A 115,343-nucleotide genomic window follows, 5' to 3' on the forward strand; every position below is an offset into this window, starting at 1 on the left:
TTTACAAGTTGCGACAGTTAAGAGCGCTCGCCACTATTTGGATTTGAATAAATTTAGCCAGGTCATTATTGTGGATGAAAAGGTTAAGCAAATTCAGTTATTGAAAATGAAATTGTTGGTATGGTTAACGATGACCCAAACTGGTGACTTAGAAGAGCTACATTTGACCACTTACCAATCACCACTTTTCGGAACTGTCAGTCATCAAAATGGTGATCAGTTTGCGCCGGGAATCACATTTTACGAAGAGGATTTTTTACGTCGCCAGCAAGAACGACAAAAGGTGGCCGATGTCTTGGTAACTAACCACGCCTACCTCAGTCAGCACGCCACCGATTTTAAGAATCAACCTTACTTGGTTATTGATGAAGCACAGAATTTTGCCGGAGCAGCCATGCAGGCGGGTAGCCGACAATTTATTTTTGCGGCAGTTTACCAAACCATTAAAAATTTGCGTAAGTTATTGAATTCTAAGCACGAAAAGAAAACTTTGCCGCCATTATTTCAGGAAGATGCCGTGGCACTTTACAATATAACTTCATTAGATTTTGGTTTAGGTGAATTGGAAGGCTTACTGACTCAATTGCAGGAAAGTCTCTACCAAAATTTTGTGCTCAAGCACGTCAAAAAAACGGCTCGGATTGGTTACTTAGAAGTTCCTTTAACAGCGGGCTTACAGTCTTGGTACCAGGACTGGCAACGCCAATTGACTAAAATAGATCAGTTATTAACGGATAATTTATTCTTGACTAGTAAAATTATTCAGTCTTTTAATCGGCAGAGTGAACGCTGGTTGCCACGTGATTACGCCTTGTTATTACGTTTTAGTAACGAGGCAAATCATTTAACCACTGCCCAGCAAACTTGGCAACAAATGTTAGCAAGTTTAGAGCTGGTTCAACCTGAGCCAAACTTAATTTGGTTATCATTACGGGATTATAGCGATAGTCGTAGTCTTAGTATTCACGTTAGCCTGCTAGATGTCTCGCCAGTAATGACCGCATTAGCGGCAAACTTCGAATCGCCCGTGTATACGGGTGCGACTTTAAGTATTAAGCGTGATTTTAGTTTCTTTAAGCAACAACTTGGTCTATCCAGGACAGAATTAATTGAAAAACGTTTTGCCAGTCCTTTTCGTTATAAACGCCAGGCACGATTATATTTAACGACGGACAGCCCAGCAATCAAGAACAGTACCCACGTGGATTACGTGACCTATCTTGCGTCTGCCATCTATCGCCTAACTAAGGACAACCGGCGGCAGACATTAGTTCTGTTTAATTCATTACAAATGATTAATGATGTTTACCATGCCTTGTTGGCAAGTGATTTAGGAAATGATCATGAACTTTTTGCCCAAGGAGTAACAGGAAGTCGGGAACGAATTACCAAGCGCTTTCAATTAAGCCAGGGTGGTATTTTACTCGGGGCAAGTAGTTTTTGGACGGGCATTGATTTGCCGAATGAGGCCTTAGAACAACTTATCATGACTCGTTTACCATTTGATTCTCCTGATGGCTTGTTGGCGAAGGTACGTTACCACCAATTAGAAGCGCAAAACTTGAATCCATTTATTAATGATGTGTTACCTAAAGCAACTTTACGTTTACGGCAGGGGTTTGGTCGCCTGATTCGGACGAATACTGATCGTGGGGTTCTAGTGATTCTTGATAACCGGGTCTTGACAACAACTTACGGCAAAAAAATGTTAAAGGCACTACCAACTGGCCTACCGCAGATTAAGGCCGACTTGGCGGAGGTAGTTCCGGCCATCGATGCTTTTTTTAAAAATAACCCTTAATTTTTTTTGAAGGCGGTAATCAGAAAATAAAATCTGCTATAATATGGGATGTATCTTTAGACTAAGAAGGAGCGGCAAATGCGAGAACAGTGGAAACGAAAACGTTGGCAGCCTTACGCCTTAATTGGGTTGTTAGTGGTAATTTTGTTAAGCGGCTTTCTAGTCTTTCACGAGGCTAATAAGCCAGTGGCGACGGCTCAGGATGAGGCGGTGGGTTTAGCCAAGAAATACGCACACTTAAAAACAGTGGACCATTTTTATTGGTTTAACCGGCAAAAGAGCTATTTTACCGTAGCGGGAACAACACAGGATAATACGCGTGTTTACGTGATTATTGCTCAAAAAGGGGGTAAGATTCGGGTCATCCATCAAGCTGATGGATTGAGTCGAAATGCCGCTTTAAAGCAAGTTTGGCAAAAGCGTTCACCGAAGAAAGTTTATAATATCAATTTAGGACTCTATCAGGGGCAACCTGCTTGGGAAGTTTCTTATCGGGAGAAAAATGGTCAATTAGGTTACGAAACGCTTGCTTTTAAAAATGGTAAGCAATTGAAATTAGTCGAAAATTTATAAGGTTGGGAAGTGGCAAGTATGGCATTATCACGTAAGGTTCAACAGGTTCAGCCATCAGCAACGCTGGCCATGTCTAGTAAAACAAAGGAAATGATTGCAAAGGGGATTGACGTGATTAATCTTTCCATTGGGGAACCAGATTTTACAACGCCAAAGGCAATCGGGGATGCAGCAATCGCAGCAATCAACTCTGGCAAAGCAAGCTTTTATACGCCAGCAGGTGGACTGCCTGAATTAAAGACGGCGATTCGAGCCCGAATTAAAGCAGAAGATGGCGTTGATTATCGGCAAAATCAAGTGATTGTCACGGATGGCGCTAAGTTTGCATTATTTTTAATTTTTCAAGTTATTTTAAATCCTGGTGACAACGTCTTATTGCCAGAACCATTTTGGGTAAGTTACTCAGAACAGGTTCGCTTAGCTGGTGGTCAGCCATTAGCCATTAAGGCAAGTGGCAAGGACCATAAAGTAACGGTGGCAGATCTGGAACAGATGCGGACGCCGCAAACGCAGGCAATGGTCATTAATTCACCTCAAAACCCTTCTGGCCTACTCTATACAGCGGAAGAATTACGGGAATTAGGTAACTGGGCAGTGGCACACGATATTTTAATTGTTGCTGACGATATTTACAGTAACCTAGTTTATAACGGCAATCAGTTTACGTCATTGGTCAGTTTGGGTGAAGCAATTAAAAAGCAGACACTCTTAGTGACCGGCGTTTCTAAAACCTATGCGATGACAGGTTGGCGGATTGGCTACGTTTTAGGTGATCCACAAATTATTAAGGCCATGAATACAGTGGCTAGTCACGCAACGGGTAATCCGGCGGCAGTTAGTCAGTACGCTGCCTTGGCAGGCCTTAATGGTGATCAGAAGGATGCTGAAAAAATGCGGTTAGCTTTTGAAAAGCGACTCAATCTCCTTTACCCGAAAATTCAAAGTCTACCTGGCTTTGAAATTGAGACCAAGCCGCAGGGAGCTTTCTACATTTTCCCGAAGGTTAAACAAGCGGTTGCTCAATGTGGTTATTCAACAACTGAGGAATTTGTTGAAGCCTTACTTGAGGAAGCTCACGTTGCAGTAGTATCCGGGCGTTCTTTTGGGCAACCCGATTACATTCGGATCAGTTACGCAACGGATCAGGCGTCATTAGATGAGGCTTACAAACGAACCAAAGATTTTTTGGAAACAAAAAGTAAGTAATAACAGAGTTAGGGGAATTTTAAATGGTTGAACAGATTAGTATTATTGACGCTAAAGAACACGTCAATGAACAGGTTAAAATTGGTGCTTGGCTAACGGATAAACGCTCAAGCGGCAAAATTGCTTTTCTACAATTACGTGACGGGACGGCCTATTTTCAGGGCGTTTTGGTCAAAAGTGCAGTTTCTGAAGAAATTTTCCAGTTGGCCAAGGAACTCCATCAAGAAGCGAGCTTGTGGATCTACGGTGAAATTCATCAGGATACGCGCTCTAAATTTGGCTATGAAATTGAGATTTCCAATTTGGAGTTAGTTGGAGAAAGTCATGATTATCCAATTACGCCAAAAGAACACGGTGTCGATTTTTTGATGGATCACCGGCACCTGTGGCTGCGCTCGACACGACCTCACGCCATTTTGAAGATTCGTAACGAGGTCATTCGGGCAACTTACCAATTTTATAACGATCGAGAATTCACTAAGATTGATGCACCAATTCTAACGGGTAGTGCACCTGAAGGAACCACTGAACTATTTCATACTGAATATTTTGGTCGGGATGCCTATCTATCTCAAAGTGGGCAATTATATGAAGAAGCTGGAGCCATGGCGTTTGGCAAAGTCTTTTCGTTTGGGCCAACTTTTCGTGCTGAAGAATCTAAAACACGCCGGCATTTAATCGAATTCTGGATGATTGAACCAGAAATGGCCTTTATGCACCAAGAAGAAAGTTTAAAAATTCAAGAAGAATACGTCGCCTATTTGGTTCAAAACGTTTTGGATCATTGTGACTATGAACTGGATGTTTTAGGCCGGGATAAGGAAGTTTTACGGCGTTACACTAAGTTGCCTTATAATCGAATTACGTATGATGAAGCAATTAAAATGTTGCAAAAGGGTGGCCTTGACGCCGACTGGGGCCTTGATTTTGGTTCGCCAGAAGAGACTTATTTGGCCGATCAGTTTGAACAGCCTGTTTTCGTTTTAAACTACCCGAAGGCAATCAAACCATTTTACATGAAACCTCACCCAACACGGGATGATGTCGTCATTTGTGCTGATTTATTAGCGCCGGAAGGTTATGGTGAAATCATTGGCGGTAGTGAACGTGCTACTGACTACAATTATTTATTAGCGCAGATTAAGGCTGCTGGGCTGGATCCAAAAGAATATGAATGGTACCTTGATCTACGCAAATACGGTAGTGTGCCACATTCTGGTTTTGGACTTGGTTTAGAGCGAGCAATCGTCTGGATTTGTGGCATTGACCATGTACGTGAGGCAATTCCGTTCCCTAGATTATTAAATCGAATTTACCCGTAAGTTTTTAGTCAGCTGAATTGATTTTTAGTTAGATAATTTATAAAATACAGGCGCGAAGCAAAAGATCGTTTATTTTAGCGTAATGATGGATAAAAGACAGAATTTTACTGTTTTTTATTGGACACGCTAGTTAATTCTTTTGTTTCGCGTTCTTTAGACAAATAAAAAAGGATGAAGAATATGGCAGAGGCCAACTTTATGCATCAATTTATTAATGCTGGCGAAACAGCAATTTCTAATTTGTTGTTAGCTCATTTTCACGAGCTTGGTCTAACTAACGATGAATTTTTACTTTATTTACAATTGGAAAGTTTTCATTCTGGTGGCAATGATTTTCCAGATATGACGATGGTTGCCGATCGTTTACACTTGGCAACCTCACAGGTTTATCAAATGTTGCACCGACTGATTCAAAAAAAAGTTCTGGAAATTCAGACCTCACAAGATAAATCAGGTCGCAGTCAAGATCATTACGATTTTTCATTGCTGTACGATAAATTGGCCACTTTATCATTACAACAAACGCAGCAGGTTGCCACTGCAAAAAAAGATGATAGTCGGCAGAAATTATTTGAAGCGATTGAGGCTGAGTTCGGCCGGCCACTGTCACCAATTGAATTGGAAACGATTGGCGCCTGGCTGGATGAAGATCACTACCAACCTGAGGTAATCGAATTAGCATTACGGGAGGCCGTTTTGAATCAGGCTTATAGTCTTAAGTACATGGATCGAATTTTATTAAGCTGGGAACGAAAGCACTTGACAACTAAACAGCAGATTCAACAGGAAAAGCAGAAACGAACGCAACGTGATTCAAATGCGAAACAACCAGCTAACACTACTAATAATGGACCACAAATTCCGATGTATAATTGGGCCGATCCTGATGAGCAATCTGGATCAAAAGAATAGGGAGATGATGTGGTGTTATCTAAAACTAAAACACAGTATGCTGTTAAGGTAATGGGAGAAATGTTTCCTGATGCGCGGCCATCGTTACGTGCGGCAAGTCCGTTTCAATATTTGGTTTCGGTGATGTTAAGCGCCCAGGCAACGGATATTTCAGTTAATAAGGTAACCCCACAACTCTTTAAACATTTTCCGACAGCGATTGAAATGGCCGCGGCGACCGAAACGGCTATTCAGCAGGATATTCATTCAATTGGCTTGTACCGAAATAAGGCGAAGCACATAAAGGCGACTAGTCAGGCGCTTTTGGTTAACTTTGCGGGGGTTGTCCCGAGCAATCGGCAAGATTTAATGAGTCTACCCGGTGTTGGTCGAAAAACTGCCGATGTGGTTCTGGCCGATGCGTTTGCTGAACCAGCATTTGCGGTGGATACACATGTTGAACGGGTGACCAAGCGGTTACACATGGTTCCGCAAAAGGCATCCGTTCTAGAAGTTGAGCAGTTGATGATGCAAAAACTACCTAAAGAAAAGTGGATTACGGCTCACCACCGAATGATTTATTTTGGCCGCTATCAGTGTCTTGCGCGGGCGCCAAAGTGTACAACGTGCCCATTACTATCCGTTTGCCTAGCTGGGCAACAGCGTTTGGCTAAGGCAAAATAAGTTCTGTGTGCTATTGTTGTTTCTAAAATAGCCAAAAAGGAAGGGAGTGTGACAAAAGTCGGTTTTGGGTTTACTGCGTAACGTAAATCCAGACTTTTGGCGCACGTTCTAGAGCAATGTTCGGAAACAGTAAGAGGCCAGGACTTTTGTCCTGGCCTCTTACTGTTTAGTTATTTTATTGCTGCGAATTAGTCTCCGGCTGTGCTACTGAAGCAGTGTTTTGTTCGGCGCTGCTTTCGGATTGTGCTGGTTGGGAACTACTTTCAGCAACGCTTGATTGGCTACTGGATTCAGAAGAACTACTACTTTCGGTGCTGCTACTTTCAGGTTGACTGCTGGATTCCGCAGAACTGCTGCTAGAGCTGGATGGTTGCTCACTTGAAGAAGACGAGCTCATAAAGCTGCTGCTGTAGCCACTACTACTGCTACGACTGACGCTTTTAGACGTTTTCTTAGGTTGGGTACCGCGAACAAATAGTTCCTTGGTAATCGTGCTACTACTTGTTCCAGATCCCGCAATTTGAGCCGGATTAGAACCCTTGAGAATATTCTCGGTAATGACACTACTTGGTTTGATCCAGTCGCTATTTGAAGCCCCTGTACTGGTCATGGCGTAGGACATTAGCGATTGATAGATGCTACCAGCAATCCGTTGATCAGTGGCATCTAAGCCGTGTTGTTGTGGCTGATCATAACCTGTCCAAACGGAGATTGCGTAGTCAGGCGTATAGCCAGTAAACCAAGAATCCTTCGACATACTACTAGAAATATTCGTATTATTTTGTAATTCGGCCGTTGAATAATTAGTTGTGCCGGTTTTACCAGCCTGGTGGACACCGCTAATACTAGCGTTAGTTCCAGTACCATCAGTGATAACGTCCTTTAGTACATCGGTAATCATATAGGCTGTTGATTTCTTCATTGCCCGTTTACCTGAAGCATCAAATGAAAGTGTTGTTCCGTCAGGCTTCTCAACTTTATTAATCAAGTAAGGCTTGTAATAGGTGCCACCATTAGCAAAGGCAGCGTAGGCCGCGGATTCCTGTAGGGAAGAGACCTCAGCACCAATTGCGTTCTGTAAAGTTAAGGGCTGTTTAGGGGTAATACCAAGACCCTTTAGAAATTCACCACCACGATTGATACCAACTTTGGCCAAAGTTCGAACAGCAGGAACGTTTCTTGACTGTGCTAAAGCCGTCCGTAGTGAAATCTGACCCATATATTTAAAGTCCCAATCATTTAATTGAATATTAGTACCAGGATAAACGTACTTTGTATCGTTTATCTGCTGATAGGTTGAGTAATTTAAATATTCAATTGCTGGACCATAATCTAACATTGGTTTCATCGTTGATCCGTTACTACGACTAGTTTGGACGGCACGGTTTAGGCCTAGTTGAACGTCACCTTGTTTACGACCGCCGATCATGGCCATGACTTTACCATTTTTTACGTTTGTCATAGTAACGCCAGTTTGAAGTAGATCATCAGGAAAATTAACGTAATCATTAGAATTAACAATATTGTACAAGCGTTTTTGAACATCCAGATTTAAATTTGTGTGAATCTTTAGACCACTTGTATAAGGGTTAAGGCCAGTTTTACGTTTAACCTCCGCGATAACTTGACTAACATAAGCGTCAATTGTTGGATCACTTTCGCTCTTTTCACTAGCTTGTGCTTGGGCCTGTGTTTTTAGGCCATCCGTAATTGGCGTGTTTTTAGCCTGATTAGCTTGTTGTTGGGTTAACTTTTTATTTGCCACCATCGATTGCAGAACCGTGTCCCGCCGACTTTTAGCTGCAGTGGGGTTAACGAAAGGATCGTAGGTGGTTGGTGCCTGGGGCATACCTGCGATTAAGGCCAACTGTGGCAGGTTTAGTTGGCTAAGCGATTTACCGTAATAATAATCGGCAGCCGTTCCCATCCCGTAAACACCATTGGCCAGATAAACCTTATTTAAATAAAACTCAAGAATTTGATCCTTAGAGTAGGTACGGTCAACCTTTAACGCGAGCCAAGCTTCTTGGGCCTTACGCTTCAGGGTCTGATCAGAAGACTTAGTAGAGAAGACGGATAACTTGACTAATTGTTGGGTTAAAGTGCTACCGCCTTGTAAACCACTTTCTCCCCGGGCATTAGAAAATGCTGCTCCAACAATCCGAGCCGGATCGATCCCAATATTGGTATAAAAATGACGATCTTCAGTGGACACAACAGCGTCCTTTAAAGTTTGGGGAATTTGGTCACCACTGACATAAGTTCGATTTTCTAAGCCAAGCGTTTTAATCTGGTTACCACTACTATCATAAATGACTGATGAGGATTTACTGGATAACTTAGCGGTGGTTACTTTTGGTGCGCTCATTGCGTAATAAGTGAACAAACCACCACCAAGTAGTATAATGGCGACCACAATAGCGATTAGCCAAAGAAAAATCCGTCTAAAGTAGTGTGGCCTTTTCGGTTTTTGTCGTGAGTTACGGGCGACCCGTGAGTTGTTAGTTGCCATAATGGACTCCTTTACGTGATTCGAGATAATGAATGAGTTGTTCAACTGCGCTAAGATACGGAATTAATGGATTTAAGGCGTAATGAATTTCAAAACCTTCAGTTTCAATTGTTTTTAGTGGAATTGATTTACGACCTTGGACCGTTTCTTGTGTATCCCACGCACGAATTAATGGTGTAGCTGGGTAAACGAACAGTCGCTTTAACGACACAAAACGAATAATTACAAAACAAATACCGTCTTGGCGTAAACAGTGGCGCATATGCTCAATTTGATGTTGGTGAAAGTTCTTTAGTGGGAAACTTGCTTTATTTTTGGTTTCCTTAGCTTCGAAATCCAGATAGTAACCTTTGTAAACACCATTATAATCAGTTGTTGAGGGTTTACGAAAGTAAGCTTCCTTAATGACGGCCGCACTTCTTTTTGGATAATCAACTTTGACAATTTGAATTGGTAATGGTTTTTTATAAACAACGGCGATATCGTGAGCTAGGTAATAACGATTGCTTTCATTTATTTCTTCTTCTAACGACATACCACGATTGTCAAAACGGACTTCTTGGTTTTTGGGTTGCTTTTTTGGGTTGTCTTTGGCATCATTTAAGTAAAGCTTGCCATTAGGATAATGAAATGGCATTTTTATCACACTCCTAGAGCTTTATTATAGCAATTGCGCCGGCCTTTTTAAACTTAATTGAGGAAGTGTTAGTCATGCGTGTTTGGGTAAGCGGCTACCGAAGCTATGAACTAGGTATTTTTGATCAGCATGACAAAAAGTTAAAAGTTATTAAAGAAGCGTTAAGACAATCTCTGGAACAATTACTGGATGAAGGCCTAGACTGGCTGATAACAGGCGGTCAGCTAGGTGTCGAGCAGTGGTCGCTTGAGGTTGCAGCTGGGCTCCAAAAGGATTATCCTGAATTGCGAACAGCTTTAATGGAGCCATTTGCCGATTTCGGAAAAAATTGGAACGAAGCGAACCAAACAAATTTGGCAGTCGTTAAAAGTAAGGCAACGTTTAGTGCCACAGTGAGTGATAAGCCGTACCATTCGCCACAGCAACTCCGTAATTATCAAGCATTCATGTTAAGCCACACTGACCAAGCGCTATTTATTTACGATCCACAGGCGCCGGCAAAGTTACACTACACAATCGAAGCAATTCAGCGATTTCAGGAGACCCATGACTACCGTTTAGTCACGATTGATTTTGATACTTTACAGGAAGTTGCGGATAATTTGGCAAATGATGAAGAAAATGGTTTTCAAGCGGAATAAACTTTGCTATACTTAGTGACAGTCATGTTAACGACAGCGTACAATGAGGTGTACATCTAATGGAAAATCTTAATTTTACGACCCAAGATATTCTGCAAAAGGAATTCAAAAACAAGATGCGGGGTTATGATCCCACAGAAGTAGATGAATTTTTGGACTCAGTGATTAAAGATTACGAGTCTTATCAGGCAGAAGCTGAAAAATTACAAAGTGATAATCAAAGATTACGAGCAAAAAACGATGAATTGAATAAACAGGTAACTGTTAATAAGGATGTTCAGAGTGCTCAGCCTAATCCAACTGTAACCAATTTCGATATTTTGAAACGGTTATCTAATTTGGAACGACATGTCTTTGGCGCAAAGTTGGATGACAATAATCAAGATGGTCCGCGTAAGTTAAATAGTTAACCATAACGTGTAAATTTCGGGTAATCGCGGTTAGCTTTTGCTAGCTGAGGAAAGTCCATGCCCGCACAGACTGCGATGTCTGTAGTGTTCGTGCTTAGCCCAATAAGCTAAGGTGCTTTTTTTAAAAGTAATGGCGGAATAAGCTGCTAAGGATTTTATTATCTACGCAGTCACGTTCCTGAAAAGTGCCACAGTGACGATGTCGGTTGGAAACAGCCGATTTGGAACGGGTAAACCCCGCGAGCGAGTAACCCAAACTTTGGTAGGGGCGTCTCATGTAAGGAATTGAACGATGCATGAGAGCAGATTTTTATCTGCAGATAGATGATTACCCTCGAAACATTTTTCCTGAAAGTGTTTACGAGACGAAACATGGCTTATAGAAATTTACACGCTATCAGGATGGCCCTCCTTTATGGAGGGTTTTTCATTAGGTAAAAATTAGTGGGTGTCAGAGGATCGTTTTAAAAAACGCATTTTATTGCACGCACAAAATAAAAATAAATAGCAAAAGAAATTGGAGTAAATAATGACAACTTATAATTTAATTGCGACCACTGCTAGTGGAATCGAAGCTTTGGCAGCGGATGAACTAAAATCACTAGGCTATAAAGGACGAACAGAAAATGGTCGTGTACGTTTTCAAGGAAATCTAGAAGATATTATTTGGACCAATCTGTGGCTACGAACGGCCGATCGGGTAAAAATTATTGTTGGTGAATTTGATGCAATCACGTTTGATAGCTTATTTGAACAAGTTAAGGCCTTACCATGGGATCAATATTTGCCGTTAGACGCCGAGTTTCCAGTAGCAGGTAAGTCAATTAAATCTAAGTTATACAGTGTTTCGGATGTGCAACGTTTAACAAAAAAGGCAATTGTTGAAAAAATGAGTTCTGTTTATCATCGCAGCTCACGCTTACCAGAAACAGGCGCACTATTTTCTTTAGAAGTCGCAATTTTGAAAAACCACGTGATGTTAACTTTGGACACTACTGGTAGTAGCCTGTTTAAACGTGGTTACCGGGTTGAGAAGGGCAATGCGCCACTAAAAGAGAATATGGCGGCCGCATTAGTTAAACTAACCAATTGGCACACAGATATGCCATTCTTGGATCCTGTTTGCGGTTCAGGAACAATACCGATTGAGGCAGCCTTAATTGGGCTAAACATTGCGCCTGGTTTGAAGCGTCAATTTGCGTTTGAAAATTGGGATTGGGTAGATAATACGTTAGTGACGCAAAAACGCCAAGCAGCAGAGGCTGAGCGAAATAATGATGTTGTCCTGGATATTATGGGCGCCGATATTGATCAAAATATGATTGATATTGCAAAACTAAATGCCAACGAAGCCGGTGTATTACACGATATAACGTTTAAGCAAGTTGCCGTGCAGGATTTTCGAACGGAAAAGAAGAATGGCGTACTAGTTGCCAACCCACCATACGGGGAACGTTTGAGTGATCAGGAAAGCGTGCGCGTATTGTACCAGCAAATGGGTGACGTTTATCGGCCGTTAACTTCATGGAGTAAGTACATCTTAACTAGTGATCTACAATTTGAAAGTTATTATGGGGCTAAGGCAACCAAACGCCGTAAGCTGTATAATGGAGCCCTACGAACAGATTTATTCCAGTATTGGGGTAAACGTGAACATTAAAAAATGATTTTTTAAATGAAAGGTAAGGACCGAACAAGTTCTTGCCTTTTTATTTTGTACTAGGGGTGTGTTTTCGAAGTCAAAATTATTCGCTTTAGCTCAGATCCTGATATGATAAGGTCGCGGGGCTAGTAACTGATTATTCACTGCTATGAGCCAACCGATGGACGATGAGACAAGATTAAATCGCTATTTCCAACCCTATACTAAAGGACGCACCACTCGACATGATAATTGGGAAAATGCTAAATGTGACTCTCTTTACTTTTGTTCTAACTTACTAAAGGAAGTCTCTTTCGTTGCACTTAAAGTGTAAATTAAAGCTGCAAAAATAGCCGCAGTAGCTGTCAAGAAGGTGCTATATTTGTTAGCAATAGAGCAGATAATTGATTAATGCGGTAGTTGAATAATTACTGGAATGAAGTAATTATTTTTGCATCAGCCAATAATTCATTGGATAAGGTCAAGGTATTTAAGTGAGGCATCTAGGATATTATTACGATGACAGTGTGCCACCAATTGGAAAATGGTGAATCGGGTTAGCAGAGCATAGTTGACATCTGTAGACTGCGACAAGTTGGAGCCGTTTATTGAAAATACCGAGTTATTGATAACCACGTTAAAGTGGCTGACTAACGGACCTTATCTATTGCAAGGTGGTCAAATTAATCTAGGGGTGGCTAAGTATTATCTGTAGGATTGAAATATGATCGCGAACAATGTACTTCTGACAAAAATTGATGACCGACATTTTGTAGGAAGGCTGGCTATTAAATGAGTTGGTCGCTTGGGTAGCCCGTACTACAATATGTAGTATGTTGACGTTAAAGGCTTAAAGATGCTAAAATGGCATTAATCGCACCCCACACACCTCCTAACAATGTGTCCCAAGTGGGGACTTTTTTGTATATCAGGAGAAAAATATGGCACATTATACGCGCAAGGCGACAACCATTGATGAGCAAATAGCTATCTTAGCGCAGCGCGGCTTAGCAATAACCAACGATAAAACAACGATACAAAAATTAGAAAATATTGGCTACTTTAAATTCAAAGGCTATTGCTTTCCGTTTTACGCCACGAAGGATAAGTTTGCATTGAAAGATGCAGACAAGGGTACAAAGTACACATTTGAAGAAATCTATCAATCTTATATTTTAGATCAAAAAATCCATTTACTATTTTTTGGCTTAGCTAGTCGAATTGAAACGCAATTTAAAGCTAGACTAGGCTGCTATATTGCTACAAATTATGGTCCGTTAGGCTATCAAGATGATAGTTTATTTCGTAATGAAAAATTATTCAATAATTGGCTGGTTACTTTAAATAGCGGACAAAAAAACGCTACAATGCGTCACGAGCTTTATGTGCAACACTATCAACATGATTATGAAAATGATTTCCCAATTTGGGTTGTTTTAGAAATGTCTTCATTTGGTAATGCTTCCAAGCTTTATTCCGATATTAGTATCGCCGATCAAAAAAAGTTTGCGAAAGTATATGGCCAGAACTACGTTTATGTTAAGAGCTGGATTCACTATATGGTGACTGTACGAAATTATTGTGCACATAATTCAAGAACGTTTCGGCGTCAATTTCCTGTTACACCGCGGATCGATAATAAAGAAAAACGGCGAACAAACAAATTGACCTCTGGAAATTTGTTTTCAGCGTTATTTGTGGCTAAAAAAATGTGTAAAAGCAAAAACTTTTTTGAAGATACAGTCGATTTATTAGCGCAAGCCTTTGCAACGTTTCCACTAGTTGATATCAGCTATTTTGGATTTCCTAGTGATTGGCGTGTGATTTTGGATGCATTATCAGTGTGAAGTCATTGGATATAGCGTTGATATACGTAAATAATTGGCTGTATGTTGACCTAGGTTTTGTTACATGTTCGTGATTGGTTAACACTATAATTTTGATTTCAACGCTCAAAGAAGTACACCGGTAAAGTGCTATCTTACTAAACTTTAATTACTTATGAAGCTAATTGGGTTGTTTTTGTTAATGTTACTATATGTAAGTATGTAAAAAGTCGCGCAGAGTATTAATCTCTGTAAAGTGAACCCCCAAGATTGGACAGAAAAAATCCAATCTTGGGGGTTTCGTTATGAGTAAATTTAATTTCGATTTTAAAGTTAAAGTTGTCACCGAGTATTTAAGTGGTCAGGCAGCATTTTCACTAGCGAGAAAGTATGAAATTGGTAACCGTACTACCATTTCAATCTGGGTTCAGCGATTTGAAAGGTTTGGTATTAAGGGACTTCAGCCAAAAGCTAGGGACTTAGAATACACTAGTCAGTTCAAAGTTGATGTATTAAACTGGAAGAAACAAAATCAGGCTTCACTTCCAGTAACCGCCTTACACTTTAATTTATCTTCGCCAAGTACGATTTGGCAATGGGAAAAGAGATTTGAGGCATTAGGAATTGAGGGGCTTGAGCGAAAGCGGGGCAACTCAAAAAACATGGTAAAACACAAGAATAAGAACGTTAAACCAGTTGTCCAAAAGGACAGCTTAACGACGAAAGAGACCTTAAAGCAACTTCAAAAAGAGAATCAAATGTTGAAGATTGAGAATGAATACTTAAAAAAATTAGAGGCCTTAGCTCAGAAAAAATCAGCACAAAGGAAATCTCAGAAATAGCGACTGAGTTGAGGCAAATATTCCAAGTATCGGTCAAATTGATTCTTAAAGTAATTAAAATACCGCGTAGCACGTATTACTACACTCGAAATCATAAGGAACGTACCTTCAATGATGATCAAGTTATTCAGGCAATTGATGAAATTCGTCAACACGATTCAAAATATACAAAGAAGTACGGGTACCGTCGAACGACAAGTGCCTTGCATGATTTAGGATTTCAGATAAATCACAAGCGAGTCTTACGCATTATGCAGGAACACGACTGGTTATGTCACGCCTTTAATCGACAAACTCGTAAATACAACTCGTATAAAGGATTAGTTGGTAGGGTTGCCCCTAATCGCTTGAAGCGCCGCTTTAAAACCGACAGGCCCTATCAGAAACTTGTAGCAGACGTCAGTGAATTTCGATATGGATCCATGGAAATGAAAGAACGCGTGTATTTGGAACCGGTACTAGATCTATTCTCTGGAGAAATTTTAGCATTTAATATTAGTGAACATCCGACAGTGGAATTCGCCATTAGACCACTTAAAGAAGCTTTGGAAGGACTTCCAGCACTAAAATATCGGACAACTGTTCATACTGACCAAGGTTTTCAGTATCAACATCACCAATGGCGAACGCTGTTAAAAGAGCATCGTGCATTTCAAAGTATGTCTCGTAAAGCGACTTGCCTTGATAACGCTGTAATGGAATCATTCTTTCATATTATGAAAGCAGAAATGATGGATGAACATTTTGAAGATAAAACTAGCCTAATTCAAGCAATGACAGATTGGATAGGCTTCTATAACAATCGTCGTATTAAGACAAAATTAAACGGCAAGTCCCCGGTAAAATACCGAGAACTCGCCGTTCAAAAAGCAGCTTAATAATTTGTCCAATTTTAAGGGTTCACTTCACTGACGCGGCTTTTTGCATACTTATGTTTGCCTGATTTTTAACGTAAAAATCTAAATTTTACGTGGCTTTTCGTCAAAATCAAGCTGCTGTTCTTGAAACAATTCCTGATAGGATATAACGAACTAATGATAAATGTATTCTATTTTCTTTAATACTTCAAACAGATAAATATTAGTGACACTGGCGATGGCAACACTTTGCAGCTGTTTATTTTGACCAAAGTCCAGTGATTGATCACCATATTTACCCATTCCGGTATAAAAGAGATATTGTGTTCGCGGTGATCACCATGGCCTTTGGTGCGATCGGGGATTAGAACGAGTGCGTTATTTTTTCGTGAGTAGCGCCACCCTGATTGCAGACGTTGAAAGCGGTGGTAAGTTCTTTGTTAGTGTAGGTGTTGTCGGGTGTTAAGTTGGCGGTGAAATTGTTTATGATGGTGTCCTCGATTTCTTATTAGGAACCTAGCTTAGCGAATTGGTTGGATAGATCAATTTGGAATTAATTATTGTTGAAATTAATCAGTGTCTTTGTAATGAGAATGTGCTTAACCATAACGGACTAAAAAACAAGTTTTTTACTCAAAGCCGGACTTATTTAAATTTAAAAGTTTCTGGGGTTCACCGAATCAACTATTGATAATTTGAAGATATATTCTAATACCAAGCTTTAAAGATGAAGTCTATTATAAAGAGAGTTCAAAATAAATAAGTTACTTTAACTTTAGATCAAAACAAAAATCAAGTCCACAAACCCACCAACAAAAAACACTTTACTTACTTTAAATAAGCTGATATACTATTTTTAACTTGTTAAGGGAGTGTGTCATTAATGAATATAGAATTTTTAGACTTATTGAAGAAACGCCGGTCAATCTATGCTTTAGGCAAAAACGTGCAATTTTCTGAAAAGGAAATTGCTGATTTAATTAAACAGGTCGTTCGTGAAGTTCCAACGGCCTTTAACGGCCAATCTACACGTGCCGTCGTGTTATTTAGTGCTAAGCATGATCAACTTTGGGATATTGTCGTTGATCGCTTAAAATCAGAAGTACCAACTGAACAGGCTTACGAAAATACAAAGAAAAAAATTGCTAGTTTTAAAGCGGCATTGGGGACTGTTCTTTTTTATAAAGATACCGAAGCTGAAACTTGAAAGTATGAAGACAGACTGATCCCTTGGTATCACAGGGCATATTTTAATTAATTTAACCATTTAGCTTGCTGTTAACAGCGAAACTAACCGTTTCGGCAAAAATGTGAAGAACTGATTCATCATCTGAATAATTTGGGCTCTTCTTGCATAAACTTCATGATTAATAATCGTTTTTAACGAATTTAGAAGCCATACCAGTGCTTGAGACAACTCAATATCTGGCATGGCTTCGTTCATTATAAAGAATAAATCCCCAATGGTGCGATCATCCTGATTTTGCCGTTCCTGCCAAGCTAATAGGTCATAAGTCATCATGACAATTGCTAAATGCCCACAAAGCCCGTCATAATTTTGAACTTGTGATTTGTCGAGCCGCAAGTATTGCTTGGCAACTTTAAAGTAATTCTCAATTTGCCATCTTCGGGCGTATAGTTGAATGATCTCTTGTGGCTGAAGGCCTAACTGAGTCGTTGCCAGTACTAGGTAGTCATCTTGACGGGCCCGATTAGCCACAAATACCAAGCGAAGCTTGAATTTTTGGTTCCCGACGTGCGCTTCGACAAAGCAGCTGTATTGATAAGCTTGCTTGGGTTGATATTTTGAGGCCTGCAGTCGCTTGTATAATGCTTTAACTGAATATTGCCGTCCGCGATATTGATAGTAAATTTTGCTGGACCGTTTAAGCATGCCCACGCCGTTTAATCCCAACTTGGTTAATTCATAGAACATTTTTGGTGAGCTATACCAGCTATCAAATAACACATAGTCAGCTAGAACGCCATTTGCGAGGGCTTGCTTGACAAGTTGCAATGAAACGAGGTTCATTTTTTGCTGTGCTTGGCGACGTCTCCGGCCAGCAATTGTTCGTTGATCGGTTGTTTTAGCTGATTTTCCAAGGACGTTTTGTGGCTTCTTGGAAGACATTAATGCAAAGTTGATCGGTAAGAATGTATTGGCGTCACTCCAACCCAAAGTTAAAGCCCGGTATCCCTTAATATATAACTGTTTGTCATGGTCAAAGACTCGCGCTAGTAATTCGGTTTGGGTGGCGTACTCACGGGAAAAGAGTGTATCGTCAATGATCAATGCTAACCGCCGCCGGCGGTCAATAAACGGTCGTAAATGCTTGATTAAATGACTCCCAACTTGACAAATCAAGCGTTGCCAATTGATCCGGCCATCGTTCAAATTATTTCTGACGGTGCGACTGGTAAAGTTAGGTGTTTCATGGGCTCGATAAAGCGAGCGTCCCAGGAACTTTGTCGTGAGCAGCCATTCAATGACCTTCATCAAGCTGATTTCTGAATGCCGGCGATAATTCACCAACTTGGTGAGTTTAGATAGACCAATGAGGGAAGTAAATTGATGAACAATATTGTGAAGCTCGTTTTCTGTATTTTTTTGTCTTATAATATTCATGACGTAAGTCTCCTTTGTATCTTGGTTTTGGTCGACTAAAGTATACAACGCAGGAGAGCTTGCGTTTATTTTTTTGCCAAAAAAGCCAATAACCACACGCCTTTGGCGTGATTATTAGCTTTCAAGTTTCAGATACCGAAGTTGTTACAAAACTTGAAAATTCATTTGAACTTTACGCTGATAATTTTGCTAACTGGGCAGAACAAACACAAGGTAGTACGCAAATGAGTGTTTGGACAATGTTGGCCGAAAATAATATTGGTGCTAGCTTGCAGCACTATAATCCACTAATTGATGATCTCGTTCGAGATGCTTTTGCTATTCCTGCCAACTGGGAATTACGTGCAGAAATGCCTTTCGGCTCAATTGAAGCTCCTGCCAACGATAAAGACTATATGGATGATGAAAAACGCTTCAAAGTCCTTAAATAACTTAAAAAAGCCTAAAAAATAAGTGAATCGACTTGATTCACTTATTTTTTTGTGTTTAATTGTTTAAAGAGTGCATTTTGTGCTAATTGATGCGGCCCCTTATTTTGATGATCTGGCCGCCATTTATGAAAGACTAATTGAAATTGCTGTTCTAGGGTCAAAATATCTTCAACTTGTGTTTCATAATGTTTGGCGTAGCGTTTTTCCAAACTTTGAAAAACCAGCTTACTATCAGTAATAAGACAAATGGTGTTTGGCGCTAAATTACGTGCTAATAACGCTTGAAAGCCAAGTTTAGCAGCTGCAAATTCGGCTTGATGATTAGTTAAATCCGGTAACACCTGACTGATTTGGATATTATAACCATCTCCAGAAATAATGATTCCGGCACCACTGGGACCTGGATTACCTTTGGTGGCAGCATCAATTGCTAACGTCAGCATAACTTGTTCTCCTTATAAAATAAAATTGAGGTGCTCTTTTGCAAAAAAATAATGACCGCTACTTTTACCAGCCAGATCTTTACTCTATGATTATTTTTTGGTCGTGGACTTTTGTGCTACTCTTTATTAGTGGAACTGGCTGGCTAGAAATTACGCACGTTCAGTGGTTTACGATTGCCATGTTTATCCTTTTCTTACTTATTACCTTTTTAGGAATTTGGCGGCGCCAGCTGATTGTTGATCAAAAACAACAAACGATTACGTTACGGGGTGTATTACCTGGACAAAAACGAGTTCTGCCTTTCAAGCAAATCAGTCAAGTTCGGCAACGAAAGCACCGCCTAATTTTTACAGTTGAGCCTGTGAAACAACAATTTAGTATCCACGTTGGTCAAAGGGCACAACACCGAATTATCAAGTTATTAAGCTAAAATAAGGGAGTGGAAAAAAAAGTCGGTTTTGGGTTCACTGCGTAACGTAAGCTAATCTAATAGCCGTACCATAGTTATTGAATTAGCTGTAGTCGTGTTTGAAGTGCTCGCCACGTTTCCCCTAAATTGGTCGGGAAATACTAATAAGCGTATTTTCCAAACACAATCTAAACTGCGATTCGGACTTCGGTTTATTTTAGTCCGATCGACAAAGTTAGTAATACCAAGAACCAGAACATTTTTCCAAACACTTCCGTTGAAACGTGAACCCAGACTTTTCGCCCGCGTTCTAGAACATATTCGGAACCAATAAGAGGCTGGGACAAAAGTCCTAGCCTCTTTTCTATTCGTTTGTTTGTTTTTTGACGTTTGCGGCCTGTAGACCACGCGCGCCTTCTTTAATTTCAAATTCAACTGCATCACCAGGTGACAATGTTTTAAAACCGTCCGCAACAATTGCCGTAAAATGAACAAAGATTTCGTCGTTGTTATCGCCATACGAAATGAATCCATAGCCTTTTTGAGAACTGAACCATTCTACTGTTCCTCGTTGCATTAAGAATCCCTCCAGTTTTTAACTTGTGATGCACATTTAATTATAGTGATGATTAGAGCCAACGTCAATGGAACTGTTTGTGGGCTTTTACAAGCGAAATAAAGCGTGTATACTTTAGATATTCTTTTGTGGAGAGGTGTTTTTATTGTCAGATATTGAAATCGCACAGAAAAATGAAGAAGAGGAAATGTTACCAGTACGACAGATAGCTGAGAAAATTGGTTTGCAAGATTCAGATATTGAACTCTACGGTGATTATAAGGCTAAGGTTAAATTGGCTGCCTTAAAGAATCGTTCCGTTCCAAAAAACCATAAATTAATTTTGGTGACATCGATCAATCCAACTCCGGCTGGCGAGGGGAAATCAACCGTAACAATTGGTTTAGGTGACGCCTTAAATCAATTAAATAAACAAACGATTATTGCACTGCGGGAACCATCATTGGGACCAGTTATGGGGATTAAGGGTGGTGCCACTGGCGGTGGTTACGCACAAGTTGTGCCAATGGAAGATATTAATTTACATTTCACTGGTGATATGCACGCGCTAACTAGTGCCAACAATACGTTGGCCGCCTTGATTGATAATCATATCCAACAAGGTAATGAGCTTGACATTGATCAGCGCCGAATTTCTTGGAAACGGGCGCTGGATATTAACGATCGAGCCTTGCGAAATGTTGTTATTGGACTAGGTGGTCCTTTCCAGGGGGTTCCTCGGGAGGATGGCTTCAATATTACAGTTGCCAGTGAGTTAATGGCCATTTTATGCCTGGCGACCAGTATTACTGATCTCAAGCAACGAATTGCCAAAATTGTGATTGGCTATACTCATAAAAAACAACCAGTGACGGTTGCCGATTTGAAGGTCCAGGGTGCAATTGCAATGTTGTTAAAGGACGCCTTAAAACCGAATTTAGTACAAACGTTAGAACATACACCAACCTTTATCCATGGTGGTCCATTTGCTAATATTGCCCACGGCTGTAATAGTATTTTAGCAACCACGGCGGCGCTTAAATTGGCTGATTATACAGTTACAGAGGCTGGCTTTGGTGCGGATCTTGGTGCCGAAAAGTTTTTGGATATCAAGGTGCCTAAATTAGGTAAGCACCCTGATGCCGTCGTAATTGTGGCCACTGTTCGTGCTTTAAAGTATAATGGTGGGACTGCGCTATCCGATTTACAAACGGAAAACATTCAAGCTTTGGAACAAGGTTTCGTTAATTTGAAACGCCATATCCAAAATATGCAACAATACGGTCTACCAGTAACGGTTTCAATCAATGAGTTTGTCTCGGACACACCTGCTGAAATCAAGCGGCTTCAAGAATTATGCCATGAATTAGGTGTTACAGCCGTTGAAACCAAAGTTTGGGCCGATGGCAGCAAGGGTGGCTTAACACTCGCCAAGGCAGTTTTGGCTTCGTTAGAACAGCCTGTGACCTACCACGCCTTATACGATAATAATTCAGCAATAACGGATAAAGTAGCAACAATTGTTAAAAAGATTTATGGTGGCGACGGTGTCGAATACGACACGAAAGCACTACGCCAAATTAAAACCTTTACTGAAAATGGATGGGATAAATTGCCCGTTTGTATGGCTAAGACGCAGTATTCCTTTACTGATGATCCTAAAAAATTAGGGGCTCCTGAACATTTTAAAATCCACATTCGTGAATTTGTTCCTGATTTAGGTGCTGGCTTTATTGTTGCGCTAACCGGAAACGTTTTAACAATGCCCGGTTTACCGAAAAAGCCTGCTGCCTTAAACATGGATATCAGCGAAGATGGCGTTATTACGGGATTGTTCTAAATGGCAACCATTTTGCCAAAGGAACTCTTAGATCGAGGCGAAAAGACGGTAACGGGAAATTTAGAAGGCCTCGTACCAGGTAACGGAAGCTTGACTCCAAAATTTATTTTGGTGGGTGAAGCACCGGGAGAAACCGAAGTAACGACCCGAAAGCCGTTTACCGGCCGCGCTGGAATTGAATTGGATAAAATGCTTGCTGAACTTGGTGTAAGCCGGCAATCAGTCTATATCACCAGTGCTTTACGGAGTCGACCGTTTAAAGTAGTTACAAAAAGATCAAAGCGAACGGGAGAAAATTACCAAAAAAAAGATAACCGACCAGCAACGCAGGCTGAACTAAAGCGACAAGCCTTTTTACTTGATTATGAACTGGCTAATTTACCAACTAACTTAATAATGACAATTGGTAACACTGGATTACACCGAATACTTGGGCCCAACTATCAGGTGGGTGCTGTTCACGGTCAATTATTTACTGGTTCAATTTTGACTTACAATTATACGCAGCAGGCCTATCAACCAACGGTTAAACAATACCGCGTTTTTCCAACGTTTCATCCGGCAGCAATCTTCTATAATCGCAAGTTGGCGCCAGACTTGGCCGCTGATCTACAAATTTTCAAACAAATATTAGCTAGTAATAGCGAAGGGAGTCACTAATTTGGTGCAGTATTTCGGACTAGCCATCCTAATCATTTGTGCAGACCAAGGATTGAAATATTGGATTGTCACGAATATTTCGTTAAATCAAACGCAAACAGTCGTGCCTGGCTTGCTATCTTTAACCCATTTACGTAATACAGGTGCGGCCTGGAGCATTCTTGAAGGCCAGCGGTGGTTCTTTTACGTCATTACGTTAGTCGCCGTTGCTATTATCTGCTACTTGCTATTTACGCAAGGCAAAAAGAACTGGCTATTTGCACTGGGGCTAAGTTTTATGTTGGCCGGCGCCATTGGAAACTTCATTGATCGGCTTAGGCTGGGCTACGTTGTTGACATGTTTCAATTAGATTTTATTAATTTTCCAATTTTTAATATTGCTGATAGTGCACTGACAATCGGCGTTATTTTGATATTTTGCTATTTAATTTTCTTTGATGAAAAACGGGGGACAACGGCGTGAGCACAACAGAATTAACGTTAACAATTACTACTGAAAGTGGTCGAATTGATAAGGTGATTAGTGACCATTTTTCGGCCTACTCACGTTCACAAGTACAGCACTGGCTTAAGGCTGAACTCGTTCAGGTAAACGATGCGGTCGTTAAGGCAAAGTATAAAGTTGTTCCAAATGATCGTATCAAAGTAGCTGTGCCAGAACCAATTCATTTAGATGTTGTTGCACAAAATATTCCGTTAGATATTGTTTATGAAGATAATGATGTCGTTGTGGTCAATAAACCGCAAGGCATGGTGGTTCATCCGGCAGCAGGGCACCCTGATGGGACGTTGGTTAACGCGCTTTTATATCACTGCGAGTTATCGTCCATTAACGGGGTCATTCGCCCTGGTATTGTTCATCGAATCGACAAAGATACTTCCGGTTTATTGATGGTTGCTAAAAATGATCAGGCCCATTTAAGTTTGGCGGCCCAATTGAAGGCCAAGACCACAATTCGTGAATATATTGCGCTAGTGCACGGTGCCATCAAAGAAGAACAGGGCACGATTGATGCCCCTATCGCTCGGGCCAAAAATGATCGTAAGAAACAGGCTGTGGTTAGTACCGGGAAACACGCAGTCACTCATTTTACAGTGTTGGAACGATTTGAAAACTATACCTTAGTTAAATGTATTCTAGAAACTGGCCGAACCCACCAGATTCGGGTGCACATGAAATACATTGGTCATCCCTTAGCTGGTGATCCGCTCTACGGGCCAAAAAAGACGTTAAAGGGAAATGGTCAATTCTTGCACGCTGCCAAGTTAGGCTTTCGTCATCCCACAACGGATAAATTAATGGTTTTTGAACGTCCAATTCCAGAAATTTTTCAGCAAACTTTAACTAAGTTACGGCAAACAAAGCTTGACAGAACTAGGTAGGTCAAGTAAGCTTGTGGTAATCAAAATTAAATAAGATCCTTTAAGTTAGTCCCGTGAGGCTAAGAAGGAACTATCATAATTAGTGCGTAAACTCTAACTAAAAACGATAGAACCTCCTACCAACCGGGCAGGAGGTTCTTTTTTTATGGAAGGCGGACTTACTATGGCGGAAAAAGAAGTTGTTGATGGCGTAACAATGAAACGGGCTTTAACACGAATTACCTACGAGATTATCGAACAAAATAAGGGTTTGGCTGATTTAGTCTTAATCGGAATTAAAACGCGGGGCATCTACCTGGCCCAGCGAATTGCCGATCGAATGAAGCAGTTAGAAGGTATGGACGTTCCGGTTGGCGTATTAGATATTACACTTTACCGTGATGATTTACACAAGGCCGGCACGGATGAACCAACTGTTAATGGTTCACAAATTCCAGTTTCAATCGAAGGCAAGCATGTGATCTTAGTTGATGACGTTCTATTTACTGGTCGAACAACACGAGCCGCTCTTGATGCCTTAATGACCATTGGCCGACCTAAAAAGATTTCTTTGGCCGTCTTAGTTGACCGGGGGCATCGTGAGTTGCCAATTCGGGCCGATTTTGTCGGTAAAAATATTCCAACATCCATTCATGAACAAATTAAAGTTTCCGTTGATGAAGTTGATCACCGTGACGGAATCGCCATTGAAAAACTAAATTAACCAAAAAACGATTTAATTGACTCCTGTGAGAGCAAAATAGTTTATTGGTCCGCCTTTTGTACGGCCAATAGCAACTTGCAGACTCACTAAATACTGATGCTGCAGGTCGCTATTTTTTTGTGAGGTTGGATCGAGAAGGGAAGTTTCATTATGGAAGAAGACAAAAAAAATCGACGTGTTGTACTTGATATTCACGATCGCCCGAAACCTTTACAGTGGTTTGGCTTATCATTACAACATTTATTCGCCATGTTTGGTTCAACGGTTTTGGTCCCAATTTTAGTCGGGATCAACCCGGGGATTGCTTTAATTAGTTCAGGGATTGGCACTTTGGTATACATGCTGGTTACCCAGGCTAAAATTCCGGCCTACCTTGGCTCAAGCTTTGCCTTTATTGTCGCAATGCAGGTTTTAATGAAGTCCGATGGTTACCCGGCAATTGCCCAAGGCAGTATTGCAGTTGGCCTGGTTTACTTAATTGTTGCATTGCTAATTAGACGCATTGGTTCTTCTTGGATTGATCGCGTATTACCACCAATCGTTGTTGGCCCAGTCGTTATGGTAATCGGTCTTTCTTTGGCGGGTAACGCGGCCAAGGACGCTATGATGAATAGTGGTCATTATGATTTAAAATTTTTCGTTGTTGCGCTTGTTACTTTGGCCTTAACGATTGCCTTTAACATGTTTACCAAAGGTTTTCTGAGCCTAATCCCCATTTTACTGGGAATTGTTGGCGGTTATATTGTAGCGGTACTCTTTGGCATTGTTAACTTTACGCCGGTCTTAAATGCTCATTGGTTTGCCATGCCAGCCTTTGAAATTCCCTTTGTCAGTTATAAACCTAAATTTTATCTGGGCGCAATTTTAGGCATGGCACCGATTGCCTTTGTCACGATGACTGAACACATGGGTCACGTCATGGTATTAGATAAACTAACCAATCGGAATTTCTTTAAGGACCCTGGCTTACACCGAACACTATCTGGTGACGGCCTGGCCTCAATTATTGCCGGGTTTATCGGTGGCCCGCCTGTAACCAGTTACGGCGAAAATATCGGCGTACTGGCAATAACTAGGGTGCACAGTGTATTCGTACTAGGCGGCGCGGCAGTCTTGGCCATTATCTTCGGTTTTATCGGCAAAATTAGTGCCTTAATTATGAGCATTCCTAGTCCAGTAATTGGTGGCATCAGTTTCTTGCTTTTCGGTGTTATTGCGGCCAATGGTTTACGGATCTTAATTGATAACCGGGTTAATTTTGATGAAAAACGTAACCTGATGATTGCTTCTACTATCTTGGTCATCGGTATTGGTGGGGCCTACCTCCAACTAGGTAACTTCCAATTAACTGGTGTTGCTTTAGCAACCATTCTAGGTATTTTATTGAACCTTATTTTACCGAAACAGGCTTTAAACGAAGTGGAGGATAACGATGATGAAAGTACTCGCTAACATGCCAGAATTTCAGTCGATTGTCTCAATGCAGGATTTAGACGTCGCCGAGGTCGAACAACTAATCGGTCGGGCAGAAGATTTCAAGGCCGGTGCTCAATTAAAATTAACCGAACCAGTTTACGTCAGTAACCTATTCTTTGAAAATAGCACTCGAACCCACACAAGTTTTGAAATGGCCGAACGAAAACTTGGTCTGACCGTTATTAACTTTAACCCACAAGCAAGTTCAATGAGTAAAGGGGAAACCTTACACGATACAGCCTTATCCCTTGATGCAGTTGGCGTTAATTTATTAGTTGTTCGCCACCCGCAAAATGATTATTATAATGAACTACTCGGACATTCTGATCTATCCTTGGGACTGATTAATGCCGGTGATGGCAGTGGGGAGCACCCTTCGCAAAGTTTGCTGGATATGATGACAATTACTGAACAGTTCGGCGGTTTCACGGGATTGCGCGTTGCAATCATTGGTGATCTAACCCATTCCCGGGTTGCCCGATCTAACATGGAAATTCTGCAACGATTAGGTGCTGAGCTCTTTTTCTCAGGTCCCAGGGCCTGGTACAGTGAGGAATTTGCCCAATACGGGACTTACTTACCAATTGATGATTTAGTCGAAAAGACTGACGTTATGATGTTGCTTCGGGTTCAGCACGAACGCCATCCAGATGAACAGGCATTTGATACTCAGGCTTACTTTGAACGATATGGTCTAACCAAAGAACGTGCCAGTCGTCTACCAGAACAAGCAATTATTATGCATCCTGGCCCGATCAATCGCAATGTTGAACTAGCAAGTGAATTAGTCGAAGGTAAACAATCGCGCTTTGTAACGCAAATGCAAAATGGTGTTTATATGCGCATGGCCATGCTGGAAAGTGTTTTACGGGGAAATCATTTAGGAGGATTAGTATGACAGAGACGATCTTAAAAAATGGTCGAGTTTGGCTGGATGGACACATACAAACCTGCGATTTATTGATTGAAAACGCCAAAATTAAAGCAATCGGTCAAAATTTAACTAGTCCAACCGCCAAGGTAATTGATGTTAGTAATCAGTTAGTTGCACCTGGGTTAGTTGATCTGCACGTTCATTTACGTGATCCTGGTCAAACGGCCAAAGAAACAATTAAAACTGGTAGTTTAGCGGCCGCTCACGGTGGTTTCACCACAATTGGGGCAATGCCAAACGTCACCCCAGTCCCCGACACCGCGGAACAAATTGCGACTTTAGTTGCTCGTAATGCTAATGAGGGTGTCGTTCATATCAAACAGTACGCTCCAATTACAAAACAACGACGGGCAGGGGCACTGACAGATTTTGCGGCCATGAAGACAGCAGGTGCTTTTGCTGTTTCCAACGATGGTTCAGGCGTTCAAGACGCCGGTAGCATGTTCCAGGCATTAAAAGAAGCACAGGCCAATGATTTACCGCTGGCAGCGCACGTTGAAGAAGATAAATTATTATTTGGCGGCGTGATGAATGCTGGTGCGCCAGCTAAAAGACTTGGTCTTCCAGGAATCATCAATGCCGCCGAAACCAGTCAGTTGGCCCGTGATTTGGAATTGGCCCAGCAGACCGGCGCACACTATCATATGTGTCATGTATCAACGGCAGAAAGTGTCCGGCTAATTCGCCAGGCCAAAGCGGCAGGGATCAAAGTTACTTGTGAGGTCACGCCACATCATTTGTTACTTAGTGACGATATGATAAAGGGTGACGACGCTAATTTTAAAATGAATCCACCTTTACGCAGTGAACAGGATCGCCAGGCTTTAGTGGCCGGCTTATTGGATGGGACAATTAACTGTATTGCAACGGACCACGCACCACATACCGCGGCGGAGAAACAACAAGGTTTCCTGAAGTCACCATTTGGCATCGTTGGTAGCGAAACTGCCTTTAGCTTACTTTACACACATTTTGTGAAGGAAAATATTTTCAGTCTCAATCAATTGCTAAATTGGCTAAGCACTAAGCCGGCCCAAATTTTTGGCTTAAAGAATACTGGTTATCTTGGATTAGGGACGGTAGCGGATATCGCGGTTTTTGATTTAAACACTGCCACAACAATTGAAACAGATACATTTTTATCAAAGGGACATAATAGTCCATTTATTGGGCAAAGCGTTTTTGGAACAACAACTTTAACGCTAGTTGCCGGTAAAGTAGCTTACCAGAAGGGTGGCACAACCAAATGAAACGATACTTAATTTTGGCCGACGGTTCAATTTTTGAAGGGGAAGGTTTTGGCGCACCAACAACGACGACTGGTGAAATTGTTTTTAACACCGGCATGAGTGGCTATCAAGAAACCATCACTGATCAGTCCTATAATGGAGAAATTATTGCCTTTACCTACCCGTTAATTGGTAATTACGGCATTAATCGTGACGATTATGAATCAATTGCCCCAACCTGTAAGGGTGTCGTGGTTCATGAGGCCGCTCGTCTGGCCAGCAATTGGCGTAATCAATTATCATTAGATGAATTTTTGAAGCAAAAAAAGATTCCAGGGATTACCGGAATTGATACCCGCCGGTTGACTAAACGCCTACGAACTGAAGGAACGATGAAGGCAAGTATTGTGGACACGGCTGATGAGCACGCCTTCGATCAATTAAACGCCTTGGTTTTACCAAAGAATCAAGTTCAGCAAGTTTCAACGACCAAACCATTTCCTAGTCCAGCGACCGGAAAAAACGTGGTTGTTATTGACTTTGGTCTCAAGCATAGTGTGTTGCGTGAATTATCAAAACGGCAGTGCAATTTAACGGTCATGCCGTATAACACAACGGCCGAAGAGATTATCCAGCTGGCACCGGATGGCGTCTTGCTATCAAATGGCCCTGGTGATCCGAAAGATGTTCCAGAGGCCTTGGAGATGATCCGCGGCATTCAGGGTAAGATCCCACTGTTTGGTATTTGCCTTGGCCACCAACTATTTGCACTAGCAAACGGTGCCGATACCTATAAAATGAAATTCGGGCACCGGGGCTTTAACCACCCAGTTAGGGAAATCGCGACTGGGCGAATTGATTTCACATCGCAAAATCATGGTTACGCCGTTGATGTCCACTCAATTAATAAAGATAATTTACTGGTCACCCACATCGAAATTAATGATGGTACGGTGGAAGGGCTACGCCACCGCCAGTACCCAGCCTTTTCAGTTCAATTTCATCCCGATGCAACTCCGGGACCCCACGACGCAGATCACTTATTTGACGAGTTCATGGAAATGATGGACGCATTTGCAAAAAGGAGTCGAGAAAATGCCTAGAAGAACGGATATTCATAAAATTATGGTCATTGGCTCTGGCCCCATTATTATCGGCCAGGCGGCAGAATTTGATTATTCTGGGACCCAAGCTTGTTTAGCCTTGCGCGAAGAAGGTTACGAAACTGTTCTGGTTAATTCCAATCCAGCGACAATTATGACGGACAAAGAAATTGCCGATCACGTTTACATTGAACCGATCACGTTGGAGTTTGTTTCGCGGATTCTGAGAAAAGAATTGCCCGACGCGATTTTACCAACCTTAGGTGGTCAGCAAGGTTTAAATATGGCAATGGAATTGTCCTCAGCCGGTATTCTTGATGAGCTACATATTGAATTACTAGGCACCAAGCTATCTGCCATTGATCAGGCAGAGGACCGGGAGCTTTTTAAGAATTTAATGCAAAAATTAAATGAACCAATTCCGTCTTCGCAAAGCGTGACAACGGTTGAAGCGGCAGTCAAGTTTGCCGGAAAAATTGGGTACCCAGTGATCGTTCGCCCAGCCTTTACAATGGGTGGTACTGGCGGCGGTATTTGTAACAACGCCGCCGAATTAACCGAAATTGCGACAAACGCGTTGAAGCTATCACCAATTACCCAAGCACTAATCGAACAAAGCATTGCTGGTTTCAAAGAGATTGAGTATGAAGTAATGCGTGATGCGGCCGATAACGCACTGGTGGTCTGCAATATGGAAAATATTGACCCGGTTGGAATTCATACCGGTGATTCGATTGTAACTGCACCAGTTCAAACTTTGTCGGACAAAGAAGTTCAGATGCTAAGGGACGCTTCCCTGAAAATTATTCGGGCACTTAAAATTGAAGGTGGCTGTAACGTTCAATTGGCGTTAGATCCTGATAGTTTTAAGTATTACATTATTGAAGTTAACCCCCGTGTTTCCCGCTCTTCAGCGTTGGCCTCTAAGGCAACTGGTTACCCAATTGCCAAAATTGCTTCTAAAATTGCGGTTGGTTTAACTTTGGATGAAATTAAAAATCCAATAACGGGAACAACTTACGCTGAATTTGAACCAACTTTGGACTACGTGGTCACTAAGATTCCCCGTTTTCCATTTGATAAATTCACTAAAGGGGAACGGCGCCTAGGAACACAAATGAAGGCTACTGGTGAGGCCATGGCAATCGGTCGTAATTTTGAAGAATCCATCTTAAAGGCAGTTCGTTCATTAGAAATCGGGACAATTCACATTGAAATACCAGAGCTTGCAAAAGTCAGTGATGATGATTTAACTGAAAAATTAATTCATCCCCAAGATGATCGTTTATTTTACTTAACTGAGGCTTTACGGCGCGGTTATAAAATTGATGAATTGGCTGAATTAACTAAAATTGATCTGTTTTTCCTAGACAAATTAAGTCACATTGTTGAACTCGAAATTGCCTTGAAAGACCATAAAGGCGATTTAGATATCTTAAAAACGGCTAAGAAAAATGGCTTTACTGATTATGAGGTTAGTCAACTCTGGCATATTCCGGCCGACCAAATTCGGGAAATGCGTCGTGAAGCCAAGATATGGCCCGTTTACAAAATGGTTGACACGTGTGCGGCGGAATTTGAGTCACAAACGCCGTATTACTACAGTACCTTTGAAGATGAAAATGAAAGTATTGTGAGTCCGCGCCCATCGGTTTTAGTACTTGGTGCTGGTCCGATCAGAATTGGTCAAGGTGTCGAATTTGATTACGCAACGGTTCATTCAGTTAAGGCCATTCAAAAGGCCGGCTATGAGGCCATTATTATGAACAACAATCCAGAAACGGTTTCAACCGACTTTTCGGTTTCAGATAAACTTTATTTTGAACCTTTGACGATTGAAGATGTCATGAACGTCATTGATTTAGAAAAGCCAGTAGGGGTTATCGTCCAATTTGGTGGCCAAACTGCCATTAATTTAGCTGAACCCTTGGCCAAGGCAGGCGTCAAAATTCTTGGGACAACGGTAACTGATTTAAATCGGGCCGAGGATCGTGAGGCCTTTGACCAAATCATTCAACAATTAAAAATTCCCCAGCCAACGGGCGCCACGGCTACAACTAAAGAGGAGGCTGTCACGATTGCCAAACGAATTGGCTATCCCGTTTTGATCCGCCCAAGTTATGTTTTAGGTGGTCGGGCAATGGAGATTGTTGAAAATCAGACTGAACTCGAAACCTACATTCGCGATGCCGTAAAAGTTTCCCATGAGCACCCCGTCCTAATTGATCGTTATTTAGTAGGTAAAGAATGCGAAGTTGACGTTATTTCTGACGGTGAACACGTCTTATTGCCAGGAATTATGGAACATATTGAACGTGCCGGAGTACATTCTGGTGATTCAATCGCCGTTTACCCACCACAAACTTTTTCTGAGAACGTCATTCAACAAATTGTGCACCACGCTGAACAATTGGCCGTTGCACTAAACTGCATTGGCATAATGAATATTCAATTTATTGTGCAAGACGAGATTGTTTACGTATTGGAAGTGAATCCGCGGGCAAGTCGAACGGTTCCATTTTTGAGCAAGGTGACTGGGATTTCAATGGCCCAAGTCGCAACCCAAGTCATTTTAGGTGCGAAGTTACCAGAATTAGGCTATCAAGCTGGCCTCCATAAAGCGGGCAAGATGGTACACGTTAAGGCGCCAGTCTTCTCTTTTTCTAAATTAAATAACGTGGATAGCCTGCTTGGCCCAGAAATGAAATCAACCGGTGAAGTCATGGGTAGTGACGTCACGGTAGAAAAAGCCCTCTATAAGGCCTTCGAGGCCAGCAAACTACATTTACCAGATTTTGGAACAGTACTATTCACAATCGCGGATCATGATAAAAAAGAGGCTCTGGCTTTGGCCAAACGGTTCCGGGAAATTGGTTACCGCGTAATGGCAACAAAAGGAACGGCCGAATTCTTTAAATCTGCAAAATTACGGGTTAACGAGGTTACTAAGATCAAGGAAACGGCGGGTTCAAAGCAACAAAATATCCTTGATATCATTGCGGCTGGCCAGGTTCAGGTTGTTATCAATACGATGGACCAAGACCGGGACGTCGCCTCTGACGGTTTCCAGATTCGACAAGATGCCATTGAGCACGGTATTCCACTATTCACATCCTTGGATACTGCCGGTGCCATCTTGCGCGTGCTAGAATCACGTTCATTTACGACAAAAGCACTCTAACTAAGGGAGACGATTGAGCATGGATACACGACCAATTATTGCCTTGGACTTTCCTAATCAGGCGGCAGTGGTGGAATTTCTACAACAATTTCCCCAAGGCCAACCGTTATTCGTTAAAATTGGTATGGAATTATTTTATAGTGCCGGTCCAGATATTGTGCGGGCGCTAGTGGCTGCTGGTCATGATGTTTTCTTGGATTTAAAACTTTATGATATTCCGCACACTGTTGAAAAGAGCATGCAGGTATTGGGTAACTTAGGTGTCACCATGACAAACGTTCATGCTTCTGGTGGCCGTGAGATGATGCAGGCGGCCAAACAAGGGTTACTAGCGGGAAGTCATGGCCAAAAGCCGCCTAAACTAATTGCGGTAACTCAACTAACTTCTACCAACCAGGCTCAGATACAGCAGGAACAATTAATTACGGCTAGTCTAACTGAAAGTGTCACACATTTGGCCCAATTGGCTGATCAGGCTGGTTTAGACGGTGTTGTTTGCTCCGCTCTAGAGGCAGAGGCAATTAAACGTGCAACTCGGGCGGACTTCTTATGTATCACGCCAGGAATTCGGTTAACTGCTACAACCCATGATGACCAAAAACGGATTGCAACACCCGCTAATGCCGCCAAGTTAGGTAGCAGTCAATTAGTCGTTGGTCGACCAATTACTCAGGCCAAAAATCCAGTTGTGGCTTATCAAGAGATTAAAAAACTTTGGGAGGAATCACTAGTATGACACAAACTGCTGAAATGATTGCTGAGGATTTATTAAGTATCAAGGCCGTTACTTTGCAACCAAAGAAACCTTTTACTTGGGCAAGCGGCATTAAAAGTCCAATTTATACTGATAATCGTTTAACCATTAGTTATCCGAAAATTCGCCGGCACATCGCTCATGGTCTTGCAGCAATTATCCGGGAAAAGTTTCCTGAGGTTGACGTCATTGCCGGAACAGCAACTGCCGGGATTCCCCACGCAGCCTGGGTAGCAGCCGAACTTGATTTACCGTTAATCTACGTGCGTTCTAAACCTAAAGATCACGGCCAGGGTCGACAGATTGAAGGTCACTTGCAACAAGGCCAACGCGTTGTTGTTATTGACGATCTGATTTCAACTGGCGGAAGTGTATTGAAGGCAGTTGCCGCTACTCAAAATGAGGGCGGCGACGTATTAGGCGTTTGCGGGATTTTCAGTTATCAATTGGCAGCAAGTCAGAAAAACTTTGCCGCAGCCAAGTTACCGTTTTATACTTTGACGGATTACGACACTTTAATCGACGTTGCAGTTAAAACTGGCTATATTGATGAAAGTGATCGTGAATTACTACATGATTGGCGCCAGGATCCAACCAATTGGGGCTAGTTGAGCGCCCGAAGAAAATGATGAAACAAGAATCAAGTGGCAATCTTAAAAATAGCTTTATGAAATAATCCAGCGTTAAAACGCATGGATTATTTTTTTGCGCAAAAGCTTTGATACTGGTATAAGTAGTCGTGATTTCCAAATGAACATGATTACCACAAGTACGTTTAATTAAAAAAATGAGTGGTAAGGACTCGGCTAAATACCGTGTTCTTATCACTCAAAAAATTGGTTAAAGTTTTGGCCAATATTTAGTGCGCCGATAATTGAGATCAGGTAGTGGAATTTTATCTAACTTATTAATTAGTTATTTTTTTACTTAATTTTTGATTAATTTGTTTGACGTAATGCTTGAAGCTTAAGTACTTAACACTCCAAATGACAACATAGATTGAGACAAATATTGGCATATAAAAAATCAACCAAGAAACAGGAAACCAGCGGCATAACCCGGCTAGGACGGTGAAACAAATATACGTAATGAAAAAATGAACAATTGTTTGTCTGGTAAGACTCCAGGTTTCAATTTGAAAGACCAAACTGGCCAGACTGAAAATTGCGCCTATTAGGCCCCAGAGAACGATGGAAAGTGTAATTGCAGTCAGTGGATTGGCGAATTGAGCCGTGAAGGCCAGAGTGGAAGGCTGGTAAGAAGTACCGTAATGATATGAAAAAAGAAGCGACATTATTAAACCAATTGTGATGCCAGAGGTAATTCCAAATCCCAAAGTTAATCCTTTACTTCTGTTTTTAGATTTCATAATCCAATTCTCCTTTTTAGGGCCGTCATGTATCTACGTGATACCAAGGCCCTTGATTGATTAGTGAGTAGGATATTGATTAGACCATTGTTTGAAAGTTCTAGGTGATCAATATGGCGATAGTTGACAATTTCACTTTTAGAAACTCGGATAAAATCACTAGGTAATATCAGCTCTAATTGATACAATCTCTGTTTTAAAAGTAGCGTTTCACGCGCCGCTTCAGCGAAAATTCGATTGTTCTGCGCGTAAATGACGTCAATTTGATCAAACTTTAAAGGAACAATGGCATCTTCACGATATCCCCATAATTGATCTCCTGTACCAACTAATTGGTTTGCAATTTCTTGAATTTCAGGAGTGAGTTCTTTTAAGAAAAAGTCAGTATGTTCATCGGGTGTGTCAGGGCTAACGAAAAAATTGGTTTTCATAGTGGGCCTCCTTTTTTACAAACTAAGTATATAACTTTGAATTCGCAGAATAGTAGCTTTAAGGCAAACGGTCTCAAATTTACGGTGAGTGGCGTAAGACCTAATATCAAATTGAAGGTACATCATTATGTGTGGTTAAAGGTCGTTATAAATTATAAAGTTGGGTAATGGTTACTCTTACTATTTCTGAGCATTACGCTAAAACATGTGCCAAAATGCTATCATTGGCGTAAATAGTGAGCTAATCATGGTTAGTTAAATAAGCAACAAAACGGCCACACGCAGATTATCGTGTGGCCGTTTTGCTGACAGCGATGCTTAATTTGGTTGTTTACTTAATTTTTCTACTAATGCCTCATCCGGCGTCACAAATAGCGTATGCTGGCCCTCATAAATAACAAAACCAGGTTTAGCGCCATTGGGTTTATGAACTCGTTTAACTTGCACATAATCTACCGGAACCGTTGCGGATAAACGTGATTTTGAGAAGTAGGCCGCCAAATTGGCCGCTTCCGCCAGTGTTTTCTCACTAGGGTCCGACTGCGCGATAATGACGTGTGATCCCGGGACATTCTTTGCGTGTAACCAGATATCGGTCTTTCTAGCAGTCTTTAGGGTTAAACGATCATTTTGCAGGTTATTTTTACCCACCAAAATCGAAGTACCGGCACTAGCGTAAAATTGATCCGGCTTGCTTAGTTTAGGCCGTTTAATTTTCTTGTTTTTTTGTTGTTTACGGTGCAAATAGCCTTGTTGGAATAACTCTTCCTGAATATCGGTTAAATCTTTCGGCGCCGCAATTTCAATCTGGGCAAGAATTCCACTTAGATAGTCAACTTCTTGTTGGGTTTCCGTCATTTGATCATTAACGTAGTGAACAGCATTTTTTAGCTTTTGGTACTTAGTAAAATATTTTTGCGCATTTTGTGAAGGTGAAATCTGGTTAGATAAATTAATCTTTAAGGGCCGCTCATCAGCATAATAATTAGGTAATTCAATTGATGTCATGCCGCGCTCGACTCGATTTAAGTAAGTTGTTAAGATTTCACCTTTAATGCGGTAATCATTTGCCTTTTCACTGTTTTTCAACGTTTGCGTTAACTTTTTCAACTTTTTACGGTCTTTTTTTAATTCATTTTGAACAAAATGAATTAGTTGACTGCCTTGTTGGTGAACGCGATCAAGTTCAACTTTATCCCGGTAAAATTGATCCAACATATGACTAAGACCTGAATAGTTCTTCTTTTGGCCTTTTTCTGATTGATAGTCAATCGCTGAGAACTGCATTTGTTGGCGCTCATTTAACCGCGTAACAGTTGGTTTAGGTGTCTGATCAATTGCAGTAAAAAAATCTTGCCAAGTAGTTAATGGATTAGATTGTTGCGCTAATCTGGTTGCCAATTCAACACTACTATCAAAACCAAGGCCCTGAAAATCTTGTTGGAGCTTTTTAGCGAGCTTAAAAACGTCTGCAGTTTGTGGTAGTCCTTTAAGGTAATCTCCTGCATCAAACTTGAAGGGGTTAACGTTATCTTGCTTAGGCGGTTCAATATAGGTTGCACCAGGCATCAGTAAACGATAACGGTTCTGATCGCTTGAGACGTGGCGGACAGTATCCAAAATTCGTCCAGTATCTTGTTGGAGAAGGATTAGATTACTGTGTCGGCCCATCATTTCAATAATTAAACTAATATTTTGTAAATCACCTAATTCATTCCGTGAGGTAAAGGTTAGGTGTACAACTCGATCATTTTCTTTTTGACTTAACTGTTTTAAAAGTGCACCGTCAAGGTATTTACGTAGTGTCATTGTAAATTTAGTTGGTTTTGCTGGATTAACGTAAGGAATCTCGGTAACCTGCAAACGTGCGTAAGTTGGGTGGGCCGATAACAACAGAGGGTAATTGTGCCGATTTGCCCGAATCACTAAAATTAATTCATTCGGGTACGGCTGATTGATCCGGCTAATTCGGCCACCGACTAGTAATGGTGCAAGTTCATTGACCATTGCGTGTGTAAAGATACCATCAAATGACATTTAGGTTATCTCGCTTTCTTTTAGAGTTTATCACTGCTAATTATACTGGTTTTTAGATGTTTAGACAAAGGCTTTGACTCTTGTAAGTCGCTAAACAAAAATGTATTATTGATCAAGCAAACTTATTACCTTGGATTAGTTAGTATGAGGGAAGAGAAGCAGTGGGGTAGTTGAATTATTAAATTTTTCCCGTAATTTATGTAAAAATTAGCCACTATGGTATAGTTATTAGTTAGAATATAAAAGTCTATAAAGTAGGTGTCATTCATGAGAATTGCTGTTGTAACTGATAGTACAGCGTATTTGCCCCAACAATTAATCAAGGAAAATAACATTACCGTTGTCCCAATTCCAGTAATTCTGGATGGTAAAACGTATGACGAAGGTACCCAGATTTCAACAAACGAATTCTACACGTGGCTACGGCAATCAGAGACATTACCAAGCACCACGCAACCGTCAATTGGTGAGATGGTAAAATTATACCGTAAGCTTGGTGATCAGGGCTACGATACAGTGATCAGCATTCATTTATCCAGTACTATTTCTGGTTTTCTTAATAATTTGCGCAATGTTGATGATTTAGTGCCTAATACGCACGTTATTCCGTATGATTCGCAGATTACCGTCATTTTAATGGGCGAAATGGTTCTAACCGCCGCGAAGATGGCTAAGGCTGGAAAAACAGTTGATGAAATTTTGGCGCGTTTAGACGCACTTCGCGAAACAACTGACGAATACTTCATTGTTAACGACTTGCAGAATTTAGTCAAAGGCGGCCGTTTATCCAATGCTTCGGCTTTTCTTGGCGGTATGTTACGAATCAAACCAATTTTAACCTTTGATGGTGAACATAAAATAGTTGCGTTTGAAAAAATTCGCTCACTAAAAAAAGCCTACAGTCGTGTTGAAGAATTATTTGATCAAGCCGTTAAAACAACTGATTATCCAATTCACGCGTTCATCATTCACGCTAACGATGAAGCAGCAGCAATGACTTGGCGTGATGAATTACAAGCAAAATAGCAAAATATCCTAAGATAAAATTCGATATTAGTTATTTTGGTCCTGTCATTGGAACTCATTTAGGTGAAAAAGCAATTGCAATTGGTTGGATTAAAGATGAACAAGTCTAAATTAAAGTACTCTTAGTGGAGTGCTTTTTTAATTAACGTTAATTTCGGGGTGCTTTTAAAATAAATTTAATTGGTTTAGGTTAAGCTAATTTGAAGAGGGGGCTAGTTAGAAATTCACTAAATATTGTAAATTAACTGGTATCTAGATTAAGCTTTTATCTAGTTTACATAATATATATTATACAAAGTAGTGTCAAAACTATCTTATTACTTAGAAAAACTGACTTTAGCTTGATCCAACTGCTATTTTTTGCAGTTAACATCTTAAATTAATTGGTAAATATCTGGTTTATTCTCATCTTATTTAGAATAAAAACTAATCCACTTACTAAATTTTAATTGCACATATAATCACTGATACATAAACATTTAAAGCTCAAGTCAATTCCATTTATTTAACTACTTAATCTTAGTTACACTTGCTTATAATGATAAAAGGATTATAATAATCAACATCTTTATTAAATATTGGAGTGATTTATTAATGAATAAAATTGGTATTATTGGTGTTGGTCACGTTGGTTCTGCTGCAGCGCATGAAATTGTCGTTCGTGGACTCTGTAACCACTTAGTTTTAATTGATCGAAATGATGATAAGGCTCATGCCGAAGAACTTGATTTGGCCGATATGGGTTCACAAACCTTATCCCATACACGGATTTCGTCACAAGATTACTCCTTATTAAGCGATGCTGATGTTGTCATTTTTTCAACTGGCAATATGAATCGTCAAGAGCGCGATCGAATGCAAGAATTAGAATGGACAAAGAAAACCGTTTACGACGCTATTCCTAAACTGATGGCCTCTGGTTTTAACGGAATTATTGTTTCGATTACTAATCCTTGTGATGTTATTGCGGCCTTAATTCAAAAAGTTAGTGGTTTACCTAAAAATCATGTCTTCGGTACTGGAACATCATTGGACACAGCACGTATGAAGCGCGTAGTTGCTAATAAATTCCACGTTAATCCTAAAAACGTTGCCGGCTATGTACTGGGTGAACATGGTGATTCACAATTTACCGCTTGGTCAACGGTTTCAATTGCTGGTGTTCCGTTAGCTGAATATCCAGAGTCAGTTGACCTTAATTTAGATGAAATTAAAGAACAAGTTGCTGCTGGTGGCTGGCAAATTCATAGTGGCAAAGGCTATACTTGCTACGGTATTTCGGCCTGTGTTAGTAACATTGTCAAGGCAATTTTAACTGATGAAGTTGGTGCTTTCCCTGTATCTACGTATTCAAAGAAGTACGATACTTACGTTGGTCACCCTGCTTATGTGGCTGGTGATGGAATTGCAAAACAAATCAATTTGAATTTAACTGCCGATGAAGAGACCGAATTAGCCAAATCTGCAGCCAAGATTCATGCTATGTTTGAGGAACACGCATTGGTTTCTGATTAATTGAATTTTCATGGGAGTGGGACAAAAGTTGCTTTTGGCACACATCCTAGCGTAATCTTTGGAAGTAATAAGAGGCTGGGACCTTTGTCCGGCCTCTTTATTTTGGTCGTTTGTTTACGTCTCTTTAGTTGAAGTAACTTAGTTCTCCAAATAGTCAAAATAAATAACCACCTGCATTTCTGCAAATGTGGTTATTTGCGTTACTATTTGGCTTGTTGATTGGCTTCATAAGTCATCATTTGTAAGTGACGTGGGCCAATGTACTCTGAACTAGGCCGAATTAGGGTTGCCTGTTGTCGTTGTTCCTTAATGTGCGCCAACCAACCTGCACAGCGACTGGCTGCGAACAACAACGTAAACTCATCGGCCTTAAAACCAAGACAGTGGTAAATGGTGGCACTGTAAAAATCTACATTGGGAATTAAATGTTTTTGTGCCCACATGTACCGTTCAATCTCAATTGATGTTTGGTACCAATCTAAATGATTGGTTTGTTGCGCTAATTCTTTGGCGTATTTTTTTAGCAACTTTTCACGGGGATCACTTTTTTTATAAATTCTATGGCCAAAACCCATAATTTTTTCACCCTGCTTTAGTTTCTCCTTCAAATACAAAACTGGTGGTCGTTTGTTTGTCGTTAATTCCTCAAGCATTAGGCCAACCTTTTCATTGGCGCCACCGTGTAGTGGTCCTTTTAATGCTGCTATTGCGGCCGTTAAACATGAATAAGTGTCCGTTGCGGTTGATGCCGTAACGCGGGCCGTAAACGTTGAGGCGTTAAATTCGTGATCAGCGTGTACCAGTAAAACTTGATTTTCAATTAATTGCTGCCGTGGTTGTGGCCTTTTACCAGTCACCAGGTAGAGTAAATTAGTTGCGTAATCGGCCTTTGCCAATGGTGTTAAAATTGATTGGCCCCGGTGTAACCGAATAATCGCTGTAATCACAATTAATACTTTGGCCTGAATCGCTTCTGCGGTTAAATCAGCTGGACTGATTATTTCTAGTAAAGACACCGCGGTTCGCAATTGGCTCATTGGTGCCTCTGGCTCACGACAAATTTGTTTAAGGAGGGCCAAATAATTGGCCGGTAATACCATATTATGCGTTAATTGCTGCTGTAACTCAGTTAATTCGGTTTCCTGTGGTAGGCGCAAGTGCCACAATAAGAACATTGTTGTTTCAAAATTAGGTTGCATTTTTGCGAGTTGCTCAATTGGATAACCGGCGTAGATTAAGTGGCCATTATTGGTAGAACTAATACTAGTTTGTCCGGCGACAATACCTGTTAATCCATTCGTCATTTCAAACCGTCTCCTCTCAACGTGCGGTTGCCATTTTAGTAGCAACTACCATGGGTAAAATACCATGATTTTCAAAGTAACGTTGCTCAATTGGTGTATCAAAACGTAAAATCACTTCAAACGCTGTCTTTTCCCCTGCTGGAGAAGCTGCCGTAACTTTAACGTGCCGATCTGGGAGAAATACCAGCGAAAATTGTTCCTCACCAGTTAACTTTAATGTAGTCGCACTCTCACCTGCTTTAAATTGTAGTGGCAAAACGCCCATCATTGCTAAATTTGAACGGTGAATCCGTTCAAAGCTCTCCGCTATAACGACCTTAACCCCTAATAGTGCCACTCCCTTGGCCGCCCAATCTCGGGACGACCCCATGCCGTAATCTTTACCGGCCAAAATAATTAGGCCAACTTTATCCTCTTTGTAATGCTGGGCTGCCTCGTAGATCGTCATTGTTTGTTTTGTTGGCCAATACTGAGTAAAGCCCCCTACTTTATCTGGTGTTAGCTGGTTCTGAATTCGAATGTTAGCTAATGTGCCCCGCACCATTACTTGGTGATTACCTCGGCGAGAACCATAGGAATTAAAATCGCGGGTTGCCACGCCATGTGCCGTTAAATACTGGCCTGCCGGTGTCATTTGGCCAATAAACCCAGCAGGTGAAATATGATCAGTAGTGATTGTGTTTCCTAATTTTGCTAATACGCGTAAATTGGTCATTGGCGTTAGCCGTTGCTTCGTCAAATCAGCAAAGAATGGTGGTTTAGCGATATAAGTTGAGTGTAAATTCCAGGCATAAAGCTGCCCTGTTGGTGCTGGTAACTTATTCCAGATCTTGTTTTGCGTCAAAATGGCAGCATAATTTGCTTTAAATCGTTCTGGCGAAAGACTTTGTTGCTTTAAACGTGTAATTTCGGATTGTTGGGGCCATAAATCACTTAAGTAGATATCCTGGCCCTCGACTGTCCGGGTTATTGGTTCGTGAACTAGGTCGATATCTAATCTACCCGCCAAAGCGTACGCAATGACCAACGGCGGCGAGGCCAAATAGGTATCTTTAATCAAAGGGTGTACGCGACCTTCAAAATTACGGTTACCACTTTCAATTGCGGCAACTGGGTACGCGTGTTTTTCTAAAGTAGTTTCTAGTTCCGGTTTCAATTTCCCCGAATTTCCAATACAAGTTGTGCAGCCATAACCGACTAGATTAAAACCAAGTCGATCCAGTGAATCCTGCAGGCCAGTACTTGCCAAATAGTCACTCACAACTTTGGATCCAGGGGCCAATGAGGTTTTAACGTATTGGGGAACCTTGAGTCCTAATTCAACCGCCTTTTTGGCCAATAAGCCAGCTGCCAATAAAACATCAGGATTAGAGGTATTGGTACAACTGGTAATCGCCGCAATGCCCAAGGCACCAGGTCGTAAAGTGAATTCTTGTTGATCTACAGACACTTGTAAGCCACTTTGCTTAGCATATTTGGTGAAATTATTTGGAAGTTCGGCCAAATGTACCAAATCTTGTGGCCGTGACGGACCTGCAACACTGGCCGAAACTGTACTTAAATCTAGACTTTCAGTTTCGCTGTAATGCCGCAATTCATCTTCATTAGGTTGGTAAAATAAATGGTTGGCTGTTAAGTAAGTCTTGATTAGCTTGATTTTTTCTGGTGAACGATTAGTTAATTTTAAATAGGCCAAGGTTTGTTCGTCCACTGGGAAAAAGCCACAAGTTGCACCATATTCTGGGGCCATATTAGCAATTGTTGCTCGGTCAGCAACTGCCAAGGTAGCCAAGGCAGGCCCATAGAATTCAACTAATTTTCCGACAACATCGTGTTGCCGTAATTGATGTGTCAGAGTTAGAGCAAGATCAGTTGCTGTGGTTCCAGGTTTAAGCTGGCCAGTTAAACGAACACCGACAACTTTTGGCATTGGAATGTACGAAACTTCACCTAACATACTGGCCTCCGCTTCAATTCCACCAACTCCCCAGCCAAGTACACCTAACCCATTCACCATCGTTGTATGCGAATCCGTTCCCACTAGCGTATCTGGATAAGCCAGAATTTCTTCCCCAGACATTTTAGTTGCGACCACTTGGGCCAAATACTCCAAATTAATTTGGTGAATAATACCAGTATCGGGTGGAATTATTGTTAAATTTTTAAATGCTTGTTGAGCCCACTTTAAAAAGCTATAGCGTTCGTGGTTACGTTCAAATTCACGCTTCACGTTATACGCAAATGCCGCCGAATCACCTGACCGATCAACTTGAACGGAATGATCAACGACTAGATCAACGGGAACGTCAGGGTTAACTTGATTGGCATTTCCGCCAACTGCAACCAATTTATCACGCATGGCTGCGAGGTCAACTAACGCAGGAATCCCAGTAAAATCCTGTAAAATAACTCGTTCAGGCTTAAATGGAATATCCTGTTCATGGGCATGATCCCAATTTATAAACGATGGCAAAGATTTTTTTAATTCCGGCCGTTTTGTACTTTGGCGTAAAACGGCCTCTAGCAGAATTCTGATGGTGTACGGAAAAGTTTCAACCTGCTGCTTCTGTTGGCCTAACCACGTAGCAATATTCCAATAATAGTAAACTTTATTTGCAACTTCTAATTTTTGTTTAACCGTACTGTCCATTGATTGACCCCCTAGCTTATTTAGCGTTAACTTAATATAATCTATTTTTAATCATAATCTAATCATTGTCAAACGTAATTAAGTCTATGTTAGGTGGGTTTTCTTCCTTTTTTGTTCAGAACGCGATTAAACAACATTAAAATTGGCTAATAAAAATTTTATAATCTTACTGAATGATGTTAGATGTTCTAACTTAAAATTAATCTAAAAAAGGGCTTTAACAAATATCAGATTTGTTAAAGCCCTTTTACATTATCGAAATAACTATTTTTAATTACTTAAGCATTAAAAGCATCAGTTAATTGTGGGACAATCTGCTTCTTACGTGAAACAACCCCAGGTAAGGCGATGCGTTTATTGGTTAGTTTAGCAGAAAATGCTTGTTCAACTGGTGCAGTTGGTCCGCCAACCACCAACACATCAGAATCACTATCTAAAATGTTAGTGACCATCAAAACAAACAAGTCATAGCCTTCAGCCTTATTTGCGGCAGTAATGGCAGCTTCAAAATCAGCCTGACGTTTATAGATATCATTAACGTCAACAGTATTGATCTGAGCAACGCGAACTGATTTACCGGCCATCGTAAATGATTTGGCGTCCGCATCAATTAATTCACTCGCAGACTTATCATCAACATTAGTTCCGGCACGCAACATTTCTAACCCATATTGATTTTCGTCCACACCAGCCAATTTAGCCAATTCTTTTACGGCCTGGCGATCATCGTCGGTAGTCGTTGGGGATTTTAGCAACAACGTATCAGAAATGATTGCTGACAACATTAAACCAGCTAATTGTTTAGGAATAACCACGTCATTTTCATGATATAACTTAGTTAAAATAGTGCTGGTACACCCTACTGGTTCAGCACGATAAAATAAAGGGTTAGCCGTTTCAAAGTTAGCAATTCGATGGTGGTCAACAACCGCAACTACTTGAACGTCCTTAATATCGGCCACGCTCTGCTGGGCCTCGTTGTGATCAACCAACATTACCTGGCTCACTTCTGCAGCTGCAGAGGTGATGACACGAGGTGCTTTTGCATTAAAATGATCTAAAACAAATTTAGTTTCATCATTGGGTTCCCCCAGCGCAACGGCCTCTGTCTCTTTACCCAACTTGTTTTCCAAGTATGAAAATGCCATTGCAGCCACAATAGCGTCAGTATCTGGATTTTGGTGTCCAAAAATTAACTGCTTACTCATTTAACAAAACACTCCTTAGTAATTAAAATATTGAATAATTAATTTATTCCGTAATTGATTTGAGGCGTGAAATATAATCTTCCGTCGCAATATATTGATCAAATCCACTTAAGAAATTAGCAATCCGCGGAATCTGATTCTTTTCTTTGCGGAAAACAAAGGCTAAATCAAAGCGAATGGCCGGATCAAATGGCGCCGACCATAAATTGGCCGTAGCGGCATTAGCCTGAACGTATGAATTCGGTAAGGCCGTGTAAAGCCCAGTAGCGTTGGAGAAACGCATAATCTGATTAGGCGTCGTGAAATGAGCCACACTCTTTGGCGCATCAACCAATTGGTTCTTATAGGCTTCTTTAATAAAGGAATTTAAATAATATTGGCCGGGATAAGTCACCCAATCATTATCAATCGTATCCTTGTACTTAATCTTCTTTCGTTTAGCCAGTTTTTCGTTATGGTGTAAGAAAAGCAGATCTTCACTAATGATTTTTTTAGACTGGTATGGTTTCCAATTTTTAATACTATCATCAGGTAAATACATTACCGCCAAATCAATCTGATTATTTTCAAGTCGTTCCCAAATTTCTTTACGGGTTAACATGTGAAAACTTAGTTCAATTTCGGGATTTTGTTTGTAGTACTTAATTGCAAAATCTTCTAACACACGGTCCTCAAGGGAAGCCAATAAACCAATTGAGATTTTACCTTGAGTTGCGCTGGTTGTTTGCTGAATTTCATCCGTCGCCTGATTTAGAAGGTCATAAATTTCGTGCGTTGTTTTCAGCATTGTCCGTCCGGCATCAGATAAATGTAATTTCTTACCAACCGAGTAAAATAATGGCGCGTCAACGGTTCGTTCTAACTTCTTAATTTGCTGGGTTAACGCTGGTTGTGTGATTCCTAAAAGCTGGGCAGCCTGCGTATAGTTCATTGTCTCCGCAAGTTGTAAGAAATAAGTTAACGTTTTAGAAGAAAAGATATTTTCTTGTTTTGTCTTCAATTTGGTCCCTCTTTTCTATAGTGAAATACCTATGACTATCATAATGAATTACATAAATAAAAGCAATTTAAAATGCCTAAAATCCCAATAAAATTTTAAAAAATAGGCTTTTAATATTAGGTCAATGCATAAAACTATTAATAATTGCTAATTCTCGTTATACTAAAATTGAAATACAAGAAAGGGTGATAACGATGTACAAGACAATCTTAGTTCCCACTGATGGTAGTCCTAATGCCAATCATGCAGTTGAGGAGGCCATTCAGCTCGCAAAAGTATTTGGCAGCACACTTTATATTGTTTCAATCGTTAATGACATGCAGTATGTCCCCTATGGCTACGGTTTGACGGTTTCCGGTAACTTACTAGATAACTTAAAAAGCCGGGCAACTGAGCTCCTGGAAGTTGCCGAACAAAGTGCCAAAGAGCAAAATGTTAACGTTAAAACAGTCGTTAAATATGGTGTTCCAAAAAACTTAATTGCCGAGGATTTACCTAAAGAATATAAGGCAGATCTCATTGTTATTGGTAAATCAGGGATTGATGCGCTATCACGCCTCATCCTTGGATCAACAACCGCTTATGTTGTCCGCCACGCGACAACACCACTTTTAGTTGTGACCGATCACGAAGAAAAGTAACTTTCCCCCAAAACAATCTAAGAAATGTTCGGAAACAGTAAAAGACTAGGACAAATGTCCTAGTCTTTTATTGTTTCTTTAATAATTAGGAAAATTTTTGTAATTCGTGTAATCGCTGGTATGCAATAGGCGTTCGGCGTTTTTAACCCGTAATGTCGTTGGTGGTTCAATGCCATCTAAGGGGTACTTAATACCTAGTTCCTCATACTTAGGAACGCCCATTGTGTGGTAAGGTAATATTTCCACTTTATCAACGATTGGTGCGATCGTTTTAATGTAATTACCAATCTGAATCAATTCATAATCATAATCCGTCCGTTGCGGAACTAAGACATGGCGAATCCAAACGTGCTTATCGTGTTCCAGCATATAATCTAACATATCAAAGATATTCTCATTACTCCAACCAGTTAACCGTTTATGCTCCCGGGGATTGATTTGTTTGATATCAACCATTGAAATATCAGTGTATTTCATTAACTCTTCAAACTTACCAAACCACGGTTGTTTGCGGGTGAACGGTTGACCACAGGTATCTAAACAGGTTGTAATACCATCTGCCTTGGCCTTCTTAAACAAATCAAGAATAAAATCAATTTGCAGTAAGGCCTCGCCACCACTAGTTGTGATGCCGCCCTGTGTGCCCCAAAAGGCCCGGTAGCGTTTAGCATCCGCTAACATCTCGTCAGCCGTCACCTCGTCACCTGTTCCAATATTCCAAGTATCTGGATTATGGCAAAATTGGCAACGCATGCGACAACCCTGTAGAAACGCAACGTAACGGATTCCGGGTCCATCAACTGAACCAAACGTTTCGATTGAATGAACGTAACCGATTGGTGCTTTATCTGTAACCGCAGTTGCTGCGGATAAATCTTGTTCATAAATTTTCATAACTGTCACCCCTAGTAAGAAACTACTTTCTAGTAAAGAACACTAAACCTAGATCACGTTTGAAAGTTACTTTTACTAGTGTTTTTCTAGCAATTTTCTAAACACTCGTAGTTTAATGCTCTTTACTAGAAAGTGGATGAAAACTCATCCACTTTCTAACTTTTTAGTTACATCGCTTCAAAGTACGTCCGTGAAATAACATCATCTTGTTGTTCTTTCGTTAAATCGGCGAAGTAGACACAGTAGCCGGAAACCCGAACGGTTAAGGTTGGGTACTTTTCAGGATGAGCCTGAGCGTCACGTAATGTATCACGATTAAAGACATTGATGTTCAAATGCATGCCCTTATTTTCCATGTAACCATCAACCATGTTAACTAAGGTATCCTTTTGGCCTTCAACATCGTTACCAAGTGTACGTGGTGTTACCCCAAATGTATTTGAGATACCATCAGTTGCGTATTTATATGGTAATTTAGCAGTTGACATTAATGAAGCTAAGGCCCCATTCTTTTCGGCGCCATAGGCTGGGTTAGCACCGGGTGAGAATGGTTCGCCGGCTTGGCGGCCATTTGGTGTTGTACCAGTATTCTTACCATAAACAACGTTAGATGTAATGGTGAGAACTGATGTTGATAATTTGGCATCATGGTATAAATGATGCGTGTTCATCTTGTTATAGAATTGTTTGATCAAATCTTTACCAATTTGATCCGCACGATCATCATTATTACCATAACGTGGGTAATCATCATTGTCAGCCTTGAAGTCAACTGCAATCCCAGCTTCATTACGGATAATCTTAACGTGGCCGTACTTAATTGCGGAGATCGAATCAATGGCGTGTGACAAACCAGAAATACCAGTTGCAAAAGTATAATCAAGGCGCGTGTTCTTAAGTGCCAATTCTTCAGCTTCATAGTCATATTTGTCATGCATATAGTGAATGGCATTCAAAGCGTTAACGTAAACGTCGGCTAACCAATCTGTCTGAACGCTAAACTTACGCATGAATTCATCATAATCAATGTAATCACTTGTAATTGGTTCAGCGTTGGGGCCAACTTGTGCGCCAGCAAGTTCATCAACACCACCATTAATGGCGTAAAGAACTGCCTTAGCAAGATTGGCACGAGCACCAAAGAATTGAACACCATCAGCAACAGGTTGTGCGGAAACACAGCAAGCAATGCCATAATAGTCTGTTCCCCATTGGTCACGTAATAATTCATCGTTTTCATATTGAATCGTTGAGCTATCAATTGAAACTTCAGAAGCATAACGTTTAAAGCCATCTGGTAAGCGTTTGTCCCAAAGTAAGGTGATATTTGGTTCTGGTGCGGCGCCCATGTTCTCTAAGGTCTTCAAAACACGGAATGAAGTCTTAGAAACATGATGACGACCGTCCATGCCAACACCGGCCATTGATAAGGTAGCCCAAATTGGATCACCAGAGAACAGATCATTATAGTCAGGTGTCCGAATGAAACGAACCAAACGTAATTTCATAACGAATTGATCAATTAATTCTTGCGCGTCCTTCTCGGAGATTAAGCCTTTATCAAGATCACGCTGGATGAAAATATCCATGAAGGCATCAATTCGGCCAACGGACATTGCAGCACCGTTTTGGGTCTTGATTGCGGCTAAATAACCAAAGTATAACCATTGAACGGCTTCCTGTGCGTTAGCGGCTGGCCGTGAAATATCATAACCATAGCTAGCGGCCATTTCCTTCATGTTAGTTAAGGCACGAATTTGTTCGCTAACTTGTTCACGTAATCTAAGTACAGAATCAGTCATCTCACCGTCGCCTAAATTAGCACCATCGGCCATCTTGTCTTCAATTAAACGGTCGATCCCATATAAGGCAACCCGTGGTAAATCAGGAATAATGCGGCCACGCCCATAAGCATCAGGTAAACCAGTTACGATCTTGTAATGGCGCGCCTTGCGCATATCTGGTGTATAAACATCAAAAACACCTTGATTATGTGTTTTACGCCATTCAGAAAAGATTTTGTGCATTTCTGGATCCGGTTTATAACCATAAGCTTCCAGCGCATCTTCTGCCATTCTAATACCACCATAGGGCATAAAGGCACGTTTTAACGGTTTGTCAGTTTGTAAACCAACAATTTTTTCTAGATCTTTTTCAATATAACCTGCTTTATGTGAAGTTAAGGTAGCTGGAACCTTTGTGTCTGCGTCTAAGACACCACCAGCCTCACGTTCCTTTTGCTTCAATGCGATAACTTTATTATTTAACGTTGTTGTTGCTTCAGTCGGGCCTTCCAAGAAGCTTTCGTCACCATCATATTGGGTCAAGTTTTGCTGGATAAAATCACGAACATCAATTTCACCCTGCCAGTCACCTGCAGTGAAACCATCCCAATAATTCTGTGTTGTTTCGGTTTTAAGTTCTTTCATACTTTGTACCTCCCTAGTGAATTCTAACAAACTTTGTGTAACAGTTTTCATAAGTTAGTATAACATAGCCGTTGTTCTTTGCAAGCCCTTTCTTTATTATACTATCAATATCTAGACCGATTTATCTTATTTTGTTCTCCAACAAACTGTTATGTGGTCTTAAATTCATTTAAGTACGAAGAATACGCTCGCTGTACTATATTAATCGGTTACACTGTTATATTTGAAAATGGTACAGTCTATATTACTTTTATAACAGAAATTATTTATTGAGTAAAGAAATAGCCTTTTTCCGCAAAAAAAGAAGTTATTTTACAAATTAAACTTGCAAAATAACTTCTGATCAATCTTTTTGAAGAGAACAAGATATTACTCTTGTGGCTCAATTTCAGTTTCAACTACTGGATAAGCCAAAACAGGGATGCCATCTTTAACGGTATCAATCACGAAAGAGCCGTTAGAATAGCGATCGGCAAGTGGGTGTTCACCCATTGTTAAAGTGAACTTCTTTCGGGTTGTTGTCTGGACAATTAACACCTTATCTTTTGGTGCCGTTGTCATGATTTGAACCCGGTGTGGATTACGTTTTAATTCACGAAGTAACAACATTCCCCGGCGAGCGCGAGTTGTCTTTGTAATTTCTTGAGCGTTCATTCGTTTTAAAGCACCACGTTGCGTAATGATCACCACGGGAGTTGCCTCATCAGGTGAAACTAAGGCCAAATTCACCACCGAATCATCATCTTTCAAGGCCATTGACTTGGCTCCGCTTGCCTTAGCGCCTGTTACCGGAACTTCACTTAAGGCGTAACGCAGTCCGTAACCGTGCTGACTGGCCAGAAAAACATCGAGGTTAGTCTCCGGTAAAACGTAAATAACGTCAGTAACGTCGGTCGAACTTGCTTTTAATTTAATTGCTTGTGCCGCACGTGTTTTGTAGGTTCGCGTTGGTGCGAAATCCTTGAATGGTGTTTGCTTAATGTAACCATCCGTCGTTGCCAATACAAAGTAACCAGGTTGCTGAAGATCGGAGAAAGCAAAAGTTTGGATTATCTCTTCGTCGGCGTCCAACCCAATCGTCTGTGAAATGTGTTCGCCAGTATCCTTCCAGCGAACATCAGCCAGTTCATAAACCGTTCGGTAAATAAAGTTTCCCTTATTAGTGAACAACCAGAGATGATCTAACGTACTGCAAACTTGTTGAAAAATTAAAAAGTCATCTTCCTTAAGCCCATTATCATCATTGGTCGTTGAATTATACGAACGTAGACTGCTACGCTTCAAATAACCATCATGACTTACAGCAACGATAACATCCTCTTCTGGAACTAAAACCTTAGTATCGATTTTAATATTCTCTATCTCAGCTTGAATTTCACTTAAACGCTTCGTGCCATAATCCTTCTTAATTTGGCGTAATTCTTTTTTCAAAACCTTTGCCAATTCACTTGGATCATTTAGAATTTGCTGACAATTTTTGATAATTTCGGCCAAGTTTGCTTGTTCCCTGCGTAAAGCCGTAATATCCGTATTCGTTAAGCGGTACAGTTGCAACGAAACAATGGCTTCGGCCTGAGCATCCGTGAACGCAAAAGAGGTCACCAAATTATCTTTGGCATTCTTTTTATTTTCACTTTGGCGAATTACCTTAATAACTTGGTCCAGAATTGACAGAGCCTTAATTAATCCGAGGACAATGTGTTGCCGCGTTTGTGCCTTCTTCAAATCAAATTGGGTCCGCTTCGTAATAACATTACGTTGGTGTGCCAGATAAGCCTCTAAAATTGGTTTTAGTCCCAGTTGTTCAGGCCGTTGTTTATTAATCGCAACCATATTGAAGTTATACGTAATTTGTAAATCAGTATTCTTCAATAAATAATTTAAAATTCCCTGTCCGTCGGCATTTTTCTTAAGTTCGACCACAACGGTCATCCCCCGCCGATCACTTTCATCTCGAACCTCAGAAATACCATCGACTTTTTTCAATAGCCGGATTTCGTCAATTCGTTTAACTAAGACTGCTTTATTAACTTCATATGGTAGTTCACTGACCACAATCTGTTGACGGCCACCACGTAATTCCTGAAAGCTGGTTTTCGAGCGAACAACAATCCGTCCTTTTCCCGTTTCGTAGGCCTGCCGAATACCGTCTAGCCCTTGAATAATGCCACCAGTAGGGAAATCTGGCCCCTTGACGTAGGTCATTAGTTTATCCAATGAGGCCTGGGGGTTATCGATTAAGTAAATTAATGCATCAATAACTTCAGTCAAATTATGCGGTGGAATTTCTGTTGCGTAGCCGGCAGAGATGCCGGATGCCCCATTGACCAATAAATTAGGAAAACGTGCTGGCAAAACAGTTGGTTCTTCTTCGGTATCATCAAAATTTAGCACCCAATCAACGGTGTCTTTATCGATATCTTTTAATAACTCACCGGCTATTTTACTAAGTCGTGCCTCAGTATAACGCATTGCGGCCGGTGAATCACCATCCATTGAGCCATTATTACCGTGCATATCAATTAACGGTGCCCGGAGTTTCCAATCCTGACTTAAGCGGACCATCGCCTCGTAAATACTTGAATCACCATGGGGGTGAAAATTACCCATAACGTTCCCCACTGATTTAGCCGATTTACGGAAGCCCTTATCATAAGTATTGCCGTCTTGATTCATTGCGTAAAGAATTCGTCGCTGAACCGGCTTTAGGCCATCCCGAATATCTGGTAGGGCACGTTCTTGAATAATGTACTTGGCATACCGTCCAAAACGATCACTCATAACCTCTTCAAGCGTTAGTTCTTGAATGTTTTCTTGGTTTTCACTCATTAAATTTCACCACTCACTTTATTTACCTTTATCAAATAAATCGATCTCTTTTTCAGCCGCCTTAACCGATCCGGAATGGCCGGCCGTCTTTGTCTCCAGAATACTGCCTTCTTCTTCCATTGAAAATTCAACGTTCTTTTCAATCCATTTCCGGCGGGGGGTAACCTTATCACCCATCAAAGTGGTCACCCTGCGTTCGGCCAAAGCAGCGTCATCAATCCGAACACGAATTAACGTCCGCGTTGCCGGGTCCATCGTAGTTTCCCACAATTGATCAGCATTCATTTCGCCAAGACCCTTAAAGCGCTGCAAATTAAAGCCCTTACCAAAGATTTTAGTTTGGGCCGCCAGTTCCTCATCGGTCCACGCGTAACTCATTTTAAGGCTCTTACCACTACCTTTTTGCAACTTATAAAGTGGTGGTAAGGCAATATAAACGCGGCCGGCCTCGATTAACGGCTTCATGTAACGGTAAAAGAAGGTCAACAGTAAGATTTGAATATGGGCACCATCGGTATCCGCATCGGTCATAATGATGACTTTGTTGTAATTACTATCCGCAACGTTAAATTCCGGTCCAACACCGGCACCAATCGTATAAATCATCGTGCTAATTTCTTCGTTCTTTAAAATATCATCCATTTTGGCCTTTTGCGTATTAATGACCTTACCCCGTAATGGTAAGATCGCCTGAAATTTACGATCACGGCCTTGTTTGGCCGAACCGCCGGCGGAATCACCTTCGACTAGGTATAGTTCATTGCGTTTACTATTGCGCGATTGGGCTGGTGTTAGTTTGCCGGATAATAGGCACTCGGTTTTTTTCTTACGCTTACCATTTCGACTATCATCCCGGGCCTTACGGGCGGCCTGCCGGGCATCACGGGCCTTGATGGCCTTTTTAACCATCATTTGACCAAAATCGCCATTTTCAAGTAGGTAATAGGCCAACTTTTCACCAATGACATTATCAACGGCGGCTCGGGCCTGCGGTGTCCCTAATTTACCCTTAGTTTGGCCTTCAAACTGCAAAATTTCTTCGGGAACCCGAATTGAAATAATGGCCGCCAAGCCTTCACGAACATCAGAGCCTTCTAAGTTCTTATCTTTTTCCTTTAACAAATTCATCTTCCGGGCGTAATCGTTGAAGGACCGGGTTAAGGCCGTCTTCATACCCGCCTCATGGGTTCCGCCGTCATTGGTGCGCACGTTATTAACAAAAGATAAGATGTTTTCGGAATAGCCGTCGTTATACTGGCCGGCAAACTCAACGTAAATACCATCCTTAGTTCCGGTGAAATCCATAATTGGCCCTAAGACATCCTTATCTTCGTTTAGGTAACCAACAAATTCTTTAATACCTTCTTCATAATGAAAAATTTCCTGTTGACCCTCGCCACGCTCATCCGTAAAAGTGAATTTAACCCCACGCAACAAATAAGCCGACTCACGAATTCGTTCCGCCAACGTTGCAAAATTAAAGTTGATCGTCGTAAAAATCGTGGCATCGGGCCTAAAGGTAATCGTTGTTCCGTTTGGTTCCCGGGTTTTACCCAATTTTTTCAATGTACCTACTGGTTGACCACCATTATGAAACTTCTCCTGAAACTTTTGACCATCGCGAACAACTGTCGCCGTCAAAGTTTCGGACAAGGCGTTAACCACACTAGAACCGACACCATGTAACCCACCAGAAGTTTTATAGCCACCTTGACCAAACTTACCGCCGGCGTGAAGCACGGTTAGAATGACTTCAATCGTGGGAATACCAGAAGAATGCATCCCGGTTGGCATTCCCCGACCAAAATCCCGAACGGTAACGCTATTATCCGCGTGGATTGTAATATCAATCTCTTTACCAAAACCCGCTAATGCTTCATCAACGGCGTTATCCACAATTTCATAAACCAAATGGTGGAGACCTTTGCTGTCCGTGGAGCCAATGTACATACCTGGCCGCTTACGAACGGCTTCCAAACCCTGAAGCACTTGAATTGATGAATCATCATAGGTTACTTTTTGCTGTTTCATTCAAAAAACTCCTTGATTTTTAAAATTATACTGGCAACTTAAAGTTATGTTTCCGTGAAAATGACTGTTACAATAATCACGTAACAGTCATTCTCAAAGTAAACTAACTATCAAATTTTTAATTTATAGTGTTAAGTCACTATCATACCTTATTAAATTAATGCTAAAAAGTCAAAAAGGGAACGTATATTCGATAATCTATTTTAACACATTTTTTACGCCATGTTTGGCGAAACGAGCCAAAACATGCTAAAATACACTAAGTTTCTCACTATCTTAGTAACGACATTGAGGGGGACTCCGTCGTGACTTTAAAAATAATTATCATGTTTGTATTAGCCTACCTACTTGGTTCAATTCCTTCTGGTTTATGGGTCGGGCAACTTTTTTTTCATAAGGATATTCGCAAACTTGGCAGCGGCAATATTGGAACCACCAACACGTTCCGCGTCCTTGGTAAAAAAGCAGGCATTGTCGTTTTATTTATGGATATGCTGAAAGGAACTCTAGCGGCCTGTCTACCGTATTTCTTTCAAAGCTTCAGTCACCCACTGTTTAATCCGCTGATTGTCGGTGTGGCCGCTGTTATTGGCCATTCGTTTTCGATTTTCAATCACTTTCATGGTGGAAAGGCAGTTGCGACAAGTGCCGGCATGGTTCTAGGGTATAATCCATTATTCTTTGCTTTAAGCTGGCTCGTCTTTGGTAGCCTAGTTTACTTCACCCGCATGGTCAGCGTGGCCAGCACGCTGGGGATGATTATTTTAGTCATACTATCTTTATTCTTCCACGACAGTGTCTTAACCATTGTTGCGGCAATCTTAATGGTCTTTATCATTTATTTACACCGCGACAATCTTAAACGAATTAAAAATGGAACGGAAAGTAAGGTGCCATTTGGCTTTCACTACCACAAACCGAAATAAATATGATCACTAAAACGGTCAAAAATAAAAATAGGGATTGCGGCAAAATCAACTTTTTGCTGCAACCTCTATTTTTATTTAAAATGCTCGTTGTTGGTGAACCGTAATCATAAATTTACCGTTAAAGGTTTCATTAGCCGCCAAATGGTTAATGCCCATTTTTTCAGTTAATTCACCACTAGCCGCAATATTATCGGCAATTCCCCACCACGGTTCAATGCAGACAACGTTACCCGTGACCGGATACGGTGACCAAATTCCCGTGTAAGGCGCATTAGGAACGGTGACTGAAATTGCGGATTTGTTTTGATCATTTTTTAGCGTAAACGTATTTTCCTGATGTAATTCATAAATTAAAGCATCATTTTTAAATAGCTCATGGCTAAGATCGTGATCTGTATCAGTAGACGCTAACGTCTTATGTTCGGCGTCGTTATAGGCACCCTGCAAAGGAATCTGCACGCGAGTTTTCTTTGGATCATAACTGATGTAGTAATCCTCAAATGCCGTATCGGACGTTAAGGGGATCTGAAAGCCAGGGTGTCCACCCACTGAGAAGTAAAGATCGTTAGTTGTTGGATTATGAACCTGGTACCCCACGATTAGCTGATTATCCAATAATTGATAATTAACGGTTAATTCAAAAGCAAAGGGAAATACCTGCCGCGTTTGCTCGTCATCCGTTAATTGTAAGCTAACACTAGCCGCCTTTTGTTCAACCACTGTAAAATCCTTATCCCGGGCAAAACCATGTTGCGTCATGTGATAAGTCTTACCTTGATAACGATATTCATCGTTTTTTAAGCGACCAACAATGGGAAATAAAATTGGTGCGTGGCGGCCCCAAACTTTGGGATCAGCCTGCCAAATGGCCTCATTACCAGAATCCTTTGAAATAAGGCTGATTAGCTCGGCACCATGTTCCTTAAACGTTGCCTTCAAAAACTCATTTTCAATACTTACTGTCATTGTGTGCTCCCCCTTGGGCCGTGTTTGCAAACTAGGCCTGCTGGTATTTTTCTAATTATTTTAATGGAAACGTGTTCGAAAAAGCAGCTTCCTGCGGTGACCGAAACGAATTGAGTCGCCAGCGTCAGCGAGGCCAGTAATATTCCTAATTGCGAAGTAGAATCTAACCACTTTTCCAAACACTCCCTGCTACAAAATGTAACGGCTTAAATCAGTATCCGCCACAATATCACCGATTTTATCGTTGACGTATTGCTCTGTAATCGTGATCTCGCCCATTTCCATATCTGGGCCTTCATATAAAATATCCTCAAGTAATTTCTCTAAAATTGTGTGCAAACGCCGGGCACCAATATTTTCCGTTTCGTGATTAACTTGATAGGCAATCGCAGCAATCCGCTCAATGGCTTCTTTGGTAAAAGTCGTGTGGATATTATCGGTCCCAATTAGGGCCATGTATTGCTTAATTAAGGCATTATTTGGTTCCGTCAAAATGCGTACGAAATCTTTAGTTGATAAATCGTCTAACTCAACCCGAATTGGAAAACGACCTTGTAATTCAGCAATTAAATCGCTGGGTTTGCTGTCCGAAAAGGCCCCAGAAGCAATGAATAAGACATGGTCCGTGTTAATCGTGCCGTATTTAGTCGTAATCGCCGAACCTTCAACAATGGGCAGAATATCCCGCTGAACACCTTCACGGGATACTTCACCACTATTTTTTTGACCAGTTGCTGCAATTTTATCAATTTCATCAATAAAAATAATGCCCGTATTTTCCGCACGTTGAATCGCTGCGTGATAAATATCCGCCGCATTCACTAATTTTTCGGATTCTTCCCGAATAAAGACTTCCCGGGCTTCTTTAACGGTTACAGTCCGACTAATTTTCCGCTTTGGTGTTAATGCACCTAAGGTTTCGGATAAATCGATCCCCATTTGGCCCATCATATTATTATTCATCGCAACGGCCTGCTTAGGATCATCCATTTCAATCGTGACTTCACGGTTTTCTAACAAACCGCGATCTAATTGTTCCTTGACGGAAAGGCGTTGATCACGAACGTCATCCGTGACTTCCTCGTTATTTTCCGGTGTTGCAGTTGGATTCTGGCCATTTTGCATCGCTGTAAAAGCACTCATTAAATTCTGGAATTGATTCGTTTGATTCTGTTCTTTTTTAACTCCGGGAACCAGCAATTTGACCAAATGTTTATCAGCCTCACGGGCCGCCTCGCTGCGAACAGTCTTGTACTGTTCGTCCTTTTCCATTTCAATCGCAACGTCGAGTAAATCCCGAACCATTGATTCAACATCGCGGCCAACGTAACCCACTTCAGTAAATTTAGTTGCCTCAACTTTGACGAATGGCGCCGAGACGATTTTAGCTAAACGCCGGGCAATTTCGGTTTTACCAACCCCAGTCGGTCCGATCATTAACATGTTCTTCGGGGTGATTTCTTCTTGCATCCCCTTAGAAAGCTGCATGCGCCGGTACCGATTACGTAATGCGACTGCAATTGCCTTTTTAGCGTCATTCTGGCCAATCACGTATTCATCTAATGCTTGAACAATTTGTTTGGGTGTTTTTTCAATTTCTTGCATAATTAAACCTCACTTTTATAATTCTTTGCTAATAATGTGGTGATTGGTAAAAATATCAATGTCGCCAGCAATTCCAATTGCCGTTTCAGTAATTTCTTTTGCGGACATATCCTTTGCGTGAACAGTTAAGGCCTTAGCGGCGGCCAAGGCGTAGTTACCACCTGAACCAATGGCCAAAATATTATCATCTGGTTCAATCACTTCACCACTACCAGAAACCAGTAGTAATTGGTCTTTATTTATAACAATTAACAGTGCTTCCAACTTCTGTAAGGTTTGGTCGGAGCGCCATTCTTGGGCGAGCTTAACTGCCGCCCGGGTTAAATTACCACTGTATTCGTTTAACTTTTTTTCAAACCGATCTTCTAAATTAAACGCATCGGCAACACTGCCGGCAAAACCGACAACGACTTCATTATTGTAAATTCGGCGCACTTTTCTAGCGGTACCCTTCATAATGACACTTTCGCCCATGGTCACCTGACCATCGCCAGCCATTGCAAGGTGACCGTTATGTTTAACTGCACAAATCGTAGTTGCTTCAAATTTTGGTGCTGTCATTTTATTAACTCCTTTAAACTCTCTTATTTGGCGCGGGGAAAATATTTCCGGTAATCTTGCTGTAAATGCTCAGTTGTCACGTGAGTATAAATCTGCGTCGTCGATAAACTACTATGCCCCAGTAATTCCTGTACCGTCCGCAGATCAGCACCATTGTTTAGCAAATGGGTCGCAAACGTATGGCGCAACATATGCGGGTGAATATCCGCCGTTAAACTACTTTTTTTAATAATTTGGTTCAATATATACTCAATTCCGGTGGCCGTCAATTTCTTACCGTAATGATTAACGAACACGTAATCATGTTCAACGTGGTACTTTGCCATTAGTGGCGTGCGGCAATCGGTTAAATAGCTGTCTAACGCCATCGCCGCAAATTGGCCAAAGGGCACGTAACGATCCTTATTGCCTTTACCATGAATTAACATCAGGCCCAGGTCAAAATCAACGTTGGTCAAAGTGAGATTGACGCACTCACTCACCCGAATTCCGGTGGCGTACAAAACTTCTAATAGCGCCGAATTACGTAGGTCCAACGGTTGATCACCCTTGGCGGCAGCAAACAAGGCCGTCATTTCTTTTTCGTAAAAGAATTGAGGTAAGTGAGCATTATGCCGTTTTAATTGGACGGTTTCAAAGGGATTTTCCGCCACTAAATCATTTCTAACGAGGTAATTATAAAATGAACGCAGACTAGAAATCTTTCTTGAAACTGAGTTACGGCTATATTTAACTTCATATAAGTGGCTCAGATAGGTCCTTACATCAAATAATTTTATCGCTTTCAGTGAAGTCACGCCACCATTTGATTTCAAAAAATCAATAAAGGCCAAAATATCTTCCTTATAGGCCTTAATCGTTTCTGGACTGTAACGCCGATCAACTTCTAAATACTGAATGAATAAGTCCAGCCAGCTTAATTCAAGCAAAAAAATCCCTCCAACCTGATTACATTAACTGTAGCATACAGGTTGGCGGATTTAAATGTTGGACCTTTAAAGTTTTTGTGAAAATTCGGCTAAGGTTGCTAAGGAACGATCAGCCAGTGTTTGGTTACGTAATTTTTTGTCGCGAATTTTATTAGGTAGTGCTTTAAAAATCCCGAAATTAGCGTTCATTGGTTGAAAATGTTTGGCGGACGCATGAGTAATATAATGTGCCATTGCCCCCATGGCCGTCTCCGTTGGAAAAGTCAGTAATTCCTGGTCATTGGCAAAGCGGGCGGCATTAATGCCTGCAACCAAACCACTAGCGACACTTTCAACGTAGCCCTCAACGCCAGTCATTTGACCAGCGAAGAAAAGATCTTGCCGACGTTTAGACTGATAAGTTGGTTCCAACAAATCAGGTGATTTCATAAATGTATTACGGTGCATCACACCATAACGGACAAACTCGGCCTGTTCTAACCCAGGGATTAACCGGAAAACACGCTTTTGCTCGCCCCATTTTAAATGGGTTTGAAAACCGACAATGTTGTACAGGCTGCCAGCAGCGTTATCCTGCCGTAGTTGAACAACTGCGTAAGGCATTTTACCAGTCTTGGGATCTTCCAAACCAACTGGCTTAAGGGGGCCAAACAACATGGTTTTAATGCCCCTTTTAGCCATAACCTCAATTGGCATACAGCCTTCAAAGAATTTTTCCTTTTCAAAGCTGTGGGTTTCAGCCGTTTCTGCGGTCACTAACGCTTCATAAAAAGTCTCGAATTCGTCTTTGGTCATCGGGCAATTTAAGTAGGCAGCCGCACCTTTATCGTAACGGGATTTCAAATAGACTTTGTCAAAATCAATCGAGTCCTGATTTAAGATGGGCGCCGCTGCGTCGTAAAAATAAAGGCTATCACTATCATTCAAAGCCTGAATTTGCTTGGCCAAAGACTCTGAGGTTAAAGGACCCGTAGCGACAACCGTTGGGCCTGCAGGAAATTCAGTGACTTCCTCAGCATGAACCGTGACGTTGGGCAAATGCTTGATTTTAGCCGTGATCTGTTCGGAAAAAGGTCCCCGGTCAACGGCTAAGGCACCACCGGCTGGTACTGCATTAGCATCGGCTGAAGCTAAAACAACTGAATCCAAGCGGCGCATCTCTTCTTTAAGTAAACCAACCGCATTAGTTATCTGATTGGCCCGCAAAGAATTGGTACAAACCAGCTCGGCAAAGTCACCTGTATGGTGCGCCGGCGTTAGCTTAACCGGACGCATTTCGTATAAATCAACGTGCAGGCCACGCTTTGCTATTTGCCAAACTGCTTCACTACCAGCAAGCCCAGCACCAATCACATTAACACTTGGGGATGTTGTCATCTTAGAACCTCATTTCTATTTTTGAACGGCTTCTTCATAATCACCGTTTGGACAAATAACTTGTTTGCCGCCTTTAATTTTCTTTTCAACTAAGTAATGACCGTCTTTCGGACAATCACGCCCAACTGGCTTATCCCAAGTCACAAAATCGCACTCAGGATAACGACTGCAACCATAGAAAATTCGGTTTTTCTTTGATTTACGTTCGACAACTTGACCCTTATGGCAGGTCGGACAAACAACGCCGATTTCTTTGACGATGGCCTTGGTATTACGGCAATCAGGGAAACGACTGCAGGCGTAGAACTTACCGTAACGGCCTAATTTGATGACCATTGGTGCGCCACAAATATCACAGTTAAAGCCCGCTAATTCGTCCTTGATTTGAACTTTTTCAATCTTAGATTCGGCGGAAGTGACCTCTTTTTCAAATGGTTGGTAAAATTCATCCACCACCTTAATCCACTTCGTCTTGCCTTCTTCAATGCTATCCAAATCATTTTCTAAACCAGCAGTAAAATCAATGTTAACAATATCGGGGAAGAATTCGACAATAATCTTATTAACAATTTCACCTAATTCAGTTGGTTCAAAACGTTTGGTGATCAACCTGACGTAATAACGCCGTTGAATCGTTTCAATTGTTGGTGCGTAGGTTGATGGTCGGCCAACACCGTTTTCTTCCAAAGTTTTAATCAAGGTTGCTTCAGAATAACGTGCCGGTGGCTGGGTAAAATGCTGATTGGGATCATTTTTAACTAATTTAACGTGGTCGCCTTCAACTAAATCAGGCAGCATATTATCTTTTTTATCCTGATTACCAGGTGCATCATAAACCTTAGTGAAACCAGCAAACTTCATCTTAGAGCCATTTGCCCGGTAGGTGACACCATTTTGCTCGATGGTAACGGCCATCGTATCTAAAATAGCCGGTGTCATTTGACTGGCCAAAAAACGTGACCAGACTAACTTATACAGCTTCATCTGATCTTTATTCAAAACGCCCTCTAAGCTCTTTGGTGTCCGCTTAACTGACGAAGGCCGAATCGCTTCATGGGCATCTTGGGCGCCCTCTGGATTCTTGGTTTTACGAATCTTCAGGGCCGCGTATTCTTCACCATAGTTAGCGTGTAAAAACTCACTGGCCTCATGGCGGGCAATATGCGAAACTCGAGTGGAATCAGTTCGCATATAGGTAATTAAACCAACACTGCCTTGACGACCACCCAAATTAATGCCTTCATACAGCTGCTGAGCCACCATCATCGTTTTCCGGGTCCGGAAATTCAAACGCCGAACTGCTTCTTGTTGCAGTGAACTGGTTGTAAATGGTGCTTGGGGAAAACGTTTGCGCTCCCGCTTAGTTACTTTGGTAATGTCAAAATTAGCTCTCGGTTTAATCCGCTGTAAGATATCCTTGGCAGCATCCTCATTACTTAAAGCTAACTTTTTACCGTTTAAACCGTAGAAACTGGCGTCAAATTTATACGTGCCTTTTTTGAACTGTGAATCAATCGTCCAGTATTCTTCGGGCTTAAACGCCTTAATTTCGTTTTCTCGATCAATAATTATTTTCAGTGCAATTGATTGGACGCGGCCGGCACTTAGGCCTTTTTTAACCTTTTTCCACAATAGCGGTGAAATTGAATAGCCAACTAGGCGATCCATAATTCGCCGTGCCTGCTGGGCGTCAACTAGGTCCATATCAATGCTACGGGGTTCCTTAAAGGCATTTTTGACGGTGTCTTTAGTAATCTCGTTAAAAGTTACCCGATTTTTATCCTTTGGGTCTAAACCTAAAATATGGGAAACGTGCCAGGCAATGGCCTCACCTTCACGATCAGGATCAGATGCTAGGTAGACGCGCTCCGCTTTTTTAGCGTATTTTTTTAAATTTTTAATGGTATCGCCTTTACCGCGAATAGAGATGTAGTGTGGTTCGTAATCATTTTCAACGTCCACACCCATTTTACTTTTTGGTAAATCACGAATATGGCCGAGGCTGGCAACTACTTTATAGTTACGGCCTAAATACTTTTCAATCGTCTTGGCTTTAGACGGTGATTCCACGATCACGAGGTTTTTATAGGCCATGACAATCCCCTTTCGATTCGTCTTTTTTTAACTCAACGAAGTCGCTAAACATCATATGCCATTATTAATAGTTTTGTCAACTTTCAAAAACTTTTTCCTACTATATATACTTAGAAATACTGTAATTCTTCCCAAATATCTCGGGGCGTTAAGGCTGGTTTGGCGCCGGCCAAAATTAATTCATTACACCCAGCAGATAGGGGCGCCGTGATCGAACCGGGAACGGCCAAAACGGAACGATTTTCCTGTAAGGCCAAGTTGGCCGTAATCAGACTACCACTGTGGTGCCGGGCCTCAGTGACACACAAGGCGTGACATAAACCGGCGATAATTCGATTACGCTGGGGAAAATGGTACCGCTCCGGCCGACTTCCTAAGGGGTATTCAGAAAGAACTAGCCCGTTTTGAGCAACTTGAGCCTGTAACTGCGCATTTTGTTTGGGATAATAGGTATCTAACCCAGTGCCGATCACCGCGATTGTTTGCCCGCCGCTGGCCAAGGTCAATTGGTGGGCGTAACCGTCAGCGCCCTGAGCCAAACCACTCATAATTGTGCACCGGACCTTGACTAAACTAGGTAAGAAATTCTTAAGTACTTGCGGCGTATAACTAGTGGCTTGCCGCGCACCAACAATCGCTAAACAAGTGGTCTGTAGTAGCGCGAGATTTCCTTGGTAAAACAGGACAGTTGGCGGTTGATAAGTTTCCCGTAGTCGTTTTGGATAGGCCGCGTCAAAAATTGTCAAATAGTTCTCCCCTTGTTGACAGCAACGAGCTAAGTGCTCCTCCGTTCGAAAATCAGCACTAAAGCGGCTGCGGTTAGCGGTCGTCAACTTAGCCAACGTAGCCAGTTGGGTGGTTTTCAAATGATTACAATCAAAATCCGCAGGTAACTTGGCCAATAATTTTGCCAAGTGGTTTTCGCTGGCCAAACCAATGCCCTGGGCCAAATGTAACTGTAAGAGTAATTCACGTTTTTGCATTCCAAAAAACTCCTTTAACGGGATTTATTAATAATCTACGTAAAGGAGTTCTTAAAGTATTATAAATATTTTTTGACCGGGGCAAAACTTTTCCGGTGCGCTGGCGTAACGCCATATTTAGCAAGACCCGCCAAATGTTTCTGCGTTCCGTAGCCGGCGTTTTGAGCCAGATCATAGCCTGGATAGGCACGGTCATAGGCAATCATTAACCGATCACGAATGACCTTGGCAACGATGCTGGCGGAAGCAATACTGATGCTTTTCGCGTCACCTTTATACATGCTAGTAGCGGGAATGCCAGTGTCCACCTTAACCGCATCGATTAACACATAATCTGGTTGAACGGCCAAATCGCGAATTGCCTGCTGCATCGCCAGTTTAGTTGCCTCAAGAATATTCACTCGGTCAATCACCGCAACATCACTCACGCCAACACTGACTGCCACGGCTGTTTCAAGAATCTGGTTGTACAACTGCACCCGCTTATGGGGCGACAACTGTTTGGAATCATTAACTTCTAGCACGGCGAAATCATGGGGCAAGATCACGGCAGCCGTAACCACAGGACCAGCTAGTGGCCCCCGTCCAACCTCGTCCATACCAGCAATCAGTGGGTACTGCGGCCATAGTTGATCTTCAAAATGACGTTTGCTCAAAAAGGTTGCAAGTTGCTGCTTTTGTGCCGTTTGCCGTTTCGCAACTTGCTGCAATAATTGTTGCACACCTTTACGGGGATCAGTTGCCAAGCTGGCCAAATAATCCGCTGAAGGATCCTGCAATAATTTTTCATGAATCGCCTTAATTGATTCCTTAGCCATTAATTTCATCACCTGGGGTGTCTAGGGTGTAGCGACCTAATTTATTTTTACGGATCTCGAGAATCAGGCGTTCACTGGCACGATCAAAATCGTCCTTTAAGCCCATTCTTTGTGTAATTTTAAGCAATAAATCGGCTGTCGATAAATTCAGATCTTCCGGCGCCAGGCGATAACGTTCCAGTAGTAACTGGGGGTTGGTTGCTTTAAAGTGATCCAAGGCGTACAAAGCAACGTCGTCCGCGTGGTAAATTGAATCCTTAATTGCCCCGGTTAAGGCCAGCTTTTTCCCAACTAAGGGATCTTCAAACTTGGGCCACAAAATTCCTGGCGTATCCAGTAACTCCATATTTTTACCAGCCTTCAACCACTGCTGCTTCTTCGTCACCCCAGGGCGATCACCAGTTTGAGCAACATTCTTTTTAACTAGGCGATTTAGAATCGTTGATTTACCAGCATTGGGGATGCCAATACAAATAGCCCGAATCGGCTTATTCTTAATGCCACGTTCATGTTGGCGTTTAATTTTATCGTGTAAAATCTGTTGGGCCATCTTTTCAATTTGCTGAACGCCCTTATTGTGCTGGGAATCCAACGCAATTGCAGGCAGCCCGTTAGCCGTAAATTCCTTAATCCAAGCGGCCGATTGCACCGGATCCGCCAAATCAGCCTTATTTAAAATCATTAGGCGCGGTTTTTGCTCGATAATTTTATCTAAAATTGGGTTCCGGGATGAATTCGGCGTTCGCGCGTCAACAATCTCTAAAACAATATCAACCAAGTGCAGGTTCTCCTGAACTTGCTTTTTGGCCTTAGCCATGTGCCCGGGGTACCATTGAATAGTTGCCATAGTGTATAACTCCTTTTATACCAAGGCCTTAAGCACCCTGGTTTTTCTTTTTTGGAAATTAAGTAACTTTTGAGTATTTTTTTCTTTTATTCAATTTATTACCTACTTAATGTCTATCGACTAACTGCCACCGCTAAGTTATTCTGTATGCCATTCTTAAGTATATAAATTCCATTATCAATTTTTTCTAAATGTTGAGGTACACGCAGCCGGGACAAAAGTCCTAGCCACTTACCATTTCAGGGCATTATCCCAAAACTAAAACGTCGCCAAAACCAACTTTTGTCCCACAACCTGCTCGTCAGAACTGAACAACAAATGTGGCGAAAACTGTAGGGAATGGCGTTTTTCTTTCATTTGAGCTCATATTTTTCTTCAAAATACATGTTTTATCCTTTTTGAACCACAAAAGGACAAAATAGGGCTTAATTGGCTTAATTGGCTTGATCCATTTTACCATCATTATGATTATTTTGCTGTAATTCTCAAATAACCACATTGCTTTTAATGGGAAAATCATTCCAGAACTACGAAATTAATTGACTATAAATCCATCATTATAAATGATTCGTTCAAAATATTATCTATAAAAACAGGTAACCTTTTAAAACCCTTTCTAACCCAAATAAAGAGTGAATCGGTAGAGTCGTAGATTGTATCCAACTCGATAATTCACTCATAAATCAATAATTAAATTCAGGATAGCTAGTTGAAATATTAACACAAAGATACTTTAGATAGCGGATTATTTTTTAACCGCTGCTAGGCCTTTTTTATTCAGGTAAAATTTAAAAATATGGTGTTTCCTTAAATGATGTTCCTCTAGTTCACTTTATTTTCGTATCATCCGCATCAGTCAAATAAGAAATCTTCTTCTGGGCATCTAAATCAGATAACCGCTGCTCAAGACTCTTACGGATTTTAGTGTAAGCATCACTTCCCAACGCTATTCGCAAAGGTCCGGCACCACGATCTACACGATGAATGATTTGCTCGGCCATTTTCCCGGGATCACCAACAATTAATCGTTTCATCTGTTCCGCATCCACAGCGGACACTTGTCCCGTTAAGCGGTTCATAAACTTGCCTACTTGCGTATCCTGATAAGCATCCATGGCCTTTCCAACTGAAGCCTTTTTACCAGCAAAATTAGTTCGAATTCCACCAGGTTCCACAATCAAAACTTTAACGCCAAATGGCTCAACCTCTTTTGATAAGGCCTCAAAGGCACCTTCAATTGCCCATTTTGAGGCACTATAAAGCCCCATTGCCGGTTCTGAATATTCTCCCGCCATACTAGCAATTTGAACGATTTGACCATCGTGCTGGTGACGTAAAAATGGCATGACTGCTCTAGCCACCCGCAACGATCCAAATACATTTACCTGAAACAATCGTTGAATTTGTTCGTCACTCACTTCTTCAACCGCGCCGTATAGACCGTAAGCAGCATTGTTTAAAATAACATCAATCGACCCAAAATCATTAAATGCTTGCCGGACAACTTCACTAATCTGGTCTGGATTTGTTAAATCTAGCTGATATTGTCGTAGGTGCCGACCGTAATTCTTTTGGATTTGATCTAAGGCACCCATTTTACGCACCGTTGCGGCGACTTGGTCACCACGTTCCAGTAAGCGCTTCACTACTTGTGAAGCCAAACCGCCTGTTGCACCAGTAATAAACCATGTTTTCAAATTAAAATTCCTCCGTTTGTTTAGACTCTTGCCAAATAAGGCCAAGGTGTATAATAGCTCAAATACAGTAACAGTCTAGTGATTGAGGCCTTACAATTCAATCAAATTAGGGGCTGCTGTTACAAAAGGAGGAAAATTGTTATGACTAATCAATCCAATAGTGAACAAACCCAACTCACAAAAGAAAGTCTATTTAATGCTTTAATGCAGTTAATGACTTTTACGGATCTCAATGATCTTTCTATTTCAGCGGTTACCCGTAAGGCGGGGGTCTCGCGGATGGCCTTTTACCGACATTACAATATTTTGGAAGATCTGATCTCCGAACACCTTAACGATATTATGGCTGATTATCAGGCACGGCTTACTAAAGACAAGATTAATAATTACGAACTAAGCTACACTTTTTTTGTTTGTTTTCGGCCGCACCTGCAATTCATTCTCAATCTCCAACGATCACGATTAACTGGAATGTTATTTGATAAATTGGTCAGTTTTGTCGTTTCTTTTTCTGAATCCATCGTTTGTGTCGAAGAATGTCCTGGCAAAGTTACGGATTATAATATTCGCTTTGTAGTTGGTGGCTTTTTCAGTACCCTTCTAGCCTGGAGTCAAACGGGAATGAAAGAAAGTGCTGAACAAATGGCAATGCTTGTCAGCGCTGAACTTGCAAAACATATTTCAGGTATCGTGAATTAATGATATTTCTATAGCGTTCGCGAGCTACGTTAATTCAGCGGAAGGGAAAACAGTTCCAGTACTAATTGTTAAAATTTGAGCAGATAACTTCAATAATGGTCAAACAGCTATAAAGCTATGCTCACTTAAACGATCGTAACCAAAAAAAGAGAACCAATTAAAATACAATTGATTCTCCAAAAAAGCGTTAGCCATAACCAACAAGGCGTTAACTACTTATTTAACAAGCTTTTTTAATTTTTTCTGGATTTCAATTTGATTATTTCCAATCATAATCAGTTTGATCTTGCAGGCCGTTTCCGGTAGCCCTATCAAGCATGATTCGTTGTTCAAAATGGGCCACATTGCGCTTAGTTTCCTTAACCATATCCGGGTTAACCGAAACGTAGTCAATGCCACTTTGAATTAGGAAGTTTGTGAAATCAGGGTATTCTGAAGGCGCCTGACCACAGATTGACACAGTTTTGCCATCCTTGTGAGCGGTTTCAATTAGGTGCCGAATAGCGCGTTTAACGGCAAGATTTCGTTCATCAAAGAGACTGGCAACCGTATCGTTATTCCGATCGCAGCCCAGAATCAGCATGGTTAGGTCATTTGATCCAATTGAATAGCCATCAATGAATTGGTTGAATTGGTCGGCCAGAATAATGTTTGACGGAATTTCTGCCATCATATAGACCTTGAAGTCCGCCGAACGAATTAACCCTTCATTGTGCATAATCGTAGTGACCTTTTCAGCCTCGGCGACCGTCCGTACAAACGGAATCATGACGTTCAGATTCTTCAGGCCAAATTCATTGCGGACTTTTTTAACCGCTGCTAATTCAAGCTTGAAGGCATTGATGTACTTAGGATCGTAGTAACGCGAAGCTCCCCGCCAGCCTAATAAATCGGCAGGTTCATGTGGTTCATATTTCTCGCCACCCTTAAGGTTTCGGTATTCACTTGACTTGAAGTCGGAAAGCCGCAGGATAACAGGTCGCGGGGCCATTGCTCGAACAACTTTGGCAACGCCGTCAGCCAACTGATTGACCACCTTTTCCGGGTGACCTTGATCAATTAAATATAACGGATGTTCGTGAATATAAGTGGTCCAGAGAAATTCTTCCCGCATCAAACCAATCCCATCAGCTGGTAAGGAAGCATACTTATCGGCTAATTCGGGATCGCCGAGATTCATCATGACGCCGGTAGCAGTTGGCGCAAAGGTTTCCGCAACCACCGCTTGAGCAGTTGCCGGTGCGTCGTCTGGCTTGAACATACTGGCAACTTTACCATGATAAACGACCCCGTTTTTAGCATCAACGGTTACCACATCGCCATCTTTAAGGGCATCAGTTGCCGCAAGGTTCTTACTTCTAGTTCCAACGATACAAGGAATCTGCATTTCGCGGGAAACGATCGCCGCGTGGCAAGTCATCCCGCCATTATTGGTAACGATTGCCGCTGCTTTTTTCATAGCTGGAACCCAATCCGGTGAGGTCATTAGCGTCACTAAAACTTCGCCCGATTTGAATTGATCAATGTCTTTCGGATCATCAATGACGTGAACCACGCCACTGGCTAAACCAGGACTGGCCGGTAAGCCCCGAACGGCAACTTTGGCATCAGCCGCTGCAACTACGTTATCATTGTCATCAGCAGCAGGTTTCTTCTTATTGCGCTGTGACCAGACAGTTTCTGGACGTGCTTGCACGACCCACAGCCGTTTAGTATTAGCATCCAAGGCGTATTCCATGTCCATGTAGCAGCCGTAATGTTGCTCAATTTTCAAAACGTAACCGGCCAACTCAATCACTTGCTTATCCGTCAGTGCTGGCTGCTCCTGTAATTCGGCAGGAACGGCTTGCTCTTTGGTTCCGCCATCGGGAAGTCGAACTAATTCAACCGATTGCTTAATGATGTTTTTCTCAACAATTTTTTTCGATTGTTTGTCGATTACAAAGTGGTCTGGTGTAACCTTGCCTAAAACAATGTACTCGCCTAAACCATAGATGGCGTCGATCACGATCTTAGTGTCATCACCATTGGCAACGTTAACGGAGAACATGACGCCGGATGCCTCAGAAAAGACCATCATCTGAATTGCTGCTGAGAGAGCTACTTTTTCTTGGGGGAAATTTTGTTTGTGGCGGTAATAGGTCGCCCGGTCAGTAAAGAGTGAAGAATAACATTGCTTGACCCGGTCAACAACGTCCGCGGCACCTTTTATGTTTAAATAAGATTCCTGCTGGCCGGCAAACGAAGCATCTGGTAAATCCTCAGCCGTTGCGGAAGAACGAATCGCAACGAATGGATTGTCCTGGCCGACCTTCTTGGCCAGTTCAGCGTACCCTTGTTTGATATCATTCGCCAAATCTTCCGGCATAGTCGCCCCAACAATTAAATTACGAATCTGCTCGCAGGCCACGCGTAGTTCATCCGAATTTTCATAATCTTTGATCCCATCAAGCAAAGTATTAACTTTATCGTTTAATCCCGTTTGGTCCATAAAGTAACGATAGGCCCGCGCAGTCGTAGCAAAGCCATATGGCACTGGAATATCCATTGAAGAGGTCATTTCCCCCAGTGACGAAGATTTACCACCTACTAGGTTAACATCCTCACGGTGCAATTCATTAAACCATAAAACATTTGCCGTATCACGACTACTCATGAAATTACCTCCCTGTAATTAATCACTTAAATTTTATTGACCGCAAACATCAGGTTTTTGGTGAAAGCGATTACGTCAATATACTTCATTGTAGTTCAACTTCGCATAAAGGGGAAGTGATAGGCCTATTAGTATCCAAAATGCCCCCAGCAGTACTGTAAGAATCATGAATTGGTTTTAGCGAAAGATTCGAATAATTAGGCAAAATACGCTTTTTTACTACTCAATCTAGCAAAGTTTTACGCAGCGTAATTTTTTTGGCCAAACAAAAAGCCCTATTTCAAGGGCTTTACGTTAATCAAATTCTGAAACCTTAGCACTATTCAAACAAACTTAACTTAGCGAAGTTACAACTCAATGGCCTCAACCACTAAATCACTACATAGGTAATCTCCGTTAAATCTAGTCGTTATTTTTTCATTTGTGCTAATGCTTTTTCTAGTGGCACATCATTTTGACTAATTTTCTGGGTCAAAGCAACTTGCATTTTGTCAATTGTGGCCGGATCAAGTTTACCGGTTTGGGGTAATTTGGCCGTGGCTTGGTAAGCCTTCACTGCTTGCTCGGTTTGCGGACTAAAGTAGCCGTTTGCTTCGCCTGGGTTCTGGCCTAAGGCAGTTAGGGCCTTTTGCAGCGTCTTGATATTGGTATTAACGTCACCTTGTTGGTAAGTTTTCTTGCCGTTGACCACTGGCAGATAGGCGTAACTTGGATAATCGGCCTTCGTCGTTGGCGTTAGGCCTTTTTTATTGATCCAATCACCGTTTGGCGTTAACCATTTGGCAATCGTAATTTTGAATTCACTCTTATCCTTAAAGTTAGTGACGTTTTGGACAGTCCCTTTACCAAACGACTTAGTCCCAACTAATGGGTCGTGGGCCGATTGATTTAAAGCGGCTGAAAAGATTTCGGCAGCTGAGGCACTACCGTCATCGATTAAAACGGTAGTTGGCTCGGTAATCTTAAAGCCGCCGTCCTGCTTCTTACTGGCCTTATAAACTTCTGGCTGGCCTGTCCGTGGTTGAACCTTCATGATGGTTTGACCGTTTTTCAGGAACATACTAGAAATCTTCAGTGCTTGATCCATTAAGCCACCAGGGTTGCCCCGAACATCGACAATAAAGGATTTGGCCCCTTCACTCCGTAATTTCTTAACCGCCGTTTTCATTTCTTTAAAGGTTGGGTTAGAGAAAGTCGTGATCTGAATGTAGCCAACAGTTGGTTGTTTCTTGACGATATGGGCGTTAACGGTTTTAACCGGAATGACATCGCGTTTAACGGTGACGTTGAAATTATGGTCGCCTCGTTTAATCGTTAATTTGACGTCAGTGCCTTTTTTACCCCGAATCTTGGCGACAGCCTGGTTAACCGTCAAACCAGATGTCGAGTCACCATTGATTGACATAATAACGTCATTAGCCCGTAAGCCCGCCTTTTTAGCCGGGCTACCAGCGATTGGCGAAATGATTTGAATGCGACCGCCAGCTTTTTGAACTTCGGCCCCAATTCCTTCAAAATTACCGGAAATTGTGTTGTTGAGATCACCGGCATCACTGCCGGTTAAGTACTCTGAATAAGGGTCGCCTAAGCTACTAATCATGCCGTTAATGGCCCCATTCATTAATTTCTTTTTGCTGACCTTTTTATAATAATTTTGGTCAATCGTTTGGTAAACTGCATTTAGCTTTTCAAAACCTGCTGGGTAACTCCCAGTTGCTGCCGTTTGGGCATTAAAATGGGCGGTTAACAAAATCACCGTACCAAAAACACCAACAACAAACGCCAATACAACTGAACTAATAAAAATAGGCAGGCGAACCTGCCGTTTACGCTTCTTCTGTGCCATAACTTGCCTCCGCTAACTACAGTGAACTTGCCTGTTCCTGATATCGTTGAAACGCCTCATCGAAAATTGTCATCGTCGGTAAATAACCACCGTTTTCTTCAAGGTATTTGGAAATTTTATCGTAATCCTCTTCTAACTTAGGAAAACTTTGATCAAAAAAAGCATTTGCCGCAAACTCCGCAACTTCATCGTGACTGTTAGGGTTACGTTGCGTCATTAAAAATTGATAGAAACTTTTTCGCATCATTGTCCTCCTTCACTGGTTACCTGGGGCAGATAAACGTCTAAATTGATTTTATTATTTGCCAGGTCGATCTTCTTAGCCTTGATCTGCATCCCGTTTTTCATCTTAAACTGATTAAGTCGCAGCTGAATCGTTTCTTTTTTACTATTCAAAACGACCCACTTAGGGAATTTATAACTATTGCCAATGTAATTCATCACAACTTTAATTGGCACGGATAACGCACCAATTTCCATTCGCTTAGCCTTTAATTGAACATCCCCGTTTTCCATCACGTACGGATCCAGGTAAATGCTAAAGGGCACGCCGTAACCCAACAATTTAAATTTGCCCTTTAAGACAGCCTGATCACCGAGATCGAAAGTGTATTTAATCTTGGTTTTTTTCAAATAGTGGTTTAAATAATAACCGATAACATCGTTCACTTGGGATTTATTTAAATTAACCGAAAAAGTCGCTTGGCGCTTAATTAACTGCTCATTAGGGGCGGTTTGAGCCGGTGGTTGAGTTATTTTGTGGCCAAAATAGACGCCGGTACCGACGATAATTGCCACTAAGATTATAAAAAGCCATTTCCAAATATTAAAACTAGTTGGCGTTGGCTTCGTCTTTTTTTGTGTTCTTGTTGTCACTATTTTTCTAGCCACTCTTTCTGGTTTTGCTGCATGCTAGTGTATAATTTTTGCGTCATTTTCCGATAGCCCGTCACGTTGGGGTGAAAGTTATCCTCAGTCGAAATTAACGGATTCTTTTTATCACTACCGCTGCTACTGCCACCGCTACTGTCCTTAGACGGTTTCGTTAAAACTGAGCTTTTAGACATTAGATTACAAATATTGACGAAATGACTAGGTTGGCTCTGTTGCAAAACTTGCTGCGACGTCGTATTCCAGCTCACAACCGCATCCTGCATTTTAGTCATTTTAGGGAAATAAACGTAAAAAGGATTGTAGATACTGTACAAAAAGATCGGTGCCTTAGCGTTATATTGCCGCACGTGCCCTAGTAAGGTCGTTAAGTGTGCGGTGTAACTTTTTTGCGCCACTTGAATATCCTTTTCGTTAGTATCAAGCATATCCTTTTTGACGACACCCATCAGATCATTACCGCCAACAGTCATCACAATGACATCCGCCTTTTTAAGCGAGGTCTGAATTGCTGCTTGGGATTGCAAGCGGTGATCGATCTGGGTACTCGTATCGCCGGCAACCCCGTAGTTGGCCGTTTTAACCTGAACGTGATCCTTATCGACTAACGAGTGCTTAATCATGCCCACGTACCCGCCAGCCTTGTTCTGATCGCCAACACCCTGCGTTAACGAATCACCTAACGCCACCAAATTAATTTGGCTCTTTTTAGCTGGTTGCTTCTTTTTGGTCACCTGTTGGGTCTTTTGCTGCACAGTTTCTGGATAAAAATGGTTAAACCCAAAGTAAACGCCTAGCGCAACAATTCCCAGTACAACTAGTGCAAGCAAGATATCCCGTAATCGCTTCAGGACTTTCAACTTGCCAACTCCTTACAATTTAAAAATAAAAGGGCTACGACAAATAACGTCTACGCCCTTTAAAAATCATTAATCTTCCGTGTAATACATAATGGCAAAAGCGCCTAGCCCGGCATAAGTTGCGATAATCGGACTCGTGTCGCGAACTAAGACAGGAACTTTAGGTAACGCCTTCTCTAAATCGGCCTTAAACCCATTCACCACTTTATCCGCGGCCACGTGGGAAATACCAATTTCCTTGATATTCGGAATTTTTTCCAACTTGGCAATTAATTCGCGCATAAAATTGTTAACGGTCTTCATGCCCCGGCCTTTGGTTCGAACTTGTAGTTCACCATCGACCATCTCAAAGATAACCTTCATATTAAGAATGTTGGAGATCAAACCAGTTACCCGGCTAACCCGACCACCCTTAACAATATTGTCTAAGGTCATAACTGCCATATAAAGTTTAGTACTGCCCTTAACCCGTTCTAAAGCAGCTAAAATCTCGGCCTTGGTTTTTCCTTGTTGGGCCATCCGAGCAGCCGTTAAGACCTGAAAAGCCATCCCGCGATCAGTTTCCCGGGAATCTAGAACGGTAACGTCGCTTTTGCTTAATTGAGCTGCTTGGCGCGCTGTATTAACGGTACCACTAATGGCATCCGTCATATGAAGGGCAATAACCTGACTGCCATCTTCACCCAGCTGATCAAAGAGCTCAATAAATTCGCCAATTGGCGGCTGACTGGTTTTGGGCAAAGCCTTCGCCTGACCCATTAATTCAATAAACTTAGGACGAGTAATTGTCTTACCATCCACGTACACCGTGTCGTCGATCATAACGGACAACGGTATAACAGTGATGTGATTCTGTTCAATTTCTTCTGGTGTGAGTTGAACCGAAGAATCGGTTACAATTTTTATAGTTGCCATGACTTTTATTCAGCCACACTTTCTTACTAAGGTTTTTTAAACCATGCTACAATGAAATTGTGGACATGGTATTTATCTAATATTGACTAGTATAGCAGATTAAATTCTGTTTTTCACTGCTACAGCTAAAAATTAAAGAATGGAGTAACAGTTATGCATGGTACTTTTCAGCAGTCACCTTTTTCCCGGCGCTACCTCATTGTCAATGAAGTCCTAAATGCAGTAACTCACGGTATTGGCTTTGTTTTAAGTGTCGTCGGCCTAATTTTTTTGTTGATCAAAGCTAACACAATTGGTCAAACAGTTGCTTACACAATTTACGGCATTACGCTCATGATCCTTTATCTCAGTTCGACTTTATTTCATAGTCTAATTTTTACCCGGGCCAAGTCGGTTTTTCAAGTATTTGATCATTGTAGTATCTACTTACTCATCGCCGGATCGTACACACCTTATTGCCTAATCGCGCTACACAACACACTGGGTTACGTCTTATGCGCCGTGATCTGGGTCTTAGCGATATTTGGTGTGATCTTTAAATCCATTGCCGGAAATAAATTCAACCACTTAACAACCGTCATATACGTACTAATGGGCTGGGGCTGCCTAATTGCCATGAAACCACTTTACCAGCACCTAGGCCCAATTGGCTTCTGGCTACTAGTCGCCGGAGGAGTGGCCTTCACCCTAGGCGCAGTCCTCTATAGCTTCCCCAGAATCAAGTTCATCCACGTCATCTGGCACCTATTTGTTCTACTAGGAACAGGCTTCATGTACTTTTCGATTTTGTTGTTTGTATAAAGCAGAGTGCCTAAAAAGGCGCTTAGCTTCTGAGCATTAGCCTAGATTAGCGAATAATTCGTGAAACGGATTATTTGATGATCGTAGCTAAGCGCAGGAAGCTGCCTTTTTAGGCACGTTTTAGTCGAGAGTGTTTGAAAAAGCGTTCAGATTATGGCGTATAGCCTACTACTCCGCAATGTAGGAGGAATATTAGCGAAGAACGCCAATATTCTTTGATGCTACGGACGTTGACCATTCTTGTGGCGAAAACTAGGGAGCACAGTTATAAAGTCCATAACTGTGTTTCCTCGACTAAGTTCGTCTCAGTCACCGCAAGAAACATGGCAGCCGGGCGAAAAGAGACGCGCAGCGGATCGTTCGACCGGCGTAGCTATACGCAATAATCTGCTTTTTCAAACACGTTTCCGCCAAATTGGCCAGACTAAATCCAATCAAAGCCAATTTTCAAACATAACTTCACCTACAACAAACAATCCAAAAAACACAAACGCGAAATAGACGACCAATTTCGGCCTCCATTTCGCGTTTTTTAACATACTTTTTAAATAACTTTTACATTATTTTTCAATCAACCAAACTAATTCTACCTTCGCGGCAAGCCTTAGCTCTTCCGTTGGTAAGTCGCAAACGTATACGGGTACTTGTTGTCCTGATCAACTTTGCCATCAAAATGGTCGATCATTTCAAAAGCTTTCCAATTAAGCTCTGGCATGTACGTATCGCCCGAAAAAGCACCATCAATGCGCGTAATGTACAGGCGCTGCACAACATCGGCGAATAAACTGAAAATCTTAGCACCGCCAATAATCATAACTTCTTCATCGTTGTGTAGGTCCGCAAAATCCAAAACGGCCTGCTTACTGTGAAGCACCATAACGCCATCAGGGACGGTCAATTCTTTTTTTCGCGTTAATACAATATTAAGTCGATTAGGCAGTGCCTGTTCCATTCCGACAAAAGTTTTGCGCCCCATAATGACTGGCTTACCCATAGTAACATCCTTAAAATGTTTCAAATCGGCAGGTAAATGCCAGGGCAAAGCACCCTTTGCGCCAATCAAGTGATTCTTATCTTCAGCCCACATATAAGCTAACATTTGCTCACCTCATTACACCGCAACTGGCGCTTTAATGGCCGGCTGCGGATCATAGTTCGTTACCTTAATATCGCTGACGTCAAAGTCGAAAATACTTTGCTTGTCAGGATTTAAGACTAACGTTGGTGCTGGTCGGACTTCCCGCCGCAATTGCTCTTCAATTTGGTTGACGTGGTTTTTGTAAATATGAGCGTCGCCTAACGTGTGAATAAATTCACCAGCCTCAAGCCCAGTTTCGTGAGCGATTAAGGCTGTTAACAACGCGTAACTCGCAATGTTAAACGGTACCCCAAGGAAAACATCGCCACTACGTTGGTAAAGCTGACAGCTTAATTTACCATCGTTAACGTAAAATTGAAACATTGTGTGGCATGGTGGCAAAGCCATATTGGGAATATCTTCCGGATTCCAAGCTGAAACAATCAGGCGTCGGGAATCAGGGGTTTTCTTAATTGCGTCAATGACGTTTTTAAGTTGATCAATTGTTGTGCCCTGACTCGTTTTCCAAGCCCGCCACTGTTTACCATAAATATTACCCAGCTCACCGTACTGTTTGGCAAAAGCCTCATCAGCCAAAATTCGATCGTCAAACAAATGCATTTGTTCTTGATATTGCTGATTAAATTCAGGATCGCTTAGGTGCCGGTGGCCAAAATCCGTCATATCAGGGCCCTGGTAGTCCTTGCTGTTGACGTAACGTTCAAAGGCCCATTCGTCCCAGATATGATTCTTGTGCTGTAACAAATAACGAATGTTACTGTCGCCCTTAATGAACCAGAGCAATTCACTTTTAATGAGACCGAAAGGAACCTTTTTAGTTGTTAATAAAGGAAATCCTTGGCTTAGGTCAAAACGCATTTGGTAGCCAAAAATACTGTAAGTCCCAGTATTAGTCCGATCGTCCTTATAGTGACCATCTTTCAAGATTTTACGAGCTAGGTTTAAATACTCCTCTTCCAAGTTCATTGCACCGCCTTAGTTTGCGTACTGGCTCAAATAATCCCACCGTTGCATTTTTTCTTCAATCTGTTGATTTAACTCATCCACTGCTCGTTGTTGTTCCGCTAATTTACCATAATCGGCCCCATTGCTGGCCATTTCTTTCTGAACTTGTTCAAGTTGTTGCTCCAGTCCATCAATTGTGGCTTCAATGGTTGCCCATTCCTTCTTTTCATTATAAGTTAATTTAACTTTTTTTGCCTGTTCCGTGCTTTGTGTTTTTTGGACTGGGGCTGCCTTTGGCGCAGTTTGCTTTGGTTTAGCGGCTTCTTTTAAGTAATCCGATAGCTGGCCGGTGAAACGTTCAATCTCACCGTTGCCAGCAAAGATCAATAGTTCATCCGCTACGTGATCAAGAAAATAGCGATCATGTGAAACCGTGATAACAGCACCGTTAAAGGTTTTCAGATAATTTTCAAGCACCGTCAACGTCCCAATATCAAGGTTATTCGTTGGTTCATCTAGTAATAAAACGTTCGGTTGCGTCATTAAAATTTTCAGTAAATACAGGCGGCGTTTTTCACCGCCCGATAGCTTGCGAATCAGTGTGCCGTGCATAAATCGTGGAAAAAGAAACTGTTCCAATAGCTGCGTCACACTCACCGTATCGCCATTTTTGTTAACGACTTGTTCACCGACTTCTTGCAGATAAGTAATTAAGCGCTTATCTGGGTCCATCGGTTCCGTAATCTGCGTATAAAAACCGATTTTGACCGTTTCGCCAAGAATTAAGGTACCACTGGTTAAAGGTAATTTACCGGTCAAAGCCTTTAGGAAGGTGGTTTTACCGGCACCATTTTCACCAGTAATTCCCAAGCGGGCGCCACCTTGAATCATGAGGTCGAAGCTTTGCATAATCACGTGGTCGTGAAAAGTCAGACTTGCATCCTTAAGTTGCAACACCTTTTTGCCCAAACGTTGCTGACCCAGGTTGATATCAACATCATCTTGGCTATTCGTGCCGCCACTGACCGATTCCTTCAGGTCATTAAAGCGATTAATGCGGGCCTGCTGTTTCGTAGAACGTGCCTTGGCGCCAGCGTGCATCCAATCTAATTCTTTTTTATAAAGTTTCTTCTGCTTAGCGGCCTGTTCGCTCGCAGTCGCATCCCGCTTCACTTTTTGCCCTAAGTAACTTTCGTAGTTACCCTCGTAGGCCTCCAGCTTGCCAAAAGAAAGTTCATAAATCTGATTGGTCACCCGATCAAGAAAATAACGATCATGGGTTACGACCAGTAAAGCACCTTTGTAATTACTTAAATAAGATTCCAACCAGGCAATTGACTCAAAGTCCAAATGATTGGTAGGTTCGTCCAGAATTAATAGATCAGGCGCTTCAATCAACACTTGTGCTAAACCGACCCGCTTTTTTTGCCCACCAGAAAGCGTTCCGATCTTCTGCTTGAGATCGGTAATCTTCAACTGATTTAAAATCGATTTAATTTGCGTATCCGCCGTCCAAGCATCATCACGGTTCATCGCCTGCTCGGCCTTAGTGTAACGCTCCTGCACTTTTTCATTAGTGGCCTGTTCCCCTAATTGTTGCAGCGCACCTTCGTACTCTTGAATCGTTTTAAAAATCGGGTTATCCCCGGCAAAAACGGCGGCCATAATTGACAACTCATCATTTAATTGTGGTATCTGTTGCAAATAACTAATTCGGTACTGTTTTGGCGTCACCACCGATCCCGCATCATAGCTGTCTAAACCCGTAATTGCGTTCAGTAAAGTGGTTTTCCCCGTTCCGTTAGTTCCAATTAAACCGATACGGTCGCCTTCCTTGATCATAAACGAAATATGATCAAACAGCGTTTTTTCACCATAAATTTTGGTCAGATCTTCTACTGCTAAAGTTTGCATACATTTTCTCCCCAACTATATTCACAGTCCATCATACTATAAAAACAGAGTGTTTGGAAAAGCGTTCAGGTTCTGAGGATTGGCCTAAACAGACGAATCACCTTTGAAAAAGGTGATTTGGCTGTTGTAGCCAACCGCAGGAACCTGCTTTTCCAAACACGTTTCCGCCAATTAAACGGCTATCAGTAATAGCAGTTAACCGTTGTAACCACGCTCTTCAACTACACTCCATCGTCACAGCAAACCATTTACAAAAAAATTAACCAATGATAAAAATAAAACAGCAGTTAACGCAATCTGCTGTTTTACCATCTAAACAATTAATTTTAACACCTTTACTCAACTAAATTGGTTAGAAAAATTACTAATTAAGGCTATTTTCCAAACACGCCTTAGTTTAGAAGTTCTTTTGCCGCCGCCAACAAGCTAGCTTTATCATTAGCTAACTGGTTTTCCACGACTTGTTGTTCCAGTTTGGCCAAGATATCGCCTAGTAGCGGCCCTGGTTTAACCCCGGCCTGTTGAATTAAATTAGCGCCGTTAACTGCTAGTTCGTGCTTGTCGTGAATTGCTAAGGACGAATAGGCCGTCATCAACGTTGCTGAAGTCTGGCCGGCACCCAGCAAAGTGGCAACTTCATTAACGGACAATAAATTATCCAGACCGGCAGCATATAAATCCCAGTTAGTTATGTGATCAGCCAAGAATTTTGCCAGCAAAGTAACGTTGTTGCCAACGTTGTTCACTAACTCATTAGACGATTTCCACTGTCTTAATAGGTGCCGCGTTGCCGTTGTGTCCAAGCCTAATTCATAGGCAATCAGTAGCCAGACACTTTTTTCACGGACTAGGCGCTGATCCGGTAAATCGGCAATCCGTAACAGATTGGCGCCAGCAGAACGAAAGCCGGGACATTTTTGGTAGAGGTCAGTTTCAACAAAAGTTTTCAACCCAGCAGCTCGATTTTGGCCCAATAATAGTTTGACAAATTCTTCGTGAATTCGTTCCACCGCGATCTTGGCCAACAAACCGTGTTCTTTAGCGATTGCCGCTTCAGTCAAAGGCTCAAGCTCAAAATTTAACTGACTTTGAAAACGCACCGCGCGCATCATGCGTAAGGCGTCTTCATGAAAACGTTCCTCAGGAATACCGACTGCCCGAATCAGACCGTGTTTCAAATCAGTCAGGCCATCAAATAAATCAATGATCGTGCCATCGTGGCGCAAAGCCAAGGCGTTAATCGTGAAGTCCCGGCGTTTTAAATCTTCGTCTAAAGAACGGACAAAGGTAACGTGATCAGGCCGGCGAAAATCCTGGTAAGTGGATTCCGTGCGAAAAGTTGTCACCTCATAAGCATTGTCCTTTTCCATCACTGTGACCGTACCGTGCTGAATGCCCGTATCAATCGTTCGCCGGAAAATGGCTTTCACTTCGGCTGGGTAGGCGCTGGTGGCAATATCAACGTCGTGAATTTTTTTATTACCTAAAATAGCGTCACGAACACTACCGCCAACGAAATAAGCCGCATAACCGGCCTGTTCAATTGCCTGAATAATCGGTATTGCTTCGGTAAATTCTTCGGGAATGGTGCTTAATTTCATAGTAGATACTCTAATCCATCAAATAATTCGTGGTGGTCGGTTACCTTACGACAAGCTAACGCAACGCCCGTCATGAAGGAAGCACGATCATAGGTGTCCTGACGAATTGTCAAGCCTTCACCGACGGCACCAAACTGAACCTGTTGGTGGGCAATTAAACCAGGAAGGCGAACACTATGAATGCGCATGCCGTGGTAGTTAGCACCCCGCGCACCAGGTAAGGATTCAGTTTTATCAGGATTACCTTGTGGCTTGTCACCCCGCTCTTTTTGCATCATTTCGGCCGTCTTCAAAGCCGTGCCACTTGGGGCATCTAATTTATTATCGTGGTGCATTTCAATAATTTCAACATCAGGGAAGTATTTAGCCGCCTGCTTAGCAAACTGCATCATTAAAACGGCACTTAAGCCAAAGTTAGGTGCGATTAGGCCACCAACTTGGCGCTTTTTGGCAATGGCCTGTAACTGTTTAACATCATTATCGGTGAAACCAGTCGTGCCCACAACTGGTGAAATGTCGTGTTCAAGGGCAAACTTCGTGTTTTTAACGGCAGCTTCGGGAACGGTGAAATCAATCCAAATCTCGGGTTTAACGCTAAGAATAGCTTCGCGTTCCGTGAAAACTGGCACGTCAACGTTATTAAAAGTGGCATCCCCAGCGAGACTTGTCTCCGTTGCTCGTGGATCATAAACCCCAACTAAGTCAAAATCTTCATTATCTAAAACCATCTTTGCTGCGGTAGAGCCCATGCGCCCTTTAAAACCAGCGACAACAATTTTCTTCAAACCGATCACCCTTTTCTTCAAGATACTTCTATAGTAACAAAATTTACTTTCTAATAAAACGGGTAAAGTTAGCTTAATTCGGTATAATGCAACTGAAGGCTACTTTGGAGGCGGTTATTTGGAAAATACACGGATTAGACTACAAGACTTATTGCTCATCACTTTAGGCTGTGCACTCTACGCACTAGGCCTCGTCAGCATTAACATTGCCAGTCACTTGGCCGAGGGCGGCATTACCGGGATCACTTTGATTTTGCGTTACTGGTTCCAAATTAATCCCGCCTACTCAAGCCTGGTGCTTAACATTCCGTTAATTTTTATCGGTTATAAATATTTAGGTCGCCACGCTTTAATTCTAACCATTTACGGAACCGTCATGTTATCCGTTTTCTTGTGGATTTGGCAACGACTGCCCGTTCAACTTAACCTGCACCACGACCTCTTCATTGCTGGTGTCATGGCGGGGCTTTGCGGCGGTTTTGGCAGTGGCTTAATCTACCGTTCCGGCGGCACAACTGGGGGTAGTGACGTCATTGCTAAAATTATCGAACGTAACCGCGGCGTTTCCATGGGCCGCACAATGCTAATCTTTGACACCGTTGTTTTGCTACTATCCTTAAGTTACCTAGATATTCGCCACATGATGTACACCCTGCTGGCCTCGTTCATTTTCTCCCAAGTCGTTGATTTCACTCAACAAGGAGCGTACGCGGCCAAAGGTGTCCTAATCATCAGTGAAAATTATCAAGCAATCTCCAGCGATCTGATGGAACAACTTGAACGCGGCGTTAGCTTTCTCAACGGTACCGGCGGCTTCCAAAATCAACCCAAACAGATTATTTACTGTGTGGTCGCACCAAACGAAATCGCCGCCGTCAAACGTATTATTGACTATCGTGATCAACAGGCCTTCGTGTCGATCATCAACGTTCACGAGGCAATTGGTGAAGGCTTTACTTATAAACGCAAGGGACGATCGTTTTTTTAGGGATGGGTTGTTGGCGCGTATTGGAAAAACAACGTCTGCTGCTTGTTCAAGCACGTTTAAATCAGTCAATAAAAGGTTGGTCACACTAATTTTCAACGACAGCTAGGACTAAAATGAATAGAAATCAAAAACTGAGCAGCATGTCTAATTTGCGGACATGCTGCTCAGTTTTTAGTTTATAACCTAATTAATTATTTCAAATAATCCGCTGCTTGGTCACCTGCTTGCCGACCAAACACGATGATATCTGCAACTGAGTTCCCACCAATTCGATTATTGCCGTGCAAACCACCAGCAACCTCACCAGCAGCGTACAAACCAGGAATTGCTTAGAATTAGAAAAGATTTAAAATATACTCCTTCTGTTAAGATACTGTTAGTGCCTACGTTCCTGATGTATCCTAAGTACTTTGCCAGCTCTTGATTTAGTTGAAGATGTATTTGAATTTTTACGAAGCGCACGTCCAGCCTTTCCAATTTTGCCACCATGATGTACTGTCATATAATCATTTCCTTTAATCATTTTCATTTCCTTTAATCATTTTTAATGAAGAGTAATATACACACCAAGTGCTTGCGCATTAATATGCAGAGCGTTTTCGTCCAATAAAACTGCCTCCACAATTCCTCTTGTAGAGGATTGGATTTCTACAACCGCCGATAAAATTGGCTTTTGATCCATCACTAACAATATATTACGTAATGATTTAATCCGATTAAGAAAGCCAACCTGTCTTTGAAATACATCCGGTCTCAATCGAATTAAAAAATCTTTTCCATTATACTTAACTTGAAATGAAACATGTGGATCTAAACCCTTCCCAATAGTAACTGCCTCTAATATTCCACCAATGACAATAGTACGCCCAATTAATTTACGTCCAATAGTGCCAATAAATCTATAATCCATACGCACATGTGCATGTGCACCATTTTCAATTACTGCAATAGATGGATCAGTTGTTGGACTGATTCTCGTTACACTATCTCGTTTCGTATTATCGGTTGTAACTTCACTAACTGAATGCTTATTTCTTTTTCGTGCCGCTGAATTGTTTGTAAATTTAATTGAATTTTTTGGCTCGTTAAGTAGTCTATCCATTCGTTTTAATCTTGAATTTAAGGCAGCCGTATTTAGGCGCCCATTCTGAATTTGTCCCGTTTCATAAAGTACTTTTCGCTCTTCACGATCGTAATAATTATTACAATTTTGATCATGATTTTGACGATTCCACGTCTTTAAAAAGGCCCTTCTTGACGCTGAATCATGCGTAAAAGTCATGGGACAACCACAATTTATGCAAACCAGTCGATGCAAAATTTCGTCTTCATCGCTAAGTTTACGAAGCTCATCAATTGTGTAAATCTTTTTTGTTTGTGAGTCCTTCACCTTATAAATATTCTTCATCTAAATAACCTCCCAAAAACTAAATAATTTTTATAATTATTATGGAAGATTTTATTAAGTTAATATAAACATAAAAAGCCCCCTTGGCGTGTACAAATGACACCAAAGAGACTTTTAATACATAAAAACAATTTACGTGCTACTAAAAGTTTGTTACAATGTTGTTGGTTGGACGTCATTGATAAGTCTTTGATGTCAGCGGTCAAGTTTGCAGACTTGACCGCTTTTTTTGTATTTTTATTTTTGGTGGATAGGACGAGCCTTATTAAGATCAAATATTAGAATTCCTTCTTGTAAATTGTATTCACCCTTAACTTTGTATGTCGTTTCTTGTATCTTCCAGCCCATCATCTCAGCAAGCCGATCAGTCAAGTCTTGATAATTCCAGCGTACCATGATGTTCTTTTTACCGGCCCTGAAAAACACCGTCGCATTCTCTGAGTCGACCGTTACAGGTTTAATGACTAAGATATGATCCTCATCATTAATCAATAGTTCAACATAAGCCGCTTTTTCCAATCGGAGTACTGCAGTTTTGCTAAAAGATATACCACCTTTACCAATCGTCAGTGTTGAAACCCCTGCCGAAACGACATATGGCTTGAATTTACTAAAATCCATTTTGGTATTCCTCCTATCATCTAGAGCTTATAGCAAATCACAATAAAAGTCAACTGTATTCCTTATTAAATGATTTTCCATCTTTTAAGTTGAGCTATAAATGGTTTTTAATTACCTTATTTATTTCATTTCAAAAATTAATCTTAAAGCTTACACTTGTTTGCCATTTAGTGTTTGACAGTCAGAAAGCGCGTTAATGTTTTTCGGTCTTATATAGGCTATTGCTTTTTAAATAATGGCTACATATTTATTTTATAGCAAGATAGAGCCGTTTGATAGCTTGCACTTCATTGTATTATTAGCGCATTTATTAATCCGTTTTAATTGTTATTAGACACCATAATTACCGCTAATTGTTAAGACTAATTACGATTCCGTCAAGAAAATAATAAGTATTTAAAAACAATATTCATGCCACTTTTATAGAATTTTTGTTATTATTTTTATTTTAAGCCTCATATTATGTCTGTTTCAACTAAACTCATTTTTAAATAATTTAAATGATGGGCTATCTATAAAGGGCCAATTCAGAATTAAATTAATTTGAATTGGCCTTTTTATTTATCATTAAAAGTTCTATTGTTATACTAAAATATTTAAAAAGTAAGATTTATACCGACTTATTCGGCCATTAAATAATGGTTTATTTTGCAGAACCAAGTTACAACGTTCCTCCAGAAAACAATCTTTAAGTATCCCCTTAGAGTCCCTATCCTTACGAATATTATTTACTTATTTTTTATACCATTCCGAAAAATAAGATTAATCATCAATCTTCCAATGTCGCTTCTGATTAAAATCAACTTTCTTCTGCACAATTTCCAGTGGATCCACCCCTAATTTCTCACACATGTAAAAACTATAAATTAATGTATCAGCCAACTCTTCTTTTAAATGATCAACCTCGGCCTCATCCAACTGTTGACTTTCTGGTTTCCACTGAAAAATTTCTAATACTTCACTGGCCTCCAGATTCAGAGACTCGGCGAGATTCTTTAAATTGTGATATTTTTGCCAATTACGGTCATCACGAAATTTAATTAATTCCGCAATAACTTGCTGGTAATCTACTTTGTTATTCATTATTTGCTCCTGACCTGATTATTATTTTGGGTCATGGTGTGCCTTAACACTATATTGACTTACTATAATTTTAATGATACCTACATAGTCAACGTCATGATCCTTAATGTTAGCCCAAGTATGACCAGTTTCATGCACAAGAATTGTTTGTAATGCGTGTTTCTTAGTCACAAAATCAGCAACCAATTCGGCGTTCCCGGTGCCAATAATACTGTGATAGGCAAATGAATTTCTGCCTGGATCACCATTGTCCGATGCCATTAAATGATTGCCATCATCAATTTCAAAGCCAACTTTGGGCTGTTTGGCAATCAAATCCCGTTTACGGCCAATTGGCGCACCATGCACATAAATTATCAATTGCCCGGCAACAAATTCAAATCCATAATTTGTTGGTACAACATAGGGATAATCAGTGGTCTGAATCCCAATGTGAATGATGTGGGCAGACTGCAAAAGCGCCATAATTTCCTTTTGGTTAGTAACTTCTCTTTCTTTACGTCGCATTGGCTTTGGCCTCTTAACTGTTTTTCATTTAGTATACGCTATTGCAAAAAGTTTTAGCCTAATTTTATAATTTATAACTAACGCGAGCTTTAGAATCAAGTTGGTCACTTTATAAGAGTTCTCAATTGTTACACCCGGAGATTTTAATTATCTAGTTAATAAATCAACTTAGGAGATTCATGTTGTTAATACTTGGAACGAGCGTAAGCTAGGAGAGGTTTCCCATATAGTCGCAGGGGGAGATATTGATAAAAGGATTGTAGCGGATTCTGGTTATCCAGTAATAGGAAACTCGTTAATTAATCATGGTATTCAGGGATATTATGCTAGAACTTATCGTATAAAGGCCCCGGCACTAACTGTCACTGGTAGAGGAGATATTGGACGAGCCGAGGCCAGAAAAAATAATTTTACTCCAGTTGTTCGTGTTTTAGCAATTTCAACAAGTATTAACGTAGATTTTTTAGCCGCATCAATAAATAATCTTTCCATTTTGATTGAATCGACAGGAGTTCCTCAATTAACAGTGCCACAACTTTCTTCATACAAGGTAGATATACCTTTAAAAGAAGAACAAAGTTTAATAGGCGATTTTTTAATTCATTTGGACAACCTGATTACCGCAAATCAGCGTAAGCTAGAGCTTCTGAACCGATTAAAGAAAGGTTATTTGCAGCAAATATTTGATCAGAAATTAAGATTTACAGGATTTAAAGATGCTTGGCATAAATGTAAACTTGGAGATGCTGCAACCTTCATTAATGGTAAAGCCTTCAAGCAAAGTGAATTATTAGATTCTGGTAGATACCCTGTTTTAAGAGTTGGTAATTTCTATACAAATAATTCTTGGTATTTTTCAAATCTTGAATTGCAAGATAAATTTTATGCTAAAAAGGGGGATCTGCTTTATACTTGGTCCGCAACATTTGGCCCTCATATTTGGGCGGGCAATAAAGTGATTTATCATTATCATATTTGGAAGATTGAACTTAATAATAAAATAGAAAAACAATTTGCTTTAGAATTACTTGAAGCCGATAAAACAAAAATTTTAAATAATACTAACGGATCCACAATGATTCATATCACAAAAAATGAAATGGAAAGCAAAAAAATTTATATTCCAAATAATAATGAGCAGGAAAAAATAGGTAATTTTTTTCGAATAATTGACGATCTGGTAATTGTAAATCAGAAGAAATTAAAATTACTAAGAAAACAAAAAAAGGCTCTCCTACAAAAAATATTTATACAATAATTATTGCCAATTCAACAGATTTCCTGTATGAATAACTAGTCCGTCTAAATGGCGGTCTAATTTATTTATGGAGGTATCATTATGGCACAAAGTGTTAAGTTTTACAGATATTACGAAAGATGGATGAAATTATATAAAAAAGGTGCGGTGCAACCGGTAACGTACCAAAAATATCAAATAACTCAGCAACAACTTACCAAGTTAGCTCCTGAACTACGAATGAAAGAACTATCTCGTTTGACCTACCAACAGTTGCTGAATGATTATGCAAGTAATCACGAACGGCAAACGGTAATGGATTTTCATCATCATCTTAAAAGTGCCTTACTTGATGCCATTGATGACGGCCTACTCAAACGTGATCCAACAAGAAAAGCGGTTATTAAAGGAATTATTCAACGTAAGCATAAAGTGAAATTTTTAAATCAAAAAGAAACGCAGGCACTGCTTAATGGGTTGGATTTAGGAACTGAGATCAATTGGGATTATTTTATTCTATTAATTGCTAAGACTGGACTACGTTTTGCGGAAGCCTTAGGTTTAACACCTGATGATTTTGACTTTGCTCACCATCGTTTAGATATCAACAAAACTTGGAATTATAAAGAGAGACAAGGTGGTTTCGCCCTGACAAAAAATAGTTCTTCTGTTCGTAAGGTTGAATTAGATTGGCAAACAGTGATGCTGAAGGTAGTATGAAATCATGGACACGATTTAGTATAATTCCATAATAGGAAGGATTGTGTTTTTATGACCAAGAAAAAGTACTCAGTAGATTTTAGAAAAATGATTGTCAAGCTGTACCAGGATGGCGCCCCGGTAGCTGATCTTACAGACGAATATGGTGTATCAAATGTAACTATTTACAAATGGATTAATCTATATAAAGAAGACAAAGGAAGTGGAATTTCCAAATCAGATGTTTTAGCGTTGCAAAAACGTTTGAAACAGCTAGAAAGTGAGAATGACATCTTAAAAAAAGCCTTAACCATATTCGCCAAAAAGTAAACCCAGATGACTGGCAGACAGCCGTTGATATTAATTTGAAGCACCATAGTATCAAAGAAACCTGTAAAGTACTCTCAGTTCCACGCTCAACTTACTATGAACATCAGCAGAATCATGTATCGCCACAAGCCAAGCGTCGTAAGACACTTAGCCAGTCGATTAAACGCATTTACTTTAATTCTAGACGTATCTACGGGGCACCTAAAATTCTAAAAGCGTTACAAAAAGAAGGTAAGACTGCCAGTATTAAGCTAGTTCAACGATTAATGCGCCAAATGGGGTTAAAATCAATCACGCGCAAGAAGTGGCATTATCAACAAACTAATGATATTGATGCGACTGATTATTCAAATATACTCGCGCAAGATTTTCGTACAACCAGTCCAAATCAAAAGTGGTGTGCAGACATAACTTATATTCACACCAAAGCCAATGGCTGGTGTTATTTATCAAGCATTCAGGATTTATATTCACGTAAAATCATTGCCCATAAAATCAGCCGTCATATGACTGCTGATCTTGTGATCAGCACTTTTCAACAAGCCTTTGAAACTAGAAAGACGACTAATAACTTAATTGTGCATACCGATCTGGGTAGCCAGTACCGCAGTGCTGGCTTTGAACAGATCTTAGCGCAACACCATATTCGCCATTCTTATAGCAAGCGTGGCTGTCCCTATGACAATTCATGTTTGGAATCATTTCACGCCAGTTTGAAAAAAGAAGAGGTTTACCAACACCATTATCAGGATTTTGAAGAAGCAAATGCTGCAATATTCAGCTACATTGAGAGCTTTTATAACAGTGCTCGAATTCACAGTAGCATTGATTATTTAACTCCAAATGAAAAGGAAAAATTAGTCGCTTAAATTATACATAAAATGTGTCCAGATTCTTGACCTAAATCCATGCAATTTTCGCAACTTATTAAAAATTTACCAAATGATCAACCAATTTTTGTTAAAGGTCGTATTCATAACGATACAGTGAACCATTACCTAGAGCGATTATGCAATAAGGCCGAAGTTCCAGTAATTTCAATTCATGGATTACGTCACACTCATGCATCTTTACTACTTTATGCTGGAGTAAGTACAGCATCAGTAGCCCGTCGGCTTGGTCACGCAAATATTACGACTACTCAAAAAACGTATTTACATATTATCAAAGAATTGGAAAATGAAGATAATGATAAAGTTATGCGACATCTCGCCAATTTAATGTAGTCAAACGCGCAAGCTCCGAAAAGGAACTTGCGCGTTATTTTAGATGAACATTTTTTGGAGTAGGGATTGTTTCTGCATTTTGAATGCATCTATTTTAGATCCAAATTTTACAATTAGACCATCAATATTTTGTAACAAATCTCGAATCCGGATCTGTTCGTTGATACCAGGAAACATTAATTTTAGCTTCTTTAATTTTTTTAGATACATATAGGTTCATGAACCACCTTGTTTTTGTATTAATGCATATCTTTTAAATGTATCTCCATAATTCAAAAGATACTGCAAAAAGTACGGATTTAGGGCACTAGTTGTTTTAAAAACTGGATATAAAGTACTAACTATTCCGTAATCAACAAGTTCGTTTATATTAAATTTAAAAACTTCGTCATCGGACATGTGTCGGTATGTGAAGTAACCTCTTGGAACAATATTATAACCAATATTATTTTTTGATGCGATTTGATGTCCACCATAGTAGTCCATTTGTAAAAATAATCCTTTTCTTGATGAGGTCAAAATTGGATATTGATTATTTATTTTAGTTTTTCCCGAATATTCTATTATAAAACTTCCTAGGGTATGATCTTTCCAAGCATCTGGGAATTCTTTAAAACGTAATTCTTGATTGATTATTCGTCGTATAAACCCTTTTTTTAATTGATTCAGAAGCTCCAACTTACGTTGATTTGCTGCAATCAGGTTATCTATAGTTTTAAAAAAATCACTAACTTTTTTTTGTTCTGATAAATTTCTAGAAAGACTAATAATTAGTTTTTTTACAATGCTCGCTGAAAGATTTCCTTGCCCACCTTGTAAGTAAGTACCTGTTATGATTTTTTTCTGTCTTTTTAACCATTGGGTAATTAAATATGGATCGTCTTTCTGTATTGGATTAATGGCCAGAACAGCCTGATTAATTGCTCCATTAATTTTTGATATTCCAACTTCTCCACTGGTTGCACCATACAATGCAAATAAAATATCTCCCCTTTTGACCATTTTTGCTGATGAATTATCTAATCCATCTTCTGTTATAAACAGTTCTGTTGAACTTTTATTAATTTCTCCAGATCTAATAAATGGAATATTTCCACCATAATATTTTTTGCTTTTTGCACTGGGTGTTCCTCCAGAGAAACAAGTTGCTATATCATTCAACACACGCTCGTTCCAATCGTCACTAAACCCCTTAAACCGTATCAACGGTACTCTTCGTTTAACTTCAGTCATTTTCCAAGCACCTCTTTAAAATGATCTAACATGGCCTGTGATTCTTCATCTGTACCAACTAAATCGTTGACTTGCGTCATAACTTGTTTCTGTAAATCAGCAATTTCTTTATCAACACTGACCAAATCGTCGGCTACTTTGGCCAAATTAATGGGTTTTTCTTCCTCAAAGGTATCCACGTAACGAGGAATATTCAAATTAAATTCGTTCTCAGTAATCTCATCAATTGTGGCAACGTGAGCATACTTGTCGATATCTTTTCGCTCAGAATATGCGTTAATGATTTTATCAATATCTTCATCTCGTAAAATATTTTGATTCTTACCTTTTTCAAAATTATTAGACGCATCAATGAATAAAATATCCTTGCCCGTCCTGTTCTTTCTAAAGACTAAAACGACTGTTGGAATACCTGTGGAGAAAAATAGACCTGCTGGTAAGCCAATTACTGCATCTAAATAATTCTTTTCAATTAAGGCCTGGCGAATCACGCCTTCTGCTCCACCACGGAAAAGTACACCGTGAGGTAAAATAATTGCCATGGTTCCTTCGTTATTCAAGTGATAAATACTATGTAGTACAAAAGCAAAATCGGCTTTAGAAGCTGGGGCCAAACGGCCATAATCTTTGAAACGAGGATCCTTCATCTTATTAGTGTTGTTATCCCATTTAATTGAATATGGCGGATTTGCGACTACCGCTTCAAAGCTACGAGGATGATCAATTCCCTGCGCATCCATTCCATCAGGCCAATCCGATTCCAACGTATCAGCATTCCGTAAATCCATATTTTGATAATCAACACCATGCATCATTAAATTCATTCGCGCCAAATTAAAAGTTGTTGTATTTAATTCTTGCCCATGAAAATTAACGTAGCCAGGTTTGCTGCCATTAGGAATTTCACTTTGAACAGTTAATAACAGTGAACCTGAACCCATGGCCGGATCATAGACTGAGAAATGATCAGCGTTTGGGTCAACATTCAGCGCAACAAGTTTCGCCAACACTTTTGAAATTTGATGTGGCGTGTAGAATTCACCAGCCTTTTTGCCAGAATTACCCGCAAATTTAGCGATTAAATACTCATAAACATCTCCAAGAACGTCATTACCACTAGCATCATTGAAGTCAAACTGATCAACTAACTTAACGATACCACTCAAAGCCTTTGCCCGTGCTGTTGTACTATTACCTAAGCGTGAGTTACCCAAATTAACGTCGGCAAAGATTTCACGAAAATCATTTCTTGCATTAATATTAATTCCAGCATTTTTGTTAAAACTATCAAACATATCTTGAAAGTCCGATGGTTTGATCTCATCTTCCTGAACCTTCTTAACAATTGTCGTCCAAGTAAACTGAGGTTCAATTGCATAACCTAGTGTATTTGAAATATCCTGAATATAATCAGTTAAATCATCACCAATTGCATCCCGTAAATAGGCATCATTGGCCGTCTCATTTTCTTCTGGGGTCACAATCTCTTGTTTAACCAAATATTCTTCTTGATGTTCCGACAAATAACGGTAAAACATAAACCCTAATATATAATTCCTAAATTCACTAGCGTCCATATTCCCTCGCAATTCATTTGCCATTGCCCATAATTGGGACGTAATATCCTGTGCTGTTTTTTCGTTAGCCATATTTCCATCCTTTTATAATTAATATTTTTCGACAATTTGATCCGCAAATTTATTAAATGCGCTACGTAGTTGATTACGATATTTAATTTTAGATAATTTTTTAACTGTCTCATCCTCAGCATCTTCACGATAATACTGTTGACCTTCAGTCAATATTTTCGTCAATTGTCCCTCAACATCAAGATCATCGGATTTAAGACTATGATGTTTCAATAAATCATTAACAACCTGCCGATTACCTTCAATATCGATTAGGCCCCACTTGCGGCGAAATCCTAATATTTCGGTTCGGCGCGTTTGCTGGTTATGCGCCTCAATTAAATGATTAACATCCCTAGACTGAACTGGATAGGCTGGCATAATCTCTGGGCTTACGTTATTATCATGAAGATCTTTAGATACTCGCTTAATTTGTTGGGCGTACTTTAAATCATCCATTTGATCAACCAACTTGTTAACCTTCGAATAAGTAACATCGGCCTCACCAGTGCCTTCATGAACCTCATTGGCCAATTGAGCAATTAACTCTTCCAAATAATCGTAATTAACTTCAACTTCACGTAAGTGTTCCATGTCTAAAGACAAATCTGAGTAATCAATAGGCTGTTTCTTTACAATCTTTTCTTTTATTTCATTGGCCAAGGTTGTCGTTAAAAGTACCTCTTGATCAGGCTCAATATGCAGTTTAGTCAGTAATTTTTCTGGATCATTATAGTTGTAACTATCATCTTGCTTTAATTTAGCAATGTCAGCATTATATTTTTTTAACTGATTGTAGGCTTCATTACACTCACCCTCACTGGCAGGTGCTTTAGTAAAATCTGACGTTAATTCACGTAAATCTTCGACTACTTTTTGAGTTTCACTTAGTAGTTCCTCAAAATCTGGGGAAAGCACATCAACAACAGAATCAATAGTGAGTTGAACATCTGCGGAAGCGCGATTGGCATATATTGTTAGCGCCTCATTCATTAGTTTCTCTGAATTTGCTGGCCAACGATAATTAATGATTCGGCCAAATGGTTTATGTTGCATATCCTGAATTCGATTAGTTCGTGAATAGGCCTGAATTAGGTTGGCACCCTTTAACGTACGATCAACATACAGCGTATTAAGTTTAGGGGCATCAAAACCTGTCAATAATTGATCAACTACTATAACTAGATCCAAATAATTACCATCATCAACTGTTCGGTCCAGCCGTGAAACCACACTTTCGGTATATTCTTTGATGTTTGTATCATCATAATAACCACCAAATTGAGCAGTATAGGCATCAATCGCCCGTCTTAAACCATGGTTTGTTTCAAGCATATTCTTACCATTGGAGCTATCTTGACTAAAAGTAACAGCGACCTTCAACGGACGTTCTAATTCTTGGTTACGGCGTTGAAATTCATCAAAATACATCATTGCCATCGGCGTCGATGCTTTACCACCGCCAACGTGTGTTGTCAGTAAGGCGTTGTAGCGGTAGTCACTGGAACGATTCCGCCACTTTGAAACAATATCATCGACCACAAGTTTGACGTGCGTTTCATTAGTATCATAGACACTTGTATTAACTGTATCATCCATATCTTCTTCAGATAAATTGCTTATCTTTACTTCAATTTGTTCCTGTGTCCACGTAGGATACTTTTCAGCATAATACTTTGGTAAATATTCTTTTTTTAGAACTTCAATTGGTAAAGTCGTATTAAAGTCCACCTTAAAACCAAGCACATTGCCATCAGCAATTGCTTCACGAATGGTATAAGCATGAAGTAAGTCACCAAAGATTTGTTCAGTCGTAATTCCTTCAAATACGGGTGTACCTGTATAGCCAAACCAAAGCGCCTTTTTAAAGCCTTTTTTAATTCGTTGTAACATCTCACCACTAGTGGAACGATGTGCCTCATCCACGATAAAAACAACATTCTTATTAGGTGATTTAAAGCTTTCACGCTGAACTAATCGATCTAATTTCTGAACAGAAGTAACAATGATACCAGAGCTTTTAGTTTTTAATTTACGCGCGAGGACATTGATATTAGCTGTATCAGAAACAACACCATTTTTATTTTCTTCATCAGAATCAGGATCATAAGCTGCATACTTTTCGGCAGTTTGGTTTGTTAACGCAATTCGATCAACAACAAAGATTACCTTATCAACATTTGGTAAGCGAGATGCAAGCCAAGCTGCCTTAAAACTACTAATTGTCTTTCCTGAGCCCGTTGTATGCCATATATAGCCGCCTTTTTCGCTATCAATGCCAAAGGCGTTTTCCTGAATTTTACGTATAATTCGCTTAGTTGCGTACACCTGATAAGGCCGCATCACTTTTACCATTTGCTGGTTCTTGGTTCCATCGAGAATCATATAATTTGTTGCCATTTGGTGTGCCATCGGAATTGAGAGCATCTTGTCGGAAAATTCCTGCCAATCATAAACTGGGCTGTTGTCTTCTTCTCGCTGCCAATGAAAAGCAAAATCAGTATTGAACATATTCGCATTCGTATTGGCCATGTAAAGGGCATTGTGTGGTGTTATCCCGATTAAAATTTGAACTGTAGAAAAGATATCAGTGTACTGTTCTTCATCAATATACTGTTGCATTTGGCGTAGTGCTTCCTTCGCGTCATGACCATCAGCCTTTTCCTCAATTTGAATAATTGGTAACCCGTTAATTAACAACGAAACATCAAATCGACGATCTCTTTTGGACGCCAGAACTGCGGGACGTTCAATTTGATTCACAATCTGATAAGTTGTCGTACCGGCACCAACCTGTGCTTGATCGAAGACCGTTAAGAAAACATGCCGTCCATCATCCAAATCTACCTCAACCTGTGATACACCATTAAGACCATATAAAAACTGTCCAGCCTGATAGGGTGTTTTTAAATTTTTAATTTCATTTTTAACCTGTGCAAATTCCGTGTCACTCAACGGAACCTTCAAGGACTGTTGATTATTCTTTTCCAAAATCAACTTAAAGTTTTGCCAAAGCTGTGCCGTTGTTTTAATGCTATCAATATAACGCCATTGTTTGGTGCCACCAATTTGCGTTAAATGATCGATTAGGCTTTGTTCAAACCTTAGTTCCTTGCTTTCTTTCATTTTAAATCTTCCATTCTGGTAGCTGATTGCTACCATTTATGTATTTTCCTTCATTATACATTAAGAATGCCTTATTTTATCTGCGTTGGATCTAATAACCTGAATTTTGTTTGTATTTAGGCTTTCTAAGGTATATAAAAACAGCAATTTTTAAATTGCCGTCTTTCAAGAAAAATTAATTTTCTGATACCTTTTTATTCAACCGATTCATTATATCATCTGGTGTATGGTGTCCAAAGTGACCTTCTCCATTATTGGCTCTAAACACTTGGTACATTAGCCATATAATTTGTCCCTTAGTTTTTCCATTTGGATCACCCTCGAAATCCTCAATATCATCTATCTCATGTGAATTGACATCAAAATATTTTTTTGCTTCAGGAATATTCTTATAAAAGTTGTTGGCCGAGATAGCATTAAACTTTATGTACGTTGTAATAATGCGTCGTATTGGATTAAGCATCATTACCGGTTTATTCGCATTGTACAAAAAATATAGTTCTTCCCATAAGTCATCATAAGTAGTATGGATATCCATATTAGAATTTGAAATTGCCTTTATGAAAGATTGGTGACCAGCAGTCTGAAAATGAAAAAATCTATTATGGTCATCATTTTTTTTACTTTTATATCTGAAGGGATATTTAACATTAATATAGAAATGAATATTATGCGTCAAAAGAATCAAAGAATCAGTTTTCTTAAGCCCACGACATAATTGTTGAATTTGCGTAATCATCAGATACTGTGAACTATCGTCATTACTATTCATTGGATCATCAAATATGATGATTTTATTAGTATTTTCTATTGCATTAGTATCTTTTAAAGAATACACAAAATAAAGAAAAGCAACAATATTACGTTCTCCCGTGCTCAATGATGATATATCACGCTTCTTTTTATCTAGGCCAATAATCTCATATTGACCGCTTAGTTCATTACTTTTTTTGATAAGATGTAGTGAAAAACTAGCATGGCCTAAGTGTTGTAGATACTTATTTATTTCTTCGGCGGCCTGGGCCTCATCTTTACTGCTTTTGAGCAAATCCTTTTTCTTCTTTTTAAAAGCTTCATATTTATTTTCCATCAAATTAAATTCTTCTTTAATGGACTTCTGCTGTATTTTTAATTGCTTTAATTTACCAAGTGCTTCTGCATAATTAAAACTATTAAGCTGTTCCTGAACTAAATGATAAAGTAATTTATTTTTTGCTTTTCTCTGTTCCTTAGCTAAATTATTGTTAAAAATATTATTTTGTTCAAATAAGTTATTTAACCCAGACTGTACCACCTTTAAATTATCAGGTAATTCAATTTCTAATTCGGATGTTCTATCAAAAAGTTGTTTCTTCTTTTTATCTAGGGCCCGTAATAAAGTAGTCAAAACATAATTCATCGATACAATTGCTAAATTTAATGATTTATTCAAATCCTTAGCCTGATTACGAAATTTAGGATAAAAGGTTTCAGGTGTCAGAAGTTTAATTTGTGCTAATTTTTTGACAGCTGGATTAATTAGGGCAATTTCTGAATTGATCTTATTTTCTAAACTATCTACAGATTTAGAAAAATAAGCATCCAGATCTTTCCAACGCTGATCATCAATAGGTTTCCCACAAAACGCACACTTCTCTCCTGCATTGCGTTTGTGGATCGACATTCCTTGTTTTGCAAAATTTTGTTTATCTGGATTATTTTCCAGTTCTTTTATAACTATGGTTGGTGTAACACTTTGTTTCAATATTTTATTCGTTACATCTAAATAAATTTGCAGATCTATTTCAGGTAAATTCGGTTTTATACCGGTATTAAGTTTTCTTGTTTGAAAAGTATCCCCGGCCGTTTTGAACTCATTATCATCAAGTAACTGTGCATTTGGAATATCATTTTTAAAATAATTTTTATTATATTTTGGATCTGTTAATCTCCTATCGTCAAGTTTCAATGTTCGAGCAGATTTTATACAAAACTTATCGATAACATCTTTTTGATTTTTTAAATCTTTATTTGCTTTTTCTAAATGTGAATAGAAATTTTTTTTGCTCTCTTCAGGGAATATTTCCGCCTCTAACTTTTTAATTGCGATATTGACAGTTTCAATTTCTTTTTGTATGACCACATTAGTTTCACCAAGTGAAATTGCATTTAGTTGCTTATTGTCTTTAACAAAACGATCGTATCCTTGAAATGGCCGAATATCATACATATCACTGTATTCATCTATTATTGCATTCACCAAACTAGTTTTACCAGTACCATTCTTTCCAAAAATAAAATTTTTATTTGATAGACCAGTAAATTCTTTGTCCGAAAAGATATATGTATAATTAGATAAGAGTGTTTAAATAATTATGTGTAAATGATTTATTGAGAATTGAAAAAGGGAAGCCTCTCCCTTATGATAGTTAGCGTCTAAACAAACATCACAGGAGGCTTCCCCATGAATCAGTTTACCAAAGAAATCGTCACAGCACTAGCACAGCATCAGGATCTAGCTATTATTTTTAAAGACCAACTAGAAACGGCCGTTAATGAGCTATTACAAAATGAACTTTCTGCATTCTTGGGTTATGAGCCCTATGACAGGAATGGCTTCAATTCAGGAAATTCTCGTAATGGACACTACATGAGAACCTTTAATACAAAATATGGCGAATTGAAGCTTACGATTCCCCGTGATCGGAACGGAGAATTCGTTAACCACACATTACCAGCCTATCAACGCCGAACAGATCAGTTAGAACAAACCGTCATTCAGCTTTATCAAAAGGGAATTACCACTCATGAGATCGCAGATCTGATGGAAAAGATGTATGGTTCCTATTACACGCCACAGACAGTTTCCAATCTAACTAAGGTAGTTAATGAACAAGTTGAAGCTTTCAAGAATCGAACGTTATCAGAAAGGTACGCCGTCGTTTATTTAGATGCCACTTATCTTCCCTTACGACGTGACACAGTTGCCAAAGAAGCAGTTCATATTGCGATTGGCATTCAACCTAATGGTCATAAGGAAGTGCTATCTTACAAGATAGCTCCTACAGAATCTAGTTCTGTGTGGTCTGAAGTACTAGCTGATTTGAAGCATCGTGGCGTGCAACAAACCTTACTTTTTGTGGCTGATGGATTGGTTGGCCTAGAAACTGCCGTTGGCAAATATTATCCGGACGCCGTTATTCAACAATGCCTAGTTCATGTAAGCCGTAATATTTCACATCATATCCGGGTTCATGACCGTCAAGCTGTGTTAAATGATTTTAAGTTAATTCATCAAGCAACCAATAAACGAATGGCTGAGCACAGCTTAGCCAACTTTGTTAATCATTGGCGCAAAAGATATCCCAAAGTTACACAAGAATTATTAAAAAACCAGAAATTACTGGTATGTTTTAATTTTCCACCGGCTATCCGTTCTAGTATTTATAGTACCAATCTTATCGAATCATTTAACAAAAAATTTAAGCGGCAAACAAAGAAACGTGAACAATTTCCCAATGAAGAATCTTTGGAAAGAACCTTAATGACCGTAATTCTTGATTACAATGACAAATTTGGTCGACGGACACATAAGGGGTTCAACCTAGTTCAAGACACTTTAGAATCAATGTTTTAGTTCAAAGGTGAGAGGCTTTTTCATTTACACATAAAATTTGACACTCTCTTAGATAAATCAATACTATTAATCAATAATATTTCTCCTTCATAAAATATATTCTCGCTTACCTATATGATTTTATCATGAATGCGGCAGCTATTGTCAGCCAAATAGACCAGCCCAAATTTGTCCAAGAATAGTCTATTGCATTTAAAATTTATAATATAATCAATGAGAATTTGCTACTATGTCGGACAAGATAGAGTAATAATAAATTGTCTCAATTTTTCCATAAAAATATTACATGTCGTTAACATGAGGTGGGGCATCGTTATTAGACCTACTCAATCTATTCCGCCTTATTATTCAGTCACACTCCCATGTCCATGCACTCGATCCACCAAAACAGTAGATTCAGGCCTAACTGGCCACCTAGTATCACGAAATTCAATCCGCAAATTAGAATGCACCTTCAAATCACGTAACATAATCGTGTAAGTATCCTTATCGGACATTTCAACTCGCGCCAACTCATGGGAATCAGTTAAGGGTTGTTTAATATGCTTGTTATAAAGATAAAAGGTATGAACTTTATCGTAATAGTCAGCGACAATCACCAACCAATATTCATGATTAAATAGCTTGGTAAACTTCGCATCGTAGCGTTCTAGTAGTTCTCGTGATGCCTTTATCATGCCTTATGACCTCCTACTAAGTCTGTTCTAGCCAGCGCAGTTGCCCCTTCTGAAAGTGAGCTTGCGCGCATCAATGCTTTGAACCCATATCTGTTTCTGATCTTATCGATGACTGTGTCTAATTTCATGCTTTGAAGTTGCATATCTGGGTCCTCAAATAAATCAAGTTGCATTGCCTGCGGAATAGAGAGTTTGCTTGCTCTGACTCCTAGAGAACGTAGCATTTGCTTATTCCAACTTTTTTCAAACAGGTATTTAACGGCGTTTTGGAGCCCCCGGGATGAGTTGGTTGGTTGAATATGCATTTGTGTTGAATAATGTCCCCGGCCTTTCGCATCTGGTTCGCCAAAACCAATTTCTATCTGAACAATCTCACACTCCACGTTATCTTTTCGCAAACGGGTAGAAACTTGGTCGGCGATTTCTCGTAGGACAAGTTCGATTTCGTGTGAGTCGGTATAATCCTTCATTAACACTTGCGAATTACCGTAGCCCTTAGATTTACTTCGTGGCAAATACCGTCGTTCTAACAGGCTATAATCAATTCCCCAAGCATGATAATATAATTGCTCGCCCATCACACCAAGGCGGCGTTTTAGCATATTAACGTCAGCATGAGCCAAATCATAAACTGAATAAATCCCAAAACTGCGTAACTTATTTGCATAGGCATTCCCAATTCCCCACATGTCAGTCAGATTAGGTATTTTCCAAATAGTTTCCGGAACATTTGCGTACGTCCACCTTGCTATCCATGGTGCTTTGCGTTTGGCGGCATTATCTAGGGCTAGTTTGGCCAGCAAAGGATTTTCGCCCATGCCAACGGTGGTCACAATGCCGGTTTCAGCCTTGACCTTCTTCTGGATAGCTTGGGCAATTTTAAAATTACTACCAAATATTTTATGCGAGGCTCCTACATCGATGAAGCTTTCATCAATCGAATAGGGAAACCAATGCGCATCATCGGTGAATTGGCGATAAATCAGGTTGATTTCGTAATTTTTTTGAATGTATCTTGCCATGTGCGGTTCGACTAAATTGATATCCATCGCAGGTTTTAATTCAAATTTTCTAGTTCCTAACTTAACCCCATACTCTTGCTTGGTGTAAGGACTAGCGGCTAGAATTAAACCACCTGAGGATTCTTCACGACTTAATACAGCAATATTCGCTGATAATGGGTCTTCACCCCTAGCAACGGCTTCACAACTGGCATAGAAGCTTTTACAGTCAATACACATCACATCATGGCGCGGTAATTTTGTTGGATCACTTAATGGTGTGCTCATAGCTGAACCACTTTTCATTTTGCGACGCCGTAATGTTACGAATATCTTTAGGTAAAATCTGCCGAAGCGTGCCGTCATCTTCTTGAATAACAACGCTATGATTGGCTTGACCGATGACGACGCCCTTTAAATCAGGTAATAATTGACCATTTCGCCAAATTCCAAGTTGGATCGAGATCGTCCATTTCTTAGTCCATGATTGAGTCAATAGTGTATCGATTCTTTTACTGTCCTGAATTGGCCGTGGCAAGGCTGGCGCTTCAGAACCCTGCTCAGCTTCCATATACATCGTGTGATCGCTCATAAAAAAGCCCATCCATTTCATCATGCCACGATCATCATATAACCACTTATCACGTGGGACATCATAAACAACACTCATCGAAAGTCTCCCATCTAGAACATCCGTTCGTATTCAATGTCTCTATAATACAAACATATATTCCCCTAAGTCAAGTCTCTCCGACTAAATTTTTTTAACGCGCAAATTGTAAAATTAATCAAACTGTTCCAGCGTGAAAAGCGGCCTGCTCTAGCAATTTTGGCATCAGCAAGTAATTCACTCAAAAGCAACCTGACAACTTTAATTGAGCAAAAGTATTAGAGAATCATTGAGTATTTCATCCACATCGTAAAAATGACTTAAATTAAATCAAAAAAGTGACCTAACCATATTCTGTTGAATTGGTTAAGTCACTAATGTTCGGCATCTTTTAATTAAATTGAATTCCAATCGTTTTTTCAAAACATCACTTTAAAAGTTTTGCCAATGCTAGTCCTAAGTTATTTTACAAGGCAACCAATCACTTCACGTATCAGTCACCAACTTCCCCAACCCCAGTTAGCTATTCCAACAAGAAACCCTGCCGCCGTAGCACTGGTAATAGTTCAGCACGCTTAGCTGGCCGCAACATTAATCGTTTCTGAACCTGATTAGTGAAGGTATCCACCCGCCGATTGGCATCACGCAAATCGTAGTACTCATGGACCTTGGCATCATAGTCAACTAAGTCTGGTTTTACCGGGGTCGGTAACTGGTAAGTATTTTCAAAATGAACAAAGCGTTCCGGCAAGCGTGGTTTTAATTGTGGCTTTTGATCGGGCCAGCCAATAGCTAAACCTAACACTGGAAAGGTTAGTTGGGGCAACTGCAAAATATCAATAATTTGTTGGGCATCATTTAAAATACTGCCTAAAATAACCGCACCTAAACCAAGACTCTCGGCTGCAACAACTGTATTTTGGACGGCCAAACTGGCATCTGACCAGGCTGCTAAAAAGTGATCCGTATCACCTAAACGATTGGCTGTCTTCCCCATTTCCGCGCCGATCTGTTGATTACGGTGTTGATCAGCGACAAAAATAAACAAATGGCCATTATCCGCCACATATTTCTGGTTAGAAACCGCCGCAATCTGCTTTTTTTTGGCTGGATCAGTCACACTGATTATGCTAAATGCCTGCTGAAAATTTGAAGTTGCTGTATGTTGTGCTACCGCAACTAGTTCGCTGATCAGTTCGGCCGTGACTGGTTGCTGTTTAAACGTCCGAATCGTTCGGTGATCTAATTGCTGGGCAATCGTTGATTCCTTTAACATGCTAGGACCTGCTTTCTTAGAAAAGTTATAGCTTCATTATAGAATATAAAACGTAGTGCTGCCAGAGCCTTAACCAGGGGACGATAAATTTCACTGTCCAGACAATTTTGTGGCACCACTGATGCCAATAACCGACCAATAATCAAAATTGACACGCAAGTTTTGCCAGTTACCGCACTCAATATTGCGCCATTTTCTTTTTAAAGTTGGTACCGTGGCCCATACCGCTACTGGTAGCGGTACTGAAAAGCGCTAGCGGTATTAATATCGGTACTAATTATTGGTAGCGCCACGCTTACCGGTACCAAAATAAGGCAAGTTTAAATAAAAAAAGTTTGCTAACTATTCCCGCCCTAACAACCTTTTGAACCGATCAGAAAAATAAATGTTATTTTAGTGACACTTTTTGGAGGCCTGCGGGTTTTATATCTATAGAACCCTAATTAAGAAAGAAGTGTTAACCCATGTCTAGTTATTTTACTGTACCAATCAATCTTTATCAGCAACCTGAGTTCCGTTTACTTGCACAAAATCAAGTCAATACTTATCACGCAAGTTTTCGGCTTTGGCATTTTTTACTAGCCGAAGCGGCCAATAATAATGATCACGGGCGAATTTCCGCCGCTGCAAGTCTGGCGTACACCGTTAAAGAGATCAAACAAATTAGCGGCATCACCAACAACCGCAGCGTTGACCAACTCTGCGGATTACTCATCAAAGTCGGTTTACTTTATGAAAATGAAAAGCGAGCCTTGTACATTGCCAATTGGAATCAATTTTGTCCCGAAACACAACCAGTTCATGAAACAGAACCAATCAAAACTGAAACAGTTAAACCAGCACAAGTAACGTCAGCAACCAAAAATCAAAAAGCACTCAATCTCAAGCACCCAGCCACGCCCACTGAACAAAAGCAGGCCCAACAAATCATTACTGAATTAGCCCAAATTAGCGGCAAACATTTTCCTGAAGCCGAACGCCACGAGGAGTACGTTGTTGCCTGGCTGCAACTGGGTTACCTACCAGAACAATTCAAGCGAGTCAGTTTGGCCAAGTCGGCTGAATGGGGTAATCAAATTGAAATGCGCAAATTTGTCCGACCGCGGACGCTGTTTGGCCCTAAATTTATCAATTACGTCAACGATATTGTACCGGAGCAGCCCGTAACAGTGGTTCACCACGTAGAACCAATGCCGCGAGCCGAAAGACTTCAAGGTCTGTACCTAGACTGCGATCGTGACTTAGACGAAACATTTCGGCGCGCCAAAATTGAGGGCATGCTAATCACTAAGGAAGAATTAGAGGTGGAAATCGATGGAATTTGAACAAAACGCAGTTGCCTACCTAGTTGATCACCCAGATATTTGCAAAAGTACCGAAATTGAAGCGCGTTGGTTTCACGTCATTAAATTTCAACATCTTGTCAAAGTCATTTTAGAAAATGATGGTGACTTCAAGGATTGGGTGGACGTCAAGCGCCGTTTCTTCTTGGCTTACCCACTGGATTTTGCGGAGGATGAGTGGGTTAAGTTGCACGACACTGGTGTGACCACCAAGACGTTCAAGTCAGTCCTGCAAGGATTAAAGGCTTGGTATTATCAGGGCGAATTAGAAGCACTGGCCGGCCGTTACGCGAAATATCCAACTAGCGAAAATATGCTAGCGCTGGGTGAAATGACGGAATTGGTTCGGGTCCTAAATCTACCGGAATTACCAACCAAGAAATTGAGTGAATACGCGGATGATTTACGTTATTACTTGGACCATTCCCGTTCGGCCGGTATTAAAACGTTCCAACAACTGAATAAGGTGCTTGGCAATGGCCTATGTGGTGGCGTACTTTGGACCATTGGGGCACGGCCGGGAGTTGGTAAATCGGCCTTTGGCTTAAGTTTTATTCAAAGTGCCCTAGCAATTGATCCAGAAATCTGCGTCGATCATTTTTCATTAGAAATGACCGGCGAAGATAATTTCAACCGAACAATTGCCTTTCATACTGGCATTCCCGTTAATCAATTGCGCAACACGTCAATTTACACGACAAAATTCTGGTTCTACCGCAGATTATCAAAGTGATTCGGGAAAACGCCAAAAAAGCCTCCGAAAAAGGGGTTAACTATTTTGCCATCGTTGATTACCTACAAATCGTTAGTTTGGCACGAACCAAGGCTCGCGTTACTGATCGGCGTTTAGAAATCGAGGCCATCACCCGGGAACTCAAATTACTAACGAATGAACTGAACATTCCGATCATTTTATTTTCCCAGTTAAATCGTGAACTAGAAAAACGGGTTGACCGCAAGCCACAACTGGCCGATTTACGCGAATCCGGCAGTATTGAACAAGATTCCAACATTGTTTCTTTCCTTTATTTGGAGGACCAGGTTCAAGAACGCAGCAAAATTCGCAATATTAATTTACTATTCCGCAAAAATCGTTCCGGTGAACTAGCGGAGATTCCATTAATTTTCGATACGCAACAAATGAAATTTATGCCGTTGGATAGCCCGAAATAAGGCTGGCTTGGAGGCCTTGTGTGGCGGCGGAGCGATTAATGTTGTGCGTTAACAAAAATGTGTCTAAAAAAGCAGGCTCCTGCGCTGTTTCAAACACTTCCCAGCAAAATATTCACGCAACCACGTTTAACCCAATAATTTCTGCTAAAATACAAGCAGATAGAACAAGTGAGGTTTCGCCATGAAAATTATCATTGCACCAGCTAAAAAAATGAAAATTGATACCGATTCATTTCCCATTGCTGCTCTGCCCCAGTATTTAAGCGAAGCCGAAGAACTTTTGCTGGCAATGCGGCAATTATCCTATTCAGAATTAAAAACCTTGTGGCAGTGTAGTGATAAGCTTGCCCAAACTAATTACGATTGGTTACAACAAATGGCGCTAAAAGAGCAACTGACACCGGCGTTACTGGCCTTTTCTGGCATCCAATATCAATATATGGCGCCAGATGTTTTTACCGCTCCTGCACTAACCTACGTGCAGGCCAACTTACGGATCCTATCCGGCTTTTACGGTATCCTGCGTCCATTTGACGGGGTTGTCCCCTACCGTCTCGAAATGCAGGCTCGTTTAAAAAGCGGGCAAAGTACTAATCTGTACGACTTTTGGGGTGCCAAACCCTATCAGGCGCTACACGCACAGGCCGAACCAATCATTAACCTAGCGTCCCAAGAATACGCCAAAATAATTCAACGCCACCTCCAGCCTAACGTGCAACTCATTGATATCGTTTTTGGCCATTGGGTAGATGGCAAAATCAAGACCCGGGCCACGTTGGCCAAAATGGCCCGGGGCGAGATGGTTCGTTTTATGGCGGAAAATAATATTAAAAAGCTGGCTGATTTACGGCGCTTTGACCGACTGAATTATCACTACACACCAGAATTATCAGCTGAGACAAAACTAGTGTTTGTTAAACAACAATCGGATACTAATCAAATTTGATAGTGAAATAAACCGAATAACTGGTCACCCACTCACTATAATTTCTTCAAGGGAGTCCCTTTGTTCCATGACGTTAGCCTTTTCAAGGTAAGCAGTAAATAATCGACCGTTTAAAAAAGGCAAACCGGCTTCTCGAAATTGAGAAATCGGTTTGTCTTTTACATTACGCCACTATTTCTGGCTTCTATTCATTTGACGCTTTATTTCTATCTTGATGTCTTGCCCCAGAATAATTCCATGGTAAATAACCCTCTAGCTGGGCCAAATCGGTGAAACTAGGGTGTTGGGGCATTGTTTTTAATAAATAGGTGATATAGCCTCGCGGATCAAGCCCGTTAGCTTTAGCACTTTCCACTAAAGTTAACCAAATAGCCGTTGATCTTGCGCCTGCTTGGCTGGTACTGAAGAGCCAGTTCTTTCGACCAATCACCAGGCTCTTCATATTGCGCTCCGCCGCATTATTACTCCAGTCCATGATACCAACGTTGACTAGCCGCTCTAGTGTAGATCGTTGATCGATCGCGTAAGTGACGGCTTTACCCAAACGTGATTTAGGTAATACGTCGGCCGAATCGATCCACTGCCAGAATCGCTTCAATAATTTACGCACTTTACTACGGCGTCTTCGACGACGTACCCGGGGCGAAAAATGTTGCCATTGACGCTCCAAGGCAAACATCTCGTCAATTAGCGCTAAGGGAACACTGCTAATTGGCTTACCATTAGCTTGGGTGGCATCGTAAAACTTACGGCGCACATGCGCCCAACAACCGATACGCGTAACACTATTTTCTAACAGATTATAGCCGGTATAGCCATCACACTGCAGGATGCCGGTAAAGTTCCGATATAACTTTTGCGCAAAGGTTCCTGAACGCGTACTGCCATAAGCATAAAAAATGATTTGCTGCGGACTTTGTTTTACTGTTCTAGCCACCCACATATATGATTTAGCGGCTGCTGTTTTACCAGGCTCACGTAACACCTGCATCGGTGTTTCGTCACCCTGTAAATAACGTTGGTTGCTGAGTCGCTGCTGTAATAAATTATAAATTGGTTCGACCAACTGACTCGTTTTGATAATCCAGTTTGAGATTGTTGCCTCTGATAACGCAATACCCAAGCGCTGCCAATCTGCTAACTGTCGGTATAGTGGTGTTGCCAATAGAAACTTTTTATGAATGATCTCCGCGACTAACGAAGCCGAGGCGAGACTATGCGGAATTAAAGCGACTGGCGTTTGGGCTTGCACCAAATGAGCGCTGCCAGCTTCAAGCTCACATTCAGAACACTTATAGGTTTGCGTATAAATATGTTCTCGATAAAGTTTGGCCGGAATGAAATGCACCTCTTCACGAACAAACTTTTTCCCAACCGGTGTCAACTCGTGCCCATAGGCACATTGTTGCGTTGGTAGATCAATAACAGTTTCTCTTACTGGTAAATCACGACTTAGAGTTTCTTGCCGTGTCTTTTTGCGCTTTTTCTTTGCCGGTACTTGATCTGCGTCGCTTTGTTGGCCAGGTTGCTCTGGCGTGATAAAAACACCGTCATTACCTTCTAGTAGTGACAGTTGGTTAGGATCAATTTGTTCTGATTTTTGACCGTAAATTTTTTTAGTCAAGTAGGCAACCATTTCAGTTAGTTCCGCGACTTGCTTACGTAGCGCTATAATTTCTTCTTCGGGTGTCATTAGCTTTATCCACTCAATCCGTATTTGTTGAATTGAGTTTACCATGTCTTACACTAATTTGGATAGTTATTTTTTCTTCTTTCATGTCCAGGCGGACATGTTTGATGAATTGTCGCGTCTAATGACCAACCACTGAGTAATCGTGTCAACTGTTTAGAATTTAATTTACGGAGTGCATTCTGATCAGTCGGCCATTGAAGTCGACCGTTTTCGATCCGCTTATAAAGTAATAAAAAACCATCACCGTCCCAAAATAAGGCCTTAAAACGGTCTTTTCTGGTTCCACAGAATAAATATAAGGCGCGATTGTACGGATCTAAATCAAATTGATCTTGGATAACACCAGCTAAACCATCGATTCCCCGACGTAAATCGGTTTTTCCACAAACTAAAAAGACCTGTTGAATCTGTCGTTGATCAATTATCACCAGCGAACACCGCCTTTAAAACTGCCTCTAAAATATAGTTGTTAATTCGATTGTAAACTACGACCGATTTATTAGCATCAACTCTAATTTGCAGGGCTTTTGTTGCCATAGTAGATCGCGATTGAGAACCAGAATGATCCATTTTAATTTGAACAATATCCGGTTTATCCAATAAAAATCACCTCACCAATTATTTGATGAGGCAATCATAACTTGAATTAAATTATTTTTGAAGTCGGTCAGTTATTTACTGCTTACTTTTCAAGTAAGACATCGTCAACAAGAATACGTCGGTGATCAGATTCATGTGCAACCAAACGCGTATAAAATCGTCCTGACCAAATTACTGCCTTATTTAGACTGAGGTTCTGGGCAAAAGGCCGCCTCAATATAATTACAAATAGACGTAACGTAAAAAGGATCGCTATCAATTAATTTTAAATTGATGACGATCCTTTTGCTATCTTTGCGTAAATGAAATACAAACTGCCAAGCCAAGAAAGCAAACCTTAATTAAGTTGCTACTTAAATAATGAAGAGAGCTTCTGGCCTAATAAATGAACGGACGATCATGAAACCAAAAGCGGCGCATCATTAATCTAAATTGAACGCGGAAACTCATGGCCACACTAGATTGGTCTAAAGTCCGTAAATGTTACTGATAACATTCAGTGCAGTTTTTAGAACGTTAGGGCGGCACTGACCAATAATTGTGCCATGCCTAGCGCAATAATCATAGCCCTTTAATTGTGCAAACAACACCATGCCGCTTAGCCGCAGTTTTGGGTCGACCACTTGCATCATTAATGGGTCATCATCTCGTAGCGTGTGTGTCACGGGCATAACTTGAACGAAAGGCGTATTTTGATTGAACTCTGTCGTGCTGACGACTAGAAACGGCCGTGCAATATTACGCTTACTCTGATTATGACCGCCAATCTCATGATCAGCATGGGGCTCGGCATCCAGCCAAACAAAGTCACCTTGTTTGGGCATAGTGACCATTAGTCATCAACCCTTTCGTGGCCAATTGGTGCTATTTTGTCAGGATTATAACCAAGGTCATTTACTTCTTGGGCAAAATCGTGCTTTTTGACAGCGGCCGAAGCAAATAGATTAATTGGTTGCTTGGGCTTAACTGGAACGTAAACTAGTTGGTCGTTAATACGCGTTACGGCAAGCTCAACACCTGGTTTGATTCCCGCCTCTTTTGGGATGGTGACCGCGATCGAGTTGCCCTGTTTACGGGTTTTAAAAATACCTAAATATTCTTCCTTAATCATGATTGATCACTCCTTATCTAGCGTAATAATAACACGTATTAACAGTATTAACAAGATATACGTGGGTCGCTCAATTAGGAACTAGTAAATTTAAATTGGATATCCAGTAAAGTCGCCCGAATTAATCCTAGGAAGTGTTACAAAAGACCCCCAAGTTCTCCTTGGAAGCTGAAAATTATTATTGGCTTCGCTGCGGATAGCGCTCAAACTAGGATGATCAAAGCCCGCGTTGCAGCCAAATACGCTAATAAGTTTAATGTTTCATACGCTATCCAAAAACACAAATTTAAGTCAATTGCCCAGAGTTAAATCTTTTCAACGCCAACCCGCAGAATCGTTTTACGTCTTTCTTCTGGAACGCGTCGAAAATCAGAGATGTAGATTTCTTTATGTTCCTTTGAAGTGCGCCGATAGCCATTACTTGTCAGATATGCTTCAAGCTCAGCAAAGCTTTCGGGTTCGTCATCAAATGACCCAATGTGCAAAATCATGCCCACCGTTTTTTCAGTGATGCTTTCAAATTTGACCTGGGCTAACAAGTCTGGTGCAACCTTATCCCGGGCCAATTCAACTGCCTGTTTGAAAACTTGCTGGTTAACAAAACTGGGTTGCTTAATCATAATCTGATACTGTAAATAGTCTTTATCCAACGGGCCAACACGGTGGCCTTCCGCCAGCGACCAAAACCCCTCCAACGGGTAAACGGTATACTCAAACGCGCCGGGAAATTCGATTCCTTTTTTGGGCGCCATTCGAATTGCGTAGGCGATAGGATAAAGGGCACTAATCTTTCTGGCAAACTCTGGGCTGTTAGGATTACCCTGGCCGCTAAGCGTGATGAAATTTTGTAACGGTAAAGTTGTGATCGATGGTGCCTTCTTTAAGGGATAAATTTCTTTTTCAGATTGACGCCAATTGATTTTTTCCATAATAATTCCCCTTTTGCTAGGTGATTAGCTCCGGCTTAAAAGCCTTCGGCACGATTTTTATTCCGCAGCCTGCATGGTGAATTCAACTTCGTTGGTATCCGAATCCACGCCCTGCTTCACAATGACAAAGCCGTGCGCCTGATAAAATTTAACGGCGTGGTCATTTTTTTGATAAACCGATAACGTTAACGGTGATTTTATTGATTTTGCCCGGGCAACTAATTTTGTTCCTAGGCCTTGATTTTGAACGTCTTTTCGAACAAACAGGCCGGCAATATAATCATCCACTAGTCCTAAGAAACCGCAGATTTGATCATCTTGCTCAGCGAGAATCAGTGTGGCGCCCTGAATCTGCTCGGCCACGGCGGCGTAATTTTTGCGCCAATAGTCTGATTGGATGAAATCATGTGCTTGCGTATTGCCCAACAACCAAATAGACATGACCTGCTGCAACTGCGCCGCATTAAGTTTATTTACGATTTTAATTTGCATCACATTTCTACCTCAAAATTTTAATTTTTTTGTTTAAGTAATTGCTAATCTTAGGCCAATTATGGCATAAAAATGGCACAGTTGATCGGAAACATCAATGTGCTAAATTTTAGAGAATTTAAACCGCGCAATCAATTAAATTTTTTTGCAAATTGGCAGCTCATTAATTTCAATTTTGGGCTATTTTCAATCTTATTGATTCACCACATATTTAGCCGTTTGCCCAGCCTGCACTAAAGCGATATTAGTGGCAACAATTTTGCCCATTGCCGCCCTAGCCTCAATCGTGGCGTTACCGATATGCGGCGTTAAGATAACGTTTTTCATGTCCGCCAGACCAGCCGTAACTGCTGGTTCATGTTCATAAACATCTAAAGCGGCGCCGGCAATTTGCTTGTTTTGCAACGCATCCCGCAGCGCAACTTCATCGACAATTGGCCCTCTGGCAACGTTAATGATTGCGGCTGTGGACTTCATTTGGTTAAAACCAGCCTGATCAAATTGGTGATAATTAGCGCTAGTTTGCGGGGCGTGAAGACTGATAAAATCACTGGTTCGGGTCAATTCAGCGAAAGAAACATAGTTTACCCCCAGGCTTCGTTCCTCAGGGTCGGATTTCTGGTGTGGCTGCCAGTACTGGACCTTCATTGATAAAGCGGCCGCCTTCCGGGCAACTTCTTGACCAATATTGCCTAGACCAACGATACCCAACGTTTTCCCAGCAATTTCCTGGCCTAAGAAATAAAGCGGCGCCCAACCGGGAAAGCCTTCCTTGCGCATCTGGGCATCACCTTCAACAATTCGATGGCTTAAGGCCAAAATGAGACCAATCGTAACTTCGGCCACCGAATTTGTGGAAACAAGTGGCGTGTTCGTCACAACAATACCCTTTTCCTTGGCGTAGTTGATGTCGATGTTATTAAAGCCGGCACCAAAATTGGTAATCAATTTCAAATTAGGTGCGTGATCAATAACTTCCTGATCGACTTTTGTTGAAAGCGCCGTGACCAGATATTCTGCGTCCTTCACGTTTGCCAACAAATCTTGCTTTGAAATTAAACCTGTTCCGGAATAAACGCTAAAATCCAATTGCTGTTTCTTTAAAATTTCCGTTGTGATCGCCGGTAATTGGGCGGCTAGATAAACTTGACTCATTTTCACAGACCTCCTATATATTTGCTTTTACAACTGCATTATTAACCAAATGACAATCAACTACAATAACACACTTTTCAGTAACCAACGCTAAATTATTTAGGCGTAATTTAGTGTTGTTCGATTTGATAGACGTTAGTTAACATAATTGACAATTACAAATTACGGTGTGCCTAGAACGTGGTAGCTTAGCGACTACTTTTTTCTTTTACCCACACTGATTTTATCAGCCTTGCCAAGAAATATCTAAAATTGTGGTCCAACAATAGAAAATTTTCAAAAAGCATTAACATTAATGACATGAAAAGTCTAAAATAGACTTGTTAATATTTTTGAAATGGAGTGAACGTTTGTGTTAGAAAAAAAGGTTTATAAAACGCTGTTGAGTCATGCGTTTGATTTTCCAGTCACGGTTAAGTATTGGGACGACAGCACTGAAACTTATGGTGCGGGCACGCCTCAAGCTGAAATTGACATCAACAAGGAACTGTCAATGAAGGAAGTTGCGAAACACGCCACCTTAACCTTAGGCGAAGCTTATATGGATGGCGATATCGATATTAAAGGCTCAATCCAGCAGGTTGTCGCCTCGGCATATCGCCAAACGGGCAGCTTTATGCACGACAAGAGTTTTATGAAATTCATCCCGAAACAGGGCCACTCAGAAAAAGAAAATACAAAAGATATTCAGAGCCACTATGATATCGGCAATGATTTCTACAAACTATGGCTGGACCCAAGCCTCACCTACTCGTGTGCCTACTTTGAACACGATGATGATACTTTGGAACAGGCGCAATTGAATAAGATTCACCACATTTTGAAAAAATTAAAACCAGAACGGGGTAAATCACTCCTGGATATCGGTTCTGGCTGGGGCACGCTGCTATTCATTGCTGCCGAAGATTACGGCCTCCACGCAACTGGGGTCACCCTTAGTCAAGAACAGTATGACTACACGAAGGACCAAATTCAAAAACGCGGGCTGGAAGATTTAGTCGATGTTCGTTTAGAAGATTACCGGGAAACCAAGGGCCAATTCGACTACATCACCAGTGTTGGCATGTTTGAACACGTGGGCAAGGATAATCTTCCCGGTTACTTTAAAAAGGTCAATGAACTTCTCAAACCTGGTGCCCGGGCACTGATTCACGGTATTACTGGCCAACATAACGGCGCCGGTGTTGATCCATGGCTAACCAAGTATATTTTTCCTGGTGGCTACATCCCTAGCGTTTCCAAGAACCTCGATTACATGATCGAAGCTGACCTGCAAATCGATGATTTTGAACCGCTGCGCCGCCATTACCAAAAGACCCTAGAAATTTGGGATCACAACTTTAACCAGGTTCGCGATCAAGTTCGCGCTATGTTTGACGAACGTTTCTGCCGCATGTGGGACCTTTATCTCCAAGCGGCCGCCGCTTCATTTGAGGCTGGTAACATTGACGTCATGCAGTTCTTGTTGACTAAGGCTCCAAGTGGCGAAGGTCTACCAATGACCCGGGATTATATGTACGCCGATAAATAATTTGCTCATAAAAGGAGGCTAGGCTCGGCTCCTGTCAAGAGGACAATCAAATAATTAAAGTGTTTATGCACATTCTTGAACGGCATGATTTCGATATTCTATCGGCGTCATGCCGTTTAATGTTACTTGAAGCCGCTCAAAGTTATACCAGCGAATAAACTCATTGATCTGAGCAAGTAATTCACTCTTTGATTGCGCCGTTCTGAACGCAAAAAATTCGTCCTTCATGTGACTCCAAAAGGATTCTATAGGACTGTTATCGCCAGGGGTACCCGCTCGTGACATACTATGATTGATGCCATGACCTGCTAGGAAAGTGTTGTATTCACCAGAGGTGTAGCTAGAACCC

At 40.8% G+C, this 115,343-nt stretch carries 98 protein-coding genes, 1 other RNA gene and 6 pseudogenes (2 of these 105 cut by a window edge); 46 read left to right on the forward strand and 59 right to left on the reverse strand.

Annotation, left to right across the window (positions count from 1 at the left end; genetic code table 11):
* The 6 genes from AYR53_RS09140 to nth form a co-directional block, all read left to right on the forward strand.
* Positions 1 to 1,801, forward strand: partial view of a helicase C-terminal domain-containing protein gene (locus AYR53_RS09140; protein ID WP_068280633.1) — the 3' portion only. Its footprint begins 1,004 nt before the window's first position; the window shows 1,801 of its 2,805 coding nt (coding positions 1,005-2,805); the start codon falls outside the window, past its left edge; it ends in the stop codon at positions 1,799 to 1,801.
* A gap of 78 nt (positions 1,802 to 1,879) precedes the next feature.
* Positions 1,880 to 2,374 (forward strand): cell wall elongation regulator TseB-like domain-containing protein, encoded by a 495-nt coding sequence (locus AYR53_RS09145; protein WP_068224296.1) that lies wholly within the window; start codon positions 1,880 to 1,882, stop codon positions 2,372 to 2,374.
* An 18-nt stretch (positions 2,375 to 2,392) separates the two neighbouring features.
* Positions 2,393 to 3,580, forward strand: a complete 1,188-nt coding sequence (locus AYR53_RS09150; RefSeq protein ID WP_068224293.1) for a pyridoxal phosphate-dependent aminotransferase — start codon at positions 2,393 to 2,395, stop codon at positions 3,578 to 3,580.
* A 23-nt stretch (positions 3,581 to 3,603) separates the two neighbouring features.
* Positions 3,604 to 4,902 carry an asparagine--tRNA ligase gene (gene asnS / locus AYR53_RS09155; RefSeq protein ID WP_068280630.1) on the forward strand — a complete coding sequence of 433 codons (1,299 nt, stop codon included), beginning with the start codon at positions 3,604 to 3,606 and terminating at the stop codon, positions 4,900 to 4,902.
* Between the two features lie 180 nt (positions 4,903 to 5,082).
* A complete protein-coding gene (locus AYR53_RS09160; protein WP_068224288.1) occupies positions 5,083 to 5,814 on the forward strand; it encodes a DnaD domain-containing protein in 732 nt (243 codons plus the stop codon).
* A gap of 12 nt (positions 5,815 to 5,826) precedes the next feature.
* Positions 5,827 to 6,477: an endonuclease III gene (nth, locus tag AYR53_RS09165; RefSeq protein WP_068280627.1), complete on the forward strand. Its 651-nt coding sequence runs from the start codon at positions 5,827 to 5,829 to the stop codon at positions 6,475 to 6,477.
* A 175-nt stretch (positions 6,478 to 6,652) separates the two neighbouring features.
* Here the strand turns inward: nth and AYR53_RS09170 are convergent, their stop codons facing one another.
* Both AYR53_RS09170 and recU read right to left on the reverse strand, forming a co-directional pair.
* Positions 6,653 to 8,989, reverse strand: coding sequence for a PBP1A family penicillin-binding protein (locus AYR53_RS09170; RefSeq protein ID WP_068280624.1), 2,337 nt, complete (start codon positions 8,987 to 8,989; stop codon positions 6,653 to 6,655).
* Positions 8,979 to 9,626, reverse strand: coding sequence for a Holliday junction resolvase RecU (gene recU / locus AYR53_RS09175; protein WP_068224281.1), 648 nt, complete (start codon positions 9,624 to 9,626; stop codon positions 8,979 to 8,981). The genes AYR53_RS09170 and recU overlap by 11 nt, the downstream gene beginning before the upstream one ends.
* A 74-nt stretch (positions 9,627 to 9,700) precedes the next feature.
* Here recU and AYR53_RS09180 point away from each other — a divergent pair, with 74 nt between their 5' ends.
* From AYR53_RS09180 to AYR53_RS09215, 8 genes and pseudogenes are all read left to right on the forward strand, one after another.
* Positions 9,701 to 10,267, forward strand: a complete 567-nt coding sequence (locus AYR53_RS09180; protein WP_068280622.1) for an SLOG family protein — start codon at positions 9,701 to 9,703, stop codon at positions 10,265 to 10,267.
* A 59-nt stretch (positions 10,268 to 10,326) separates the two neighbouring features.
* On the forward strand, positions 10,327 to 10,677 hold the full coding sequence (gpsB, locus tag AYR53_RS09185; RefSeq protein WP_068224275.1) for a cell division regulator GpsB: 351 nt from the start codon (positions 10,327 to 10,329) through the stop codon (positions 10,675 to 10,677).
* Positions 10,678 to 10,689: 12 nt separating this feature from the next.
* Positions 10,690 to 11,062: RNase P RNA component class B (gene rnpB / locus AYR53_RS09190), an RNA gene on the forward strand.
* A gap of 144 nt (positions 11,063 to 11,206) precedes the next feature.
* The gene (locus AYR53_RS09195; RefSeq protein ID WP_068224272.1) at positions 11,207 to 12,337 is read left to right on the forward strand and encodes a THUMP domain-containing class I SAM-dependent RNA methyltransferase; all 1,131 of its coding nucleotides are present in this window, start codon (positions 11,207 to 11,209) and stop codon (positions 12,335 to 12,337) included.
* Positions 12,338 to 13,260: 923 nt separating this feature from the next.
* Entirely contained in the window at positions 13,261 to 14,166 is a 906-nt protein-coding gene (locus AYR53_RS09200; RefSeq protein WP_068224269.1) for an Abi family protein, read from the forward strand.
* Positions 14,167 to 14,450: 284 nt separating this feature from the next.
* Entirely contained in the window at positions 14,451 to 14,987 is a 537-nt protein-coding gene (locus AYR53_RS13795) for a helix-turn-helix domain-containing protein (RefSeq protein ID WP_068224266.1), read from the forward strand.
* The gene (locus AYR53_RS13800; protein ID WP_075168886.1) at positions 14,984 to 15,865 is read left to right on the forward strand and encodes an IS3 family transposase; all 882 of its coding nucleotides are present in this window, start codon (positions 14,984 to 14,986) and stop codon (positions 15,863 to 15,865) included. Before AYR53_RS13795 ends, AYR53_RS13800 begins: the two co-directional genes overlap by 4 nt.
* Before the next feature lie 862 nt (positions 15,866 to 16,727).
* Positions 16,728 to 17,039 (forward strand): annotated as a pseudogene (locus AYR53_RS09215) (nitroreductase family protein); the annotation flags it as partial.
* A gap of 72 nt (positions 17,040 to 17,111) precedes the next feature.
* Here AYR53_RS09215 and AYR53_RS09220 read toward each other — a convergent pair.
* On the reverse strand, positions 17,112 to 18,470 hold the full coding sequence (locus AYR53_RS09220; protein WP_056973869.1) for an IS4 family transposase: 1,359 nt from the start codon (positions 18,468 to 18,470) through the stop codon (positions 17,112 to 17,114).
* A gap of 98 nt (positions 18,471 to 18,568) precedes the next feature.
* Here AYR53_RS09220 and AYR53_RS09225 point away from each other — a divergent pair.
* A pseudogene (locus AYR53_RS09225) lies at positions 18,569 to 18,901 on the forward strand (nitroreductase family protein); the annotation flags it as partial.
* A 41-nt stretch (positions 18,902 to 18,942) separates the two neighbouring features.
* On the opposite strand, the gene AYR53_RS09230 reads toward AYR53_RS09225, so the two are convergent.
* A complete protein-coding gene (locus AYR53_RS09230) occupies positions 18,943 to 19,344 on the reverse strand; it encodes a ribonuclease HI family protein (RefSeq protein WP_068224256.1) in 402 nt (133 codons plus the stop codon).
* A 38-nt stretch (positions 19,345 to 19,382) separates the two neighbouring features.
* On the opposite strand from AYR53_RS09230, the gene AYR53_RS09235 reads away from it, so the two are divergent.
* Positions 19,383 to 19,775 (forward strand): EbsA family protein, encoded by a 393-nt coding sequence (locus tag AYR53_RS09235; RefSeq protein WP_068280616.1) that lies wholly within the window; start codon positions 19,383 to 19,385, stop codon positions 19,773 to 19,775.
* Positions 19,776 to 20,118: 343 nt separating this feature from the next.
* On the opposite strand, the gene AYR53_RS09240 is transcribed toward AYR53_RS09235, so the two are convergent.
* Complete coding sequence (locus tag AYR53_RS09240; RefSeq protein ID WP_068224253.1) at positions 20,119 to 20,331, reverse strand: cold-shock protein; 213 nt, start codon at positions 20,329 to 20,331, stop codon at positions 20,119 to 20,121.
* Between the two features lie 145 nt (positions 20,332 to 20,476).
* Here AYR53_RS09240 and AYR53_RS09245 point away from each other — a divergent pair, with 145 nt between their 5' ends.
* The 12 genes from AYR53_RS09245 (at position 20,477) to pyrE (ending at position 34,181) form a co-directional block, all read left to right on the forward strand.
* A complete protein-coding gene (locus AYR53_RS09245) occupies positions 20,477 to 22,150 on the forward strand; it encodes a formate--tetrahydrofolate ligase (RefSeq protein WP_068224250.1) in 1,674 nt (557 codons plus the stop codon).
* On the forward strand, positions 22,151 to 22,810 hold the full coding sequence (locus AYR53_RS09250) for a uracil-DNA glycosylase (protein ID WP_068224248.1): 660 nt from the start codon (positions 22,151 to 22,153) through the stop codon (positions 22,808 to 22,810).
* Position 22,811: 1 nt separating this feature from the next.
* Positions 22,812 to 23,273 carry a signal peptidase II gene (gene lspA / locus AYR53_RS09255; RefSeq protein WP_068224244.1) on the forward strand — a complete coding sequence of 154 codons (462 nt, stop codon included), beginning with the start codon at positions 22,812 to 22,814 and terminating at the stop codon, positions 23,271 to 23,273.
* A complete protein-coding gene (locus AYR53_RS09260; RefSeq protein ID WP_068224241.1) occupies positions 23,270 to 24,193 on the forward strand; it encodes an RluA family pseudouridine synthase in 924 nt (307 codons plus the stop codon). Before lspA ends, AYR53_RS09260 begins: the two co-directional genes overlap by 4 nt.
* Before the next feature lie 163 nt (positions 24,194 to 24,356).
* A complete protein-coding gene (gene pyrR / locus AYR53_RS09265) occupies positions 24,357 to 24,896 on the forward strand; it encodes a bifunctional pyr operon transcriptional regulator/uracil phosphoribosyltransferase PyrR (protein WP_068226217.1) in 540 nt (179 codons plus the stop codon).
* Between the two features lie 150 nt (positions 24,897 to 25,046).
* Positions 25,047 to 26,348, forward strand: coding sequence for a solute carrier family 23 protein (locus tag AYR53_RS09270; protein ID WP_068224237.1), 1,302 nt, complete (start codon positions 25,047 to 25,049; stop codon positions 26,346 to 26,348).
* The gene (locus AYR53_RS09275) at positions 26,329 to 27,270 is read left to right on the forward strand and encodes an aspartate carbamoyltransferase catalytic subunit (RefSeq protein ID WP_068224234.1); all 942 of its coding nucleotides are present in this window, start codon (positions 26,329 to 26,331) and stop codon (positions 27,268 to 27,270) included. Before AYR53_RS09270 ends, AYR53_RS09275 begins: the two co-directional genes overlap by 20 nt.
* On the forward strand, positions 27,267 to 28,556 hold the full coding sequence (locus AYR53_RS09280) for a dihydroorotase (protein WP_068224228.1): 1,290 nt from the start codon (positions 27,267 to 27,269) through the stop codon (positions 28,554 to 28,556). Before AYR53_RS09275 ends, AYR53_RS09280 begins: the two co-directional genes overlap by 4 nt.
* The gene (locus tag AYR53_RS09285; RefSeq protein WP_068224224.1) at positions 28,553 to 29,638 is read left to right on the forward strand and encodes a carbamoyl phosphate synthase small subunit; all 1,086 of its coding nucleotides are present in this window, start codon (positions 28,553 to 28,555) and stop codon (positions 29,636 to 29,638) included. Before AYR53_RS09280 ends, AYR53_RS09285 begins: the two co-directional genes overlap by 4 nt.
* Positions 29,631 to 32,819 (forward strand): carbamoyl-phosphate synthase large subunit, encoded by a 3,189-nt coding sequence (gene carB / locus AYR53_RS09290; protein WP_068224221.1) that lies wholly within the window; start codon positions 29,631 to 29,633, stop codon positions 32,817 to 32,819. The genes AYR53_RS09285 and carB overlap by 8 nt, the downstream gene beginning before the upstream one ends.
* A gap of 19 nt (positions 32,820 to 32,838) precedes the next feature.
* Positions 32,839 to 33,555: an orotidine-5'-phosphate decarboxylase gene (gene pyrF, locus AYR53_RS09295; RefSeq protein ID WP_068224219.1), complete on the forward strand. Its 717-nt coding sequence runs from the start codon at positions 32,839 to 32,841 to the stop codon at positions 33,553 to 33,555.
* Positions 33,552 to 34,181, forward strand: a complete 630-nt coding sequence (gene pyrE, locus AYR53_RS09300; protein WP_068224217.1) for an orotate phosphoribosyltransferase — start codon at positions 33,552 to 33,554, stop codon at positions 34,179 to 34,181. The genes pyrF and pyrE overlap by 4 nt, the downstream gene beginning before the upstream one ends.
* Before the next feature lie 299 nt (positions 34,182 to 34,480).
* Here the strand turns inward: pyrE and AYR53_RS09305 are convergent, their stop codons facing one another.
* The 3 genes from AYR53_RS09305 to AYR53_RS09315 form a co-directional block, all read right to left on the reverse strand.
* Positions 34,481 to 34,942 (reverse strand): DUF3021 domain-containing protein, encoded by a 462-nt coding sequence (locus AYR53_RS09305; protein WP_068224215.1) that lies wholly within the window; start codon positions 34,940 to 34,942, stop codon positions 34,481 to 34,483.
* Positions 34,939 to 35,373: a LytTR family DNA-binding domain-containing protein gene (locus AYR53_RS09310; protein ID WP_068224213.1), complete on the reverse strand. Its 435-nt coding sequence runs from the start codon at positions 35,371 to 35,373 to the stop codon at positions 34,939 to 34,941. Before AYR53_RS09310 ends, AYR53_RS09305 begins: the two co-directional genes overlap by 4 nt.
* Positions 35,374 to 35,691: 318 nt before the next feature.
* Entirely contained in the window at positions 35,692 to 37,410 is a 1,719-nt protein-coding gene (locus AYR53_RS09315; protein ID WP_068224210.1) for an NFACT RNA binding domain-containing protein, read from the reverse strand.
* A gap of 267 nt (positions 37,411 to 37,677) precedes the next feature.
* Here AYR53_RS09315 and AYR53_RS09320 point away from each other — a divergent pair.
* Positions 37,678 to 38,546: pseudogene (locus tag AYR53_RS09320) on the forward strand (DegV family protein).
* Between the two features lie 484 nt (positions 38,547 to 39,030).
* The gene (locus AYR53_RS09325; RefSeq protein ID WP_068224206.1) at positions 39,031 to 39,951 is read left to right on the forward strand and encodes an L-lactate dehydrogenase; all 921 of its coding nucleotides are present in this window, start codon (positions 39,031 to 39,033) and stop codon (positions 39,949 to 39,951) included.
* Positions 39,952 to 40,154: 203 nt separating this feature from the next.
* Here the strand turns inward: AYR53_RS09325 and AYR53_RS09330 are convergent, their stop codons facing one another.
* The 4 genes from AYR53_RS09330 to AYR53_RS09345 all read right to left on the reverse strand — a co-directional run bounded on the left by AYR53_RS09330 (position 40,155) and on the right by AYR53_RS09345 (position 46,113).
* Positions 40,155 to 41,255, reverse strand: coding sequence for a citrate/2-methylcitrate synthase (locus AYR53_RS09330; protein WP_068224204.1), 1,101 nt, complete (start codon positions 41,253 to 41,255; stop codon positions 40,155 to 40,157).
* A 16-nt stretch (positions 41,256 to 41,271) separates the two neighbouring features.
* Positions 41,272 to 43,905: an aconitate hydratase AcnA gene (gene acnA, locus AYR53_RS09335; protein WP_068280614.1), complete on the reverse strand. Its 2,634-nt coding sequence runs from the start codon at positions 43,903 to 43,905 to the stop codon at positions 41,272 to 41,274.
* A 278-nt stretch (positions 43,906 to 44,183) separates the two neighbouring features.
* A complete protein-coding gene (locus AYR53_RS09340; RefSeq protein WP_068224200.1) occupies positions 44,184 to 45,113 on the reverse strand; it encodes a manganese-dependent inorganic pyrophosphatase in 930 nt (309 codons plus the stop codon).
* 43 nt (positions 45,114 to 45,156) lie between these two features.
* A complete protein-coding gene (locus AYR53_RS09345) occupies positions 45,157 to 46,113 on the reverse strand; it encodes a LysR family transcriptional regulator (RefSeq protein ID WP_068280611.1) in 957 nt (318 codons plus the stop codon).
* 194 nt (positions 46,114 to 46,307) lie between these two features.
* On the opposite strand from AYR53_RS09345, the gene AYR53_RS09350 reads away from it, so the two are divergent.
* On the forward strand, positions 46,308 to 46,754 hold the full coding sequence (locus AYR53_RS09350; RefSeq protein WP_068224197.1) for a universal stress protein: 447 nt from the start codon (positions 46,308 to 46,310) through the stop codon (positions 46,752 to 46,754).
* 78 nt (positions 46,755 to 46,832) lie between these two features.
* On the opposite strand, the gene pflA is transcribed toward AYR53_RS09350, so the two are convergent.
* The 4 genes from pflA to parE form a co-directional block, all read right to left on the reverse strand.
* The gene (gene pflA / locus AYR53_RS09355; protein WP_068224194.1) at positions 46,833 to 47,648 is read right to left on the reverse strand and encodes a pyruvate formate-lyase-activating protein; all 816 of its coding nucleotides are present in this window, start codon (positions 47,646 to 47,648) and stop codon (positions 46,833 to 46,835) included.
* A 167-nt stretch (positions 47,649 to 47,815) separates the two neighbouring features.
* Positions 47,816 to 50,077, reverse strand: coding sequence for a formate C-acetyltransferase (gene pflB / locus AYR53_RS09360; RefSeq protein ID WP_068224192.1), 2,262 nt, complete (start codon positions 50,075 to 50,077; stop codon positions 47,816 to 47,818).
* Between the two features lie 369 nt (positions 50,078 to 50,446).
* Positions 50,447 to 52,906, reverse strand: a complete 2,460-nt coding sequence (parC, locus tag AYR53_RS09365; protein ID WP_068224190.1) for a DNA topoisomerase IV subunit A — start codon at positions 52,904 to 52,906, stop codon at positions 50,447 to 50,449.
* 18 nt (positions 52,907 to 52,924) lie between these two features.
* Positions 52,925 to 54,937 (reverse strand): DNA topoisomerase IV subunit B, encoded by a 2,013-nt coding sequence (gene parE / locus AYR53_RS09370; RefSeq protein ID WP_068280607.1) that lies wholly within the window; start codon positions 54,935 to 54,937, stop codon positions 52,925 to 52,927.
* A 305-nt stretch (positions 54,938 to 55,242) separates the two neighbouring features.
* Here parE and plsY point away from each other — a divergent pair, with 305 nt between their 5' ends.
* Positions 55,243 to 55,863 carry a glycerol-3-phosphate 1-O-acyltransferase PlsY gene (plsY, locus tag AYR53_RS09375; protein ID WP_178378329.1) on the forward strand — a complete coding sequence of 207 codons (621 nt, stop codon included), beginning with the start codon at positions 55,243 to 55,245 and terminating at the stop codon, positions 55,861 to 55,863.
* A gap of 78 nt (positions 55,864 to 55,941) precedes the next feature.
* On the opposite strand, the gene AYR53_RS09380 is transcribed toward plsY, so the two are convergent.
* The 10 genes from AYR53_RS09380 to AYR53_RS09430 all read right to left on the reverse strand — a co-directional run bounded on the left by AYR53_RS09380 (position 55,942) and on the right by AYR53_RS09430 (position 67,743).
* Positions 55,942 to 56,832: an aldose 1-epimerase family protein gene (locus tag AYR53_RS09380; protein ID WP_068280604.1), complete on the reverse strand. Its 891-nt coding sequence runs from the start codon at positions 56,830 to 56,832 to the stop codon at positions 55,942 to 55,944.
* 189 nt (positions 56,833 to 57,021) lie between these two features.
* Positions 57,022 to 58,437, reverse strand: coding sequence for an ATP-dependent protease ATPase subunit HslU (gene hslU, locus AYR53_RS09385; RefSeq protein WP_068280601.1), 1,416 nt, complete (start codon positions 58,435 to 58,437; stop codon positions 57,022 to 57,024).
* A 15-nt stretch (positions 58,438 to 58,452) separates the two neighbouring features.
* Complete coding sequence (gene hslV / locus AYR53_RS09390; RefSeq protein WP_068280598.1) at positions 58,453 to 58,998, reverse strand: HslVU peptidase proteolytic subunit; 546 nt, start codon at positions 58,996 to 58,998, stop codon at positions 58,453 to 58,455.
* A 23-nt stretch (positions 58,999 to 59,021) separates the two neighbouring features.
* The gene (gene xerC / locus AYR53_RS09395; protein WP_068224171.1) at positions 59,022 to 59,927 is read right to left on the reverse strand and encodes a tyrosine recombinase XerC; all 906 of its coding nucleotides are present in this window, start codon (positions 59,925 to 59,927) and stop codon (positions 59,022 to 59,024) included.
* Positions 59,928 to 59,993: 66 nt separating this feature from the next.
* Positions 59,994 to 61,304 carry an FADH(2)-oxidizing methylenetetrahydrofolate--tRNA-(uracil(54)-C(5))-methyltransferase TrmFO gene (gene trmFO, locus AYR53_RS09400; RefSeq protein WP_068224168.1) on the reverse strand — a complete coding sequence of 437 codons (1,311 nt, stop codon included), beginning with the start codon at positions 61,302 to 61,304 and terminating at the stop codon, positions 59,994 to 59,996.
* A 15-nt stretch (positions 61,305 to 61,319) separates the two neighbouring features.
* Positions 61,320 to 63,398 (reverse strand): type I DNA topoisomerase, encoded by a 2,079-nt coding sequence (gene topA, locus AYR53_RS09405; RefSeq protein ID WP_068224165.1) that lies wholly within the window; start codon positions 63,396 to 63,398, stop codon positions 61,320 to 61,322.
* 110 nt (positions 63,399 to 63,508) lie between these two features.
* Complete coding sequence (dprA, locus tag AYR53_RS09410) at positions 63,509 to 64,381, reverse strand: DNA-processing protein DprA (protein ID WP_068224160.1); 873 nt, start codon at positions 64,379 to 64,381, stop codon at positions 63,509 to 63,511.
* Positions 64,382 to 64,440: 59 nt separating this feature from the next.
* Positions 64,441 to 65,199, reverse strand: coding sequence for a ribonuclease HII (locus AYR53_RS09415; RefSeq protein ID WP_068280595.1), 759 nt, complete (start codon positions 65,197 to 65,199; stop codon positions 64,441 to 64,443).
* On the reverse strand, positions 65,192 to 66,046 hold the full coding sequence (gene ylqF / locus AYR53_RS09420) for a ribosome biogenesis GTPase YlqF (RefSeq protein ID WP_068224154.1): 855 nt from the start codon (positions 66,044 to 66,046) through the stop codon (positions 65,192 to 65,194). Before ylqF ends, AYR53_RS09415 begins: the two co-directional genes overlap by 8 nt.
* 827 nt (positions 66,047 to 66,873) lie before the next feature.
* Positions 66,874 to 67,743 (reverse strand): SDR family oxidoreductase, encoded by an 870-nt coding sequence (locus AYR53_RS09430; protein WP_068280589.1) that lies wholly within the window; start codon positions 67,741 to 67,743, stop codon positions 66,874 to 66,876.
* 141 nt (positions 67,744 to 67,884) lie between these two features.
* Between AYR53_RS09430 and AYR53_RS09435 the strand changes: the two genes are divergently transcribed.
* Entirely contained in the window at positions 67,885 to 68,442 is a 558-nt protein-coding gene (locus tag AYR53_RS09435) for a TetR/AcrR family transcriptional regulator (RefSeq protein ID WP_068280585.1), read from the forward strand.
* 259 nt (positions 68,443 to 68,701) lie between these two features.
* Here AYR53_RS09435 and ppsA read toward each other — a convergent pair whose 3' ends face one another.
* From ppsA to AYR53_RS09465, 6 genes are all read right to left on the reverse strand, one after another.
* Complete coding sequence (gene ppsA / locus AYR53_RS09440) at positions 68,702 to 71,098, reverse strand: phosphoenolpyruvate synthase (protein ID WP_068280582.1); 2,397 nt, start codon at positions 71,096 to 71,098, stop codon at positions 68,702 to 68,704.
* A 409-nt stretch (positions 71,099 to 71,507) separates the two neighbouring features.
* Positions 71,508 to 72,944, reverse strand: a complete 1,437-nt coding sequence (locus tag AYR53_RS09445) for a S41 family peptidase (RefSeq protein ID WP_068280579.1) — start codon at positions 72,942 to 72,944, stop codon at positions 71,508 to 71,510.
* A gap of 16 nt (positions 72,945 to 72,960) precedes the next feature.
* Positions 72,961 to 73,188 carry a YozE family protein gene (locus AYR53_RS09450; RefSeq protein ID WP_068224139.1) on the reverse strand — a complete coding sequence of 76 codons (228 nt, stop codon included), beginning with the start codon at positions 73,186 to 73,188 and terminating at the stop codon, positions 72,961 to 72,963.
* Positions 73,188 to 73,820 (reverse strand): YpmS family protein, encoded by a 633-nt coding sequence (locus AYR53_RS09455; RefSeq protein ID WP_068224137.1) that lies wholly within the window; start codon positions 73,818 to 73,820, stop codon positions 73,188 to 73,190. The genes AYR53_RS09450 and AYR53_RS09455 overlap by 1 nt, the downstream gene beginning before the upstream one ends.
* Positions 73,820 to 74,695, reverse strand: coding sequence for an SGNH/GDSL hydrolase family protein (locus tag AYR53_RS09460; RefSeq protein ID WP_238595674.1), 876 nt, complete (start codon positions 74,693 to 74,695; stop codon positions 73,820 to 73,822). The genes AYR53_RS09455 and AYR53_RS09460 overlap by 1 nt, the downstream gene beginning before the upstream one ends.
* A 69-nt stretch (positions 74,696 to 74,764) precedes the next feature.
* Positions 74,765 to 75,610, reverse strand: a complete 846-nt coding sequence (locus tag AYR53_RS09465; RefSeq protein WP_068224134.1) for a DegV family protein — start codon at positions 75,608 to 75,610, stop codon at positions 74,765 to 74,767.
* A gap of 153 nt (positions 75,611 to 75,763) precedes the next feature.
* Here AYR53_RS09465 and trhA point away from each other — a divergent pair, with 153 nt between their 5' ends.
* The gene (trhA, locus tag AYR53_RS09470; RefSeq protein WP_068280576.1) at positions 75,764 to 76,411 is read left to right on the forward strand and encodes a PAQR family membrane homeostasis protein TrhA; all 648 of its coding nucleotides are present in this window, start codon (positions 75,764 to 75,766) and stop codon (positions 76,409 to 76,411) included.
* A 604-nt stretch (positions 76,412 to 77,015) separates the two neighbouring features.
* Here the strand turns inward: trhA and AYR53_RS09475 are convergent.
* The 5 genes from AYR53_RS09475 to dapB all read right to left on the reverse strand — a co-directional run bounded on the left by AYR53_RS09475 (position 77,016) and on the right by dapB (position 82,755).
* A complete protein-coding gene (locus AYR53_RS09475; RefSeq protein ID WP_068280573.1) occupies positions 77,016 to 77,510 on the reverse strand; it encodes a dihydrofolate reductase in 495 nt (164 codons plus the stop codon).
* Between the two features lie 12 nt (positions 77,511 to 77,522).
* Positions 77,523 to 78,470, reverse strand: a complete 948-nt coding sequence (locus AYR53_RS09480; protein ID WP_068281275.1) for a thymidylate synthase — start codon at positions 78,468 to 78,470, stop codon at positions 77,523 to 77,525.
* Between the two features lie 15 nt (positions 78,471 to 78,485).
* Positions 78,486 to 80,369, reverse strand: a complete 1,884-nt coding sequence (locus AYR53_RS09485) for an ABC-F family ATP-binding cassette domain-containing protein (protein WP_068280570.1) — start codon at positions 80,367 to 80,369, stop codon at positions 78,486 to 78,488.
* Positions 80,370 to 80,761: 392 nt separating this feature from the next.
* Positions 80,762 to 81,970 carry a CCA tRNA nucleotidyltransferase gene (locus tag AYR53_RS09490; protein ID WP_068280566.1) on the reverse strand — a complete coding sequence of 403 codons (1,209 nt, stop codon included), beginning with the start codon at positions 81,968 to 81,970 and terminating at the stop codon, positions 80,762 to 80,764.
* The gene (gene dapB, locus AYR53_RS09495; protein ID WP_068280563.1) at positions 81,967 to 82,755 is read right to left on the reverse strand and encodes a 4-hydroxy-tetrahydrodipicolinate reductase; all 789 of its coding nucleotides are present in this window, start codon (positions 82,753 to 82,755) and stop codon (positions 81,967 to 81,969) included. The genes AYR53_RS09490 and dapB overlap by 4 nt, the downstream gene beginning before the upstream one ends.
* 118 nt (positions 82,756 to 82,873) lie before the next feature.
* On the opposite strand from dapB, the gene AYR53_RS09500 reads away from it, so the two are divergent.
* Positions 82,874 to 83,743: a YitT family protein gene (locus tag AYR53_RS09500; RefSeq protein WP_068280559.1), complete on the forward strand. Its 870-nt coding sequence runs from the start codon at positions 82,874 to 82,876 to the stop codon at positions 83,741 to 83,743.
* Positions 83,744 to 83,934: 191 nt separating this feature from the next.
* On the opposite strand, the pseudogene AYR53_RS13545 reads toward AYR53_RS09500, so the two are convergent.
* From AYR53_RS13545 to AYR53_RS09520, 5 genes and pseudogenes are all read right to left on the reverse strand, one after another.
* Positions 83,935 to 84,069, reverse strand: a pseudogene (locus AYR53_RS13545) (FAD-binding protein); the annotation flags it as partial.
* Positions 84,070 to 84,287: 218 nt separating this feature from the next.
* Positions 84,288 to 85,151 carry a hypothetical protein gene (locus AYR53_RS09505; protein WP_068280556.1) on the reverse strand — a complete coding sequence of 288 codons (864 nt, stop codon included), beginning with the start codon at positions 85,149 to 85,151 and terminating at the stop codon, positions 84,288 to 84,290.
* Between the two features lie 237 nt (positions 85,152 to 85,388).
* Positions 85,389 to 85,772 carry a hypothetical protein gene (locus tag AYR53_RS09510; RefSeq protein WP_068280553.1) on the reverse strand — a complete coding sequence of 128 codons (384 nt, stop codon included), beginning with the start codon at positions 85,770 to 85,772 and terminating at the stop codon, positions 85,389 to 85,391.
* Positions 85,773 to 86,534: 762 nt separating this feature from the next.
* Complete coding sequence (locus tag AYR53_RS09515) at positions 86,535 to 86,855, reverse strand: nucleotide pyrophosphohydrolase (protein WP_068280550.1); 321 nt, start codon at positions 86,853 to 86,855, stop codon at positions 86,535 to 86,537.
* A gap of 21 nt (positions 86,856 to 86,876) precedes the next feature.
* Positions 86,877 to 87,362, reverse strand: a complete 486-nt coding sequence (locus AYR53_RS09520) for a pyridoxamine 5'-phosphate oxidase family protein (protein WP_068280547.1) — start codon at positions 87,360 to 87,362, stop codon at positions 86,877 to 86,879.
* A 175-nt stretch (positions 87,363 to 87,537) separates the two neighbouring features.
* Here AYR53_RS09520 and AYR53_RS13805 point away from each other — a divergent pair, with 175 nt between their 5' ends.
* The 5 genes and pseudogenes from AYR53_RS13805 to AYR53_RS09545 all read left to right on the forward strand — a co-directional run.
* A complete protein-coding gene (locus AYR53_RS13805) occupies positions 87,538 to 88,620 on the forward strand; it encodes a restriction endonuclease subunit S (protein WP_272481870.1) in 1,083 nt (360 codons plus the stop codon).
* Between the two features lie 81 nt (positions 88,621 to 88,701).
* Positions 88,702 to 89,304, forward strand: a pseudogene (locus AYR53_RS09530) (site-specific integrase); the annotation flags it as partial.
* A gap of 66 nt (positions 89,305 to 89,370) precedes the next feature.
* Entirely contained in the window at positions 89,371 to 89,628 is a 258-nt protein-coding gene (locus AYR53_RS09535; RefSeq protein WP_017866964.1) for a transposase, read from the forward strand.
* Positions 89,613 to 90,497, forward strand: coding sequence for an IS3 family transposase (locus AYR53_RS09540; RefSeq protein ID WP_105782191.1), 885 nt, complete (start codon positions 89,613 to 89,615; stop codon positions 90,495 to 90,497). The genes AYR53_RS09535 and AYR53_RS09540 overlap by 16 nt, the downstream gene beginning before the upstream one ends.
* A 39-nt stretch (positions 90,498 to 90,536) precedes the next feature.
* Positions 90,537 to 90,854, forward strand: a pseudogene (locus AYR53_RS09545) (tyrosine-type recombinase/integrase); the annotation flags it as partial.
* 216 nt (positions 90,855 to 91,070) lie between these two features.
* Here the strand turns inward: AYR53_RS09545 and AYR53_RS13810 are convergent.
* From AYR53_RS13810 to AYR53_RS09565, 4 genes are all read right to left on the reverse strand, one after another.
* A complete protein-coding gene (locus tag AYR53_RS13810) occupies positions 91,071 to 92,087 on the reverse strand; it encodes a restriction endonuclease subunit S (protein ID WP_239691354.1) in 1,017 nt (338 codons plus the stop codon).
* Positions 92,084 to 93,736, reverse strand: coding sequence for a type I restriction-modification system subunit M (locus tag AYR53_RS09555; RefSeq protein WP_068280538.1), 1,653 nt, complete (start codon positions 93,734 to 93,736; stop codon positions 92,084 to 92,086). The genes AYR53_RS13810 and AYR53_RS09555 overlap by 4 nt, the downstream gene beginning before the upstream one ends.
* A gap of 18 nt (positions 93,737 to 93,754) precedes the next feature.
* Positions 93,755 to 96,841 carry a type I restriction endonuclease subunit R gene (locus tag AYR53_RS09560; protein WP_068281274.1) on the reverse strand — a complete coding sequence of 1,029 codons (3,087 nt, stop codon included), beginning with the start codon at positions 96,839 to 96,841 and terminating at the stop codon, positions 93,755 to 93,757.
* A 175-nt stretch (positions 96,842 to 97,016) separates the two neighbouring features.
* Complete coding sequence (locus AYR53_RS09565; RefSeq protein WP_082920461.1) at positions 97,017 to 99,161, reverse strand: AAA family ATPase; 2,145 nt, start codon at positions 99,159 to 99,161, stop codon at positions 97,017 to 97,019.
* Between the two features lie 123 nt (positions 99,162 to 99,284).
* On the opposite strand from AYR53_RS09565, the gene AYR53_RS09570 reads away from it, so the two are divergent.
* Entirely contained in the window at positions 99,285 to 100,457 is a 1,173-nt protein-coding gene (locus AYR53_RS09570; RefSeq protein WP_068222179.1) for an IS256 family transposase, read from the forward strand.
* 344 nt (positions 100,458 to 100,801) lie between these two features.
* Here AYR53_RS09570 and AYR53_RS09575 read toward each other — a convergent pair whose 3' ends face one another.
* The 4 genes from AYR53_RS09575 to AYR53_RS09590 form a co-directional block, all read right to left on the reverse strand.
* On the reverse strand, positions 100,802 to 101,134 hold the full coding sequence (locus tag AYR53_RS09575) for a hypothetical protein (RefSeq protein WP_068280532.1): 333 nt from the start codon (positions 101,132 to 101,134) through the stop codon (positions 100,802 to 100,804).
* The gene (locus AYR53_RS09580) at positions 101,131 to 102,423 is read right to left on the reverse strand and encodes a Y-family DNA polymerase (RefSeq protein WP_068280529.1); all 1,293 of its coding nucleotides are present in this window, start codon (positions 102,421 to 102,423) and stop codon (positions 101,131 to 101,133) included. The genes AYR53_RS09575 and AYR53_RS09580 overlap by 4 nt, the downstream gene beginning before the upstream one ends.
* Positions 102,404 to 102,805 (reverse strand): hypothetical protein, encoded by a 402-nt coding sequence (locus AYR53_RS09585; RefSeq protein ID WP_068280526.1) that lies wholly within the window; start codon positions 102,803 to 102,805, stop codon positions 102,404 to 102,406. The genes AYR53_RS09580 and AYR53_RS09585 overlap by 20 nt, the downstream gene beginning before the upstream one ends.
* Positions 102,806 to 103,268: 463 nt before the next feature.
* Positions 103,269 to 104,021 carry an NADPH-dependent oxidoreductase gene (locus tag AYR53_RS09590; RefSeq protein WP_068280523.1) on the reverse strand — a complete coding sequence of 251 codons (753 nt, stop codon included), beginning with the start codon at positions 104,019 to 104,021 and terminating at the stop codon, positions 103,269 to 103,271.
* Positions 104,022 to 104,485: 464 nt separating this feature from the next.
* Here AYR53_RS09590 and AYR53_RS09595 point away from each other — a divergent pair, with 464 nt between their 5' ends.
* From AYR53_RS09595 to yaaA, 4 genes are all read left to right on the forward strand, one after another.
* Positions 104,486 to 105,346: a conserved phage C-terminal domain-containing protein gene (locus AYR53_RS09595; RefSeq protein ID WP_068280521.1), complete on the forward strand. Its 861-nt coding sequence runs from the start codon at positions 104,486 to 104,488 to the stop codon at positions 105,344 to 105,346.
* Positions 105,336 to 106,097 carry a DnaB-like helicase C-terminal domain-containing protein gene (locus tag AYR53_RS13875; RefSeq protein ID WP_068280518.1) on the forward strand — a complete coding sequence of 254 codons (762 nt, stop codon included), beginning with the start codon at positions 105,336 to 105,338 and terminating at the stop codon, positions 106,095 to 106,097. The genes AYR53_RS09595 and AYR53_RS13875 overlap by 11 nt, the downstream gene beginning before the upstream one ends.
* Positions 106,094 to 106,537, forward strand: coding sequence for a DnaB-like helicase C-terminal domain-containing protein (locus AYR53_RS13880; protein ID WP_068280515.1), 444 nt, complete (start codon positions 106,094 to 106,096; stop codon positions 106,535 to 106,537). The genes AYR53_RS13875 and AYR53_RS13880 overlap by 4 nt, the downstream gene beginning before the upstream one ends.
* Positions 106,538 to 106,718: 181 nt before the next feature.
* Positions 106,719 to 107,483 (forward strand): peroxide stress protein YaaA, encoded by a 765-nt coding sequence (gene yaaA / locus AYR53_RS09610; protein WP_068280512.1) that lies wholly within the window; start codon positions 106,719 to 106,721, stop codon positions 107,481 to 107,483.
* Positions 107,484 to 107,667: 184 nt separating this feature from the next.
* Here the strand turns inward: yaaA and tnpC are convergent, their stop codons facing one another.
* The 8 genes from tnpC to AYR53_RS09650 form a co-directional block, all read right to left on the reverse strand.
* A complete protein-coding gene (tnpC, locus tag AYR53_RS09615; RefSeq protein ID WP_068222405.1) occupies positions 107,668 to 109,176 on the reverse strand; it encodes an IS66 family transposase in 1,509 nt (502 codons plus the stop codon).
* 53 nt (positions 109,177 to 109,229) lie between these two features.
* Positions 109,230 to 109,604 carry an IS66 family insertion sequence element accessory protein TnpB gene (gene tnpB, locus AYR53_RS09620; protein ID WP_068222408.1) on the reverse strand — a complete coding sequence of 125 codons (375 nt, stop codon included), beginning with the start codon at positions 109,602 to 109,604 and terminating at the stop codon, positions 109,230 to 109,232.
* A complete protein-coding gene (locus AYR53_RS09625) occupies positions 109,594 to 109,776 on the reverse strand; it encodes a hypothetical protein (protein WP_068222411.1) in 183 nt (60 codons plus the stop codon). The genes tnpB and AYR53_RS09625 overlap by 11 nt, the downstream gene beginning before the upstream one ends.
* A 467-nt stretch (positions 109,777 to 110,243) precedes the next feature.
* A complete protein-coding gene (locus tag AYR53_RS09630) occupies positions 110,244 to 110,609 on the reverse strand; it encodes a type II toxin-antitoxin system PemK/MazF family toxin (protein WP_068280509.1) in 366 nt (121 codons plus the stop codon).
* Positions 110,609 to 110,887 carry an AbrB/MazE/SpoVT family DNA-binding domain-containing protein gene (locus tag AYR53_RS09635; protein WP_068280506.1) on the reverse strand — a complete coding sequence of 93 codons (279 nt, stop codon included), beginning with the start codon at positions 110,885 to 110,887 and terminating at the stop codon, positions 110,609 to 110,611. The genes AYR53_RS09630 and AYR53_RS09635 overlap by 1 nt, the downstream gene beginning before the upstream one ends.
* A gap of 305 nt (positions 110,888 to 111,192) precedes the next feature.
* Positions 111,193 to 111,816 (reverse strand): GyrI-like domain-containing protein, encoded by a 624-nt coding sequence (locus tag AYR53_RS09640; RefSeq protein ID WP_068280504.1) that lies wholly within the window; start codon positions 111,814 to 111,816, stop codon positions 111,193 to 111,195.
* Positions 111,817 to 111,873: 57 nt separating this feature from the next.
* Entirely contained in the window at positions 111,874 to 112,308 is a 435-nt protein-coding gene (locus AYR53_RS09645; protein WP_082920464.1) for a GNAT family N-acetyltransferase, read from the reverse strand.
* 192 nt (positions 112,309 to 112,500) lie between these two features.
* Positions 112,501 to 113,463 (reverse strand): 2-hydroxyacid dehydrogenase family protein, encoded by a 963-nt coding sequence (locus AYR53_RS09650; protein WP_068280500.1) that lies wholly within the window; start codon positions 113,461 to 113,463, stop codon positions 112,501 to 112,503.
* A gap of 352 nt (positions 113,464 to 113,815) precedes the next feature.
* Here AYR53_RS09650 and AYR53_RS09655 point away from each other — a divergent pair, with 352 nt between their 5' ends.
* Positions 113,816 to 114,994 carry an SAM-dependent methyltransferase gene (locus tag AYR53_RS09655; protein WP_068280497.1) on the forward strand — a complete coding sequence of 393 codons (1,179 nt, stop codon included), beginning with the start codon at positions 113,816 to 113,818 and terminating at the stop codon, positions 114,992 to 114,994.
* 63 nt (positions 114,995 to 115,057) lie between these two features.
* Here AYR53_RS09655 and AYR53_RS09660 read toward each other — a convergent pair whose 3' ends face one another.
* A protein-coding gene (locus tag AYR53_RS09660) for an IS3 family transposase (RefSeq protein WP_238595646.1) crosses the window boundary here: on the reverse strand, positions 115,058 to 115,343 show its 3' portion. 593 nt of this gene lie beyond the right edge of the window; only the last 286 of its 879 coding nucleotides appear in the window; the start codon falls outside the window, past its right edge; it ends in the stop codon at positions 115,058 to 115,060.

Source organism: Loigolactobacillus backii (assembly GCF_001663675.1).
In the GTDB taxonomy this organism is placed as follows: Bacteria; Bacillota; Bacilli; order Lactobacillales; family Lactobacillaceae; genus Loigolactobacillus; species Loigolactobacillus backii.

Bases quoted from the DNA above. Each gene is read 5' to 3' on its own strand.
- AYR53_RS09145 (WP_068224296.1), top strand. From the start codon at position 1,880: ATGCGAGAACAGTGGAAACGAAAACGTTGGCAGCCTTACGCCTTAATT.
- AYR53_RS09150 (WP_068224293.1), top strand. From the start codon at position 2,393: ATGGCATTATCACGTAAGGTTCAACAGGTTCAGCCATCAGCAACGCTG.
- asnS (WP_068280630.1), top strand. From the start codon at position 3,604: ATGGTTGAACAGATTAGTATTATTGACGCTAAAGAACACGTCAATGAA.
- AYR53_RS09160 (WP_068224288.1), top strand. From the start codon at position 5,083: ATGGCAGAGGCCAACTTTATGCATCAATTTATTAATGCTGGCGAAACA.
- AYR53_RS09170 (WP_068280624.1), bottom strand. From the start codon at position 8,989: ATGGCAACTAACAACTCACGGGTCGCCCGTAACTCACGACAAAAACCG.
- recU (WP_068224281.1), bottom strand. From the start codon at position 9,626: ATGCCATTTCATTATCCTAATGGCAAGCTTTACTTAAATGATGCCAAA.
- AYR53_RS09180 (WP_068280622.1), top strand. From the start codon at position 9,701: ATGCGTGTTTGGGTAAGCGGCTACCGAAGCTATGAACTAGGTATTTTT.
- gpsB (WP_068224275.1), top strand. From the start codon at position 10,327: ATGGAAAATCTTAATTTTACGACCCAAGATATTCTGCAAAAGGAATTC.
- AYR53_RS09195 (WP_068224272.1), top strand. From the start codon at position 11,207: ATGACAACTTATAATTTAATTGCGACCACTGCTAGTGGAATCGAAGCT.
- AYR53_RS09200 (WP_068224269.1), top strand. From the start codon at position 13,261: ATGGCACATTATACGCGCAAGGCGACAACCATTGATGAGCAAATAGCT.
- AYR53_RS13795 (WP_068224266.1), top strand. From the start codon at position 14,451: ATGAGTAAATTTAATTTCGATTTTAAAGTTAAAGTTGTCACCGAGTAT.
- AYR53_RS09220 (WP_056973869.1), bottom strand. From the start codon at position 18,470: ATGAATATTATAAGACAAAAAAATACAGAAAACGAGCTTCACAATATT.
- AYR53_RS09230 (WP_068224256.1), bottom strand. From the start codon at position 19,344: ATGCTGACGTTAGCAATTGATGCTGCCACCAAAGGTAATCCAGGTCCC.
- AYR53_RS09240 (WP_068224253.1), bottom strand. From the start codon at position 20,331: ATGCAACGAGGAACAGTAGAATGGTTCAGTTCTCAAAAAGGCTATGGA.
- AYR53_RS09250 (WP_068224248.1), top strand. From the start codon at position 22,151: ATGGCAACCATTTTGCCAAAGGAACTCTTAGATCGAGGCGAAAAGACG.
- pyrR (WP_068226217.1), top strand. From the start codon at position 24,357: ATGGCGGAAAAAGAAGTTGTTGATGGCGTAACAATGAAACGGGCTTTA.
- AYR53_RS09270 (WP_068224237.1), top strand. From the start codon at position 25,047: ATGGAAGAAGACAAAAAAAATCGACGTGTTGTACTTGATATTCACGAT.
- AYR53_RS09275 (WP_068224234.1), top strand. From the start codon at position 26,329: ATGATGAAAGTACTCGCTAACATGCCAGAATTTCAGTCGATTGTCTCA.
- AYR53_RS09280 (WP_068224228.1), top strand. From the start codon at position 27,267: ATGACAGAGACGATCTTAAAAAATGGTCGAGTTTGGCTGGATGGACAC.
- AYR53_RS09285 (WP_068224224.1), top strand. From the start codon at position 28,553: ATGAAACGATACTTAATTTTGGCCGACGGTTCAATTTTTGAAGGGGAA.
- carB (WP_068224221.1), top strand. From the start codon at position 29,631: ATGCCTAGAAGAACGGATATTCATAAAATTATGGTCATTGGCTCTGGC.
- pyrF (WP_068224219.1), top strand. From the start codon at position 32,839: ATGGATACACGACCAATTATTGCCTTGGACTTTCCTAATCAGGCGGCA.
- pyrE (WP_068224217.1), top strand. From the start codon at position 33,552: ATGACACAAACTGCTGAAATGATTGCTGAGGATTTATTAAGTATCAAG.
- AYR53_RS09305 (WP_068224215.1), bottom strand. From the start codon at position 34,942: ATGAAATCTAAAAACAGAAGTAAAGGATTAACTTTGGGATTTGGAATT.
- AYR53_RS09310 (WP_068224213.1), bottom strand. From the start codon at position 35,373: ATGAAAACCAATTTTTTCGTTAGCCCTGACACACCCGATGAACATACT.
- AYR53_RS09315 (WP_068224210.1), bottom strand. From the start codon at position 37,410: ATGTCATTTGATGGTATCTTTACACACGCAATGGTCAATGAACTTGCA.
- AYR53_RS09325 (WP_068224206.1), top strand. From the start codon at position 39,031: ATGAATAAAATTGGTATTATTGGTGTTGGTCACGTTGGTTCTGCTGCA.
- AYR53_RS09330 (WP_068224204.1), bottom strand. From the start codon at position 41,255: ATGACGAATGGATTAACAGGTATTGTCGCCGGACAAACTAGTATTAGT.
- acnA (WP_068280614.1), bottom strand. From the start codon at position 43,905: ATGGACAGTACGGTTAAACAAAAATTAGAAGTTGCAAATAAAGTTTAC.
- AYR53_RS09340 (WP_068224200.1), bottom strand. From the start codon at position 45,113: ATGAGTAAGCAGTTAATTTTTGGACACCAAAATCCAGATACTGACGCT.
- AYR53_RS09350 (WP_068224197.1), top strand. From the start codon at position 46,308: ATGTACAAGACAATCTTAGTTCCCACTGATGGTAGTCCTAATGCCAAT.
- pflA (WP_068224194.1), bottom strand. From the start codon at position 47,648: ATGAAAATTTATGAACAAGATTTATCCGCAGCAACTGCGGTTACAGAT.
- pflB (WP_068224192.1), bottom strand. From the start codon at position 50,077: ATGAAAGAACTTAAAACCGAAACAACACAGAATTATTGGGATGGTTTC.
- parC (WP_068224190.1), bottom strand. From the start codon at position 52,906: ATGAGTGAAAACCAAGAAAACATTCAAGAACTAACGCTTGAAGAGGTT.
- parE (WP_068280607.1), bottom strand. From the start codon at position 54,937: ATGAAACAGCAAAAAGTAACCTATGATGATTCATCAATTCAAGTGCTT.
- AYR53_RS09380 (WP_068280604.1), bottom strand. From the start codon at position 56,832: ATGACAGTAAGTATTGAAAATGAGTTTTTGAAGGCAACGTTTAAGGAA.
- hslU (WP_068280601.1), bottom strand. From the start codon at position 58,437: ATGCAAGAAATTGAAAAAACACCCAAACAAATTGTTCAAGCATTAGAT.
- hslV (WP_068280598.1), bottom strand. From the start codon at position 58,998: ATGACAGCACCAAAATTTGAAGCAACTACGATTTGTGCAGTTAAACAT.
- trmFO (WP_068224168.1), bottom strand. From the start codon at position 61,304: ATGACAACATCCCCAAGTGTTAATGTGATTGGTGCTGGGCTTGCTGGT.
- topA (WP_068224165.1), bottom strand. From the start codon at position 63,398: ATGGCCTATAAAAACCTCGTGATCGTGGAATCACCGTCTAAAGCCAAG.
- dprA (WP_068224160.1), bottom strand. From the start codon at position 64,381: ATGCAAAAACGTGAATTACTCTTACAGTTACATTTGGCCCAGGGCATT.
- AYR53_RS09415 (WP_068280595.1), bottom strand. From the start codon at position 65,199: ATGGCTAAGGAATCAATTAAGGCGATTCATGAAAAATTATTGCAGGAT.
- ylqF (WP_068224154.1), bottom strand. From the start codon at position 66,046: ATGGCAACTATTCAATGGTACCCCGGGCACATGGCTAAGGCCAAAAAG.
- AYR53_RS09435 (WP_068280585.1), top strand. From the start codon at position 67,885: ATGACTAATCAATCCAATAGTGAACAAACCCAACTCACAAAAGAAAGT.
- ppsA (WP_068280582.1), bottom strand. From the start codon at position 71,098: ATGAGTAGTCGTGATACGGCAAATGTTTTATGGTTTAATGAATTGCAC.
- AYR53_RS09445 (WP_068280579.1), bottom strand. From the start codon at position 72,944: ATGGCACAGAAGAAGCGTAAACGGCAGGTTCGCCTGCCTATTTTTATT.
- AYR53_RS09450 (WP_068224139.1), bottom strand. From the start codon at position 73,188: ATGCGAAAAAGTTTCTATCAATTTTTAATGACGCAACGTAACCCTAAC.
- AYR53_RS09465 (WP_068224134.1), bottom strand. From the start codon at position 75,610: ATGGCAACTATAAAAATTGTAACCGATTCTTCGGTTCAACTCACACCA.
- trhA (WP_068280576.1), top strand. From the start codon at position 75,764: ATGCATGGTACTTTTCAGCAGTCACCTTTTTCCCGGCGCTACCTCATT.
- AYR53_RS09475 (WP_068280573.1), bottom strand. From the start codon at position 77,510: ATGTTAGCTTATATGTGGGCTGAAGATAAGAATCACTTGATTGGCGCA.
- AYR53_RS09485 (WP_068280570.1), bottom strand. From the start codon at position 80,369: ATGCAAACTTTAGCAGTAGAAGATCTGACCAAAATTTATGGTGAAAAA.
- AYR53_RS09490 (WP_068280566.1), bottom strand. From the start codon at position 81,970: ATGAAATTAAGCACCATTCCCGAAGAATTTACCGAAGCAATACCGATT.
- AYR53_RS09505 (WP_068280556.1), bottom strand. From the start codon at position 85,151: ATGAAGAATATTTATAAGGTGAAGGACTCACAAACAAAAAAGATTTAC.
- AYR53_RS09510 (WP_068280553.1), bottom strand. From the start codon at position 85,772: ATGGATTTTAGTAAATTCAAGCCATATGTCGTTTCGGCAGGGGTTTCA.
- AYR53_RS09515 (WP_068280550.1), bottom strand. From the start codon at position 86,855: ATGAATAACAAAGTAGATTACCAGCAAGTTATTGCGGAATTAATTAAA.
- AYR53_RS09520 (WP_068280547.1), bottom strand. From the start codon at position 87,362: ATGCGACGTAAAGAAAGAGAAGTTACTAACCAAAAGGAAATTATGGCG.
- AYR53_RS09535 (WP_017866964.1), top strand. From the start codon at position 89,371: ATGACCAAGAAAAAGTACTCAGTAGATTTTAGAAAAATGATTGTCAAG.
- AYR53_RS13810 (WP_239691354.1), bottom strand. From the start codon at position 92,087: ATGACTGAAGTTAAACGAAGAGTACCGTTGATACGGTTTAAGGGGTTT.
- AYR53_RS09555 (WP_068280538.1), bottom strand. From the start codon at position 93,736: ATGGCTAACGAAAAAACAGCACAGGATATTACGTCCCAATTATGGGCA.
- AYR53_RS09560 (WP_068281274.1), bottom strand. From the start codon at position 96,841: ATGAAAGAAAGCAAGGAACTAAGGTTTGAACAAAGCCTAATCGATCAT.
- AYR53_RS09570 (WP_068222179.1), top strand. From the start codon at position 99,285: ATGAATCAGTTTACCAAAGAAATCGTCACAGCACTAGCACAGCATCAG.
- AYR53_RS09575 (WP_068280532.1), bottom strand. From the start codon at position 101,134: ATGATAAAGGCATCACGAGAACTACTAGAACGCTACGATGCGAAGTTT.
- AYR53_RS09580 (WP_068280529.1), bottom strand. From the start codon at position 102,423: ATGAGCACACCATTAAGTGATCCAACAAAATTACCGCGCCATGATGTG.
- AYR53_RS09585 (WP_068280526.1), bottom strand. From the start codon at position 102,805: ATGAGTGTTGTTTATGATGTCCCACGTGATAAGTGGTTATATGATGAT.
- AYR53_RS09590 (WP_068280523.1), bottom strand. From the start codon at position 104,021: ATGTTAAAGGAATCAACGATTGCCCAGCAATTAGATCACCGAACGATT.
- AYR53_RS09595 (WP_068280521.1), top strand. From the start codon at position 104,486: ATGTCTAGTTATTTTACTGTACCAATCAATCTTTATCAGCAACCTGAG.
- AYR53_RS13875 (WP_068280518.1), top strand. From the start codon at position 105,336: ATGGAATTTGAACAAAACGCAGTTGCCTACCTAGTTGATCACCCAGAT.
- yaaA (WP_068280512.1), top strand. From the start codon at position 106,719: ATGAAAATTATCATTGCACCAGCTAAAAAAATGAAAATTGATACCGAT.
- tnpC (WP_068222405.1), bottom strand. From the start codon at position 109,176: ATGACACCCGAAGAAGAAATTATAGCGCTACGTAAGCAAGTCGCGGAA.
- AYR53_RS09630 (WP_068280509.1), bottom strand. From the start codon at position 110,609: ATGGTCACTATGCCCAAACAAGGTGACTTTGTTTGGCTGGATGCCGAG.
- AYR53_RS09635 (WP_068280506.1), bottom strand. From the start codon at position 110,887: ATGATTAAGGAAGAATATTTAGGTATTTTTAAAACCCGTAAACAGGGC.
- AYR53_RS09640 (WP_068280504.1), bottom strand. From the start codon at position 111,816: ATGGAAAAAATCAATTGGCGTCAATCTGAAAAAGAAATTTATCCCTTA.
- AYR53_RS09645 (WP_082920464.1), bottom strand. From the start codon at position 112,308: ATGCAAATTAAAATCGTAAATAAACTTAATGCGGCGCAGTTGCAGCAG.
- AYR53_RS09650 (WP_068280500.1), bottom strand. From the start codon at position 113,463: ATGAGTCAAGTTTATCTAGCCGCCCAATTACCGGCGATCACAACGGAA.